This window comes from Bradyrhizobium sp. CCGB12 (assembly GCF_024199845.1).
GTDB lineage: Bacteria > Pseudomonadota > Alphaproteobacteria > Rhizobiales > Xanthobacteraceae > Bradyrhizobium.
The window spans coordinates 2,551,716-2,662,627 of sequence record NZ_JANADO010000001.1 but is presented as its reverse complement, the minus strand read 5'-3'; the positions used below and the strand labels follow the sequence as shown (position 1 = coordinate 2,662,627).

General features: G+C 64.3%; 110 protein-coding genes and 1 tRNA gene (2 of these 111 cut by a window edge). 54 read left to right on the top strand and 57 right to left on the bottom strand.

Going from position 1 to position 110,912, the window contains the following annotated elements; translation table 11 throughout:
• Nucleotides 1-286: the 3' portion of a hypothetical protein gene (locus tag NLM27_RS12800; RefSeq protein WP_254143631.1), read on the top strand. The gene continues 188 nt to the left of window position 1, outside the view; 286 of the gene's 474 nt are visible here — the last part of the coding sequence; its start codon lies off the left edge, out of view; it ends in the stop codon at nt 284-286.
• Between the two features lie 41 nt (nt 287-327).
• Here NLM27_RS12800 and NLM27_RS12795 read toward each other — a convergent pair whose 3' ends face one another.
• Nucleotides 328-825, bottom strand: coding sequence for a DUF1993 family protein (locus NLM27_RS12795; protein WP_254148815.1), 498 nt, complete (start codon nt 823-825; stop codon nt 328-330).
• Between the two features lie 116 nt (nt 826-941).
• Here NLM27_RS12795 and NLM27_RS12790 point away from each other — a divergent pair, with 116 nt between their 5' ends.
• Entirely contained in the window at nt 942-1,724 is a 783-nt protein-coding gene (locus tag NLM27_RS12790) for a transporter substrate-binding domain-containing protein (RefSeq protein ID WP_254143630.1), read from the top strand.
• Nucleotides 1,725-1,739: 15 nt separating this feature from the next.
• Here the strand turns inward: NLM27_RS12790 and NLM27_RS12785 are convergent, their stop codons facing one another.
• On the bottom strand, nt 1,740-2,645 hold the full coding sequence (locus tag NLM27_RS12785; protein WP_254143629.1) for a dienelactone hydrolase: 906 nt from the start codon (nt 2,643-2,645) through the stop codon (nt 1,740-1,742).
• A 367-nt stretch (nt 2,646-3,012) separates the two neighbouring features.
• Here NLM27_RS12785 and NLM27_RS12780 point away from each other — a divergent pair, with 367 nt between their 5' ends.
• Together NLM27_RS12780 and NLM27_RS12775 are read left to right on the top strand one after the other, a co-directional pair.
• Nucleotides 3,013-3,891: a DUF2147 domain-containing protein gene (locus NLM27_RS12780; RefSeq protein ID WP_254143628.1), complete on the top strand. Its 879-nt coding sequence runs from the start codon at nt 3,013-3,015 to the stop codon at nt 3,889-3,891.
• 180 nt (nt 3,892-4,071) lie between these two features.
• On the top strand, nt 4,072-4,428 hold the full coding sequence (locus NLM27_RS12775) for a hypothetical protein (RefSeq protein WP_254143627.1): 357 nt from the start codon (nt 4,072-4,074) through the stop codon (nt 4,426-4,428).
• 67 nt (nt 4,429-4,495) lie between these two features.
• On the opposite strand, the gene NLM27_RS12770 is transcribed toward NLM27_RS12775, so the two are convergent.
• Together NLM27_RS12770 and NLM27_RS12765 are read right to left on the bottom strand one after the other, a co-directional pair.
• Nucleotides 4,496-4,900, bottom strand: coding sequence for a cupin domain-containing protein (locus NLM27_RS12770; RefSeq protein WP_254143626.1), 405 nt, complete (start codon nt 4,898-4,900; stop codon nt 4,496-4,498).
• 18 nt (nt 4,901-4,918) lie between these two features.
• Nucleotides 4,919-5,617 carry a ribonuclease activity regulator RraA gene (locus tag NLM27_RS12765; RefSeq protein WP_254143625.1) on the bottom strand — a complete coding sequence of 233 codons (699 nt, stop codon included), beginning with the start codon at nt 5,615-5,617 and terminating at the stop codon, nt 4,919-4,921.
• Nucleotides 5,618-5,877: 260 nt separating this feature from the next.
• Here NLM27_RS12765 and pxpB point away from each other — a divergent pair, with 260 nt between their 5' ends.
• From pxpB to NLM27_RS12750, 3 genes are read left to right on the top strand one after another with little or no spacing between them, the layout of a single operon-like run.
• The gene (gene pxpB / locus NLM27_RS12760; RefSeq protein WP_254143624.1) at nt 5,878-6,609 is read left to right on the top strand and encodes a 5-oxoprolinase subunit PxpB; all 732 of its coding nucleotides are present in this window, start codon (nt 5,878-5,880) and stop codon (nt 6,607-6,609) included.
• Entirely contained in the window at nt 6,606-7,643 is a 1,038-nt protein-coding gene (locus NLM27_RS12755) for a biotin-dependent carboxyltransferase family protein (protein WP_254143623.1), read from the top strand. Before pxpB ends, NLM27_RS12755 begins: the two co-directional genes overlap by 4 nt.
• Before the next feature lie 32 nt (nt 7,644-7,675).
• Nucleotides 7,676-8,446 (top strand): LamB/YcsF family protein, encoded by a 771-nt coding sequence (locus NLM27_RS12750; RefSeq protein WP_254143622.1) that lies wholly within the window; start codon nt 7,676-7,678, stop codon nt 8,444-8,446.
• A 113-nt stretch (nt 8,447-8,559) separates the two neighbouring features.
• On the opposite strand, the gene NLM27_RS12745 is transcribed toward NLM27_RS12750, so the two are convergent.
• From NLM27_RS12745 to NLM27_RS12720, 6 genes are all read right to left on the bottom strand, one after another.
• Nucleotides 8,560-8,712, bottom strand: a complete 153-nt coding sequence (locus NLM27_RS12745) for a hypothetical protein (protein ID WP_036028094.1) — start codon at nt 8,710-8,712, stop codon at nt 8,560-8,562.
• Nucleotides 8,713-8,944: 232 nt separating this feature from the next.
• Nucleotides 8,945-10,555 (bottom strand): sulfite reductase subunit alpha, encoded by a 1,611-nt coding sequence (locus tag NLM27_RS12740; protein ID WP_254143621.1) that lies wholly within the window; start codon nt 10,553-10,555, stop codon nt 8,945-8,947.
• The gene (locus tag NLM27_RS12735) at nt 10,552-12,333 is read right to left on the bottom strand and encodes a NirA family protein (RefSeq protein ID WP_254143620.1); all 1,782 of its coding nucleotides are present in this window, start codon (nt 12,331-12,333) and stop codon (nt 10,552-10,554) included. Before NLM27_RS12735 ends, NLM27_RS12740 begins: the two co-directional genes overlap by 4 nt.
• Before the next feature lie 335 nt (nt 12,334-12,668).
• Entirely contained in the window at nt 12,669-13,832 is a 1,164-nt protein-coding gene (locus tag NLM27_RS12730) for a CmpA/NrtA family ABC transporter substrate-binding protein (RefSeq protein ID WP_254143619.1), read from the bottom strand.
• The gene (locus NLM27_RS12725; RefSeq protein WP_008564898.1) at nt 13,829-14,419 is read right to left on the bottom strand and encodes an ANTAR domain-containing response regulator; all 591 of its coding nucleotides are present in this window, start codon (nt 14,417-14,419) and stop codon (nt 13,829-13,831) included. Before NLM27_RS12725 ends, NLM27_RS12730 begins: the two co-directional genes overlap by 4 nt.
• A gap of 135 nt (nt 14,420-14,554) precedes the next feature.
• A complete protein-coding gene (locus NLM27_RS12720) occupies nt 14,555-15,544 on the bottom strand; it encodes a LysR family transcriptional regulator (protein ID WP_254143618.1) in 990 nt (329 codons plus the stop codon).
• A 126-nt stretch (nt 15,545-15,670) separates the two neighbouring features.
• Here NLM27_RS12720 and NLM27_RS12715 point away from each other — a divergent pair, with 126 nt between their 5' ends.
• Both NLM27_RS12715 and rimO read left to right on the top strand, forming a co-directional pair.
• Entirely contained in the window at nt 15,671-16,072 is a 402-nt protein-coding gene (locus NLM27_RS12715) for a DUF1330 domain-containing protein (RefSeq protein ID WP_254143617.1), read from the top strand.
• 180 nt (nt 16,073-16,252) lie between these two features.
• Complete coding sequence (gene rimO, locus NLM27_RS12710) at nt 16,253-17,572, top strand: 30S ribosomal protein S12 methylthiotransferase RimO (protein WP_254143616.1); 1,320 nt, start codon at nt 16,253-16,255, stop codon at nt 17,570-17,572.
• A 74-nt stretch (nt 17,573-17,646) separates the two neighbouring features.
• On the opposite strand, the gene NLM27_RS12705 is transcribed toward rimO, so the two are convergent.
• From NLM27_RS12705 to NLM27_RS12695, 3 genes are all read right to left on the bottom strand, one after another.
• The gene (locus tag NLM27_RS12705; protein ID WP_254148814.1) at nt 17,647-18,066 is read right to left on the bottom strand and encodes a carboxymuconolactone decarboxylase family protein; all 420 of its coding nucleotides are present in this window, start codon (nt 18,064-18,066) and stop codon (nt 17,647-17,649) included.
• Nucleotides 17,999-18,430, bottom strand: a complete 432-nt coding sequence (locus tag NLM27_RS12700; protein ID WP_254143615.1) for a MerR family transcriptional regulator — start codon at nt 18,428-18,430, stop codon at nt 17,999-18,001. Before NLM27_RS12700 ends, NLM27_RS12705 begins: the two co-directional genes overlap by 68 nt.
• A gap of 157 nt (nt 18,431-18,587) precedes the next feature.
• Nucleotides 18,588-19,535 carry a hypothetical protein gene (locus NLM27_RS12695; protein WP_254143614.1) on the bottom strand — a complete coding sequence of 316 codons (948 nt, stop codon included), beginning with the start codon at nt 19,533-19,535 and terminating at the stop codon, nt 18,588-18,590.
• A 418-nt stretch (nt 19,536-19,953) separates the two neighbouring features.
• Here NLM27_RS12695 and NLM27_RS12690 point away from each other — a divergent pair, with 418 nt between their 5' ends.
• The gene (locus tag NLM27_RS12690; RefSeq protein ID WP_254143613.1) at nt 19,954-21,150 is read left to right on the top strand and encodes an acetylornithine transaminase; all 1,197 of its coding nucleotides are present in this window, start codon (nt 19,954-19,956) and stop codon (nt 21,148-21,150) included.
• 103 nt (nt 21,151-21,253) lie between these two features.
• Here NLM27_RS12690 and NLM27_RS12685 read toward each other — a convergent pair whose 3' ends face one another.
• The 3 genes from NLM27_RS12685 to pcsA form a co-directional block, all read right to left on the bottom strand.
• Complete coding sequence (locus NLM27_RS12685; protein WP_254143612.1) at nt 21,254-22,228, bottom strand: quinone oxidoreductase; 975 nt, start codon at nt 22,226-22,228, stop codon at nt 21,254-21,256.
• 169 nt (nt 22,229-22,397) lie between these two features.
• The gene (locus NLM27_RS12680) at nt 22,398-23,132 is read right to left on the bottom strand and encodes a TerC family protein (RefSeq protein ID WP_254143611.1); all 735 of its coding nucleotides are present in this window, start codon (nt 23,130-23,132) and stop codon (nt 22,398-22,400) included.
• A complete protein-coding gene (gene pcsA / locus NLM27_RS12675) occupies nt 23,129-23,896 on the bottom strand; it encodes a phosphatidylcholine synthase (RefSeq protein ID WP_254143610.1) in 768 nt (255 codons plus the stop codon). Before pcsA ends, NLM27_RS12680 begins: the two co-directional genes overlap by 4 nt.
• 87 nt (nt 23,897-23,983) lie before the next feature.
• Here pcsA and NLM27_RS12670 point away from each other — a divergent pair, with 87 nt between their 5' ends.
• Nucleotides 23,984-25,168: a UbiH/UbiF family hydroxylase gene (locus NLM27_RS12670; RefSeq protein WP_254143609.1), complete on the top strand. Its 1,185-nt coding sequence runs from the start codon at nt 23,984-23,986 to the stop codon at nt 25,166-25,168.
• Nucleotides 25,169-25,174: 6 nt separating this feature from the next.
• On the opposite strand, the gene NLM27_RS12665 is transcribed toward NLM27_RS12670, so the two are convergent.
• Nucleotides 25,175-26,128 carry an AEC family transporter gene (locus NLM27_RS12665; protein ID WP_254143608.1) on the bottom strand — a complete coding sequence of 318 codons (954 nt, stop codon included), beginning with the start codon at nt 26,126-26,128 and terminating at the stop codon, nt 25,175-25,177.
• Between the two features lie 106 nt (nt 26,129-26,234).
• Here NLM27_RS12665 and hspQ point away from each other — a divergent pair, with 106 nt between their 5' ends.
• Complete coding sequence (gene hspQ / locus NLM27_RS12660) at nt 26,235-26,567, top strand: heat shock protein HspQ (RefSeq protein ID WP_008564941.1); 333 nt, start codon at nt 26,235-26,237, stop codon at nt 26,565-26,567.
• Between the two features lie 81 nt (nt 26,568-26,648).
• Here the strand turns inward: hspQ and NLM27_RS12655 are convergent, their stop codons facing one another.
• Nucleotides 26,649-27,464, bottom strand: a complete 816-nt coding sequence (locus NLM27_RS12655; RefSeq protein ID WP_254143607.1) for an invasion associated locus B family protein — start codon at nt 27,462-27,464, stop codon at nt 26,649-26,651.
• Between the two features lie 259 nt (nt 27,465-27,723).
• On the opposite strand from NLM27_RS12655, the gene NLM27_RS12650 reads away from it, so the two are divergent.
• The 3 genes from NLM27_RS12650 to NLM27_RS12640 all read left to right on the top strand — a co-directional run bounded on the left by NLM27_RS12650 (nt 27,724) and on the right by NLM27_RS12640 (nt 32,419).
• A complete protein-coding gene (locus NLM27_RS12650; protein ID WP_254148813.1) occupies nt 27,724-29,604 on the top strand; it encodes an extracellular solute-binding protein in 1,881 nt (626 codons plus the stop codon).
• A 4-nt stretch (nt 29,605-29,608) separates the two neighbouring features.
• Nucleotides 29,609-31,111, top strand: a complete 1,503-nt coding sequence (locus NLM27_RS12645) for a class I adenylate-forming enzyme family protein (RefSeq protein ID WP_254143606.1) — start codon at nt 29,609-29,611, stop codon at nt 31,109-31,111.
• Between the two features lie 84 nt (nt 31,112-31,195).
• Nucleotides 31,196-32,419: a GGDEF domain-containing protein gene (locus NLM27_RS12640; protein WP_254143605.1), complete on the top strand. Its 1,224-nt coding sequence runs from the start codon at nt 31,196-31,198 to the stop codon at nt 32,417-32,419.
• Nucleotides 32,420-32,468: 49 nt separating this feature from the next.
• Here the strand turns inward: NLM27_RS12640 and mfd are convergent, their stop codons facing one another.
• The gene (gene mfd / locus NLM27_RS12635) at nt 32,469-35,987 is read right to left on the bottom strand and encodes a transcription-repair coupling factor (protein WP_254143604.1); all 3,519 of its coding nucleotides are present in this window, start codon (nt 35,985-35,987) and stop codon (nt 32,469-32,471) included.
• Complete coding sequence (locus NLM27_RS12630) at nt 35,984-36,274, bottom strand: succinate dehydrogenase assembly factor 2 (RefSeq protein WP_254143603.1); 291 nt, start codon at nt 36,272-36,274, stop codon at nt 35,984-35,986. The genes mfd and NLM27_RS12630 overlap by 4 nt, the downstream gene beginning before the upstream one ends.
• A 257-nt stretch (nt 36,275-36,531) precedes the next feature.
• Between NLM27_RS12630 and recG the strand changes: the two genes are divergently transcribed.
• A complete protein-coding gene (gene recG, locus NLM27_RS12625) occupies nt 36,532-38,640 on the top strand; it encodes an ATP-dependent DNA helicase RecG (protein WP_254143602.1) in 2,109 nt (702 codons plus the stop codon).
• Here the strand turns inward: recG and panE are convergent.
• The 3 genes from panE to NLM27_RS12610 form a co-directional block, all read right to left on the bottom strand.
• A complete protein-coding gene (gene panE, locus NLM27_RS12620; protein ID WP_254143601.1) occupies nt 38,637-39,566 on the bottom strand; it encodes a 2-dehydropantoate 2-reductase in 930 nt (309 codons plus the stop codon). The two genes, recG and panE, sit on opposite strands and share 4 nt — an antisense overlap.
• Before the next feature lie 197 nt (nt 39,567-39,763).
• Entirely contained in the window at nt 39,764-40,594 is an 831-nt protein-coding gene (locus NLM27_RS12615) for a helix-turn-helix domain-containing protein (RefSeq protein ID WP_254143600.1), read from the bottom strand.
• A gap of 96 nt (nt 40,595-40,690) precedes the next feature.
• On the bottom strand, nt 40,691-41,080 hold the full coding sequence (locus NLM27_RS12610) for a nuclear transport factor 2 family protein (protein ID WP_254143599.1): 390 nt from the start codon (nt 41,078-41,080) through the stop codon (nt 40,691-40,693).
• Nucleotides 41,081-41,231: 151 nt separating this feature from the next.
• Between NLM27_RS12610 and NLM27_RS12605 the strand changes: the two genes are divergently transcribed.
• Nucleotides 41,232-41,756 carry an AAA family ATPase gene (locus NLM27_RS12605; protein ID WP_254143598.1) on the top strand — a complete coding sequence of 175 codons (525 nt, stop codon included), beginning with the start codon at nt 41,232-41,234 and terminating at the stop codon, nt 41,754-41,756.
• On the opposite strand, the gene NLM27_RS12600 is transcribed toward NLM27_RS12605, so the two are convergent.
• From NLM27_RS12600 to glmS, 3 genes are all read right to left on the bottom strand, one after another.
• Complete coding sequence (locus NLM27_RS12600; protein WP_254143597.1) at nt 41,753-42,622, bottom strand: NAD(P)-dependent oxidoreductase; 870 nt, start codon at nt 42,620-42,622, stop codon at nt 41,753-41,755. The two genes, NLM27_RS12605 and NLM27_RS12600, sit on opposite strands and share 4 nt — an antisense overlap.
• A gap of 104 nt (nt 42,623-42,726) precedes the next feature.
• Complete coding sequence (locus NLM27_RS12595; RefSeq protein WP_254143596.1) at nt 42,727-43,497, bottom strand: DUF502 domain-containing protein; 771 nt, start codon at nt 43,495-43,497, stop codon at nt 42,727-42,729.
• 84 nt (nt 43,498-43,581) lie between these two features.
• Nucleotides 43,582-45,408 carry a glutamine--fructose-6-phosphate transaminase (isomerizing) gene (gene glmS / locus NLM27_RS12590; RefSeq protein ID WP_254143595.1) on the bottom strand — a complete coding sequence of 609 codons (1,827 nt, stop codon included), beginning with the start codon at nt 45,406-45,408 and terminating at the stop codon, nt 43,582-43,584.
• Nucleotides 45,409-45,629: 221 nt separating this feature from the next.
• Here glmS and NLM27_RS12585 point away from each other — a divergent pair, with 221 nt between their 5' ends.
• Nucleotides 45,630-45,848, top strand: coding sequence for a hypothetical protein (locus NLM27_RS12585; protein WP_254143594.1), 219 nt, complete (start codon nt 45,630-45,632; stop codon nt 45,846-45,848).
• 6 nt (nt 45,849-45,854) lie between these two features.
• Here NLM27_RS12585 and glmU read toward each other — a convergent pair whose 3' ends face one another.
• Nucleotides 45,855-47,210 carry a bifunctional UDP-N-acetylglucosamine diphosphorylase/glucosamine-1-phosphate N-acetyltransferase GlmU gene (glmU, locus tag NLM27_RS12580; protein WP_254143593.1) on the bottom strand — a complete coding sequence of 452 codons (1,356 nt, stop codon included), beginning with the start codon at nt 47,208-47,210 and terminating at the stop codon, nt 45,855-45,857.
• A gap of 158 nt (nt 47,211-47,368) precedes the next feature.
• On the opposite strand from glmU, the gene NLM27_RS12575 reads away from it, so the two are divergent.
• The 3 genes from NLM27_RS12575 to NLM27_RS12565 all read left to right on the top strand — a co-directional run bounded on the left by NLM27_RS12575 (nt 47,369) and on the right by NLM27_RS12565 (nt 49,956).
• Nucleotides 47,369-48,784, top strand: a complete 1,416-nt coding sequence (locus NLM27_RS12575) for a hypothetical protein (RefSeq protein ID WP_254143592.1) — start codon at nt 47,369-47,371, stop codon at nt 48,782-48,784.
• Nucleotides 48,785-48,976: 192 nt separating this feature from the next.
• A complete protein-coding gene (locus NLM27_RS12570; protein WP_254143591.1) occupies nt 48,977-49,417 on the top strand; it encodes an MgtC/SapB family protein in 441 nt (146 codons plus the stop codon).
• A gap of 158 nt (nt 49,418-49,575) precedes the next feature.
• Nucleotides 49,576-49,956: a hypothetical protein gene (locus NLM27_RS12565; protein ID WP_254143590.1), complete on the top strand. Its 381-nt coding sequence runs from the start codon at nt 49,576-49,578 to the stop codon at nt 49,954-49,956.
• Here the strand turns inward: NLM27_RS12565 and NLM27_RS12560 are convergent.
• Nucleotides 49,916-51,475: a beta-(1-6) glucans synthase gene (locus tag NLM27_RS12560; RefSeq protein WP_254143589.1), complete on the bottom strand. Its 1,560-nt coding sequence runs from the start codon at nt 51,473-51,475 to the stop codon at nt 49,916-49,918. The two genes, NLM27_RS12565 and NLM27_RS12560, sit on opposite strands and share 41 nt — an antisense overlap.
• Nucleotides 51,476-51,804: 329 nt before the next feature.
• Here NLM27_RS12560 and NLM27_RS12555 point away from each other — a divergent pair, with 329 nt between their 5' ends.
• Entirely contained in the window at nt 51,805-52,398 is a 594-nt protein-coding gene (locus NLM27_RS12555; RefSeq protein ID WP_254148812.1) for a beta-1-3, beta-1-6-glucan biosynthesis protein, read from the top strand.
• 217 nt (nt 52,399-52,615) lie between these two features.
• On the top strand, nt 52,616-55,276 hold the full coding sequence (locus NLM27_RS12550; RefSeq protein ID WP_254143588.1) for a glycosyltransferase: 2,661 nt from the start codon (nt 52,616-52,618) through the stop codon (nt 55,274-55,276).
• 154 nt (nt 55,277-55,430) lie between these two features.
• Here the strand turns inward: NLM27_RS12550 and NLM27_RS43555 are convergent, their stop codons facing one another.
• A complete protein-coding gene (locus NLM27_RS43555) occupies nt 55,431-55,565 on the bottom strand; it encodes a hypothetical protein (RefSeq protein WP_256569958.1) in 135 nt (44 codons plus the stop codon).
• A 2-nt stretch (nt 55,566-55,567) separates the two neighbouring features.
• Here NLM27_RS43555 and NLM27_RS12545 point away from each other — a divergent pair.
• The 3 genes from NLM27_RS12545 (at nt 55,568) to NLM27_RS12535 (ending at nt 56,786) form a co-directional block, all read left to right on the top strand.
• Nucleotides 55,568-55,643, top strand: a tRNA-Lys gene (locus NLM27_RS12545).
• A gap of 534 nt (nt 55,644-56,177) precedes the next feature.
• On the top strand, nt 56,178-56,390 hold the full coding sequence (locus tag NLM27_RS12540; RefSeq protein ID WP_309144743.1) for a hypothetical protein: 213 nt from the start codon (nt 56,178-56,180) through the stop codon (nt 56,388-56,390).
• A gap of 204 nt (nt 56,391-56,594) precedes the next feature.
• Complete coding sequence (locus NLM27_RS12535) at nt 56,595-56,786, top strand: hypothetical protein (protein WP_254143586.1); 192 nt, start codon at nt 56,595-56,597, stop codon at nt 56,784-56,786.
• Nucleotides 56,787-57,079: 293 nt separating this feature from the next.
• On the opposite strand, the gene NLM27_RS12530 is transcribed toward NLM27_RS12535, so the two are convergent.
• The 5 genes from NLM27_RS12530 to NLM27_RS12510 form a co-directional block, all read right to left on the bottom strand.
• On the bottom strand, nt 57,080-57,265 hold the full coding sequence (locus NLM27_RS12530; RefSeq protein ID WP_254143585.1) for a hypothetical protein: 186 nt from the start codon (nt 57,263-57,265) through the stop codon (nt 57,080-57,082).
• 581 nt (nt 57,266-57,846) lie between these two features.
• A complete protein-coding gene (locus NLM27_RS12525) occupies nt 57,847-58,029 on the bottom strand; it encodes a hypothetical protein (RefSeq protein WP_254143584.1) in 183 nt (60 codons plus the stop codon).
• 10 nt (nt 58,030-58,039) lie between these two features.
• A complete protein-coding gene (locus NLM27_RS12520; RefSeq protein ID WP_254143583.1) occupies nt 58,040-58,243 on the bottom strand; it encodes a hypothetical protein in 204 nt (67 codons plus the stop codon).
• A gap of 1,058 nt (nt 58,244-59,301) precedes the next feature.
• Nucleotides 59,302-59,505, bottom strand: a complete 204-nt coding sequence (locus tag NLM27_RS12515; protein WP_254149061.1) for a hypothetical protein — start codon at nt 59,503-59,505, stop codon at nt 59,302-59,304.
• Nucleotides 59,506-59,594: 89 nt separating this feature from the next.
• Entirely contained in the window at nt 59,595-59,738 is a 144-nt protein-coding gene (locus tag NLM27_RS12510; RefSeq protein WP_254143582.1) for a hypothetical protein, read from the bottom strand.
• Between the two features lie 780 nt (nt 59,739-60,518).
• Between NLM27_RS12510 and NLM27_RS12505 the strand changes: the two genes are divergently transcribed.
• Both NLM27_RS12505 and NLM27_RS12500 read left to right on the top strand, forming a co-directional pair.
• The gene (locus tag NLM27_RS12505; RefSeq protein ID WP_254143581.1) at nt 60,519-60,677 is read left to right on the top strand and encodes a hypothetical protein; all 159 of its coding nucleotides are present in this window, start codon (nt 60,519-60,521) and stop codon (nt 60,675-60,677) included.
• A 190-nt stretch (nt 60,678-60,867) separates the two neighbouring features.
• On the top strand, nt 60,868-61,143 hold the full coding sequence (locus NLM27_RS12500) for a DUF3551 domain-containing protein (RefSeq protein WP_254143580.1): 276 nt from the start codon (nt 60,868-60,870) through the stop codon (nt 61,141-61,143).
• A 39-nt stretch (nt 61,144-61,182) separates the two neighbouring features.
• Here the strand turns inward: NLM27_RS12500 and NLM27_RS12495 are convergent, their stop codons facing one another.
• The 5 genes from NLM27_RS12495 to NLM27_RS12475 form a co-directional block, all read right to left on the bottom strand.
• Nucleotides 61,183-61,848: a hypothetical protein gene (locus NLM27_RS12495; protein WP_254143579.1), complete on the bottom strand. Its 666-nt coding sequence runs from the start codon at nt 61,846-61,848 to the stop codon at nt 61,183-61,185.
• A 401-nt stretch (nt 61,849-62,249) separates the two neighbouring features.
• Complete coding sequence (locus NLM27_RS12490; protein WP_254143578.1) at nt 62,250-65,357, bottom strand: DEAD/DEAH box helicase; 3,108 nt, start codon at nt 65,355-65,357, stop codon at nt 62,250-62,252.
• Nucleotides 65,358-66,098: 741 nt separating this feature from the next.
• Nucleotides 66,099-66,353, bottom strand: a complete 255-nt coding sequence (locus NLM27_RS12485) for a DUF3551 domain-containing protein (protein WP_254143577.1) — start codon at nt 66,351-66,353, stop codon at nt 66,099-66,101.
• A 592-nt stretch (nt 66,354-66,945) separates the two neighbouring features.
• The gene (locus NLM27_RS12480; RefSeq protein ID WP_254143576.1) at nt 66,946-67,335 is read right to left on the bottom strand and encodes an NUDIX hydrolase; all 390 of its coding nucleotides are present in this window, start codon (nt 67,333-67,335) and stop codon (nt 66,946-66,948) included.
• Nucleotides 67,336-67,486: 151 nt separating this feature from the next.
• Complete coding sequence (locus NLM27_RS12475) at nt 67,487-68,572, bottom strand: AI-2E family transporter (protein ID WP_254143575.1); 1,086 nt, start codon at nt 68,570-68,572, stop codon at nt 67,487-67,489.
• 131 nt (nt 68,573-68,703) lie between these two features.
• On the opposite strand from NLM27_RS12475, the gene NLM27_RS12470 reads away from it, so the two are divergent.
• The 3 genes from NLM27_RS12470 (at nt 68,704) to NLM27_RS12460 (ending at nt 69,833) form a co-directional block, all read left to right on the top strand.
• On the top strand, nt 68,704-68,955 hold the full coding sequence (locus tag NLM27_RS12470; RefSeq protein ID WP_254143574.1) for a hypothetical protein: 252 nt from the start codon (nt 68,704-68,706) through the stop codon (nt 68,953-68,955).
• Nucleotides 68,956-69,050: 95 nt separating this feature from the next.
• A complete protein-coding gene (locus NLM27_RS12465; protein ID WP_254143573.1) occupies nt 69,051-69,275 on the top strand; it encodes a hypothetical protein in 225 nt (74 codons plus the stop codon).
• A 255-nt stretch (nt 69,276-69,530) separates the two neighbouring features.
• Nucleotides 69,531-69,833 carry a hypothetical protein gene (locus NLM27_RS12460; protein WP_254143572.1) on the top strand — a complete coding sequence of 101 codons (303 nt, stop codon included), beginning with the start codon at nt 69,531-69,533 and terminating at the stop codon, nt 69,831-69,833.
• Between the two features lie 47 nt (nt 69,834-69,880).
• Here NLM27_RS12460 and NLM27_RS12455 read toward each other — a convergent pair whose 3' ends face one another.
• Nucleotides 69,881-70,099 carry a hypothetical protein gene (locus NLM27_RS12455; RefSeq protein ID WP_254143571.1) on the bottom strand — a complete coding sequence of 73 codons (219 nt, stop codon included), beginning with the start codon at nt 70,097-70,099 and terminating at the stop codon, nt 69,881-69,883.
• Between the two features lie 580 nt (nt 70,100-70,679).
• Between NLM27_RS12455 and NLM27_RS12450 the strand changes: the two genes are divergently transcribed.
• The 3 genes from NLM27_RS12450 to NLM27_RS12440 all read left to right on the top strand — a co-directional run bounded on the left by NLM27_RS12450 (nt 70,680) and on the right by NLM27_RS12440 (nt 72,280).
• Nucleotides 70,680-71,267, top strand: coding sequence for a formyltransferase family protein (locus NLM27_RS12450; RefSeq protein ID WP_254143570.1), 588 nt, complete (start codon nt 70,680-70,682; stop codon nt 71,265-71,267).
• Between the two features lie 172 nt (nt 71,268-71,439).
• Entirely contained in the window at nt 71,440-71,790 is a 351-nt protein-coding gene (locus NLM27_RS12445) for a hypothetical protein (RefSeq protein ID WP_254143569.1), read from the top strand.
• Entirely contained in the window at nt 71,735-72,280 is a 546-nt protein-coding gene (locus tag NLM27_RS12440; protein ID WP_254143568.1) for a hypothetical protein, read from the top strand. The genes NLM27_RS12445 and NLM27_RS12440 overlap by 56 nt, the downstream gene beginning before the upstream one ends.
• Before the next feature lie 49 nt (nt 72,281-72,329).
• Here the strand turns inward: NLM27_RS12440 and NLM27_RS12435 are convergent, their stop codons facing one another.
• Nucleotides 72,330-72,728: a RidA family protein gene (locus NLM27_RS12435; RefSeq protein ID WP_254143567.1), complete on the bottom strand. Its 399-nt coding sequence runs from the start codon at nt 72,726-72,728 to the stop codon at nt 72,330-72,332.
• Between the two features lie 148 nt (nt 72,729-72,876).
• Between NLM27_RS12435 and NLM27_RS12430 the strand changes: the two genes are divergently transcribed.
• Both NLM27_RS12430 and NLM27_RS12425 read left to right on the top strand, forming a co-directional pair.
• A complete protein-coding gene (locus tag NLM27_RS12430) occupies nt 72,877-73,752 on the top strand; it encodes a DMT family transporter (protein ID WP_254143566.1) in 876 nt (291 codons plus the stop codon).
• A gap of 203 nt (nt 73,753-73,955) precedes the next feature.
• A complete protein-coding gene (locus tag NLM27_RS12425) occupies nt 73,956-75,383 on the top strand; it encodes a caspase family protein (protein WP_254143565.1) in 1,428 nt (475 codons plus the stop codon).
• A gap of 166 nt (nt 75,384-75,549) precedes the next feature.
• Here the strand turns inward: NLM27_RS12425 and NLM27_RS12420 are convergent, their stop codons facing one another.
• A complete protein-coding gene (locus NLM27_RS12420) occupies nt 75,550-75,789 on the bottom strand; it encodes a BrnA antitoxin family protein (protein ID WP_254143564.1) in 240 nt (79 codons plus the stop codon).
• A gap of 3 nt (nt 75,790-75,792) precedes the next feature.
• On the bottom strand, nt 75,793-76,770 hold the full coding sequence (gene cysK / locus NLM27_RS12415; RefSeq protein WP_254143563.1) for a cysteine synthase A: 978 nt from the start codon (nt 76,768-76,770) through the stop codon (nt 75,793-75,795).
• Nucleotides 76,771-76,992: 222 nt separating this feature from the next.
• Between cysK and NLM27_RS12410 the strand changes: the two genes are divergently transcribed.
• The gene (locus NLM27_RS12410) at nt 76,993-77,211 is read left to right on the top strand and encodes a hypothetical protein (RefSeq protein ID WP_254143562.1); all 219 of its coding nucleotides are present in this window, start codon (nt 76,993-76,995) and stop codon (nt 77,209-77,211) included.
• A 15-nt stretch (nt 77,212-77,226) separates the two neighbouring features.
• Here the strand turns inward: NLM27_RS12410 and tgt are convergent, their stop codons facing one another.
• Nucleotides 77,227-78,372 carry a tRNA guanosine(34) transglycosylase Tgt gene (gene tgt, locus NLM27_RS12405; RefSeq protein ID WP_254143561.1) on the bottom strand — a complete coding sequence of 382 codons (1,146 nt, stop codon included), beginning with the start codon at nt 78,370-78,372 and terminating at the stop codon, nt 77,227-77,229.
• A 243-nt stretch (nt 78,373-78,615) separates the two neighbouring features.
• Here tgt and NLM27_RS12400 point away from each other — a divergent pair, with 243 nt between their 5' ends.
• The 4 genes from NLM27_RS12400 to NLM27_RS12385 all read left to right on the top strand — a co-directional run bounded on the left by NLM27_RS12400 (nt 78,616) and on the right by NLM27_RS12385 (nt 82,788).
• On the top strand, nt 78,616-79,773 hold the full coding sequence (locus NLM27_RS12400) for a patatin-like phospholipase family protein (protein WP_254143560.1): 1,158 nt from the start codon (nt 78,616-78,618) through the stop codon (nt 79,771-79,773).
• Between the two features lie 135 nt (nt 79,774-79,908).
• On the top strand, nt 79,909-80,652 hold the full coding sequence (locus NLM27_RS12395; RefSeq protein ID WP_254148811.1) for a TetR/AcrR family transcriptional regulator: 744 nt from the start codon (nt 79,909-79,911) through the stop codon (nt 80,650-80,652).
• Between the two features lie 248 nt (nt 80,653-80,900).
• Nucleotides 80,901-81,506 (top strand): PepSY domain-containing protein, encoded by a 606-nt coding sequence (locus tag NLM27_RS12390; RefSeq protein WP_254143559.1) that lies wholly within the window; start codon nt 80,901-80,903, stop codon nt 81,504-81,506.
• A gap of 244 nt (nt 81,507-81,750) precedes the next feature.
• The gene (locus NLM27_RS12385) at nt 81,751-82,788 is read left to right on the top strand and encodes an aspartate-semialdehyde dehydrogenase (RefSeq protein WP_254143558.1); all 1,038 of its coding nucleotides are present in this window, start codon (nt 81,751-81,753) and stop codon (nt 82,786-82,788) included.
• A gap of 122 nt (nt 82,789-82,910) precedes the next feature.
• Here the strand turns inward: NLM27_RS12385 and queA are convergent, their stop codons facing one another.
• The 5 genes from queA to coaD all read right to left on the bottom strand — a co-directional run bounded on the left by queA (nt 82,911) and on the right by coaD (nt 86,080).
• Nucleotides 82,911-83,984: a tRNA preQ1(34) S-adenosylmethionine ribosyltransferase-isomerase QueA gene (gene queA, locus NLM27_RS12380; RefSeq protein ID WP_254143557.1), complete on the bottom strand. Its 1,074-nt coding sequence runs from the start codon at nt 83,982-83,984 to the stop codon at nt 82,911-82,913.
• 118 nt (nt 83,985-84,102) lie between these two features.
• A complete protein-coding gene (locus NLM27_RS12375) occupies nt 84,103-84,567 on the bottom strand; it encodes a peptidylprolyl isomerase (protein ID WP_254143556.1) in 465 nt (154 codons plus the stop codon).
• Nucleotides 84,564-84,974 carry a hypothetical protein gene (locus tag NLM27_RS12370; protein ID WP_254143555.1) on the bottom strand — a complete coding sequence of 137 codons (411 nt, stop codon included), beginning with the start codon at nt 84,972-84,974 and terminating at the stop codon, nt 84,564-84,566. Before NLM27_RS12370 ends, NLM27_RS12375 begins: the two co-directional genes overlap by 4 nt.
• A gap of 8 nt (nt 84,975-84,982) precedes the next feature.
• Entirely contained in the window at nt 84,983-85,546 is a 564-nt protein-coding gene (locus NLM27_RS12365) for a peptidylprolyl isomerase (protein WP_254143554.1), read from the bottom strand.
• 36 nt (nt 85,547-85,582) lie between these two features.
• Entirely contained in the window at nt 85,583-86,080 is a 498-nt protein-coding gene (coaD, locus tag NLM27_RS12360; RefSeq protein WP_254143553.1) for a pantetheine-phosphate adenylyltransferase, read from the bottom strand.
• 247 nt (nt 86,081-86,327) lie between these two features.
• Here coaD and NLM27_RS12355 point away from each other — a divergent pair, with 247 nt between their 5' ends.
• From NLM27_RS12355 to NLM27_RS12340, 4 genes are all read left to right on the top strand, one after another.
• Entirely contained in the window at nt 86,328-86,585 is a 258-nt protein-coding gene (locus tag NLM27_RS12355) for a hypothetical protein (RefSeq protein WP_254143552.1), read from the top strand.
• Nucleotides 86,586-86,785: 200 nt separating this feature from the next.
• Nucleotides 86,786-88,639: a potassium transporter Kup gene (locus NLM27_RS12350; protein ID WP_254148810.1), complete on the top strand. Its 1,854-nt coding sequence runs from the start codon at nt 86,786-86,788 to the stop codon at nt 88,637-88,639.
• A gap of 65 nt (nt 88,640-88,704) precedes the next feature.
• Complete coding sequence (locus NLM27_RS12345) at nt 88,705-90,345, top strand: serine hydrolase (protein WP_254143551.1); 1,641 nt, start codon at nt 88,705-88,707, stop codon at nt 90,343-90,345.
• Between the two features lie 19 nt (nt 90,346-90,364).
• The gene (locus NLM27_RS12340) at nt 90,365-91,324 is read left to right on the top strand and encodes a phosphotransferase family protein (RefSeq protein ID WP_254143550.1); all 960 of its coding nucleotides are present in this window, start codon (nt 90,365-90,367) and stop codon (nt 91,322-91,324) included.
• A 9-nt stretch (nt 91,325-91,333) separates the two neighbouring features.
• Here NLM27_RS12340 and gyrA read toward each other — a convergent pair whose 3' ends face one another.
• Both gyrA and NLM27_RS12330 read right to left on the bottom strand, forming a co-directional pair.
• Nucleotides 91,334-94,072, bottom strand: a complete 2,739-nt coding sequence (gene gyrA, locus NLM27_RS12335; RefSeq protein WP_254143549.1) for a DNA gyrase subunit A — start codon at nt 94,070-94,072, stop codon at nt 91,334-91,336.
• Between the two features lie 393 nt (nt 94,073-94,465).
• Nucleotides 94,466-94,960 (bottom strand): single-stranded DNA-binding protein, encoded by a 495-nt coding sequence (locus tag NLM27_RS12330; protein ID WP_254143548.1) that lies wholly within the window; start codon nt 94,958-94,960, stop codon nt 94,466-94,468.
• Nucleotides 94,961-95,423: 463 nt separating this feature from the next.
• On the opposite strand from NLM27_RS12330, the gene NLM27_RS12325 reads away from it, so the two are divergent.
• The 7 genes from NLM27_RS12325 to NLM27_RS12295 all read left to right on the top strand — a co-directional run bounded on the left by NLM27_RS12325 (nt 95,424) and on the right by NLM27_RS12295 (nt 103,638).
• The gene (locus tag NLM27_RS12325) at nt 95,424-96,185 is read left to right on the top strand and encodes an outer membrane protein (RefSeq protein WP_254143547.1); all 762 of its coding nucleotides are present in this window, start codon (nt 95,424-95,426) and stop codon (nt 96,183-96,185) included.
• A 242-nt stretch (nt 96,186-96,427) separates the two neighbouring features.
• The gene (locus NLM27_RS12320) at nt 96,428-97,099 is read left to right on the top strand and encodes an outer membrane protein (protein ID WP_254143546.1); all 672 of its coding nucleotides are present in this window, start codon (nt 96,428-96,430) and stop codon (nt 97,097-97,099) included.
• 271 nt (nt 97,100-97,370) lie between these two features.
• The gene (locus NLM27_RS12315) at nt 97,371-98,117 is read left to right on the top strand and encodes an outer membrane protein (RefSeq protein ID WP_254143545.1); all 747 of its coding nucleotides are present in this window, start codon (nt 97,371-97,373) and stop codon (nt 98,115-98,117) included.
• A 282-nt stretch (nt 98,118-98,399) separates the two neighbouring features.
• Nucleotides 98,400-101,375, top strand: a complete 2,976-nt coding sequence (gene uvrA / locus NLM27_RS12310; protein WP_254143544.1) for an excinuclease ABC subunit UvrA — start codon at nt 98,400-98,402, stop codon at nt 101,373-101,375.
• 49 nt (nt 101,376-101,424) lie between these two features.
• Entirely contained in the window at nt 101,425-102,003 is a 579-nt protein-coding gene (locus tag NLM27_RS12305; protein WP_254148809.1) for a DinB family protein, read from the top strand.
• A gap of 30 nt (nt 102,004-102,033) precedes the next feature.
• Nucleotides 102,034-102,675: an HAD-IA family hydrolase gene (locus NLM27_RS12300; RefSeq protein WP_254143543.1), complete on the top strand. Its 642-nt coding sequence runs from the start codon at nt 102,034-102,036 to the stop codon at nt 102,673-102,675.
• Nucleotides 102,676-102,711: 36 nt separating this feature from the next.
• Entirely contained in the window at nt 102,712-103,638 is a 927-nt protein-coding gene (locus NLM27_RS12295) for a nucleoside hydrolase (RefSeq protein WP_254143542.1), read from the top strand.
• A 201-nt stretch (nt 103,639-103,839) separates the two neighbouring features.
• Here the strand turns inward: NLM27_RS12295 and NLM27_RS12290 are convergent, their stop codons facing one another.
• Nucleotides 103,840-104,808 (bottom strand): IS110 family transposase, encoded by a 969-nt coding sequence (locus NLM27_RS12290; RefSeq protein WP_254143541.1) that lies wholly within the window; start codon nt 104,806-104,808, stop codon nt 103,840-103,842.
• On the opposite strand from NLM27_RS12290, the gene NLM27_RS12285 reads away from it, so the two are divergent.
• Both NLM27_RS12285 and NLM27_RS12280 read left to right on the top strand, forming a co-directional pair.
• Entirely contained in the window at nt 104,801-105,013 is a 213-nt protein-coding gene (locus tag NLM27_RS12285) for a hypothetical protein (protein ID WP_254143540.1), read from the top strand. The genes NLM27_RS12290 and NLM27_RS12285 overlap by 8 nt on opposite strands.
• 184 nt (nt 105,014-105,197) lie before the next feature.
• Nucleotides 105,198-106,808, top strand: coding sequence for an IS1182 family transposase (locus NLM27_RS12280; RefSeq protein ID WP_254142551.1), 1,611 nt, complete (start codon nt 105,198-105,200; stop codon nt 106,806-106,808).
• Between the two features lie 102 nt (nt 106,809-106,910).
• Here the strand turns inward: NLM27_RS12280 and NLM27_RS12275 are convergent, their stop codons facing one another.
• The 5 genes from NLM27_RS12275 to NLM27_RS12260 all read right to left on the bottom strand — a co-directional run.
• Entirely contained in the window at nt 106,911-107,858 is a 948-nt protein-coding gene (locus tag NLM27_RS12275; protein ID WP_254143539.1) for a cytochrome D1 domain-containing protein, read from the bottom strand.
• A gap of 2 nt (nt 107,859-107,860) precedes the next feature.
• Nucleotides 107,861-108,424, bottom strand: coding sequence for an SRPBCC family protein (locus tag NLM27_RS12270; RefSeq protein ID WP_254143538.1), 564 nt, complete (start codon nt 108,422-108,424; stop codon nt 107,861-107,863).
• 916 nt (nt 108,425-109,340) lie between these two features.
• On the bottom strand, nt 109,341-109,475 hold the full coding sequence (locus NLM27_RS43550) for a hypothetical protein (RefSeq protein WP_256569956.1): 135 nt from the start codon (nt 109,473-109,475) through the stop codon (nt 109,341-109,343).
• Between the two features lie 9 nt (nt 109,476-109,484).
• Nucleotides 109,485-110,252, bottom strand: a complete 768-nt coding sequence (locus NLM27_RS12265) for an AAA family ATPase (RefSeq protein WP_254143537.1) — start codon at nt 110,250-110,252, stop codon at nt 109,485-109,487.
• A 90-nt stretch (nt 110,253-110,342) separates the two neighbouring features.
• Nucleotides 110,343-110,912: the 3' portion of a PCC domain-containing protein gene (locus NLM27_RS12260; protein ID WP_254143536.1), read on the bottom strand. 291 nt of this gene lie beyond the right edge of the window; the window shows 570 of its 861 coding nt (coding positions 292-861); its start codon lies off the right edge, out of view — the gene reads right to left on this strand; the stop codon is at nt 110,343-110,345.

Genomic DNA, 110,912 nt, shown 5'->3' with positions numbered 1-110,912 from the left:
GCCGGAGCACACCGATGCCGACGGCTACAGCAAGGTCGGCCCCGGCCCGATGGTCGCGATCCGCCTCAAATGGACGGTCCATCGCGGCGATGACGACCAGTTCTACGTCCACGAGACCATCGGCGAGCAGTCCGCGCCTGTGGTCAGCGGCCCGATGACGAGCGAGGCCGCCGTGCGCTTCGTCGACGAGCACGAGGACGAGGCGCACCGTCGCTTCGAAGAGCTGCGCAGCGAGATCGCCGGCCGCAGCTCGCTCGCCGACTATGAGCGCAAGGGCGAAGCTTAAGTAGCCCGAAGCCCGGGCATGATCCCCAGTCGGCTCATGCCCTACTTCCTTCCGAGATAATCCTTCTTCACGAGCTCAACGCCCGCGTGCCGCAAGAGGTCGTAGGCCGTCGTGACGTGGAAGAAGAACTGAGGGACGCTGAAGGTCAGCAGCAACGTCCGCCCGGTGAAGGGCAGCTCGGTGCCGTTCTTCAGCCTGAAGAAGACATTCCGTTCAGTGGACGCGTCAATCTCGGCGCGCGGCAGGCTCTCGATGAACTCGATTGACGTCGCGATGCGCGCCTGAAGCCCGGCCATGTCGTGCTCGAGCACCGGCAGCGCGACCGGCTCGCGTTCAGCCAGCAAAGCCGGGGCGACCACGGCATGGCGGCAGGCCTCGCCGACCTGTTGCGCAAGATCGTACATGTTCGGCGCCATTCGCATGCCGAGCAGGACCGACGGGTTGAACTTGCGGGCCTCGGCATAAGCCACGCCCTTGTCGAGCAGTCCGGACAGGTTGCGCAAGTAAGGCACGAAGAGGCCGACCGAGGCCTCGTACATCGAGATCGTCACCCCTGAATTCCCTTCACTTCCGCCTCGCCAGCAGCGGGCATCTGGTCTAAATCCACACCTCAAGAGAGCTGCACAATGACAGCTCGGGCATGGGTGGAAAAGAGATGATCGGTCGAATCTTGACGGCTTTGGCCGTGGCGTTGCTGGTGAATGTCTCGGCGCATGCACAGCAGCCGGCGCCCTCGCGCCTCGATGAGATCGTCAAGCGCGGCACCCTGCGCGTCGGCATGACCGGCGACTACAAGCCCTTCACTTTTCTGGACAAGACCACGCAGCAGTTCAACGGCTTCGACGTCGACATGGCGCAAGCTCTCGGCAAGGCGCTCGGCGTCAAGGTCGAGTTCGTGCCGACGGCCTGGCCGAAGCTGATGAAGGATTTCGAAGCCGACCAGTTCGACATCGCCATGGGCGGCGTCTCGGTCACGCTCGACCGGCAGAAGAAGGGCTTCTTCTCCACGCCGATCATGCGCGAGGGCAAGACGCCGATCGCGCGCTGTGCCGACGTCGGCAAGTATCAGAGCATCGCCGACATCGACAAGAAGGGCACCCGCGTCATCGTCAATCCCGGCGGCACCAACGAGCGCTTCGCCCGCGCCAACATCAAGGATGCCGAGATCACGGTCTTCGCCGACAACACCGTGATCTTCGACGAGATTGCCAAGGGCAACGCCGATTTGATGATGACGGACGCGTCCGAGACGCGCTACCAGCAGAAGCAGCACGCTGGCGTGCTCTGCGCGGTGCATCCCGAAAAGCCGTTCGACTTCTCCGAGAAGGCCTACTGGCTCCAGCGCGACATGGCGCTGAAGGCCTTCGTCGACCAATGGCTGCACATTTCGATGGAAGACGGCAGCTACAGGAAGATCTACGCGGCCTGGTTCGATTAGGCGCGCAGCCGGCGATCAGTCGTGTCCGTCCTCGGCCGCTCTCAGGTGCATGCGGAAGAAGGCCACGGCCGCGTCATTGAACTCGCGATGAAACGCCCGCCGATCGAACCCCGGAGGATCGGTGCATAGGACCGGCGCGGTTTCGGCGAGTTTGGGTGGGCACGGAATAACAAAGGAGAAATGCGAGGAATTCGGCACGATGCGGTAGTCGGGGCGAACAGGAAGAAGCTGCGCCAGCGCATCGATGCCTTCGGGCGCCACGCCGTCGCCACCGAGCGCGGACCGCCACAGGAGGATCGGCATCGTGACGCCGGAAAGGCGTTCGCGGGTGAAGAGGCCGTCAAGGAGCGGTGGATCCGCCAATATGGCGGCTCTGATACGAGGATCGTGAACGGGCGCATCGGTGGGGACCCTGCCCGCGCGAACGTCCTGGCATTTCTGCGTCGAGGCTGCCGCTTTCTCGCAGAAGGCAGCCAAGGCGCCGAAATCGGGATTGCCGCCGACCACGACGAGTCCGGTATAGGCGCCGCGCGAGAACCCGAACAGGCCAATCCGTCTGACATCCACGACCGCTGCATTCTCCCAGGGGCCGAGCATGAAATCCGTGAGCCGCTTGATGTCGGCGGGACGCTCAAGCAATACGGAGAACTCGTCGGTCCGGCTGCTATCCTTGGCCGTGTCGCCGGGATGATTGATGGCGGCGACCACGAAGCCGGCATCGGCCAGCGCGGCCGCAGTGTCGCTATGCGCCAGGAACGAACCGCGCCGCCCATGCGAGATGACGATCAAGGGCAATCGATTGCCGTCGATCGGACACCTCACGACGCCCGGCAAGGCGGCGCCCTCGTTCGCCACGCCCCTGGCTGCGCAAGGTGTCCACACCACGCCCGCCAGTGCGGACCCGCCGGCCTCCGCCGGCACGTCGATGAAGCGGATCCCGGCCGCCTGCACCGCAGCCGCGACAAGACAACAGGCCGCAATCACAAGCGTTTGGCAAAGCCCTCGTCCAAGCATGATTCACTCCGAAGTGTCGCAGTCGCCGTTGTGCGTGTCCCGGTAGATTTCTTCAACCACAGCGAACTTACGGGCCACCCCTGCGCTCGTCCAGGCACGGCTTCCCGCGTCATCGCTGCGGCCAGCACCGTCCAACTCTGGACCGAGTTCGGCGTTATTGAACCAAGGTCAGCGCGAGCACGACTCATACCGAGAACAGTGATCTAGATCACTTTTGAAGATCGAGCCGGGGCGTAAGCGTCGGTCCGGGGACCATCTGCCCAGGAGATGCAAAATGAGGAAGCTGTTGGCCACGGCCGCATTCCTTTTGGCGAGCACCGCTGCTCAAGCGCAATACACCTTCGAATATGGCGGGCGCACCATCCGCATCGATCCCGACCGCGGTACGGTGCAGATTCCCGGCGTCTACGACAACACCGGCCAGGGCAAGGCCAAGAAGGCCAAGAAGAACGAGACGAGCCCGAGCCAGCAGGCCCCGCAGCAGGCGACCGTCGAACCGCAAACGCCGGCTGCTCCGGCACCTGCCCCCGCTCCGGTCGCCCCGCCGCCCGCGGCCGCGCAGGCGCCCGCGGCTGCGGCCGTAGCGCCGCCGCCAGCATCGCCGCCTCCGGCTCCTCAGCCGGCCGCGACCGCCAACAACACGCCGGCGGACACGGCGGTGCAGCCGCCGCCCGCGCCGCCTCCGGCCGTTGCCCCCGCCGAGCAGCAGGCCCCGCCCGCCGTGACGCCACCGCCCGCTCCGGCCGTGGCTGCCGCGCCACCGGCGCCGCCTCCGCCACCCGCCCCGGCGCCCGCGCCCGTTCAGGCGGCCGCGGCCACGCCGGCTCCGGCAACCGCCCCCACCCGCGATGTCAATTCACCGCTCGGCGTCTGGCTCACCGAAGAGAAGGAGGGCAAGGTCCGCATCGAGCAATGTGGCAACAATCTCTGCGGCTACTCGGTCGACAGCAAATCGAACCAGAACGGCGAGCAGGTGCTGATCAATATGAAGCCGGGCAAGGACCAGAAATGGTCAGGCCGCATCCTCGACCCCGACTCCGGCTCGACCTACGATTCGACGATCGCGATGAAGGGGACCGATCGGTTGCGTGTGCAGGGCTGCGCCTTTGGCGGCATGTTCTGCGGCGGCCAGACCTGGACCCGGGTGAACTGAATTCGGGCTGATCGTTCTGACGGAGACAAGGGGCTCGCGATGCGGGCCCCTTTCCTTTTGCGGGCCGCGTCGGCGCGAGGTGCGCAAGCTCACACAGCCTCGTGCGCACGTGACAGCCCTCACATCGCCGGTTCCACACGCATGTCACGATCCCCGCATGATCAACCGCAGGGGCGTGCCATGAACGGTTTTCGCAAGGCTCTGTTCGCCATCATTGTCGCCATCGCCTTCCCCCTTACCCAGGCAGGTGCTGCGACGAGCACCTTCGACGGCGCATGGAATGTTCGCATCGCCTCCTCGAGCGAGGCCTGCGGCAACGGCGCGACCGTCGCGATCGGAATCAACAACGGTCAGATTGCATCGAGCAGCGCCGCGGTGACGGCATCGGGCCGCGTCGCCGATGCCGGCAGCATCAACGTTACCTTGAGCACCGGCATCAAGCGTGCCGTTGGCTTCGGCCGGCTCAGCGGCACATCCGGCTCCGGCACCTGGCGCGGCGCCATGTGCACGGGCACCTGGACGGCTGAGCGGATGTGAGATGCCCTGTCCCGGATCGACGATGCATCACCTTGGGGCGATGAGTCTTGTCCGGGACACGAGAGCTTTAGCCGAGCGCGGCCCCATACTCCGCGTCGGTCACCGGCTCGAGCCAGGTCGAGTAGACGCCATCGAGCGCTTCCTGCATGGCGATGTGGCACATGCCGTTGGCCGGCGACGCGCCATGCCAGTGCAACTCGCCCGGCGGAATCCAGACGGTGTCACCGGGACGGATCTCCCTGACAGGACCGCCCTTGGACTGGACGCGACCGACGCCGGAGATGACGTAGAGCGTCTGCCCGAGCGGATGGTGATGCCAGTTGGTGCGGGCACCCGGCTCGAACGCCACGCGCGAGCAGTTCAGCCGTGCCGGCGCGGGCGCCATGATGACGGGGTCCTGCCACACGGTGCCCGTAAAATTTTCCTTGGGCGCGCGGCGGGTCGGCCGTGTGCCTGCGACGGTGATCTCCATTGGGGTCCTCGCTTCCTGTTACTTCTTGCTGGCGGCGTAGCGCGCCTTGGTCTCGGCGTTCATGGGATAGAGGCCCGGCAGCACGGCGCCGTTGTTTACCTCGTTGACGATCCAGGCTTCCATGCGTTCCTGCTCGACACCCTCGTTGAGCACGTGATCGAGCATCGCCTGCGGGATCAGCACGCAGCCGTCCTGGTCGGCAACGACGATGTCGTTCGGGAAGACCGCGACGCCGCCACAGCCGATCGGCTCGCCCCAGCCGACGAAGGTGAGGCCAGCGACCGACGGCGGCGCTGCATAGCCGTCGCACCAGACCGGCAGGTTAGTGCCGAGCACGCCCTCGACGTCACGCACGACGCCGTCAGTGACGAGCGCGGTGACGCCGCGCTTGACCATGCGCGCGCAGAGAATGTCGCCGAAGATGCCGGCATCGGTGATGCCCATGGCGTCGACCACGGCGATGCAACCGTCAGGCATCGCCTCGATCGCGGTGCGGGTCGAGATCGGCGACGACCAGGATTCCGGCGTCGCCAGATCCTCGCGCGCCGGCACGAAGCGCAGCGTGAATGCCGGCCCGACCAGCCGCGGCAGTCCAGGGCGCAGCGGCCGCGCCCCGCGCATCCACACGTTGCGCAGGCCCTTCTTCAGCAGGACCGTGGTGATGGTGGCGGTGGTGATGCCGGCGAGGGTTTTGCGGACTTCGGGGGACAGCGACATGGAAACAGACGAGCTCCGGATGGGCGGGAAAGAACGCGCGCATCTTGCGAGCCGGGCGCCTTGCGTCAAGGGCCAAGAGGCCGCCAATAACGCAGGGCCACCGGGCTGTTATGCGATGCGATAATAAGGCTTTATCGCTTCCCCTTGCATTAATTTATTGGACTTGCGGGCGCATTTACGCGAAGCAGGACGAAGCGGAACTCGAACGCTGGGGGCCGCATTCTTCAGAAGCCCGATTTCGACAGCGCTTTGACAGCTCAATGGCCGCGACGCTTCCCCCGCCCCGCCTTCTGCCCAGTGGCGACAGCGCCGTCACGGTCGAGTTCAGCCGCACCATCGATGACGACGCCAACCAGCGCGTGTTGGCGCTCGACAAGGCACTTGCAGCCAGCCCCATCGACGGCATCACCGAGACCGTGCCGACCTATCGCTCGCTGCTGGTGCATTACGACCCCGACGAGATCGGTTTCGATGCGCTTGGCGAGAAGATACTCCCAATCGCGACCCGACCGTTGCCGCCGACCACCAAGGCGCGCCGCTGGCGCATTCCTGTCGCCTATGGCGGCGAGCATGGCATCGACCTCGAGGATGTCGCCAAGGCATTGAACACGACGCCTGATGACATCGTCGCCCGTCACGTCGGCGGCGACTACAAGGTCGCCATGATCGGCTTTACGCCGGGCTGGTCCTATCTCAGTGGCCTCGACAAATCCCTGCACATGTCGCGGCGACAAAATCCGCGGCTGCTGACGCCCGCCGGCACGATCTCGATCGGCGGCATCCAGGCCGGAATCCAATGCCTGGCCGCCCCGAGCGGCTGGCACCTTCTGGGCCGCACGCCTGTCAGAACCTATCAGCTCCACCGCAATCCGACCTTCCTCACCGAACCCGGTGATCGCGTGACGTTTTTCGCCATCGACCACAACACCTTCGAGGAACTGGATCGCGCTGCCGAGGCCGGCGAGATCATCGCCGAGCAGGTGGACGCATGAGCCGGCTCGTCGTCGCCAGCATCGGCCCTGCAAGCTCCGTCCAGGATGGTGGCCGCCTCGGCGCGCAGCGCTATGGCCTGACGGTGAGCGGGGCGATGGATCGTCTGTCGCTGGCCGCGGCGAACACGCTCGTCGGCAACGCGCCGTTCGTAGCCGCCGTCGAGATCGGCCCGTTCGGCGCCTCCTTTACCGCGCGCGATGGCGCCGTGCGCGTTGCGATTTCAGGCGCTCCGCGCAATGCGGACGTCGCCGGAAGTCCGGTCGTCATGGACACATCGGTGACGCTGAAGGACGGCGAGACGCTGACGCTGGGCTTTGCCCGCGGCGGCGCCTTCACCTATCTCGCCATCGAAGGCGACATCAAGGGCGAGCCGGTATTCGGCAGTCTCGCGGTCAATGCACGCGCGGGGCTCGGCAGCCCCTACCCCCGCCCGCTCCAGGCCGGCGACGAGTTCACCGTCGACGCCGCGAGCGGCGCGCCCGAGCTGCGGATCGAATTGCCGAAGCCCGCGAGCGGCCCGATCCGCGTGGTGCTGGGGCCGCAGGACGACGAGTTCGACGACGCGAACAAGGCCCTGTTCTTGAGTAGCGAGTGGAAGATCTCGGCGACCTCCGACCGCATGGGCTACCGGCTCGAGGGCCCCGCGATCAAGCATCTGCACGGCCACAACATCGTTTCCGACGGTACCGTCAACGGCAGCATCCAGGTGCCCGGGAACGGCTCGCCGATCGCGCTGATGATGGATCGCGGCACCTCCGGCGGCTATCCCAAGATCGCAACCGTGATCACGGCCGATGTCGGTCGCCTTGCCCAGACCTCAGCGGGAACGGCGTTCCGCTTCAAGCAGGTCAGCATGGCCGAGGCGCAGGAGGAGGCGCGCAAGTTCGCGCAAGCCATCCGGAACCTGCCCGATCGCCTGCGCTCGTCCGACACCGTCGCGCTCAACATCGAGGCGCTCAGCGATGCTAACGTTGCGGGCTATGCCGTGAGCGCCGTCGACGCGGGCACGTGGCAGGTCACAGCGGAACCGTAAACGGCAACAAGACCAGAGGCGGAGAGCACCCCATGAAGACGATCGATCTCAATTGCGACCTCGGCGAAGGGTTTGGTGCGTGGGAGATGGGCAACGACGCCGCCATGATCGAGCTGGCGAGCTCGGTCAACGTCGCCTGCGGCTTCCACGCCGGCGACCCCGACATCATGCGCCGGACGGTGGAGCTGGCGAAGGCGCGCGGCGTCTCGGTCGGCGCGCATCCTGGATATCGCGACCTGCACGGCTTTGGTCGCCATCCGATCGCGGGCCTGAAGGCATCCGAGATCGAGAATCTCGTCGCCTACCAGATCGGCGCGTTGCAGGCGATCGCGACCGCGGCCGGCCACAAGGTGACGCATGTGAAGGCGCATGGCGCGCTCTCCAACGTCGCCTGCGAGGACGACATGACCGCCGAGGCGATCGCCGCCGGCATTAGGGCGGTCGATCCCAGCCTGATCTTCGTCGTGCTCGCCAATTCGAAGCTGGTGAAGGCTGGCGAAGCGGCCAACCTGCCGATGGTGCACGAGGTGTTCGCCGACCGCGCCTATGAGGACGACGGCAACCTTGTCTCGCGCAAGAAGCCAGGCGCAGTGCTGCACGATGCCAAGGCGATTGCCGATCGCGTGGTGCGCATGGTGCAGGACGGCGCGGTGGTGTCGGTCACCGGCAAAGTGATCAAGATGCGCACGGATACGGTGTGCATCCATGGCGATACGCACGGCGCCGTCGACATCGCGCGCGGCTTGCGTCAGGCGTTGAAGAATGCGGGGATCGAAGTGGCGCCGTTCAAGCGCGGGAGTTGAGGTACACGCGATGCCGTAGGGTGGATTAGCGAAGCGTAATCCACCATGCTTCAGCGAATGCCGGACGAAATTGGTGGGTTACGCCTTCGGCTAACCCACCCTACGCAGCAACCCTAGAACGGGTGCACCGACAGCGTGCCGAACACGATCGCCGCGATGACGGCGAAGGCGCTGTACATCGCAACGTGGTGCATGCTCGCCCCGGTCCGACGCGAGAGCGAACGCGCGTAGAAATGCAGCCTGGCTTCCGCCGATAGTTCGCGCATGGTCGATCTCCAACGCTCCATTTGCGGGATTATGAAGGATCAACCAGGGCGGGAGGCAAGACGGTAACGAAAATAGCGACAGGGATTCTCTGAAGACCCCGCATTGCGGGCACAAATTCTCCTGAGTCCCAGGTTCCGAGAATCTTATTCGTTAAATTCCCCGGGACCTGGAACCAGAGTGGATGACAATCGGATGACGGCCAATGGGCGAGTCATCCGATGCTCCGTCACCCTAGTAAACGTCAGCCTGGAAGCGGCCGGTCTTCTTGAGCTCGGCGACAAAACTGACCGCCTCATCGGTCGAACGTGCGCCGAACTGGGCGACGATATCGACCAGCGCGCGCTCGACATCCTTGGCCATGCGCTTGGCATCGCCGCAGATGTAGAGATGCGCGCCTTCGGCAAGCCAGGTCCAGACCTCGCGGCCGACCTCCCGCATGCGGTCCTGCACGTAGAACTTCTTCTCACCGTCGCGCGACCAGGCCAGCGACATGCGCGTGAGCAGACCCGAGGTCTTCATCGCGTTGAGCTCCTCCTGGTAGAAGAAGTCGCAATCGCTGCGCTGGTGACCGAAGAACAACCAGTTCTTGCCGGGCGCGCCGGTCGCCTTGCGGTCGAATAGGAAGGCGCGGAACGGCGCAATGCCAGTGCCGGGGCCGATCATGATGACAGGCGTCTTCGGATCCTGCGGCAGGCCGAAGCCGTGTGCCTTCTGCACATAGACCTTGAGCTTCTCGCCTTCGGCGATGCGTTCGCCGAGGAAGGTCGAGGCAACGCCGAGGCGCTTCCGCTTGGCGACGAGGTAGCGCACGGAATCGACCGTGAGCGACAGCTTTCCCGGCGTCGCATTGTGCGAGGACGAGATCGAGTAGAGCCGCGGCTGCAGCGGCTCCAGCGCCTCGACGAAGGCCTCCGGATGCGGCCGCGTGCCGGAAAACTTCTGCAGCGCCGCCATCACGTCGAGCGTGGCGGCATCGCCATCGGGATCCTCGCCCTGCGCCAGCGCCCGCGCCTTCTCGCGTTGCGCGCCCCCGGTGATGAAGGAGATCAGCTCGAACAGCGTGTCGGGCGCCGGCGACAGCGAGACGTCGTCGATCAGCACCTCGCGCAGCGTCTTGCCGTTGACCTTGGTGGTGTGGGAGGCGCCGAGCAGCGCGATGATCTGGTCGACGAGGCCGACGTCGTTGCGCGCGAACACGCCGAAACTGTCGCCGACGACGTAGTCGAGCTTGCTCTCGGAGAGATCGAACTCGATGTGGTAGGTTTCCTTCTCCGACTTGCCCTTGTTGAGGAGACGGCGCGACAGGAAGGTCGCGGCAACGGGGTTGTCGCGCGAGCGGCCCGGCTCCGCGATCGTCACGGTCACGGCCGGCGCCGGAGCGTCGGGCTTGTCAGCCGCTTTGGCCACTGGCGCCTTGTCGAGCTCCTCGTACAGCGACTTCAGCATCCGCGCGGTTTCCTTGCCGCCGGGGACGCAGAGATTGAGCCGCGCTTCGCTGCGGCTGGCGATCGCCTCCGAATAGTCGTGGCAATTGTAACCGCACTGGCCGCAATCCTGCTGCGCCATCGCCGCCATCAACTTGCGGCGCACGGGACGCCCCTCGGCGAGCTTCATTCGATCGGCGATCGGCATGGTCTGGTCGTGCCACGGCGCTTCGCCGTCGTCGCCGTCACCGGCGGCGCCTTGCATGACGGCGGCGCCCTGCTCCGCCGACAGCGGCGCGGCGATGTCAGGCGACAGCAGCCCGGCAAAGAATCCGTTCAGCCAGGAGCGCTGCGCATCGGAGAACGGGGCGCTGGCGGGAATGATGTCAAGCTTCGGCGGAGGGGTGATCTGGTTCATGCGGACACCTGTGCATCGGCAAGCTTGCGCAGCGTTTCGCCGTCGTGGCGGCGCGCAAAGGAGAGGAAGGTTTCGTCGGCAGACGAGCGATGGGCGATATAGGCCTTGAGCAGCGCCTCGACCGTTTTCGGCGCGTCTTCGGCCTTGAGGTCGTGATAGACCTCTTGCCCGACGTCGGCGTCGGGCCCGAACCCGCCGCCGGTGAAGAGGTGATAACCCTCGACCGTGTCCTCCTCGCCAACAGGCACGCGCGCCCCGATCAGGCCGATGTCGCTGATGTAGTGCTGCGCGCAGGAATGGTGGCAGCCGGTGACGTGGATGTTGACCGGCTTGTCCATCGCGACGCGCGGCTCGCACCAGTCGCCGATCTCGGCGGCATGGCGCTTGGTATTCGCAGCGGCAAAGCGGCAGCCGGCATTGCCGGTACAGGCGATCAGGCCGGCGCGGATGTGCGAGGCCTCGACGGCGAGCCCGATCTGCTTGATTGCCGCGATCGCAAGCGCGACATTCTCGTCGCGCACCCCCGAAATGAGCAGGTTCTGCCAGACCGTGAGGCGGATCTCGCCGTCGCCGAGATCGCGGGCGATCTTGGCGAGGCCCCGCATCTGATCGCAGGTGAGCTTGCCGAGCGTCAGCGACACGCCGATCCAGTTCAATCCGTCCTGCTTCTGCCTGTGCACGCCGACATGCGCCATGCGGTCCGCGGCCGGCCGCGGGAGAAACGCCTCCTCGGGCACGCGCGTGAACGGCGTCTGCAGCCGCTCCTCGACAAGCTTGAGGAAGCCGTCATGGCCCATGGCATCGAGCACATATTTGAGCCGCGCCTTGTTGCGGTTGGTGCGGTCGCCATGATCGATGAACACGCGCACGATGGCGTCGGCGACGGCCGTCGCCTGCTCCGGCTTGACGATGATGCCGGAGTATTTTGCAAAATCCTTGTGGCCCGTGATGCCGCCGAGGCCGAGGCGGAACCAGATTCCGGGCTCGACTCCGAACCCGTCCTTCACCTCGTACGCAGTGAACGCGATGTCGTTGGTCTCCTCGAGCACGGCGATCCTGCCGGCGCCGTCGAAGGCAACGTTGAACTTGCGCGGCAAGCCGTAGAGCGAGCGATCGTTGAGGATGTGATAGTGCCACTCGCGCGCATGGGGCCGCGTGTCGATCAGCTCTTGCGGATCGATGCCGGCCGTCGGCGTTCCCGTCACGTTGCGGATGTTGTCGGCACCGGAGCCGCGCGAGCACAGGCCGAGGTCCTGAATGCCCTCGATCAGCTTGATCGCATTCTTCGGCGGGATCTCGCGGAGCTGGAGATTGGCGCGCGTCGTGACGTGGCTGTAGGGGCCGCAAAGCTCGTCGGCGAGATCGGCAAGACCTGACAGCTGCCAGTGCTTCATGATGCCGTTCGGAATCCGCAGCCGGCTCATGTAGGAGTCCTGCGTCGGCGCGACATAGAAGATGCCGTAATAGCGCCAGCGGAAATTGTCCGCAGGGCTCGGCGGCGCGTTGTCGAGCGCCTGCTGGCGCAGGCGCGGATAGGCATCGAAGGGATGCTCGTCGCGCTTGAACTTCTCCTGGTCGGCGAGCTTCTTGCCCGACGCGATGACCTTGTCCTGCGCCTTGATGTGCACGGCGTCGGGGCCGGTGGGCTCGGCGTTCGCCTTGCCAGCGCCGCCGCCGAGACCGCGCCCGACCCGGCTGATCTGCAAACCGGTCGTGAAGCCTTCGAGATAGCGTTTCTGCTCGTCGGTAAAGTCGACTGCGAGCGTATCGATTTTCATGGTCGGTAACGAAGCTCCTGCGGCCACCGGGTGGCATCGACGGAAATTGGCGCGACCCGATAGGAAGCTTGCTGGCACGAGAGCCGGCCTGGCCACCCAACGGTCCGATCAGCTTCGTTGCTGCGGGACTCGGCTCAGCAGGCACCTGTGACAAGCTGGCCGCACTGCAACATTCAAGTTGCGTGCCAGCTTTGACGAAATGAAAGACTGATATATTTTCAGTCGACTAGGAGAGATTCCGGAAAATCCCGGCTCAGGCCCCGACATGAAATTCGGGCAGCCAGCGCAAAATTTAGACGATGGTCACGATTGCCTAAAAAGAGTGCAGGCCTGAGTCAGGCCCGCCAGCGGCCCACATCGAAGGCCTTCAGATGCCCAAGAATGTTGGCGGGATCGAACGCTGGCCCGGTGAATGCCCCGAAGGCCTCGGGAGCTTGGTCGGGCGGCCGACGGCCGAGAGCGGCATCGTAAAGGTCAGGCCTGAACACGGTCATTGCCGTCTTGATGCTGTCCGGCGCCAGCACCGTCTGCCCCCAACGCACCATCTGCGCATAGAGCCAGGCCGCCTGGACCGGGTCCGGCCGCCCTGCCCCTTCACGTCCCACCAGAAGGTACCGGCCGCTTTCGCGCACCTCGCCCTCGGGCGACACCTTCAGGCGCCCCACCAGCGTCCGCTGGATCACCTCGGCATTGACCCCAATCCGCTCGGGTTGCGCCAGGATGCGCGCCGCCTCGGCCAGGTTGGCGGGCTCCTCGATGAATTCAGCGCCCTTCACCGCGGCGCGAACTAGCGCGGCGACCACGTCCGGGTGCTTGTCGGCCCAGACCTGACGCACGGCCAGCACCTTCTCGGCGGCTCGGGCAAGAATGTCGGAGGAGAAATGCAGGATGTGACCGATGCCGAGATCGACGGCGATCGAATTCCAGGGCGCACCGACGCAGAACGCATCGACATGGCCACTCTTGAGACTGTCGACCATGTAAGGCGGCGGCAGCACGACCAGACGCACATCCTCGTCGGGATCGACACCGGCCGCCGCCATCCAGAACCGCAATTGATAATTGTGGGTCGAGAACGGAAAGGTCATGCCGAAGATCAAGGGATCGGCGCCAGCCTTGCGGCGCTTGGCGACGACGCGCGCCAGCGCTTTCGCCGTGGCGAGCGGATCAAAGCGGTCGCCGTCGATCTCCGCCATCAGCGCCGCGTGCAGCGCCGGCGAGACCGTGATCGCGTTGCCGTTGATGCCGAGATTGAAGGGCGCGGCGATCGGCACCTCGACGTGGCCGAGCCCGAGCGAGGACGCGATCGCCACCGGTGCGAGCAGGTGCGCGGCGTCGAACAGGCCGATATTGAGCTTGTCGCGAACGTTGGACCAGGACACCTCGCGCACCAGCTCGACCTCGAGCCCTTCGGCAGCGGTGAATCCCTTGTCGACGGCGACGATCAGAGCCGCGGCATCGACCAGCGGGATGAATCCGATGCGGAGGGGCGCGGTCATTTCAGCATCTCCGACGCGGTGATGATCGACTGCGCGATCTCGCCGATTTTCTTCTTCTCGCGCATCGCCGTGGAGCGCAGCAGCACATAGGCCTCGTCCTCGGTCAGGCCCTTCACCTTCATCAAAATGCCCTTAGCGCGCTCGATGATCTTGCGGTCCTCCAGCTGCGACTTGGTGCGCTCCAGCTCTTCCTGGAGCTTGGCGAAGGCGTTGAAGCGGGACACGCAGAGGTCGAGGATCGGCTTGATGCGCTCCTTCTTCAGCCCGTCGACGATGTAGGCGGATACCCCCGCCTCGACCGAGGCCTGGATCGACGCGGAATCGCTCTGGTCGACGAACATGGCGATCGGCCGCTTCACGGCGCGGCTGACCTGGAACATCGCTTCCAGCACGTCGCGGCTGGGGTTCTCCAGATCGATCAGGATGATGTCGGGATCCACGGCATAAATACGGGCAAGCAGGCTCTGCATTTCGCGGATATGGACGACCTGCGTGAATCCGGCCTCCCGCAATCCCTCCTCCAGGATCGCAGCCCGGATCGGGCTTTCGTCGACGATTACGATTTTGGGCGACTGTTCGGCGCTCATAGCTCACTCACGGCAGGCGATTCATCCATAGCACGCCGGAACGCCCTGCAAAGGGTTGTAATTGTGGGCAATTGGGACTAGCTCAGGCCCGTCAATCAGGCAGTTCAGATATGGATCAGACGGCTGCGCCCAAGGTCAGATTCGACTGGGAGCCTGCAGCGGGACGCGCTTTGCTCGGGACCGAGCACTCCTTTTTGCCGTGGCCGGCTCCGTCGGGCGCGTGATCGGAAATGTCTCGCGCATATGCGCAGCGAGCATTGCACAATAGTCGCTCGCAAAGCGCGGCAAGGAGCGCCGCCTATCCCATGAGATGGTCAGAGGTTCCTGCAAGACGCGGCGTCTATGCGTGAGACCGACGATCCTCAATCGGTAACGCCAGCACTGAAGTTGGGAAGGAACGATCGCTACGCCGTGGCCCGCCTCGGCGAGTGCCAACAAAGTGTGGGGATTACGACTCTCGAACACGATCGCAGGTTTCAGCCCCGCCATACGACTTGCAGCATCGAAAGCGCGGCGAAACCCGAACCCGCTGTCCAGCAGCAGCAATGGAAACCGAGCGAGATCGGTTATCTCGATGGTATGGTTCGGACCGAGGGGCGTCGAGGGATGGCACGCAGCCAGCAACTGCACAGATCCAAGCGGAAGACTGCCGAAGTGCTGTTCGTTCAGCCTGACTGCGTGCAGCAGGTTTTGGCCGAGATGGATTTCGCCACGTTCGAGCATCGTCAATATTTCGCTGCCCGTACCCTCCCTGATCCTTATCTCGACCCTGGGATACCGCTTCGCGTACAGGTGAAGAAATTCCGATAGCACGCTCTCGATGTGCTGGGGCGATCCCGCGACCTTGAGAACCCCCGTGTCGCCTTGACGGAGCAGCTGAGCCTGCTCTTTCAGCGAGCTGACGCTGTTGAGCAGCAGCCGGCAGCCTGCAATCAACTGCTCGCCCTCGCCCGTCAACAGAAGACGGCGCCCGACCCGGTCGAACAGCCGCAAGCCGAGCTCCAGCTCGAGACCGATGATTTGCCTGGACAAGGCCGGCTGGGCGACACGCAACCGAATAGCGGCCTTCGAGACGGTGCCGAGTTCGGCCACGGTCAGAAACGTGAGGGCCTGTCGAAGGTTCATGCCCGCTTATACCACCAGAGCATAAGGCGTGAGAGAATATATGTATTGGACACATTTTGAACTGCCGTGGAGAGTCTTTTTCAGGCTACCGCTCGCGGCAGCGGCAAGGCATGAGAGGAGGCCCACATGAACTCTCGATGCAGGATCGGTCTCGTCATGTTGACGTGTACCGCATTAGGCGCCTTTGGCAGCCAAGCGCTCCATGGCGAAACTACCCCGCCCGCCTATCTGATCGGCCAAATCGACGTGTCCGAGCCCGATGGCTATGCCAGGGAATATCTCCCCAAGGCGAGGGAGATCATCAAGGCCCATGGCGGGAAATTGGTTGCAGCGGCAGGCGCGGCGGCAACCGGTGCACAGGTCGTTGCCGTCGACGGAAGTCCGCCCAAACGCGTGGTGATCTACATGTATCCGAACATGGAGGCGCTTCGGGCTTGGCGAAACGATCCGGCCTACGTGCAAGTTCGAGCGGTCGGTGAGAAATACGCCACGTACCGCACATTTGCTGTCGAGGGCGCCGCCAACTAGCCCGGCCGTCCTGGCACCGAAAACGGCAGCCGCTGATGTCCTGACCAACATCTGAGCGGCTGCTGCAGGCTATGTCTCATTTTACCGTCACAGGAACAGCCGGAGCGGTTGAATTTTTCCGTCGGATCAATTAGTTGGAACGCAATTCCGAACAATTCAGCTGCAGGTTCCAGGCGATACATGGAAAAAGCGCCGCGCATTTCGTTCACGTCACTCGGGTGCCCCAAGGCATTGGTGGATTCCGAGCGCATCATCACGCGCCTGCGCGCGGAGGGCTACGAGCTCGCGCGCAAGCATGACGGGGCCGACATCGTCATCGTTAACACCTGTGGCTTCCTCGACAGCGCCAAGCAGGAGTCGCTCTCGGCGATCGGCGAGGCCATGGCCGAGAACGGCAAGGTGATCGTGACCGGTTGCATGGGCGCGGAACCCGAGCAGATCGAGCAGGCCTATCCGGGCGTTCTCTCGATCACCGGCCCGCAGCAATATGAGAGCGTGCTCGACGCCGTGCACCGCGCGCTGCCGCCCGCCCACAACCCGCATCTCGACCTAGTGCCGCCGCAAGGCATCAAGCTGACGCCGCGCCACTACGCCTATTTGAAGATCTCCGAAGGCTGCAACAACCGCTGCACCTTCTGCATCATCCCGAAGCTGCGCGGCGACCTCGTCTCGCGTCCGGCCAATGATGTGCTGCGCGAAGCCGAGCGGCTGGTCGATGCCGGCGTCAAGGAGCTGCTGGTGATCTCGCAGGACACCTCGGCCTATGGCGTCGATCTCAAATATGCAGAGAGCCCGTGGAGGGATCGCCAGGTCCGCGCCAGATTCCTCGATCTCGCGCGCGAGCTCGGTGAGTTCGGCGCCTGGGTCCGGCTGCAATATGTCTACCCCTACCCGCATGTCGACGAGGTCATCGCGCTGATGAACGAGGGCAAGGTGCTGCCCTATCTCGACATCCCGTTCCAGCATGCGAGCCCCGAGGTGCTGAAGGCGATGAAGCGCCCGGCGGCGCAGGACAAGACGCTGGCGCGGATCAAGCGCTGGCGCGAGGAATGTCCCGATCTCGCGCTGCGCTCGACCTTCATCGTCGGCTTCCCCGGCGAGACCGATGCCGACTTCGCCTATCTGCTCGACTGGCTCGATGAAGCCGAGATCGACCGCCTCGGCTGCTTCAAATACGAGCCGGTTGCCGGCGCCACGTCGAACGCGATCGAGAACCCCGTGCCGGAAGAGGTCAAGCAGGAGCGCTACAACGCGCTGATGGCCCGCCAGCAGAAGATCTCGGCACGCCGGCTGAAGCGTAAGGTCGGCACGCGCCAGCAGATCATCATCGACGAGGTCGGCCCGACGGTGGCCAAGGGCCGCTCCAAGGCCGATGCACCGGAGATCGACGGCGCGGTGTACCTGTCGAGCCGCCGCCCCCTGCGTGTCGGCGAGATCGTCACCGCAAAGATCGAGCGCGCGGACGCGTATGATCTGCACGGCAGCGTCGCAGGATTTTGAGGTTCACGACGCCGCTCGCCATTTCGGCACCCAGCGCTCCGGCCTGAATACGCGGGCGAGATCGGCGCGTTTCGTCATGTCGCTTCTCCCGACGCCTGCCGTCCGTCATGCGCGGAAAACACCTCCTTGGCTGCGAACAGCCCGTTCACCGCCGCCGGGAAGCCCGCATAAACGGCCATCTGCATGATGACCTCCACGATCTCGTCGCGAGACAGCCCGACGTTCAGACCCGCCTCGATATGCACTTTGAGCTGAGGCGCGGCATTTCCGAGCGCCGTCAGCGCGGCGATCGTCGCGATCTCTCGATCGCGCAGGCCGAGGTCCGGGCGGCTGTAAATGTCGCCGAAGGGAAACTCGATCACGTATCGTGCGAAATCCGGAGCAATGTCGGCCAGTGAGGCGACGACCTTTTCGCCGGCTCTGCCGTCAATGCGTGACAGGGCCCGCTGGCCGCGATCGAAGCGGCTTTCGGCTTGTGTTTGGGCGTGCGTCATTTTCCTTCGTCCTCTGTTCGTCGCCGGCATAGCCGGCGATCTTGGTATCAAGGACGAGCAGGCATTCCTGGAGTTCGGCAATCTGCGTGCGAACCTGTTCCCGGTGGATTTCCAGCATCTGCCGCCGGGCTGGCCCGGTGGCTTCGCCTTCATCACGAAGCGCCGCATAACGCAACATGTCCCGGATCGGCATTCCCGTGGTCTTGAGCCGACCGAGGAATGTGATCCATGTGAAGATCGATGCGTCAAAGTCACGCTGGCCGGAACGATCCCGGTCTGCGTATGGCAGCAGCCCGATGCGCTCATAATAACGCAACGTGTGGGTCGACAAGCCGGTTCGTTTTGCGAGGTCGCCGATCTTCATGTGTGCCCGTTCTCGTACTGACGCACGTACAGATACCCCTTCGAGCGCACTCTAAGTCAAGGGGGATCGAAGGTGCCGTTCCCGCGAGGTCAAGATGGCACGACAGCAGAAGATTTCGGCGCGCCGGCTGGGCGGCAGCATCGCGGGAATCCGAGCTTCAGGATGCCGCCAGCCATTTCGGCACCCAGCGCTCCGGCCTTGGTGCGCGGGCGAGATCGGCCTTTGCTTCGGACAGCAGCGCCGGCTCGCCGCCGATGGTTGGGCGCAGATCATATTCGAAATTCGGCATGATCCGGCCGTCGGCATGGAGCCCGAACTGCATCGCGTACCACAGTCCGAGCTCGGGCTGGGCGCGGCGCATCTGCTCACGCAAATCGCGCAGCAGGGACTCGATCGAAGCGGCTTCCTCGAATAGCTGCGGTCCCTGCGAGAGCACGCGCGCCTGATATTGCGCGCCGACAATCGCGATCTCGAAACGCGTCTGGTCCCAGGGCTTCTTGCCCTTTGGCAGATGCGCCGCGAGCCGCCAGCCGAGCTCGGCCATCAGCCGGTGATTGGCCCAGTAGTCCTCGCGATCCCGGCTCCATTTTTCCACGAAACCGCGAAAGTCTGGCAGCTCTGATGATATATCGTCGGGCGCCGCCGCCTCGCCGGCCGGCCGTCTGGCGAGCCACTGCGCAAGCTCGACCGTCTGGCACGCGACCTCGTCACGCGGCTTCAGATCGCTCCAGGCGTTGTCGAATTGCTGCGACGTCAATTTTGCAAGCAGCCCGTCGAGGTCAGGCGCCAGCAACGCGTAGTCGCCCTCGGATCCTAGCCCAACGATCGGTGGATTGTCGCGATCCAGACCCGCGCCATACCAGCCACCGAGGACCGAGCCGTCCGGCAGCCGCATGAACAGCGAAAACCTGTCCCGCAGGGGACTGCCGTCGACGATCGGCGCGGAATCGGAGAACTGGCCTTGCAGCGAGAAGCAGCCGACGCTGCCCCAGGGGCGCCCCTCGAGCCAGCCGGCAAAGTCGACCAGCAGCCGTGGCGCTTCGATGCCCGGCGGAAAAGCGCCGCGAATGCTGTCGAGATCAATCGAATACGACGTATCGGACAAAGCTGAAAACTATCTTGTTGGTCCCGCCCCTCTTGGTCTGAGCCGCCATGCGTCCGGTTCGAACCAATTGGCGTCCTTCGATCACAAACGCGCCAGAGGCACAATGGTTCTCGTCAGCCGATCGATGAATTGCGAGTGACGTCCGCCCGCGACGGCACACGCCGAACGCGTGTTTTGCAAAACGTCTGCTTGACAAGTCCTGCCGTTCGGCTGTAGGGACGCGCCCCATGATCAACTCTCGGACCCACCGCCGCGCAGCTTTCCGTCGTCGCACCCGCGACGATGATGGGTTGCGCCATGTCCGACGACGACGCTGATCTACTAAATTCAGCTCAAGTTTTCGAGAAGGCCGCACCCGCAAAGTGCGGCCTTTTTGCTTTTCGCGCGCCTTTTCCACCCGCCTCCAGAGGAGTTCGACATGACTACCGCCACCCATCCGTATGACGTGCTGATGGACATCACCGCACGGCCCAACGCCGTGTTCGTCCGCGGCGCCGGCTCCTACCTGTGGGACGACAGCCGCAAGCGCTATCTCGACTTCGTGCAGGGCTGGGCCGTCAATTGTCTCGGCCATTCGCCCCCTTCGGTTGCCGACGCGCTTGCCGCGCAGGCCAGGCGGCTGCTGACGCCGAGCCCGGCCTTCTACAACGAGCCGAGCTTCAAGCTCGCGCAGTCGCTCGTCGACAACAGCGCCTTCGACCAGGTGTTCTTCGCCAACTCCGGCGCGGAAGCCAACGAAGGCGCGATCAAGCTCGCGCGGAAATATGGCAGCCTCCACAGAGGCGGTGCGTTCGAGATCATCAGCTTCGAGGGCGGCTTTCACGGAAGGACACTGGCGACGATGTCGGCCTCGGGCAAGAAGGCGTTCGAGCCGCTGTTCGAACCGAAGGTCGCCGGCTTCAAGAAGGCAAAGCTCAACGATATCACCTCGGTCGAGAAGCTGATCAACGACAACACCGTCGCCGTGATGATCGAGCCGATCCAGGGTGAATCGGGCGTGTGGCCGGCGAGCGATCAGTTCCTGCAGGAGTTGCGCGCGCTCGCCGAGGCACACGGCCTCTTGCTGATCTTCGACGAGATCCAGACCGGCATGGGTCGGACCGGCAAGCTCTTCCACTACGAGCACACCGGGATTTCGCCCGACATCATGACGCTCGGCAAGGGCATCGGCGGCGGCGTGCCGCTCGCGGCCCTGCTCGCGACCGAGCGCGCCTCCTGTTTCGAGCACGGCGATCAGGGCGGCACGTTCAACGGCAACCCGATCATGTGCGCGGCGGGGCTTGCGGTGCTCGAGGAGGTCAGCAAGCCCGACTTCCTCAAGATGGTCGCCGAGACCGGCCTGCTGCTCGAAAGCGAACTGCAAAAGGTCTCGGCCCGGCATGGTCTCGGCGGCGTGCGGGGACGTGGGCTCCTGCTCGCGCTCGACCTCAAGCTGCCGATCGCGCCTGGCATCGTTGCGCAGGCGTTCGAGGCCGGGGTGCTCCTCAACGCGCCGCAGGTCGACAGCTTGCGCTTCATGCCCGCGTTGAACGTCACGCGGGCCGAGATCGCCGAGATGATCGATTGCCTCGACGGTATCTTGACCAAGGCCGGCGCGGCAAGACGCGTCGCGTAGGTCTACCCTCGTCATTGCGAGGAGCGCTTGCGACGAAGCAATCCAGACTACATCCGCGGAGACAGTCCTGGATTGCTTCGCTTCGCTCGCAATGACGACAGATCTACGGCTTCAGGATCGACGCGCCCGTGGTCTTGCGGCTTTCGAGATCGATATGCGCCTTCGCGGCATCCTTCAGCGCGTACGCGTGATTGATCGGCACGTGCAGCTTGCCGTTGATGACGGCGGCGAACAGCGTGTCGGCGCCTTCCAGCAATTCCGAGCGCTTGCCGACATAATCGTTGAGCTTCGGCCGTGTCGCAAACAGCGAGCCGTGATTGTTGAGCTCGGCGATCGAGAATGGCGGCACGGGACCGGAGGCATTGCCGAACGAGACGAACATGCCGCGCGGCTTCAGGCACGATAGCGAGCCCGGGAAGGTCGCCTTGCCGACGCCGTCATAGACGACGTCGCAGCCCTCATTGCGACTGATCTGCTTGACCCGCGCAACGAAGTCTTCCTCGTTGTAGAGGATGACATGGTCGCAGCCATTGGCCTCCGCCAGCTCAGCCTTCTCGCGCGAGCCGACCGTGCCGATGACGTGAGCGCCGAGCGCCCTCGCCCATTGGCAGGCGAGGAGGCCGATGCCGCCGGCCGCGGCGTGGATCAGCACGCGGTGATGCGGCTCGACCTTGAAAGTCTTGTGCAGAAGGTACCAGACCGTGAGCCCCTTCAGCATCAGCACGGCGCCCTGCTCGTGGGTGATGTGGTCGGGCAGCTTGACCAGCTTCTCCCACGGGATGTTGCGCTCGCCGGTATAGGCGCCGAGATTGTGGTAGTAAGCGACGCGGTCGCCGGCATGGAAATGCGTCACGCCGGGCCCGACCGCGACCACCTCGCCCGAGGCCTCGTTGCCGGCGATGAAGGGCAGCCCCGGCGCCTTGTAGAGGCCGGTGCGGTAATAGACATCGATGAAGTTCAGGCCGACCGCGTGCTGGCGGATGCGCACCTCGCCGGGCCCGGGCGCCGGCACGTCGACGCTCTCATAGACCAGGGCTTCGGGGCCTCCGACCTTGTGCACACGGACGGCTTTGGTCATCACCTGACCTCCTCTTCTCGCCCCTAGAGCCCCGTCCCAATCGGAACGGGGCTCTAGATTCTAGTTTCTGACGCGTCTTCGTGACGCGAACCGGTATCCACTTCGCTCGAAAACGCTCTGAGCGAAAGGCATCGCGCCCGCCTTGTCAACTCGGCGCGAGCCACGGCCGTCAGGCTGCCGGCTTGCCGGTTTTCCTGCGGTTGCGCTTGGCCAGCACGTTGAAGAATTCGACCGCCGCCGAGAACGCAATCGCGAAGTAGATGTAGCCGCGCGGAATATGGAATTGGAATCCGTCCGCGACCAGCGCGACGCCGATCAGCACCAGGAACGCGAGCGCCAGCATCTTGGTGGTCGGATGCTCTGCGACGAACCGCGACACCGGCCCCGACGAAATGTACATGATGAGGCAGGCGATCACGACCGCTGCGACCATGATCTCGATGTCCTGCGCCATGCCGATCGCGGTGATGATCGAGTCCAGCGAGAACACGATGTCGATGATCACGATCTGGACGATCACCCAGAAGAAGGCGTTGCCGGCGGACTTCTCGTCGCTCTCGCCGTCATCGGCCTCCACCTCGGCGTGAATCTCGTGCGTCGCCTTGGCGATCAGAAACAGGCCGCCGCCGATCAGGATGAGATCGCGCCAGGAGAAGTCGTAGCCCTTGAAGGCAAACACCGGCGCGGTCAGGCCGATCAGCCAGACCAGAAGACTGAGCAGAACGATGCGGAAGATCAGCGCCAGCGCCAGCCCGATCTGGCGCGCGCGATGCGCCTGCTTCTCCGGGATACGCGAGACGATCACGGACAGGAAGATGACGTTGTCGATGCCGAGCACGATCTCGAGCGCGGTCAATGTCAGCAGCGCGGCCCAGGCCTCGGGGCTGGTCAACAGCTGCATCATCCGAACGATCTCGCCAGCCGGATCAATGCGTCGCTGAAGCTGATCCAGAGCGCGATGGCGCAGAGCACCACGGTCACGCCGGTGCCGACGCGGAAATCCATCTCCAGGACGTAGAGTCCGAGCAGCGCCCAGATCGCGATCAACGACATCGTCAGCCAGCGCAGCCGCACGACGCGGACCGGATGCAGCACGTGGAACGGCACGAAGGTCAGCACGACGAGCGCCGAGACCAGCAACGTCGACCACAGCGGCGGCCAGTGCAGCAGGAACAGGTAGAACGCCGCCGCATTCCACAGCGCAGGGAAGCCGCGGAAATGATTGTCGTCGGCCTTCATGCGCAGATCGGCGAAATATAATGCGCTGGTGACGATGATGGCGATGCCGAGCAAGGGAGCGGCCACCGGCAGCAACAAACCGCTGGCCACGATCGCATAGGCCGGCACGAAGACATAGGTGACGAAATCGACCACGAGATCGAGCACGTCGCCCGACCAGTTCGGCTGCACGTTCTTGACGTCGAGCCGCCGCGCGATCGGACCGTCGATCGCATCGATGATCAGGGCCACGCCCAGCCACTGAAACATCGCCGCCCAGTGCTCGCGCACGGCCTCCAGCATCGCCAGCAGCGCAATGGCGGCGCCGAAGGCGGTGAAGATATGCACCGAGAAGGCCGCGGCGCGCATCGCCGGTCTCGGCTTCAGGGAATCCTGCTGGCTATCCATGGCTTCTGCTATCAGAACGAGACCGATTTGCACATAAGCCATTGCGGCGCCCGGTCGCACAATTCGTCATAAAATCAGGGAAATATAGCTGGGCTTGAATTTGCCGCCGGGCGTGTCAATTGTCGTTCCATGACAGGCGCATCGACACTCCATGACGCCGCCGTGATCGGCGGCGGACCGGCCGGACTTGCAGCGGCGATCGCATTGGCGCAGGCCGGTGCGCGGACCGCGCTGGTGGCGCGGCGCGTGCCCTATGCCGACAACCGCACCACCGCGCTGTTGGGCGCCTCCGTCGATCTCCTGGAAACCCTCGACGTCTGGTCGCGCTGCAAGGACAAGGCGGCCGCGCTCGAGGTCATGCGCCTCGTCGACGACACCGGCCGGCTGTTCCGCGCGCCCGAGGTCCGGTTCTCCTGTCACGAGATCGGTCTCGACGCGTTCGGCTACAACATCGACAACCGTTCGCTGATGCTGGCGCTCGAAGAGCGGGCGGCCGAACTTCCTCACCTCGCCCGCTTCGACGACGAGGCCGAAAGCGTCGTGATCGAAGCCGACGACGTCGCCGTCCGCACGACCTCGGCACAATTCCTCTCGGCCCGGCTTGTGGTCGGCGCCGATGGCCGGCATTCGCTGTGTCGCGAGGCTGCCGGCATCGCCGTGACGCGGCGCGAACTGACGCAGACCGCGCTGACCTTCAACGTCGGACACGCGCGGCCGCATCGCAATGTCTCGACCGAGTTCCACACGCCGCACGGTCCCTGCGTGTTCGTGCCCCTGCCCGGCGACCGTTCCAGCATCGTCTGGGTCGCAGCACCCGCGGAAGCCGAACGGTTGCGCGGCCTGAGCGACGAGGAACTGTCGGCCGCGATCGAGAAACAGTCGCATTCGATCCTGGGACGCATGACGGTCGAGCCCGGGCGCAACCTGTTCCCGTTGGCAATCGAACGTCCAAAATCCTTCGGCTGCGACCGCATCGCGCTTGTCGGCGAAGCTGCCCATGTGGTTCCCCCGATCGGCGCCCAGGGCCTCAACCTTGGCCTCCGCGATGCCGCCGACGTCGCCCGGCTCGCAGGCGAGGCCATCGCAGCGGGCCAGGATCCCGGAGCGGGCGATGTGCTCAAGCGCTACGACCGGGCGCGGCGTCCAGACATCTTGAGCCGAACCTTTGCGATCGACATCGCCAACCGCTCCCTGCTCAACGATTTCCTGCCGCTCCAGCCGGTCCGCGCCGTCGGCATGCACCTGCTCGGCGCCATCGGCCCGCTCCGGCGCTTTGCGATGCGTGAGGGCCTGACGCCGACATGGCGCAGGTAAGCCCACTCACGGAAACACCAGCCGGCCGCTCTGGATCGCCCACATCACGCTGGTCAGCGTGACCACGGAGGCGAAGGTGCCGAGCAGCACCGCGACGGAGGCGGATTCGATCCAGGCATCGTTCTGCCGGGCTATCACGAACACATTCAGCGCTGGCGGCAATGAGGCCATCAGCACCGCGGTCGCGGCCCAGGGCTGCGCGAATGGACCGAATGCCAGCATCAGGCCGAACGCCGCGAGCGGATGGATCAGCAGCTTGACAGCAATCACGCCCGGCACCTCCCACGGCACCCGGTCGAACGGGCGCAGTGCCACGGTCACGCCGAGCACGAAGAGTGCAGTCGGAGCAGCTGCGTTCTGAAGAAAGGTGATGGTGCGGTCGAGCGCGACCGGCAGCTCGATATGCAGCGCCGCGACCGCCGCGCCGAAGCAGGCCGACATGATCAGCGGATTGAGCACGATCTGCTTCAGCACGACGCCGAAGGCGTGCACCAGCGAGGGATGGTCGCGGTCGGAGAGCTCGATCAGCAGCGGCACGATCGTGAACAGGAAGATGCTGTCGCAACAGAAGATCAGCGCGGTCGGCGCCGAGGCCTTCGGCCCGAGCACCGCGAGCGCCAGGCCCGGCCCCATGTAGCCGATATTGCCGTAGCCGCCGGACAGGCCCGCGAGCGTCGCCTCGCGCAGCGTCAGCCGGCCCAGCACCTTGCCAACCACCAGCGCCAGCGTGAACGCCGCAACTGTCGACAGCGTTGTCGCGATCAGGAACGGCGGGTTGTTCAATTCCGCAAACGGCGTCTTCGACATGATCGCGAACAGCAGCGCCGGCAGCGAGACGTAGAGCAGGAAGAAGTTCATCCAGGCGAGGCCCGATTCCGGCAAGGACTTGACCTTGCCGCAGGCAAATCCGACGAAGATCAAGCCGAAATAGGGTAGAGCCAGATTGAGGATATCGACCATTGATGAAGTGTTTTCTCAGGACTTGGGGGCTATCCGCCCCTGACGCGAAGGTTAATTCCCGACAAGGCCACTAGCATCGGCCACAATCCTGGTCTATCGACGGGGGATGATTAAAGCGAGGACCGCCAAATTCCAGATCGGACAGGTCGTGCGCCACCGGATCTTCTCGTTCCGGGGCGTGATCTTCGACATCGATCCGGAATTCAACAACACCGAGGAGTGGTGGCTGTCGATCCCCGAGGAGGTGCGGCCCCACAAGGACCAGCCGTTCTACCACCTGCTCGCGGAGAACGCGGAGTCGGAATACGTCGCCTATGTCTCGGAACAGAATCTGCTGCCGGATGATTCCGGCGAGCCGGTCCGGCATTCCCAGGTTGCCGAGATCTTCATCAAGGACAAGGCCGGCGGCTACCGGCCGCGCAACCCATCGCTGAACTAGAACTTCGCCGCTAGCAGGCGACGAACAAAAAAAGGCGCTCATATGAGCGCCTTTTTCGTGACGTCCGGGATTTGGTCCCGCTTATTTCTGGGCAGTCGGCGGTGCGCCGGGGACAGCGCCACCCTGCTCGAGCTTCTTGCGCTGCTCTTCGGCCTTCTTCTGAAGCTCTTCCTGAAGCTTCTTCTGATTTTCCTCGAACACCTTCGGATCGGTCGGCGGACCGTCATAAGCTTTCTGGAATTCGCCGGCGAGCGGCAGCGGCAGCGTCAGCGGCGCTCCGTTGGCATTGATCGCCTGGACAACGAGATTCTGGCCCTTCTTCATGTTGTTGATGAGTTCGGGCGTAGCCTCGTAGTCCGACATGCAGCCGTTCTGGAAGCAGATCACATACGGGCTCTGCAACGGCGCATTGTTGTCCACGATGATGCGGGTGCCGTGCACGAGCTGCATGCCGAGCGGCAGCGTCACGCGCAGGATCTTCTTGGGCTCGCCTTCCGGCTCGATGATCACGGCGGCGATGACCGGCTGCCCCGATTCGATGCGGCCGTCCTTGCCGGTGAAGCAGACCTGCTTGGCATTGGCGTCCTGACCCTTCAGGCAGAACTTGGTCCAGGGGGCGTAGATCAGCTGGATCTGCTGATCGGCCGGCTGGGCCGCGCCCTGCTGCGGGGCGCCCTGCGCGGGAGCCTGCTGGGCCTGCGGAGACGCCGCGGGCGCCGGGGCCTTGGGGGCAGCCTTCGGAGCGGCTTTCGGGGCCGGAGCCGCCTTAGGGGCACCCTGGGCCGGCGCCGGGGTCTGGGCCTCGGCGGCAAACGGAACGGCCAACGCCGTCGCCGTCAACAAGGCGAGAAGTCGCCCGCGCGGCCGGACGGACGCGGCCAAGTAACAGAAATTCATTGCGGAAAACCCTTTCTGAACGGGAAGTGCCCGAACCGCTCCGAAGCGCCGAACCTAGCCGCCTTGGGCGCGGCTCTCTCCCCGTCAATTGAGGCGGATAAGTGACGGGCTCGGCGCTCCTGCGCGATTGACCGCCTTTTAGCGTGGCCGACGAAAAGATCAATGCCGACAGGCGTCTTTGACCACATCCTCAGCTGCGCCCCGGGAAATTCCCTGTGATAGGATTCAGGGCCCCCGGTCTTCGAATCAACGTGTGCCGATGTTCATGTTCCAGCGCCTCTTCGAGGGCCCCGGACTCCGCCTCTGCCGTCTCGCCCGGGCTCTCGTCTTGGCTCTCGTCTTGGCTCTCGTCTTGGCCCTCTCCGTCGGGCTGTCGGCGGGCGTCGCGCGGGCCGAGGAAGCCTATGCCATTGCCATGCACGGCAAGCCGGCGATGCCTGCCGATTTCACCCATATGCCCTACGTCAATCCGGATGCTCCTAAAGGCGGCCGCATGACCTGGGGTGTTCTCGGCACCTTCGACAGTCTCAATCCCTTCATCGTGAGGGGATTGGCCGTTCAGCAGGTGCGGAGCTACGTGGTCGAGAGCCTGCTCGCGCGCGGTCAGGATGAGCCGTTCACGCTTTATGGCCTGCTCGCCAGGACCGTCGAAACCAACGACGACCGCACCTTTGTCACGTTCCGCCTCGATCCACGCGCCCGCTTCTCCGACGGCAAACCCGTGCTGGCCGAGGACGTGCTGTTCTCCTGGCAGCTCTTGCGCGACCACGGCCGTCCCAATCATCGGCAGTATTACGCCAAAGTCGCGAAGGCCGAGGCGCCCGATCCCCTCACCGTCCGCTTCGACCTCACCGACGCCAATGACCGCGAGCTGCCACTGATTCTCGGCCTGATGCCGATCCTGCCGAAGCATGCCGTGGATGTCGCCAGCTTCGAGGAGACGACGCTGACGAGCCCGGTCGGCTCCGGCCCCTATCGCGTCACGGCGGTGAAGCCAGGCGCCAGCGTGACGCTGACCCGCAATCCCGACTATTGGGGCCGCGACCTCCCGATCAATCGCGGGCTCTACAATTTCGACGAGATCAGGCTCGACTATTTTCGCGAGGCCAACGGCCAGTTCGAAGCCTTCAAGCGCGGCCTCTATGATTTCCGTGTCGAGCACGAGCCCCTGCGCTGGCACGACGGCTATGATTTTCCGGCCGCGCGCAGCGGTCAGGTGATCCGCGAGACCATCAAGCCGGGGGTCCCGCAGCCTTCCGAATTCCTGGTGTTCAACACCCGCCGTCCGATCTTCGCCGACATCCGCGTGCGCAAGGCGCTGACGCTGCTGTTCGATTTCGAGCTGGTCAACCGCAACTATTTCTTCGGCCTCTATTCGCGCGTCGCCGGCTATTTCGCCGGCTCGGACCTGTCGGCCTATGGCCGCCCGGCGGATGCGCGCGAGCGTGAGCTGCTGAAACCCTTCGCCGCACAGATCCCGCCCGACATCATGGACGGCAGCTACCACCTACCGGTCACCGACGGCTCGGGGCGCGACCGCACCACGCTGCGCGCCGCGCTGAAACTGTTGTCGGAGGCCGGCTACGATCTCGACGGAACCGTGCTGCGCAACCGCGCGACCAAGGCGCCCTTCAGCTTCGAGATCATGGTCACGACCCGCGACCAGGAGCGTATCGCGCTCGCCTTCCAGCGCGACCTCAAGCGCGCCGGCATCGAGACGACCGTGCGCTCGGTCGATCCCGTGCAGTTCGATCAGCGCCGGCTCGCTTACGAGTTCGACATGATCCAGAACCGCTGGGACCAATCGCTGTCGCCCGGCAACGAGCAGTATTTTTATTGGGGCAGCGCTGCCGCCGACAATCCGGGCACGCGCAACTACATGGGCGCCAGGGATCCGGCCGTCGATGCCATGATCGCCGCCCTGCTGGAGGCCCGTGAACATACGGATTTCGTCTCGGCGGTGCGCGCACTCGACCGCGCCCTGATCTCCGGCTTCTACACAATCCCCCTGTTTAACGTATCCGAGCAATGGATCGCGCGCTGGAATCGGATAGAACGGCCAAAGGCCACTTCGCTGTCCGGCTATTTGCCGGAGACCTGGTGGTCGAAAGGGCAGCCGCAAGCTCATCAAGCAAAGTGACGCCGTGAACCAGCCAGCCGTATCGCCGACGCTCGACACGCTGTTTCAGCGCACGCTGACCCGGCAGCCGCACGCGACCGCTCTGCTCGATCCCCTCAACAAGGCGCGCGTGACCGGGCACCAGCCGCGACGGATGAGCTATGCCGAGGCCGATACGGCCATCGAGGCACTGTCGGCGTATTTCGTCGAATCGGGGCTGCCGGCCAATTCCGTCATCGCGATCCAGCTGCCCAACACGGTCGAGTTCGTGCTGACGGTGCTTGCCGCCCATCGCGCCGGCCTCGTCGTCGCCGTGCTGCCGCTGCTGTGGCGGCATGCGGAACTGACCGCCGCGCTCAACCGCACCGCGGCGCGCGCCATCGTCACCATGAGCACTGTCGACGGCGTCGGCTATGCCGACCTTGCGATGAATGCGGCCGCGGAAGCCTTCTCGATCCGTCACGTCTGCGGCTTCGGCACCGACCTGCCGGAAGGCATGGCGTCGCTCGACGACGTGCTGGCGCGGCCGCCCGGCACCACGCGCACCGTGATCCAGGACGGCCGCAAGGCGGCGATGATCTCCTTCGACGTCACGGCAGAAGGCTTCCGTCCGGTGCCGCGGCCGCATTTCAGCCTGATCGCCGGCGGGCTGGCGATGTCGCTGGAAGCCGACATCAAGCAGGGCGCGACCGTGATGGCGGCGTTCGCGTCGATGTCGTTCGCGGGGCTGGCCTCCTCGCTCGCGGTGTGGCTGCTCTCGGGCGGCACGCTGGCGCTGCATCATCCCTTCGAGAGCGAGGTGCTGGAGCAGCAGATCAACGAGCACGAATGCGAGGTGCTGATCGCGCCGGCCCAGCTCGCGCTGCGCCTCGGCGATTCCGACCTCGCGGCGCGGATGCCGACCTTGCGCAACGTCATCGGCCTCTGGCGCGCGCCCGAGCAGGTCGCCGCAAGCGATGCCTGGATCGCGCCGCATGCGCCGCTGACCGACATCTATCTGTTCGGCGAGGCCGGCTTGTTCGGCGCCCGCCGCGGCGAGAACGGCATGCCCGTGGCTGTGATGCCGGGACCGCACGGCGCCCCGCGCGAGCAGTCCGGCTCCTCGATCGCCGGCGAGATCCTGCTGACGCCGAAGGGCACGCTCGGCCTGCGCGGACCGATGGTGCCGATCGCGGCCTATGCCCCGCCGCAGCCCGTCGGCGAGACCCTGATCGCCCAGCCGCCGCGTGACTATGCCGACACCGGCTATGCCGCCCGGCTCGACCGTCCGAGCGGCGCGATCTGCATCACCGCGCCGCCCTCCGGCATCATGGCGGTCGGCGGCTATCGGTTCCTCTCCAACGATCTCCAGGAATGGGCCCGCCGGCTCGGCCAGGGTGCCCTGCTCACCGCGCTGCCCGACCGTCTCTCCGGGCATCGGCTGGCAGGAAGGGCCCAGGACAATGCCCGCGCCCGCGAGGCACTCAACGAGCTCGGGCTTAACCCCCTGATGGTCGAGGCCTTTCGCGACCGCTCCGGGCCGGCTTGAGCGCAGTTTCGACCGATACGTTGACGCAGCATTAAGGCGGTCACTCTAGATTGCGCGGCACCATTGCGTGATCAGAGTATCTCGATGTCCCAGGCGGGCCCGATCCTGTTTGTGTCCAATACCGGGCGCCCCGCCTTCGTTGCGGCGCTGGACGAGGCCCGGCTCTTTCCCGTGGTCGACACCGACTGGGCCAGCGCGGCACGCGCGATCGAGCAGGTGCAGCCGGCCGCGGTTCTCGCTGCGATGTCCGGTGGGCATGAGCCGCACATAGCGGTCTTCGCGAAGAAGATCGCCAGCCAATCGCCCTACCTTCCCTTCGTGGCCATGGATGCCGCGAGCGCGCTGCCTCCCAACGCCCTGCCCTTTGCCTCACGCGGCGGCAATCCCGACCGCCTGATCGCGCGGCTCCGCGCCGCGCTACGCGTGCGCACCCTTCATGCCACCGTCCTGCGCCGGCTGCCGGAAGCGACGATCAGGCTGCCGGAGGCTGATCCCGCGCGCGATGCCACCGTGCTCCTGATCGGTCGCGGCGCGGCCTATCCCGCGCTCTCGGTGGCGCTCGGCGAGCGCGTCGGCGTCATCGGCGCGCTCTCGATCGAGGCCGCCGCGAAGCACCTCAACACCCGCGACCTCGACGGTGTCGTGCTCGCCGAAGGTTTCACCGCACGCGTCACCGATGCCTTCCTGACCGTGCTCGCCGAGGACACCCGCTTCCGCAACCTGCCCGTCGTCGTCACCGCACATCAGCTCGCGCAGAGCTACGATCTGCCCAATCTCGAGCTGATATCGGGCGAGCCGGCGAAGGTCGCGGCCAATGCCCTGCCGCTGATCCGCCAGCATGCGATGGAAGCGCAGCTGAGCCGCACCCTGCGCTCGATCGACGCCGGCGGCTGGCTCGATCCGCGCAGCGGCCTGCTCACGGTGGAAGCCTTCGCCCGCGATTTCGCCAAGGCGGTGGAGCAGACGCTGGCCCGCGGCGGCGGCCTCTCCGTCGCCCGCTTCGCCTTCGATCCCAATAATCCCCGCGCCCAGCTCGACGCCGCGCGCATCCTCAGCCGCCTGATGCGGCAGATGGATTTCGGCACGGCGCAGAAGGACGGTTCGGTGATCGTCGTGTTTGCAGAAACGGATTTCCGCACCGCGCACATGATCGCCCGCCGCCTCTCGGCGGTGATGCGGCACACCTCCAACGGCAAGCACGAGATGCGCAGCGATCCCGTGGTCAGCGTGGATTCGCTCTCGCCATCGGACACGGCAAGGTCGCTGCTGGCGCGGCTGTCGGCCGATGCGTCAAGGGCGGCGTCGTAGACTTCTCGCGGGCTGTCGCAACAAACACCGTCATTGCGAGATTAGGGCCTCACGCCGCCTTCTTGCTCTCCGCGAGCTGCGCCAGCTGGCGCATGATTTCCGTCGTGCCGGTGAGACGCTCTTCCGGGGTCTCCCAGTCCTGGAGAAATACCACCTTCATGTCGGGCCGCACCTTGGCGGCCTGGCCGTAGCTGCGGATGAAGGTCACGAGGCGATCGGGATAGGCGAAGGAATTGTCGCGGAAGACGATGACGGCGCCCTTCGGGCCCGCGTCGATCTTCTCGACATTGGCCCTGCGGCAGAACGCCTTGATCGCGGCGACCTTGAACAGGTAGCGCACCTCGTCAGGCAAGACGCCGAAGCGGTCGCGCATCTCGGCGCCAAAATTCTCGATCTCCTCCTCGGTGTCGAGATCGGCCAGACGCCGGTACAGCGACAGCCGCACCGAGAGGTCGCTGACGTAATCCTCCGGAATGAGCACGGGCATGCCGATGGTGATCGACGGCGACCAGCGGTCGGCAGCGGGCTCGGAGACGCCGGCCTTGAGGTTGACGATCGCCTCCTCCAGCATCGATTGATACAGCTCGAAGCCGACCTCCTTGATGTGGCCGGACTGCTCCTCGCCGAGCAGATTGCCGGCGCCGCGGATGTCGAGGTCGTGCGAGGCGAGCTGGAAGCCCGCGCCGAGCGTCTCCAGCGATTGCAGCACGGTGAGCCTGCGCTCGGCCTGCGCCGTGATCTTCTGCTGCGCCGGCAGCGTGAACAGCGCATAGGCCCGCAGCTTGGAGCGGCCGACGCGGCCGCGCAGCTGATAGAGCTGCGCCAGGCCAAACATGTCGGCGCGATGGACGATCAGCGTGTTGGCGTTGGGGATGTCGAGCCCGGACTCGACGATCGTGGTCGACAGCAGGATGTCGAACTTGCCGTCGTAGAACGCCGTCATGATGTCCTCGATCACGGCGGGCGGCATCTGGCCATGCGCGACCGCGACCTTCATCTCCGGCACGTTCTTGTCGAGGAAATCCTTGACCTCCGCGAGGTCGTCGATGCGCGGCACCACGTAGAATGCCTGGCCGCCGCGATAGCGTTCGCGCAACAGCGCCTCGCGGATCATCAAGGGATCGTGCGGAGCAACGAAGGTGCGGACCGCGAGGCGATCGACCGGGGGCGAGGCAATAATCGAGAGTTCGCGAACGCCGGTCAGCGCCAATTGCAGCGTGCGCGGGATCGGCGTAGCCGACAGGGTCAGCACGTGCACCTCGGAGCGCAGCGCCTTCAGCCGCTCCTTGTGGGTGACGCCGAAATGCTGCTCCTCGTCGACGATGACGAGGCCAAGATCGCGGAATTTGATGGCCTTGCCGAGCAGCGCGTGGGTGCCGACGACGATATCGACCGAGCCGTCGGCAATGCCCTTCTTGACCAGGTTCAGCTCCTTGGTCGCGACCAGGCGCGAGGCCTGCGCCACGTTCACCGGAAAGCCCTTGAAGCGCTCGGTGAAGGTTTTTGCGTGCTGGCGCGCAAGCAGCGTGGTCGGCACCACCACCGCAACCTGCTTGCCTTCAAGCGCGACGGCAAACGCCGCGCGCAGCGCCACCTCGGTCTTGCCGAAGCCGACGTCACCGCAGATCAGCCGGTCCATCGGACGGCCGAGCTCGAGATCCTTCAGGGTGGATTCGATGGCCCCTAACTGGTCCTCGGTCTCGTCATAGGGGAAGCGCGCGCAGAACTCGTCATAGAGGCCCTGCTGCACCGGGAGCTTGGGCGCCTCGTGCAGATGGCGCGCGGCGGCGATCTTGATCAGCTCGCCCGCGATCTCGCGGATGCGGTTCTTCAGCTTGGCCTTGCGGGTCTGCCACCCGCTTCCGCCGAGGCGATCCAGTTCGACCGTGGTCTGGTCGGAGCCATAGCGCGACAGCAGCTCGATGTTCTCGACCGGCAGAAACAGCTTCGTTTCGGCAGCATAATGCAGCTCGAGGCAGTCATGCGGCGCGCCGGCGACGTCGAGGGTCTGCAGGCCGATGAAGCGGCCGATGCCATGATCGACATGGACGACGATGTCGCCGGCGGTGAGGCTCGTCACCTCCGAGATGAAATTGTCGAGCTTGCGGCTGGCCTTGCGCGGCCGCACCAGGCGGTCGCCCAAAATGTCCTGCTCGCTGATGACAGCGATCTCGTCCGTCTCGAAGCCGCTCTCCAGGCCGAGCACGGCAAGCATGGTCTCGTTGCGCGGGGTCGCCTGTACCGTCCGCCAGCTGTTGACGCTGGTGGTGTGGGCCAGCTTGTGGTCGCGCAGCATCGAGGTCATGCGGTCGCGCGAGCCTTCGGTCCACAGCGCGATCACGACCTTCTTGCGCTGGGCGTGCAACGCCATCACATGCGCAACGACGGATTCGAACACGTTGACGGTGGTGTCATTGCGCTCGGGTGCGAAATCGCGGCCCTTGCGCGCGCCGGCATCGACGACGTCAGTGCCGTCGGTGGGCACGGAGAACGGCGTCAACCGCGCCAGCGGGACATCGCCGAGGCGCTTGCCCCACTCTTCCTCGGTCAAATAAAGCCGGTCAGGCGGCAACGGCTTGTAGATGGCGCCGCCACCGGGATGCTCCATCGCGTCGCGCCGGGCCTCGTAATAATCGAGGATCTGCTTGAAGCGCTCGCGGACGGCGTCCTCGGCCTGCGGCTCGATCGCGACGGCCGCGCCTTGCAGATAGTCGAACAGCGTGTCCATCCGGTCCTGGAACAACGGCAGCCAGTGCTCCATGCCGGGATGGCGGCGGCCCTCGCTGACGGCCTCGTACAGCGCATCGTCGCGCTCCGGCGCGCCGAACTCGGCGACATAGCCCATGCGGAAACGGCGGATGGTGTCGGTGACGAGCTGGAATTCCGAGATCGGCACGAGGTCGAGCGAGCGCATGTCGAGCAGCGTGCGCTGGGTCTCGGCGTCGAAGGAGCGGATCGATTCCAGGCTGTCGCCGAAGAAGTCGAAACGCACGGGCTGGTCGAGACCCGCTGGAAACAGATCGAGGATGCCGCCGCGCACGGCGTATTCGCCGGGCTCGCGCACGGTCGAGGAGCGGTTGTAGCCGTTGTGCTCGAGCCAGGCGACGATGGTGTCCATCGGCACCACATTGCCGGGGGCGACCGACAATGCCTGCGCCGCGACGAGGTCGCGCGAAGGCACGCGCTGCACGACGGCGTTCACCGTCGTCAGCACGATCAGCGGCTTGTCGCTACCAGTCAGGGACGCAAGCCGCGCCAGCGTCGTCAGGCGTTGCGCCAGGATGCCGCCATGCGGCGAGACGCGGTCATAGGGCTGGCAGTCCCAGGCCGGGAAGATCAGCACCGGCAAATCCGGTGCGAAGAAGCGCAAGGCACGTTCGAGCTGCTGCATCCGCGGCCCGTCGCGGCAGACCACCGCAAGGCTGACCGCCGGCTTCTTCGGCCGCGCCGCGATGGCGCGGGCGAGATCGGAGACGACCAGGCCTTCGGCGCCCTCGGCGACATTGGCAAGCGTCAGCGCGCGGCCGGGCGTGAGCAGCTCGGCCGGAGATTTCATTCCCTGTTTCATGCGTCGCGGTCCGCGATCGGGAAGGCCTTGATGCGGGCAAACAGCGCGCCGGTGACCTCAGCCGGCAGCACCTTGTCGCCGATAATGGCGGCATAGAGATCGGGATCGTTGACCTCAAGCAGGCGCTCGAGCTCGCCGAGCTCAGCGTCGGACAGATTGCCGATCTCGGCATCGGCGAAGCGGCCGAGGATCAGATCCATCTCGCGCGTGCCGCGGTGCCAGCAGCGGAACAGAAGCCGCTTGCGGCGGTCGTCCAGTCCGCTGCTCGATCGTGTCGTTCCCGTCATGTCTCAAATCCAGTCAAACGCAGAAAGCCCGGACGTGCCGGGCGGGGGTGATATAGCCACTCGGACCGGCCCTGTCAGCCCTTTGTTGTTGCAATTGTTTATGGTCGTCATTGCCGGGCTTGCCGTCTTCGCAAAGCTTCGCCGGCCTGCTATCGGAAGCCCGGCGAAGCTTTGCGGAGCCGGGACCCGGCAATCCATCCTCTTGAATAGATGGATGCGCGGGTCGAGCCCGCGCATGAATGACGATTGTTGCAAGAATGCGCCCCAGCCTGCTCAATCCGCTGTTTGCTCCCGTGACCAGCCTGCCCGGCGTCGGTCCGAAGCAGGACAAGCTGCTGCAATATCTGCTCAGTCGGAGCGAGACGCCGCGGCTGGTCGACCTGCTGCTGCATCTGCCGAGCCAGGTCATCGACCGCCGGGCGCGGCCGAAGATCCGCGACGCGGTTCAGGGAACCATGGTAACGCTCGAGGTCACCGTCGACCGGCATCGCCCACCCCCGCCGCGCAATGCGCGCGCGCCATACCTCGTCTATGCCAGCGACGATACCGGCGACGTCGTGCTGACCTTCTTCCGCGCCAAGCCTGGCTATGTCGAAAAACTGCTGCCGATGGGCGAAAAGCGCTACGTCTCCGGCACGCTGCAGATGTATGACGGCATCCCGCAGATCGTGCATCCCGATCGCGTGCTCGACGAAGAGGCGATCTCCAAACTCTCAGGGATTGATCCCGTCTATCCTCTGACCGAAGGGCTGGCGCTCGGCTCGCTGCGTCGCGCAATCGCGCAGGCGCTGCAGAAGCTGCCCGCCCTGCCGGAATGGATCAGCCCGGAGGTGCTGCGTCGCTGCAATTTCCCGCCGATCGCGGAAGCGCTCAATCGCGTGCACCAGCCGGTCGAGCTCACGGACATCCTGCCGGACCAGCCGTTCTGGTCACGTCTGGCGTTCGATGAACTCCTGGCCGGCCAGCTCGCGCTGGGGCTGATCCGCGCACAGTTGCGCCGCCCCGCCGGCGTGCGCAACGCCGGCGACGGGCATCTGCGCAACAAGATCATCGACGCCCTGCCTTACGCACTCACGCCCTCCCAACGCAGCGCCGCGGCCGCCATTGCCGACGACCTGAAGCAGCCGGTGCGCATGCTCCGCTTGCTCCAGGGCGACGTCGGCTCCGGCAAGACCGTGGTCGCGCTGTCGGCTGCCGCCGCCGTGGCCGAAGTTGGCAAGCAAGCCGCGCTGATGGCGCCGACGGAAATCCTGGCGCGCCAGCACATCAAGACCATTGCGCCGCTCGCCGAGCGCGCCGGCATGCGGGTCGCGATCCTCACCGGCCGCGAAAAGGGCAAGGAGCGGCGCGAGATCATCGCGCAGCTCGCCGAAGGCGCGATCGACCTCCTCGTCGGCACCCACGCGCTGATCCAGGACGATGTGATCTTCAAGGACCTTGCGCTCGCGATCGTCGATGAGCAGCACCGCTTTGGTGTCCGCGAACGCCTTGCGCTGACGTCCAAAGGCGATGCGGTCGACGTGCTGGTGCTGAGCGCCACGCCGATCCCGCGCACGCTGGTGCTGACCTATTTCGGCGACATGGACATCTCGGAGCTGCGCGAGAAGCCGGCCGGCCGCCAGCCCATCGATACCCGCGCCGTCGCCATGAGCCGGCTCGGTGAGGTCATGGACGGCGTCGGCCGCGCGCTCGAGTCCGGCAAGCTGGTCTACTGGATCTGCCCGCTGGTCGAGGAATCCGAGGCCGAGGGCACCGAGCACCTCACCAACGCGACCAAGCGTTTCGAGAGCCTGCAAAAGCGCTTCGGCGACCGCGTCGGCCTCGTCCACGGCCAGATGAAGGGCACCGAGAAGGACCGCGTGATGGGCCAGTTCGCCGGCCACGAAATCGGTCTTTTGGTCGCGACCACTGTGGTCGAAGTCGGCGTCGACGTGCCGGCCGCGACCATTATGGTGATCGAGAATGCGGAGCGGTTTGGCCTTGCCCAGCTGCACCAGCTCCGCGGCCGCATCGGGCGCGGCTCGGAGGCCTCGACCTGCATTTTGCTCTATAGCGAGCCGCTCGGCGAGATGTCGAAGGCGCGGCTGAAGGTGATCCGCGAGACCACCGACGGCTTCCGCATCGCGGAGGAGGACTTGAAACTGCGCGGCGAAGGCGACGTGCTGGGCGTGCGCCAGAGCGGCTTGCCCGGCTACCGCATCGCGCGTTCGGAGGTGCATGGCCAGCTCATCACCCAGGCTCGCGACGAGGCACTTCGCATCCTGAAGGACGATCCGAAACTCAAGGGCGAGCGCGGCGAGGCGCTGCGGTGCTTACTGTATTTGTACGAACGGGACGAAGCGATTCCGCTGATCGGCGCGGGTTAGCCTCCCGCCCCTCGCCGCCCGATTTCGTACGCCGCCACATGCGCGCGGGCCAGATCCAAGAGCGGCGTATCGATGCCGAGCGTACGGGCCCGATTGGCCATATCGCCGAGGATATGCTCCGCCTCGGTGATCGAGCCGCGCTCGATATCGCGCAGCATCGAGGCCTTGAGCGGCGAACCCTGGGTCGTGAACAGCTTCCGGTCAAACTCGATGAACGGCGCACGCGGCTCGAAACCCGAAGCCGTCGCGACAGTGCAGCATTCCGCAAACAGGCGGAAAATAGACTGCTCGCCGTTGGGCACGGCCAGGATGTCTCCGATACTCGCGCGCATCAGGCAGGTGATGCCGGCGACCGTGCTGAGCTGGACGAATTTCTCCCACATGTCGTGCATGATCGTTTCGCTGGCGCGCGCGTCGATGCCGGGAACCTGGAGCAAAGTCTCCAGCGCGAGCGCACGCTCGCTTAGGGCACCATCGACCTCGCCGAAGGCGATGGTCTGATTGGCCATGAACTGAACGACGCGGCCATCCGCATCAAGCCCGGCGCTGACATTCGCCAATCCGCCGAGAACGCGCGCGGCACCGAACCGCGCGGTCAGGGCGTCGATGTGCTTCAACCCGTTGAGGATCGGCAAAATCATGGTGTTTGCGCCGATTGCCGGGGCAAACTCGGTCATCGCATCATCGAGTGAATAGGATTTTACGCCGACCAGCACAACATCGAACGGGTCCTTGAGATCGTTGGCCTGGACGAACTTCGGCTGCACGGCAAAGTCGCCATGCGGGCTTACGACCTGCAGTCCGTTCTTCTGCAGTTGCTCCGCACGCCGCGCCCGCACCAGGAAGGTCACGTCGCTGCCGGCTCGGACCATACGAGCGCCGTAATAGCCACCAAGCGCTCCCGCGCCGATCACCAGAACTCTCATTCGAACTCCCATGCGTCCACTTCCGCAGAATGGTAACAGATGGGACTCGCGACGTCTCCTCCCCCGGTCATTTGCGAGCGCAGCGAAGCAATCCAGACTGCCTTAAAGGAAAGATTCTGGATTGCTTCGCTGCGCTCGCAATGACGACGTGGGTGGGCTTGGCACACCTTGAGCGGACCAACTTGCGGCACCTGCCCCTACCCCGAATACCGGCGCAAGAACCTGCCGTGCTCGGCTTCGGTCGCATCGTTGGCGGGAAACATGCACTCCAGCCGCAACTCTTCCGCAGTCACCGTTTGCGGCGTTCCGACCGTCGTGATCAGGGAGAAGTAATCGAGCGTCACGCCGTCCTTGACGAAACTGAGCGGGATCGTCGGCATCGCATCGGAAGCCGAGGGTGCGCGCCATTCCGGCTTCACGCCCGGATATCGCGACAGCTCTTCCAGCAGCGTCTTGGTCCTGACGTCGACGACATGGCCGACCGCCTCGCGATGGACGCGCGCCAGCAGGCTGCGGCCGGCCTGCGGCCAGTTCGCAATGAACGGACGCATGCCGGCGGGATCGAACATGAGATGCAGCAGGTTTCGCGGTGTCGGCCGTGCCGACATGTCGATGAAGCAGTTGAACAGGAGCGGCGCGGCCTCATTGGTCATCAGCACGTTCCAGTACCGGTCCATGACGATAGCCGGAAACGGCTCGTGCTGACGCAGCATGCGGCCAAGCGCGCGGCTGATGCTCGTCATGGCGGGTGCGCCGAGCGCGGGATCGGAGTAGGACGGCGCGTAGCCGGCGGCCAGCAGCAGCTCGTTCCTCTCGCGCAGCGGCACGTCGAGGGCCTGGGCGAGATCGAGCAGCATCTGCCGGCTCGGGATGCTGCGGCCGCTTTCGACGAAACTGATGTGCTTCTGCGAGACGCCGGCATCGAACGACAGATCGAGCTGTGTCTTGCCGCGAATGTCCCGCCATTGACGCAGCAGCGCGCCCGCGGACGTCGCGCGTGTCTTGAGGTCGCTGGCTCCAGCTTTCATTGTCGAACGATCCTTCCTGCCGGTGATCTCCTGGGGCCAAACGCGATAGTGCCCCGGATCACCCGAGGCACCATTTGGGTTGTCAATGACACAAGATCAACCGAACGCGACCGGTCCCACGGCGCCGACCCAGCGCTTCACCTTGGTATCGTCGGTCTCGTCCATGTAGAAGAAGTGCGTCATAGTCGGATGCACGGTCTTCATCGCGGGATTGTCCGGCGTCATGTCCACGACGCCGCGAAACACTTTCAGCGAGCCCGCGTCCCAATATTCGCTGACGTGATGCAGCGCGGTGAAACCGCTGTCGATGAAGGCCTTCAGATTGGCGCGGATCGCCTCGCGTCCCTTCCAGTCGGCGACGCCGAGATTGCAGACGGCGTCCTCCGCAAAGCAGTCAAAACCCTGTCCGAAAGTCTTGTCGTCGATCTCCTTCCACATATCGAGCAGCCATTGCGGCGGCTCCGTCTTCGTGAACACGACTTGCATGTCTCTCTCCTCTTGCAGTGACACCCTGGGCTTCCCGGCGGGTGGATGGTCGAGAGACTAGTGGGGCTGCGAATTGGCTCAATTACATGCGAGGTAATAAAGCGGGCCTGGAAGGCTTTCCCCGTCACCGATTTCGTGGAACGTTTCCGCCATGCGCCGGATCATCGTCGTCGGCTCCCAGGGAAGCGGAAAGACCAGCCTGTCCCGGAATCTCGGGCGCAAGCTCGGCTTGCCGGTGGTGCATCTCGACGTGCTGTATTGGTGGCCGGGCTGGAAGCCATCGGACAAGACGAGCTTTCGGACACGGGTCACTGAAGCGATCGCCGGCGATGCTTGGGTCGTCGACGGCAGTTTCTCGGGGCTGGCCTTCGATCTCACGCTCGCGCGCGCCGATCTTCTGATCGTCATCGACCGGCCGCGCTGGCTCTGCCAGTGGCGCATCCTCTGGCGCTCGGCCTTCGATCGCGACGCGACACGGCCTGACTTACCGGAGGGGTGTCCGGAACAGTTCGACTGGAAATTGATGAAGGAGGCGTGGCGCTATGACACCGAGCGCGTGCCCGTCATCGAGGCCGAACGCCTGCAATATGGCCCCGATGTCCCTCTCCTGCGCTTGCGACGCGACCGGGACATCAAGGGCTTTCTGGAGTCCGTCTCAGCAAATGCGGACGACTAGGACTTCTTCTGCGCGCTGCGCGCAGCAAAGGCCTTCATCAGGTCAGCATCCACCGCCCCACCTTTTGCGTCTTGGGCGAGATGCTCGAACCATCGTGCAAAGCCCTCGTAGATCTGGCTGGCGGGATGATCGGGGCCGAGGAAGCCGGAAATCTCCCTCATCTCCGCGACCCAACGATAGGCTTTTGGGATCATGTCCGGCAGCGCGACCTCGAGCCGGGCCAGGATCGCAGGCTGGCTCAGTGCGAGCTCGTCGCGCAGTGCATCGGCCGCGCCGGCCTTCGTTGCTGCAATCACCATGGCCGAGCCGATGCCGGCGAGGCCCTTGACGATGCCGGCGTAGGACATCTTGAGCGCAGAGGCCGCGCCGACCGGTCCCTCGACGATCCGCACGTCAAGACCGAGGTCCTTCAGCATCGCAACGTCCCTGGCGTACTCGCCGGACATGTAGAAGGCCGGGCTCTTGCCACCTGGCTGCGGCGGAAAACCGATGATCCCGGCATCGACGAACGGCGCCTGCGCCGAGCCGATGATCTCCTCGATCCCTCGCACGGTATCGACATTGACGGCGTTGCAATCGACCACGACCGGCTTCTTCTCGCGCCGGACGATCAGCGCGGCGAGCCGTTCAGCCAGCGCAACTGCCTCGCCCGGCGGCACGATCGAGAGGATGATGTCGGCGTCCGCAATTGCGGCGTCCTCAGCGTCGATCATCCCCGAAGCCGCCGCGCGTTTGTGCGTCGCCTCGCTGCGTCCTTTCAACGATGTCAGCACGCGTGCGCCGTTCTCGCTGAGGCGGCGGGCCACGGCGCTGCCCATGGCACCGGGCGCGAGGATCGCAATGGTCTTTGACGTCGTTTTGGACATCATGCACTCCAGATCGAATTCCGAGCGAGGCGCTCAGTTCGACCGGAGATTAGCAGAGGGCACGAAGGCCTGCGTGAACGCGGCCATCCCGCACGGGAATGGCCCTACTCCACTTTCGCAGGCTGCGGCTGGCGCGTCGAGGCGTTGGCGATGCGCGCGGCGTTGGCGACGCCCGCGAGTGCGGCGGCCTTCTTCGGATCGGGCGCGGAGCCCGGCTGCACCACGCCGGCCGACATGATCAGCGTCGCGGCATCCTCGGCGGTGAGATCGACCTCGATGATCTTGCTCTTCGGCACATAGAAGAAGAAGCCGGTGGTCGGGTTCGGCGAGCACGGCAGGAACACCGAGACGTGCTCCTCCTGTCCCGGTAGGTTGCGCGCGATGTCCTCGTTCGGCGATTGCGAGATCAGCACGATCGACCACATGCCGGGCGAGGGAAACTCGACGAGACCCACTTTCCGGAAGCTCGAGCCCTTGCCCGAGAACAACGTCTCGAAGACCTGCTTCAGGCCGCGATAGATCGCGCGCACGGCCGGGATCCGGCCGAGAAAGGTCTCGCCGACATCGACCAGCGTCCGGCCGATCAGATTGGCCGCGAGGAAACCGACCAGCGTCAGCGTGAAGAATGCGACAATCAGTCCCCAGCCGGGAACGCCATAGGGAAGATAGGTTTCGGGCCGGTAGGCCAACGGCACGAACGGTCGCACCACGCCGTCGACCCAGGTGACAAACCACCAGACCAGATAGAGGGTGATCGCGATCGGCCCCGTCACGACGAGGCCGGTGAGGAAATAATTGCGGAAACGGCCCATCAGGCCGGTATGCGGTTCCGGAATGGGATCAAGAGGCGCAGGCGCGTCGTCGCGGGGGTTCATTCGGGTTCCAGGTCGGTCGCTACAAACAAGCTAGGGTCTTCTAGCAGGTTTTGGAAGACTGCGACCGACCGATATCCCTTCTGCCTATTCCACAGTCACCGATTTCGCGAGGTTGCGCGGCTGGTCGACGTCGGTGCCCATCACGACAGCCGTGTGATAGGCGAGCAGCTGCACGGGGACGGCGTAGACCATCGGCGTGAAAGCCGCCGCCATGTCAGGCATGACGATGGTGACAAGGGACTCGACGGTCGCCTCTTCCGCGCCCTTGGCGTCCGTCATCAGGATGATCTTGCCGCCGCGGGCGGCGACCTCCTGCATGTTGGAGACGGTCTTCTCGAACACGCGGTCGTGGGGCGCGATGACGACGACCGGCATGGTCTCATCGATCAGCGCGATCGGGCCGTGCTTGAGCTCGCCGGCGGCATAACCTTCGGCGTGGATATAGGAGATCTCCTTCAGCTTCAGCGCGCCTTCGAGCGCGAGCGGAAAGCTGGTGCCTCGGCCGAGATAGAGAACATCGCGCGATTTCGCGATCTCGCGCGCCAGACGCTCGATCTGGTTCTCCGCGATGAGCGCGTCCGCCATCAAGCGCGGAACCTCGACCAGGCCGTGCACGAGCTTGATCTCGTCCTCTTCGGACAATGCGCCGCGCGCCTTGCCGGCCGCCACCGCGAGCGCGGCGAGCACCATAAGCTGGCAGGTGAAGGCCTTGGTCGAGGCAACGCCGATCTCCGGCCCCGCCAGCGTCTGCAGCACGGTGTCGCTCTCGCGCGCGATGGTCGAGGTCGGCACGTTGACGACGGCCACCGTATGCACACCTTCTGCCTTGGCATAGCGCAGCGCCGCCAGCGTGTCGGCGGTCTCGCCGGATTGCGAGATGAAGATGGCGAGATCGCCCTTGCGCAAGGGCGCCTCGCGATAACGGAATTCGGAGGCGACATCGACCTCGACCGGCAGGCGCGCAAAGCGCTCGAACCAGTACTTTGCGACGAAGCCGGCATAGCTCGCGGTGCCGCAGGCCGTGATGTTGATGCGCTGAATGGTGTTGAAGTCGAACGGCAGCTTCACCGGCAGCGAGACGCGCTCGGTCGCCATGTCGATATAGCGCGCCAGGGTGTGGCCGACCACCTCCGGCTGCTCGTGGATCTCCTTCGCCATGAAGTGGCGATAATTGGCCTTGTCGACCAGCGAGGTCGAGGCGGCGTGCCTGATCTTGTCGCGCTGGACGGCGTGGCCGTCCTTGTCGAAGATATCAGCGCTCTTGCGCGTGAGCACGACCCAGTCGCCGTCCTCGAGATAGCTGATCGTGTCGGTGAACGGGCCGAGCGCAATGGCATCGGAGCCGAGATACATCTCGCCATCGCCGTAGCCGATCGCAAGCGGCGGGCCGTTGCGGGCGCCGATCATGAGGTCGTCGTCGCCGGCGAAGATGAAGCCGAGGGCGAAGGCGCCGCGTAAGCGCGCCAGCGTCAGCTTGACGGCCTCGACCGGCTTGTTGCCGCCTGCGAGCAGATCGTCGACGAGGTGCAGCACGATCTCGGTGTCGGTCTCGGTGTGGAACACCGTGCCCTTCTTCTCGAGCTCCTCGCGCAGCTCGCGGAAATTCTCGATGATCCCGTTGTGGACCACGGCGACGCGTTCGGTCGCGTGCGGATGGGCATTGTTGACGGTCGGCCTGCCGTGGGTGGCCCAGCGGGTGTGGCCGATGCCGGTTGTGCCCTTCAGAGGCTCGGCCTCCAGCCGCTTCTCCAGGTTCTTCAGCTTGCCCTCGGCGCGGCGGCGCTCCAGGTGCTTGCCTTCGAGTGTGGCGACGCCCGCGGAATCATAGCCGCGATATTCGAGCCGTTTGAGCGAATCCACCAATTGCTCTGCAACCGGTCCGCGCCCGAGAATGCCGACAATCCCGCACATGCGGATCACTATCCCCCAAATCGTCGAAAAATTGCCTAAACGACACGCTCGGTTTTTAGCGAAATTCCCATGGAACCAGATACTCAATATTTATTGCTGATTGAGACAGCATGAAGTCGCGACCTGACCTTCGCCTGCGTCGAATTGGCCGGCCTTAAACCGCGCGCGTTAACCTGTTGTCAATAAGTCTGAACAACGATTCCCACCCGGGAGTGAAGGTCATGAAGGGCTCGTCCGACCGCAAAAGCCTGTCATCGATGTCCGTGCGCGCCAGCGAGACCACGGGCACGCACCTTGCGCATTGGCCGCCGCCGCAACGCGGCAAGGAAAGCAAGCCCGTCTTCGTGAAGCACCCCGAGGGCGAGCCCGTGAAGCGTGCCAAGCCGCGCGGCTGGCGCCTGACCCGCGCGATCTTCTCCGAGTTCGCCGACGACGAGTAGCGGCGCTTATTTCTCAGGCTTCTTCCCGCCCGTCTTCAGCTCGCGATAGCGCGTAGCGCCGCCTTCCCGGATGGTCTGCTGATTGCGCTCGAGTGCCATGGCATCGTCGGGCACATCGCGCGTGATCACCGAGCCCGAGCCGATATAGGCGCCGTTGCCGATTTTCACGGGTGCGACCAGCGAGGAGTTGGTGCCGACGAAGGCGCCCTGCCCGATCAGCGTCTTATGCTTCTTGAAGCCGTCGTAGTTGCAGGTGATGGTGCCGGCCCCGATGTTGGAATTGGCGCCGACGGTGGCGTCGCCGATGTAAGAGAGGTGGTTGACCTTGACGCCGGCCTCCAGCGTCGCCGCCTTGGTCTCCACGAAATTGCCGATGCGCGCGCCATCGCCGAGCGACGTGCCGGGACGCAATCGCGCATAGGGGCCGATCGAGACCTTCTTGCCGAGTGTGGTCTCGACGATATGCGAGAAGGAATGGATCACCGTACCGTCGGCGATCGACACGCCGGGGCCGATCACCACGAACGGCTCGATGGTCACATCCTTGCCGAACACGGTGTCGGCAGACAGAAAAACCGTCTCCGGCGCGATCAGCGTGACGCCGGCCTCCATCGCCGCTTTGCGTAAGCGCGCCTGCATCACGCCTTCTGCTTCCGCGAGCTGCGCCTTGGTGTTGATGCCGCGCACCTCGTCTTCACTGGTCTCGATCACCACAGCCTCCCATCCCTTTTCGCGGACGATGCCGACTGCGTCCGTCAGATAGTATTCGCCCTTGGAATTGGCATTGCCGATCTGCCCGAGGATGTCGAGCGCGCGGCGCCCGTCGATCGCCATCACGCCGGCATTGCACAGATCGATCTTGCGCTCCTCCGCACTGGCGTCGGCCTGCTCGCGGATCGCGACCAGGCGGTCGCCCTCGACGATGAAGCGGCCATAGCCGGTGGGATCGGCGGCGCGAAAACCGAGCGCGGCGATCGCAGCGCCCCTGGCGAGCGGTGCGCGCAGCCGCGCGAAGGTTTCGGCCGAAATCAGCGGCGTGTCGCCGAACGCGATCAGCAGGTCATCCACGCCCCGCGCAATCGCCTCGCGCGCCGCCAGCACCGCATGCGCAGTGCCGAGCCGCTCGGCTTGCACGAAAGTGAGCGCGTCGGGGCGGATGCGCTTCGCCTCCTCCGCCACGGCTTGATGGTCGGGGCCGATTACGACGGCCAGCGCGGTGCCGGTTCCCTTCGGTGTGGCAGCGAGGACGTGAGCGAGCAGGCTCTGGTGCGCGACGGGATGCAGCACTTTCGGCAGGCTCGATCGCATGCGCGTGCCTTCGCCGGCGGCGAGCACGATCGTGAGGCTGGAGCGGGCGGTCATCGAAATCCTGTCAGATAAGCCGAATCAATGGTGCGGCGGACGGCAGGCCGCCCTGATGCTAACGTCTTAGCTACCCCCGCAAACGCCCGGAATTCAAGTGCGGTACTCTTTTCCTGTTAATGTTCCCTGATTGATTCGGGGCTGGGCACTTAACGTTCATGGCAAAGGATTCCGACCCACTGGCGGATGCCTTCGACACCAAGGAGACCGGCGGGCTGTTCTCCGGACTTTTGGCTGAGGAAAGCGCATTCGACCGCCGTATGATGTGGCGACTGGGCTCGTGGGGCGTGGCGGCCGTGGGCGCCGTCGTCATCGCCGTGTTGGCCAACCAGGCCCAGCTCGGCTGGCGGCGCGACCAGGTTGCCTCCGCCGATCTCGCGCGCCAGGCCGACCGCCTCCAGGTGCTGACCAAGGAGAGCCAGAACGAAGCCCGCCGGCTCGCCGCCGCCATCGAGACGCTGAACAGCGATCGCGACCGGCTCTATTCACGCGTCACCGTGCTGGAGCAGGGTCTCGATTCCGTCACCGGTGCCATCGCCAAACAGACGACTGCCCCGCCGCAGGACGGAGCGCCAGCACCCGCAGCTCCCAGCGTCGCGCCAGTCGCCTCGACGCCAACTCCGGCGAGCGAGAAGCCGCGCATCGAAGCCGCCAAGGATACCCAAAAGGATACTCAAAAGGATACTTCGAAGGACGCTCAAAAGGATGCGTCGAAGGACGCGCTGAAGGAGGCCTCGAGCCCACCGCCGCAGACCGCGGCTGCCGCCTCGCTCGTGCAGCAGTCGCCGGCCCTGACATCGGCGCTGCCGACCATTCCGCTGGTGCCGTCCAAGTCGATCATGGCGCCGCCGGATCCGGCCGCGTCGAAACTGGTTCAGCCCGAGGCAACGGAAAAGGCAACTGAGAAGGCCGCCGAGAAAAAGGCCGAACCGGCGCCTGCCCCGACCGAGGTCGCTGCGGCAGCAACGAAGCCGCCGGGAGCAGCCGAGAGCGAAGCTCCTGCGATCGCAGTCCAGCAGACGCGGTTTGCCATCGACCTCGGCGGCGCCAACTCGGTCGACGGCCTGCGCGCGCTCTGGCGTGGCGTAACCAAATCCAATCCGGAGGTTGGAGCGCTGCGGCCGATCATCATGATCAAGGAAGGCGGCACGGGCCTCGGCATGCAGCTCCGCTTGGGCGCCGGGCCCCTGATCAACGCCGCTGCCGCCGCGAAGCTTTGCGCGGGCCTTGCCGAGAACGAGCGCCATTGCGAGACCACCGTGTTCGACGGCCAGCGCCTGTCGATGCGTGGCGGCCAGGAAAAAGGACCCGACAAGGCGCAGGAAAAGTCACAGGACAGGGTTCAGGAGAAGAACTCCGAGAAGAACCAGGACGCGTCACCGCAAGCCGAAACCGCGCCCGCAGCAAGCGTAAAGCCCGAGAAGCCGCAGCGTCGCCGAAGCTACTCCTCGAAGCGCTCGAAGCGCGAGGAGCCCCCGCCTGCACCCGCGGCGCCGCAGCCCGCGCCCGCGAAGCCGGAGGCCGCCGCGACGACGTCTGCGGGATCGACGTTATCCTCCTTCTTCAGGCGATAGGCGCCGAGAATTCGCCACCGCCTTATCCGGAGACGGTGCGCCGACCGGCAGCAAGATCGGCGATGCCATCCGACATCGCGGGCGCATGCGACCATCAGCCGCTTGGGCCCGCCCAGCCCTTTCGCGGGACGTGCGCGTTCCATTCTCGATGCTCGACCGAACCTCGCCCTGTCCCGAACCTCACGTGCCCTCATGAACGAACTGGATGATGTGCTGAGACTTCTGGTCGCGGCGGGGACAGGGCTGCTGATCGGCATCGACCGCGACATGAACGACAAGCCGGTGGGAATGCGGACCCTGGCGCTGGTGGCACTCGGCTCCGCCCTGGTCTCGATCTCCGTGATCGAGTTCCAGAATTTGCGCGACCACCCGGATGCGATCTCCAGGGTGATCCAGGGCGTCGTTGCCGGCGTGCTGACCGGCGTCGGCTTCATTGGTGCGGGCGTCATCCTTCACGATAGCAAGGCGAAGACGGTTCACGGCCTCACCACGGCGGCGACCGTCTGGATTGCAGCCGGCCTCGGAATTGCCTGCGCATTGGGAGCCTGGCTACTGGTCTGCGCCGCCATCGCGGTCACATTGCTCGTGCTGTTCGCTCTCGGCTGGGTCGAGCGCCGGCTGGGATTGAAATAGCCCTCGCGCGGACCTGCGTTCGCAATGCGCTCGAACTGCCCGAGCTAACCGACGAGCATGAACGCGGACTGCGGGCCGCAGAGAATTGCAGGTCGCGCCGAACAGAAACTTCCGCCTGCCCTGTTGCCTGCCTGCGCCATCCCGACCATATTGCGCCCATGACTAAAAAGCCCTTCCGCCTCACGCCCTACCAGGTGCAGTTCCTGATCGTCGTCGGCTTCGCCTCCGTCGGCTATGCGCTCTATGTGCGCTATCTCGCGATCGAGTTCTCGCAAGTCGCACTCGCCTGCGATGCCGGGCTTCAGACCCTGCTCTGCAAGGCGCGTTCGGTCTCGACCGTGCTGTTCAAGAATTCGGTGTTCGGCATCGTCGCGCTGGTGGTTGCTGCGCTGAACCTGATGCGGCCGTCGATCGTGCTGCTGACCGTCGGCATCATCGCCGCCGGCCTTGGCATCGTGCTCTACAATGTGGTGCTGTCGGGCCTTGCGATTGGCCTGTTCATCCTTGGATTTGCTCGGCCCGCGCCCGCCACAGCGTGAGCGCGAACAGCAAATAGATCGCGCAGGTCCACAACGACTGCCAGTTGTCCCGGCCCTCGCTGAAGAGCACATAGACCGCCGACAGGGCGAGCACACCCGCGAACACCGCCTCCGCCATCGGACGCTGCCCGATCTGCGGCCGGTTCAGCATCAGCAGCGCAAACGGTACCACCGCCATCGTCAGCGAGGCGTAGGGGAAATCCTTGTAGCGCGGGTCGAACACGAAGCCGAGCGCGGTCTGCGCCGCGATCACCGCCGTCACCGCCAGCGTCAGGCCGAGCACGGCGGTGAGCTTCGACCATTTCCGTCCCTCGCGCGGACCCAGCAGGTCGAGGAAGGTTGGAAGGCTGCGGCCGATCACCATCGCCTGCGCGCAGAAGATCGGCGACAGGATGCCGGCCAGTAGCAGCGCGCCCCAGAGCAGCCAGCCGCCGATGCCATAGCTCTCGTAATACATCTTGTTGGCGCCGATCCCGAGCAGCATGCCCGCCGTCGTCGCCGAGATGCCGACCCCGAGCCAGGCCGAGAGGCGCGGCGTCCAAGGCCGCCGGCGCAGCGTGAGACCGGCAACCGCGAACACCAGCACGCTGAGGCCCATGCCGGCGCCCATGTACCATTTCCAGTACGGGAAATTGCTGATCGGCTCGCCCGGCGGATATTTCAGGCTTCGGCGCACCGAGTCATACAGGCCCCAATAGCCGCCGACCGTGCCTTCCAGCTTGCGCTTCCACGGCTGGTCGTAGGACTCGATCAGGTTGACGCGGAACTTCTGTGCCTTCGCAAGGCTCAGGATTTCAGACACCACGCGCGCCTGGTTGGCGCGCGACGGCAGCGCGCCGTCGCGCATGCGCCCCTCGCTCGGCCAGCCGGTTTCGCCGATCAGGATCTCCTTGCCCGGAAACGCCACCGCCATGCGCTCGCGGATCGTCTCGACATGGGCGCTGGCGAATTTCGCCTTCACCGGAAAATCCTCCCAATAGGGCAGGATGTGGATCGTGACGAAGTCGACGGCGTCATAGACCTCGCGGTTCTTCAGCCAGTATTCCCACACATCGGCATAGGTGACGGGCACGCTGACCTGCGCCTTCACCGAGCGGATGATGGAAACGAGGTCCGCCGTCGTCATCTCGCCACGCAGCAGCACCTCGTTGCCGACGATGAGCGTGGTGATGACTTCGGGGAATTCCTTGGTGAGGCGAACCGCGAGCGCGGCCTGCTCAAAATTCTTGGTGCGGTTGCTCGAGAGCCAGATGCCCTGGAGCACCTTCAGCCCGCCGACCTTGGCGGCGATCGCCGGCACCTGGTCGAGCCCGTTCTCCATCGAATAGGTGCGGACGCAGTCGGTGATCTCCTTGAGCTGGCGCAAATCCTGCTCGATCTGGTCGGCCTCGATATGGGTCCACGCGTCCAGCGGCGACTGCTCGCCGCGGAACGGCGCGTAGGAGACGCATTGGACCTTCTCGGCGGGATCGATCGGGGCGCGTGCGAGCGTGATAGGCGTCGCCAACCACCACCACACGGCAGCAATCGCACCCAGTGAAACGAGCAGAAGCGCCAGTGGCGTACGAAGAGAAATCGGTTCCGTCCTCCGCGAAGGGTCCGTCGATTACCTGCTTGCACGCCGTCTGCCAAGGGGGTGTCCGGCTGCCGATCCGCTGCGGCCCCAGGGGAATTCGGCTGCGGCCGTTCGACCGGGCCCTAGGCGCGTGACTTTGCTGGACAAAATTCCAAATACAGGTCATGGACTCCCGAGGACTTTTCCGCCGCATTGGAGACCCATTTGGACGCCATCACCGGCGCGTCCGCGAGGTAGGGATGCGGACGGTCAGCGGACGTATTGGGGAATTCATGCGGCAACGGGTGTTCGAGTTACGAAATGCGGGCCTGCGGCAGTTCGCCGCCACCTTGGCCGTCTCCTCCCTTCTCGTTCTCGCTGGTCTCGGTGGCGCCTTTGCCCAGAGCGGCAACCCCGCCCCCGACCAGGGCAAGGCGGCCGCCCAGCCCGCCGACGCCGCCAAGGACGCCGCGCAGGCCCAGCGCCGCACCGACGAGTTCGCGGAGGCGGCCCAGGTCATCAGTGGCCCCGCCGGCAACCCCGAATGCGTCTGGCTCGGCCGGCGCGTGGTGCGGCTGATGTGGCGGGATGACCTCGATACCGCATTCCGCCATCTCGACCTCTACGACCGGTTCGGCTGCCCCGGCGGCCATATCCAGGCCGCGTTCCGCTGCCTGACCCGCTTCGGCGGCCAGATCGATCCCAAGGTTGCCGAAACCCTGGACAGCCGTGTGCACGCCTGCTGGATCAATCCGGCCGCCCAGCCGCAGCAGGCGGCGGCGAGCGCCTCGCAGGCCCCGGCACCGACCACGGGCAATTCGCAAGCCCCCCAGCCGGCCGCCAGCCCCTCGCCTGCGGCAAGCCCGACGCCGGCGCCGCAGAAATAGCCGCGATCGTTTCAGCTGCCGTTCAGGAACGATCGGCCATTGAGACGGTTGGCACTGCCACGCGTCTTTCGCAAAAGGCCATGCCCTCATAAGGACATGAGGCCATGACAGTTGTGAAACCGCGCGGCCGAAGTATGCTCCAGTTGCCGCGGACTTGGTCGGATCTCGGGGTCAGATCCGCTGCCCTGCCACCTCAGCCCCTTTTGGTTTAGCCGCGATGCGCGTTGTCGCCGCCGTTCTGTTGCTCGTGTCTGCGCTTCACGCTGGGCTATGGGGAGTCTTGCGCGACCAGGAACCTGCGCCTGATTTCAAGGGCCTGCTGCCGAGCCTCTCGTACACGCCGTTCGAGCCGGGACATGTCGTCGACAACAACGTCGACCCCGACAAGATTCGCGCAGACATGAAGAAGCTCTCGTCCCTTACGCGGGCCATCCGGTCTTATTCCGCGACGGAGGGCAACGAGCTGGTGCCGCCGATTGCCGCCGAATTCGGTCTCAAGGTTACGGTCGGCGCGTGGATCGACAAGGACGAGGATCGCAACGAGCGGGAGATCAAGGCGGCCATTGAGCTTGCCCGCAAGAACAGCAACGTGATCGGCATCGTTGTCGGCAACGAGGTGATCTTCCGCGGCGAGCAGAAGGTCGAGGACCTCATCAACAAGATTAAGAGGGTCAAGAGCGCGGTCCGTGTTCCCGTCACGACGGGCGAGATCTGGAACATCTGGCGCGACAATCCCGATCTCGCCTCCAGCGCCGATTTCATCGCCGCTCACGTGCTGCCTTACTGGGAAAATTTCCGCTCGGACCAGGCGGTCGACCAGGCCGTCGACCGCTACAATTTGCTGCGCAATCTGTTCCCCGGCAAGCGCATCGTGATCGCCGAGTTTGGCTGGCCGAGTGCCGGCTACAATCTGCGCAATGCCGACCCCGGTCCGTTCCAGCAGGCGCTGACCCTGCGCAACTTCGTCAGCCGCGCCGAAGCCATCGGCATGGAATACAACATCGTCGAAGCGATCGATCAGCCCTGGAAATTCTTCGAAGGCGGCGTCGGTCCTTACTGGGGCATCCTCAACGCCAGCCGCGAGCCGAAATTCGCCTGGACCGGTCCGGTGGAAAACCCCGACTATTGGAAGCTGATGGGAGTCGCGCTGCTGGTCGGCATCCTGCTGTCGCTGCCGATTGTGCGACTGTCGCAGCCGACCGCGCCGCAGGCGTTCCTGCTCTCGGCCACCGCCAATGGCGTCGGCGCGTGGGCCGCGACCGTGTTCGCTTATTGGAACGGGCACTACTTCCTGTTCGGCTCGGCCTTCGCGCTGACGCTCGGCATGATCCTGCTCGTTCCCCTGGTCCTCATCGCGATGGCGCGCGTCGACGAGATCGCCGCGGTCGCCTTTGGCCGGCCGCCGCAGCGGCTAATCACGAAGGACAAGCCGGTCGAGAACGTGCCCGAGAACTACTATCCAAAAGTCTCGATCCACATCCCCGCTTATTTCGAGCCGGTCGAGATGCTGAAGCAGACGCTGGATGCGCTGTCGCGGCTGAACTATCCGAACTACGAATGCGTGGTCATCATCAACAACACGCCGGACCCCGCCTTCTGGCAGCCGATCCAGGACCATTGCCGCGCGCTCGGTGAACGCTTCAAGTTCATCAACGCCGAGAAGGTGCAGGGCTTCAAGGCCGGCGCGCTGCGCATCGCGATGGACCGCACCGCCGTCGATGCCGAGATCATCGGCATCCTCGACGCCGACTATGTCGTCGATCCCGACTGGCTCAGGGATCTCGTGCCTGCTTTCGCCGACCCGCGCGTCGGCCTCGTGCAGGCGCCGCAGGAGCACCGCGACGGCGACCTGTCGATCATGCACTACATCATGAACGGCGAATATGCCGGCTTCTTCGACATCGGCATGGTCCAGCGCAACGAGCTCAACGCCGTCATCGTGCACGGCACGATGTGCCTGATCCGCCGCGCCGCGATGGACATGGCCGGCGGCTGGTCGTCGGACACGATCTGCGAGGACTCCGATCTCGGCCTTGCGATCCAGGAGCTCGGCTGGACCACCCACTACACCAACCACCGCTACGGCCAGGGCCTGCTGCCCGACACCTACGAGGCCTTCAAGAAGCAGCGTCACCGCTGGGCCTATGGCGGCCTCCAGATCGTCAAGAAGCACTGGCGGCAGTTCCTGCCCGGCAAGAGCCGGCTGACGCCCGACCAGAAGCGCGAATACGGCCTCGGCTGGCTGAACTGGCTGGGCGCCGAAAGCCTCGGCGTGGTCGTGGCGCTGCTCAACCTCGTCTGGGTACCGATCGTCGCCTTCGCAGACATCGCCATCCCCGACAAGATCCTGACGCTGCCGATCATCGGCGCCTTCATCGTCTCGCTCGTGCACTTCCTGTCGATGTATCGCGCCCGCGTCGCGATCAAGCCCGGCCAGATGCTCGGCGCCATGATCGCGGCGATGAGCGTGCAATGGACGGTGTCGCGCGCGGTGGCGCAGGGCCTCATCACCGAGCACATCGCGTTCGCGCGCACCTCCAAGGGCGGCCTGTCGCGGATGTCGATCGAGTTCCAGGCATTCTGGGAGGCCGTGATCGGCATCCTGCTGCTGATCGGCGCCGGCGTCCTGATCGCCTCCAACAGCTTCCGCCAGATCACCGAGATCTACATCTTCGCCGGCGTCCTGGTGCTGCAGAGCCTGCCGTTCCTGGCGGCCGTGGCGATCGCCATCCTCGAGCTCAGCCGGATCAACTCGTTCCAGTTCTGGCGCGACAGCGCGATCCGCTCCGCCGAGCTGATCGGCCTGCGACCGGTGGCGCTGCCAACCCCCGGCACGCCGCAGCCGGTGCCGAACGAGGTGCGGCGCGAGGCGAACTGACGGCCGGCAGGTCATCCTCGCTCTTCGGCGTGGATGACGGGCCGCCAATCGGGTTGAGAATCCCGGCCTAAGCGGTGGATCGGGCGAGCGAATCCCCGCTCCTGCCATGAACTTTGGCAGCGACCCGCACTATTGACCTCGGCAGCCACTCCCCCTACACAGCGCGGGCCGACAGCATGATCCGGAAACAGCCGGTTTTCCCCGCAACGCAAGTCGAGCGCTGCGGCAAGACATGCTTCTCGAAATGACCGAACACGATGGCGATCTTCTTCAAGCCATCAGCGGCCATGGGAGCGCGTAGCTCAGCCGGTAGAGCACGTGACTTTTAATCACGGGGTCCTGGGTTCGAGCCCCAGCGCGCTCACCACAAACTCAAAGATTTACACCGCATCGAGCGCCCTCCTCTCATCTGCCGGGTAACGCTTGGGGTAACAAACCTCTGTCATCCCGGAGGCTGCCCATGACCGGCCTTGGCGTCGACGGCGGCACACCCGAAACGGAAATAGTCGTCACGCTCGTGGCGATGGCGGTAGGGCTGATCGAGGGCTGGTGGCAGCGCCGACGGAAGCCGCCGGTGTGACACCGGCCAAGCCGAGCGGCCTCAGCCCTGGGAGCCGCCGGCCGGGCGTCGCAACCCATTTTGTGCCGGCGGTCCGTTGGGCGTGGTCTGAACCAAGCAGTCGCTAACATATCGCGTTGCCACTTGTTCCCGATGCTGAAGATTCGAGTCTTCCACACCCACGACCGGCGGTACTCACGAGCGCACCTCGCCGCTAGGAATCGATAATTTGCGCGGTCGTAACGATGCCGCTTTGATGGCGGCATGCCTCACCCAAAACGCCACACGCCTACGCACGCAGACGGCCGGCCGCTAAAGATCACCTTCGGCGAGATGCGCCGCATGGGAGTACGTGGCGTCCTGGTCTATTGCCACTGCGGTCATCATACAGCGCTGGAGGCGGACCGCTGGGGCGACGAGGTGCACCTGTCTGATATCGAGCCGCGCTTCATCTGTGAGGGCTGCGGAAGCCGCGGTGCCGACGTTCGGCCTGACTTCGATCGGGGCAATCCCGAGATTGCAATCGTGGCGCACCGCGCGAAACAGTCCTCGTGAGTTCGGCACTCACGAGCGGCCGATCAGATGCGAACGGACGCGAATAGAAAAGGCCTCGGCACAGCCCTTTATGCCAAGGCCTTAAGGTCCTTGGCGGTAATGGGATCACCAAGTTTGGCGAGGCTAGGAAAATTCGGCAATCAGTTCTGTCCACTTTGGCACATAGCGGTGTAGAGTTCCGCTACCGTAGCGGAGTACCCCGCAATGCAGGACATGCGGATTCAGTTGGAGAAGCTCCAAACCGGCGCTGCTGAATGCGCCCTAATTCGGGATCTAGCAACCGACCCGAAGAAACGAGACCTCTTTGCCCGGCTGGCCGAACATTTGAGCGTGCTCGCCGGCGAAGTTGAGCGGGCGATTGGCGAGCGCGGCGGCGATCTGCCACCTCGGCCCTGAAGGCCGCCAACTGAGGGGGTCTTAATCCTCCCGGCTCTGTATCCGCCGATACACCGGCTCACGCTCCAGAGGCTCCAACTGTTCGGCCATATCAGTCCATTGCCGGGCGGCCTGCGTGTAGAAGTATTGGGTCATTGGGTTGCCCGCAGCCGCGCTGGCCATACACTCTTTGGCCTTGGCTCTCATGTCGTCTGATCGCATTCGGGTAGGATACCGCATCGAGTGGGCTAGACATTCACCTATGCAAACGAAGGCCCGCCAGGGAGAACGCGACGGCTCTCACTGAGGAGGCCTTACTTCTTCTCGAGCAAATCGGCCAAGTCCAACTCGAATATCTGCTGTGTCTGCTCGAACAGTTTTAGAAGGTCGATTGAGGCTAGCATCCTGTGTCGGGCAACAATCGCCCGCTGGCGCTCAACGATTAGCCGGCCACTCTCGACGTGGCGCTGCGCCATAGCGATCCTTTCATCCAGCGTCATTGCCGGTTCCTGCCTGGATCCAGTCTGCGCTCGGAGACCAAAAGAGGCCAGTTACAAGTTCAGTTCTGTCGATCGTGAGACAAGGGAATGGGCTCGTGGGTTTGGCGGCCTAGGAAGGTATCGGGCGGCGGATGGCTTTCGAGCACCCTTATTGATTCAGCGATGGCCCGGCGGGCTTCCTCAATAGCTTTCCTCTCGGACAGGCCATCTGGCCGATAAACGAAAATCTTTATGGGCGTCATGTCCGCTTCCGTGACCCTATTGCTGGTCGGGCTTTAACGCCTGAAACGGAGATGACGATCCCTCCCATATCAACTTAGGGGAGTTGGGTAATCGGGAACACGCGCAGGCATGTTAGGACAGCGGGACGAACGGTATTTGACCGGATTCATTTGGCATTTTGATGCCGCTACGGTCGTTGTCGTCGGGGCTGGCATTTCATTCCGAACAAGATTTTACCCGGCAAGGGGTCGCTGAAAGGCGGCCCCTTTCGGTTCGGCCGCCCGTGTTTGGACACCCGCAACTGCGGTCGGATTGGTGTCACGTCCAAGACAATGAAGAGGCCGCCAGACTGGGCGGCCTTACTCTGCCGCGTCTTGGCCTATGCGGATTTGCCCGGCGCGTTCGGCTAACGCCTCATAAGTCGCTGCAACCTTGTTGAGCGCTCTTCTGGTTTGCTCAAGTTCGCAGTTGTCGGCCTTGGTGCGGAATTCCTCCGCGCGCATCCGCCAATACTTTGGCGTGTGCATGCGTTCGATCCCCATGATCACTCGTTCACTTTGGTGGCTGCAAGCCTGGCGAGCGCAGCCAATCGCTCAGGCGCGCTCCGGTCTCGGCAATCCTGGCTCGCTTGAGCAAGCCCTCGCGTTCCGTCCCAACTGGTAGCTGACGGGCCTGCTCTTTGAGCTTCGCGGCCAGTTCGGCCATTGGCTCCTCTAGGGAGAGGACTTGCTTCACTCTGCGGCGGCGCTCGGTCATAGCGCATCCTTCAGCCGTTAATGACGAACCGCTAACGAAGTCGGTCGGACTTGGTTTCTAAAATGAAACTGAGCCGGAAAGGAAACACTGCCGCTTTTCCCCGGCGCGATTCACATATGCTAATGAATCTACGAAGATGAATGCGCTCCCCTGCTATGGCTGGGCAAACCGGGAGCTGCTTCGTTGACTGACGAGATTCCGCCGCAGAGCCGATTTTTCGTTCGAATGGGAGGCAAGGGTTGGATGATTTACGATCGAGAACGCAAGGGCCCCGCGTTGATCGGGGCTTACATGGCGGCCAATTTGACGAAGGAGCGAGCTGAACAGTTGCTACGTTCACTCACGGCCCCGAAAGCGGGGAAACTGCACAAGATGCAAGAGTTACGGTGACAGTGCACTAACGGCTAGGCGTGGAATATCTGCGACCTTCCCCCTTAAGTGCACTGTCACCGTAATTACGGCGTTGGCATCGCCGAAGGCCCAGCATCCGGCGTCATCGCTCGGCGCTGGGCGGCCGCGCCAAGTGCGTCTTTGGCCGATCGGGTTTTGCCGATGATGATTTGGGCCTGGCACTGGGGCGAATTGCTGCGGCCGGTTTGCACTCGACGCAAGACCCCTCTCGCATGTGCTCGGCCGCGAACACGCGCGAGCGCAAATTTTCTAACTCGGCAAGCCCGGAAACAAGCTCGTCGAAACGACGTTTCAGAGCAGCGGTCCGATCACAAGCGCCCATTAACGCCCCCCACTACACCCCAAGCCCCGACCGGATAACCGGGAAACCTTTGCAAGCAAGAAGTGCGTGGCGAGGCGGCGGTCCTTGTTGAAAGTGCTGCGCCGTAGTCGGGCCCGTGTGCTGCCAAATGGCTCAACGCCCCCATGTCGCGAGCGCTTCGAAAAGGCCCGGCTCCACGGAGGTACGATTGGGAGGTCATGCTATCGATGGTCGCCAATGACGGCCCCGACCGTGGGGGCTTTAGGGGTGTGAAGGCCGGGGCCGCTGGAGGTTGCTTTGGACCTTGGGAAGACCAAAGCCAGCGCAGACTAGGCAAAATTGGCAATCACTTCTGTTCGCTTTCGTACATTGCCTGCACTTTCCATGACGGGAAACGGAGTGATTGCAAATAAAGGACTATCTGTCGCAGATCGAAAAACTCCGAAAAGATACGGCCGAATTTGCCCTGATCCGCGATCTCGCAACCGATCCAGCCAAGCGGGACGTGTTCGACCGGCTTACGAGCCACCTCACGGTCCTGGCTGACCAAGCGATGCTTGCGCGGAAGACTGGGACCGGTCCGCCTGACCGTCGTGAGTGCAATCGGGCCGTGCAGCAGCTCGGCTGGACGTCGAAGCTTTAGCGCCTCACCAGGACGATCCCGACATGGCGCCGCTCCAGCGCGACAGGCTTGATTGATCCTTCCGTCATCGGCACAAGCGCGCCTTCGGGCCCGAGTACGAAGCGCTCGACAATGGTCCCGAGATCAGACGTCGCCTTCACCTGTCCGCCTGAACCCCTTGCAGGATCGGGTCTCCGTCTACCAATCCAACAATTTGCGGAGCATCCCGAAGACCGAGGGCGCGTATCCGGCCGCGGTTATTGGCGTTCCTCGAACTTGTTGCAGCGTCCATCGCCCGGCCCGACCCGGTTGAGTTCCTGAAATGGCGGATCACAACGCAGGAGCGTGTACGTCTTGTAAGAGGGCGGAGGGACACGCCAACAGAGATTCTGGCCCGCGGGGATCTCGTACGTTTGCCCGCTTGCTAATGTATAGCTGCACGAGGCATCCGGATTCTTCACCTTCGCCTCTGCGTGGGCCTGCGTCAGCGAGGCCACCGCGAGGAACGTCGCCAAAAGGGTACGCATTTGCCTACTCCATACATCTGATCGCACATGGTGGAGCTGGGATGCGGACATCGCTGCAACAAGTCACGAATTGCTGAAAAGCACGACCGGGCTGCGACTGCCGCTGCAAGTGCTTCAGGGTCGAGTTGTTCGACGAGGCCGGGCGCTTCAGCTGACGGCTACCATGAGACTACCTCGGCGTTGATACGAACGACGCTTGTTGAATGCACGGTCACCGTCATTCCCCCATTCCAGACAGGGGTAAAAACGCACCCGTCAGTGCTGATAAGCGCTTTCGGCCCATATGATTGAATCATGTGATTGAATGATGCAACTGATGTGGAAATCCGCCTCTAGGTCAGCGCGCCTGCATTTTTCGAATCAGAAACTCGTGCTCGCTCTCCACTCATAGTTTCAAATTGTGGAGCGTACAGCGTGAGCCATTTCGTCTCGATACTTCTGCTTGCCGTCACCCTGACCCTGACCTTGTGCTTCGGGGTGGCGGCTTGGCGTCTGTCGGCGAGCAAAGATCTCGACATCACAGCCACGATCCCACATCAGGAATATGGCTGGAGGCCGAAGCACAATAATTGAACGCAAGTCTCTCCGGTCCCGGTCTTGTTGAATTGATGCCGGGATCAACGCGTCGAACCACGCCAAGCTCAGCCCAGATATCCAGCCGAGGCGCAAGCACGACAAAGTCAGCCGATCACAGTCTTGATTTTCGATCAGGAGGCGATGATTTAGAGGTCCTCACCCCAACCTTACGAGAGGACACACGAATATGCGCACAATACTCGTCATATTCGCCTTGCTGGCCGCCGGGACGGCCGCCGTCGCAGGCCCCGCGCCTCCCGTTTCCTATGACTATCCTTGGTGCGTCTATGGTGGGGAGCTTGGCCCTTCCGGCGACTGCTCGTATTCGACGAGGGAGCAATGCCTGTGGTCCGCGTCCGGGCGGTCGAACGTGACGTGCAAGGAAAACCGCCGCCTTCTCTTCCAGCAGCAGGCCTTACCGCAGCCGAGTGTCCAGCAGCCTCGGATACGCCGCAGTCCGTGAAAATGGATTCTCGGCGTATCCGCTTGGCCTGACGGGTCTTCAGCTTTCCGGGGCTGAAACCGGCGCCGGCGTGCTCAGCGGAGCTCCGCCAACCGAAACCGGCCCGACGGGTTTCGGCTCCCGCACCATCCGTTTGCGCATCGCTGCGGACAGTCCATAGCGGGCATTCGCTCGTCGAATGGAGGACGTGACGTCCGACATCATCACATTTTGCAGCGTATCGACCTTCGCGATGAGCGTGGACAGCTGCGAAGATATCTTCCTCACGTCGACCCGTTCATCCGTGATGCTTTGGCGCAGGGACAGCAGCACCATTGAGTCCTGCTGCAGCAGAGCTGCATTCTGCTGCGAAGCTTGATTGTTCTCCTGCAGCAAAGCCGTGTGTTGCTGCTGGGCCGCCTGAATGTCCTTCAGGGCCGCGACAACCGGATCCGGTTTGGGCGCGGAGGCTTCCCCGCGCGGAAAGAGGTCGGCCAGGCGGCTGACATTCAGCGACGGAAACTCGGACGGCAACGTGTAGATCGCCGCCGAGCCATTGATGGCCAGGGCACACACCGACAGTACCAGGACTGTCCGGCTGGATCGCTTGATCGGTGCTGAAGCTTCCGGGGCTACGGGTTCGAGCGCTGCTGCGGCGGCGGCAAGTGCTGCAGGGTCGAGCTGTTCGACGAGGCATTCCGTTTCGAAAGTCGTGGTCACGTGCATTGACCCCATGAGCTAGCAAAAGGAAGCCGCCCATGGAACGTCCTCGCGACGCACCCGTTACGCAGCACCCATACACAACTGCCTAAAATCGTAGGCTTTTTGGATTAATTCCACGTTAGCGGCCTGGCCAGCGGATGGGGCTTCGCCGCCCCCTTCGAGTACGGGGTCTGCGCGATGGAATGACTGGAATACCCGGCGAGGCGCGGCGACAGTGCTCGCAACGTTGTCGCGCCCGCCGCTTTGGCCTGGGTCCGACAGTTCTTTCAACGGATTTTCCGAAGATGGCAGAATGCCACTGTTTTGCCCGACGCGTCAACCGCTCCTGCGCCGGATGCAGAAGACGTTGTCCCAGCAGGCACTTAGCTACTGTGCATGGGGTTGTTTTCGCGTTTTGAGCGCCCCTACCCCTCATCGAGCAGCTCGAACAACTCCTCCACCCGCTCGAATGGCGCATCCCGCATCGGGCTGTGATAGACGACGCGATCGCCATCGCGTTGCAGTGCCTTTCCCCGCGACTTCCGCAAGCGCCCCGGCAGGAACGTCGCGGCCGCAGCTTCGGGGCCGACGTCGAGGCGGATGATGCCCCTGCGCTTGCATTCGAGCCTGAGCCTTGCGGCTGTGAAGAAGTCGCGCGCGACCTTCGGCAACGGGCCGAAGCGGCGCGAGGTTTCCTCCTCGAGGTCCTCGAGGTCGTCCTCGTCAGTGCATCTTGCGGCCCGGGCATAGAGCTCAAGCCGCACGGGCTCGGACTGCACATAGGTCTCGGGCAGCATGTCGCCGACCGGCAGGTTCAGGTCGGGCACCCACACCGCGGCCCGCCCCTCGTCGACCTTCTCGGAGGCCATTTTCAAAAGGTGGCTGTAGAGCACGGGGCCGAACACCTGAACATGGCCGGATTGTTGCTCCGAGAACAGGTCACCTGCGCCGCGCAGATCGAGGTCGCGCTCGCTGATGGCAAAGCCGGCGCCCGGCCGGCTGAACTCCTCGAGCACGGCGAGCCGCTTCTCGGACTGCCCGGAATAGGTCTCGGTCAAGAGATGGGCGAAAGCGCGAATGCCGCCGCGGCCGACCCGGCCGCGCAGCTGGTGCAGCTGGGCAAGGCCGAATTTTTCGGGCCAGCACACCACGATGGTGTTGGCGCGGGGAATGTCGAGGCCGCTCTCAACGATGTTGGTCGCGAGCAGGACGTCGGCCCTGCCCTCGACGAAGCTCATCATGCGGTCGTCGATCTCGTCGGCCGCCAATCTGCCGTGCAGAGCGACGATGCGAAGGTCGCCCGCCACCGCCTGGACCCGCGCCAGCATCGGGTCGAGGTCCTGGATGCGCGGACAGATCAAAAAACTCTGGCCGTGGCGCCGCTGCTCGCGCAGCAGCGCGGAGGCGATGGCGGCATCCGACAGCGGTGCGATCCTGGTTGCGACCGGAAGCCGGTGCACCGGCGGCGAGGCGATCACGCTGAGATCGCGGAAGCCGGCAAGGCCCGCGGCGAGCGTCCGCGGGATCGGCGTCGCGCTCATCATCAGCACGTGGACATTCTTGGCGAGGCTCGAGAGCTTTGCCTTCTCGGCCGCGCCAAAATGCTGCTCCTCGTCGATGATGACGAGGCCGAGATCACTAAACTTCACGTCCTTGCCGGTGAGCGCCTGCGTGCCGATCACGACCTTGATCCGGCCGCGGCGCAGTCCCTCCTTGGTCTCGCGCAGCTCCGCGCCGGACGTCGCCCGCGACAGGTTTCCGACCTCGATGCCGAAGGGCGCAAAGCGCTTCTGGAAGGTTGCGACGTGCTGCCGCGCCAGCACCGTCGTCGGCACCGCGATCGCCACCTGCTTGCCCGACAGCACCACGGCGGCCGCCGCGCGGAGCGCCACCTCGGTCTTGCCAAAGCCGACGTCGCCGCAGATCACCCGGTCCATCGGGTGACCGGAGGCGAGATCATCCAGCACGTCGCGGATCGCCTTGGCCTGGTCGATCGTCGTGAAATAAGGGAAACGCGCCACGAACTTCTCGTAGGCCGATCCCGGCGGAACTAGCTTTTCAGCCTGCCGCCGACGGCGCTGGCTGATGTGCTTGGCCAGCACCTTGCCCGCGGCCTGGATCTCGCGCTCGGCCGAGGTGCGGCGCGCCCACCATGAGCTGCCATCCGCCTTATCGAGCGCGAGCTTGCCGAGCTCGGTCGCATAAGGCCACATCAAGGCGAGATCGGGCGGCGGCACGAGCACCGCATTGTCGCCGGCGAACTTGAGGCGGATCATCTCCCGCAACGTGCCACCGCCCGTGTTCACGGTCTGCAAGCCGTCGAGCACGCCGAGGCCGCGCTGGAGATGGACGACCACCGTGCCCTGCTCCGGCACATCGGCGTGATCGAAGGCCGCGCTCCAGGCCCGCGCCATCGGCTGCGGATGATGCGCCCGGCTGCCGAGCACGTCGGACGCCGTCACCACGGCAAGAGGCTTTTTCCCCGGCACAACGAAGCCCGCGTCGAGATCGGCCAGAAGCGCCGTCTCGCCATTTCGCCCGCTCGTCGCCTCGTCCCAGTCCTTGCAGCGCTGTGCCTTGACGCCGCCCATCCGCTCCATCACGCGCAGATCGTCTTCCTGCGCGGCGACGAGGATCAGGCGCGAGCCGGCCCGGCGCATCTCATCGACGAAGGCCCGCAGCGCCTTCCTTGCGGATGTCAGCTTGGAAAATTCCGGCGTGGTGCGAAAGGATGCCGTCCGCGGCAACACCTTCGTGCCCTTGGAGAGCCTCTTCCAATCACTCCGCCCGATATATTCGCGCTCCCGCTCCGCGCGGGGCGCGGCTTCCTCGATCGTGCTCAGCCAGGCGTCGGCGTGCAACGGGACCCCCGCATCGGCGATCCATTTGGCGCGCCCGCAATAGTCGAACAGCGTCGCGCGCTTGCCGCGCTTTTCGGCGAAGCCGAGCCGCTCCGACATGGGATCGACGAGAAGCTCGCTCGTCTCGAAGATGATGTCGTGCTCTTTCGGATCGAACGCCACGATCCGCCTGATCGCGCGATCCGAATGCTCGATCCGGAATGGCCCCAGCGCGCCTGCGGGAAATATCTCGAAGGTCTGGCCATGAAACAGCGCCCCGCCCGGATAATCCGGCTCGTCGTCGAGATCGTATCCCAGGGATTGGAGGCGCGTCTCGAGGTCCTGCTCTGAAAACGCGCCGCCCACCTTCAAGCTCACGCTCAGGCGCGACAGGCTCGCAGGCGGCGGCAGGCGCTCCATCACGGCTTCCACCGTCGAAACCAGAAAGAGCGGCTTTCTGGATTTTGCGAGGCGCCGCAGCACCGAGGCTCTGCGCCCCGCGAGCTCGTGGGATGGCTCCAGCTGGTCGAACGGCAAGGTGTTCAGCCGCGGAAACACCAGGACCTCGCACGATGGGTCGAGCGCGTGAATGACGCTGCCCAGCCGCTCTGCCCTGTTCTCGCTCTCGGCAAGAAAAACGAGACCGCTGCGTCCGGACTGCTTCCATTGTGCAAGCAGATGGAGAGCCATCATCCCGAGTGGCGACGAAGACGAGATCGTTGCGCGCTGCGACCCCTTGCTCTTCTTGGGCGACGTTTTGGTCGTCCGCGCTTTTTTGGAAAGCCTCACTTGAATCCGTCTCTGGTCGTAAATTGTCGGCAACCGAACGCCAGCCGCTCTCATCCCGATTCGGCTGCTTGTCGCCATGCATATGGGATTTGCCCCGGGAACGCACGCGCGTGGGCAACGTCCGGGACGCCATCGCGATCCCGACAGTCCGGCTGTCGATTGCCCGCAGATCGGAACTCCCGTTCCGACGCGTGAAATCGCCTACGCGGCCGTCGATGCGAAGACCAATGCGATCGCGGAGCTCGATGCACATGGCAGGCACGAAAAACCCCAGCGCTTGGAGCCACGCTGGGGCGTTTCGTTCAAAATAATTCGGTTAAGCAATGACCTCCTCATAGCAGCGATTCCGCCGAGCGTTTGTGAACTGGTTCACACGTCTTGCGCCAAACGACCTCAGTGCGAAGGCCCTGAGGTCGCCAACCTTGTGGGGAAGGTTTTCTCGCGGCCCGGGGGCTTGGGGCGCTTGGGGATGGGCCGGGAGCCAGGAGTCTACGCCTGCCTCGCCGACTCGTTCCAAAGCAGCACACCGAAGGCGTGCTGGCGTGATCAGAACGGTGGACGGCATAACGTGCCGCAATGGAGTACCGCCCTCTCGCACGCCGCACGCTACGATGAGCCTTTTCGAGAAGGCTCATTTGAAACGGTTCATTGTCGCTGCCGTTGTTGCGACCTCTTCGTCTCGGGCTCGATCTGCTGCTTGAACCTCACGCGTGGATTTATGTCGCAATAGGTATTCCAGCGGCCGGATGCCGACGCCAGGCATTGCTCTCTCGTCACGTAAGAGCAGTCGCCGGAATAGCCAAGCTGCCCGCCAAAGACACACCACGGATAATCGCGTTCTGCGTTCGCCGCGAGAGAAGATCCGAAGAAGATCAACAAGGCTACCAATGTCGTTCGCATCTCGATGCTCCATGGATGGTGCGTGTCAAAGAAGGCTTTGGCGCGCGGGCGGAAGGTAAAGGCAGGTCCGGACCTTGGTTCCTATGGATGGCCAAGCGCTCGGCTCGCCCGGAGAGGCCGCGCCACGACGCAGCTCGATTGAACGTCCCTAGGAACATCCTTTTGCAGGCTCGGTTAGCCAAACACATAAAACAGATAGGAGCCTTCGTATGCGAAAAACAGTCTTGTCATTGTTGACGTGCGCCCTGCTCGCAGGCGGATCCGTGGGGCTCGCTTATGCCCAAGGCGCGGGCGGAGCGGGTGGCGCGGGAGCCGGCGCCGGCGCTGGAGCTGGAGCTGGTACAGGCGCCAGTGCCGGGAATGGAGCTGGCCCCGGAGGAACGGGCGGAGCCGCGGGGGCGGCAGGCACGAGCGCCGGCGGAACTTCAGGTACCGGGACGACCGGGACAGGAGCAGCGTCTGGCAGCGGCAGTAGTTCAGCGGGTGGACCGCAGAAAGGTGCAATTCGACCTGGCAGAAGCGACGACCCCACCGGCCGTTAACGCGTCGAAGGGGCCCGCCGGCGTGTAACCGGCGGGCCGCGGGGATTGGCTCAACGCTGCGGCTTCCTCGGAAACAGGCGATCGCGGATGTAGCGCGAGGTCGCGGTCAGGCGGATGCCGCGCGGCTTCTGCCAGGCGGCGCGGTCGATCTCGTTCTTGTCGCCGATCGCGAGCCTGCCTTTGGCGGTCTTGGTGATGAAGATGGCGTCACTCATCTTGCGGCCGGAGCGCTTGTTTCTGGCCTTCACTTCCTTCCAGAGACTGATCCTGCCGAGCTTCAGCTTGGGCAGTTCCTCCTTGATCTCCCGCCGCAGGCAGTCCTTGTCGGACTCGCGCGCACGCTTGCGGCCGCCCGGGAACATCCACAGGCCGTCCGACCGTCGTCTGACCAACAATACCTTGCCGCGCCTGGCGGCAACCAGCTTGGAAGACTTCGCCATCACTGCCGTAGATCGAAACCAGAATCGTCTCAATCCTAACTTGTCTAGTCGAACAGACAAGTTCGGGAGCGCTTTGATCACAGGCCATAGGCCGCAGGCCGTCGGGCTCTGGTGCGACACCGCGGGCCGATCGCGCCAATGAGGCGCCGGGTCAGCCCTCGCCCGTCTCCGCCCGGTCCTCCGTCCTGATCCAGGCCATCATCAGCTCCCAGGCCACCGACAGGATGATCGGCCCGATGAACAGGCCGACAATGCCGTGGGCGAGCGTGCCGCCGATCACGCCGACGAAGATCACGATGGTCGGCGTGGTCAGGCCACGCCCCATGACGAGCGGCTTCAGCATGGTGTCGATGAAGCCGACCAGGACGAGAAACACGGTGAGCAACAGCGCCGTAGTGACATCCTTGGCGGTCCAGATCCAGATGATCACCGGCAGCAGCACGAGGAAGGCGCCGATCTGCACGATCGAGAGCAGAAGCACGATGAAGGCGAGAAGGCCCGCGCTCGGCACGGCCGCAAGCTTGAAGCCGAAGCCGGCAAGCAGCGCTTGTACCACCGCGACGCCGATCACACCTTGCGCCACCGCGCGGATGGTCGCGCCCGCGAGCTCCAGGAAATGCTCGCTCTGCTCGGGCACGATGCGAAACAGGAAGTTGCGGCCGGCCGCAACCAGCCGCGGTCCATGCGGAAACAGGAAGCCGGCGACGAACACCGAGAGCAGGAATTGCACCGTGCCGAGGCCAGCATCGCCCGCGAGCGACAATAGCGGTCCCGCCAGCGGCTGGAGATATGGCGCCACCTCGCGCAGCACCGCGCGGATATTGGTGTAGGCCTGGTCCCAGAGCTCATAGAGCCACGGGCCGACCAGCGGCCACGACTTGAGCTGCTCTGGCGCCGACTGGAGCGCCAGGTCGCCGGTGCCGAGTTGATGCGCCAGCTCCCGCACCCCGTCCACGGCGCTGAGGCCGAGCCAGGTCGCAGGGCCGATGACGATGCCGAGCGTGATCAGGGTCAGGATCGCTGCCGCGGTCTTCGGACGGCCACCCAGGATCTTGGCGACCCAGCTGAAGGCCGGATAGAACGCGACCGCGAGCACGCCACTCCAGGCCAGGATCGGCACGAACGGGCGGATGATCAGGAAGGTCCAGATGATCAGCAGGGCAAGCAGGCCGAGCCGGATCACGAGCTGGATGATATCCTCTCCCGTCAGGAGCTGACGGAGACTTTTCACGGGCACGACCTTCCTTGCGGCATCGACGCGGGTTCCGGCACTTGCACGGCAAGCGTTATTGCCAGCCGCGCATCCGGCGTCAAGACGACCAGTCCCTCGGATTAGGAACGCTCCGGCTCAAGGAGCATTTCGAAGCGATGGCGCACCGCCCCATAGAGCCTGATCATCACACCGGCGTTCATCGCGGCATACACTACGCGCTCAAGCCAAACGCCGCGCCGGGCTTTTGGCGCTACGCTTATGCCATCGACGACAAGGTCCGCTCCGGGCGGGTGCAAGGCAGATTGCCGCAGCTCGCCATCAGGCGCGTGCAGATGCGCATCGACCGGGACATGCGGAGCGGCCGGACCGACGGAGCGCGCCTGGATCGCGATCCGAGACGGGTTTAGCTAACGGCGATTAACCGGATTTCCCTGGGCCGGTTTACGCCGCTGCAAAAGCCCGCTCCTACCGTGTGTCGAGGTCCCAAAGAACATGCGGTGCAATGGCCAACAGCATCTGGACGATCGAAGAATTCACCTGCACCGGTTGCAGCATGAACTACACCGCGACGCGGGAGGAGCACAGCGAGGCCCACGCCGGGAGCTTCAAATGCAGCATCTGCAGTAGCGTGGTGCACAGCTGGTCCGGGAAGCATCACTTCTTCGGCTGGCAGGCGGTGAAGACGAAGCCGCCCGTGTTCGGACGGCGCTGGGCGGGAGCTGGATGACAGGATAAAGGCATCCGTCGCGCTCGCCCTGCTTGGCTCTGCGAAAACCGACCCCCCTGTCCACCAACCGCAGGGTGAGCCGCGATCAGCCGCCACCCACACCATTCATCTGCGCGTCACAACCGGTCACATCGGCGGGATCACGCAGGCGCACGAGGCGGACCGGAAAATCAGCCCAATTGCGCCGATGGCGTTTGGACTCCGTTCACCGATCGCCGCTAGATCAGGGCGGATCCTCCGCACCGAACATCAGCCATGGCCGAACTCAACACCGTCCTCACCAGGCTCAACGACCGTCTGCTCCGCCTCGAGGGCGAGCTGTTCGTGCTCCGCTCGCTGGCGCGCGCGACGCTGACCGCCGGCGATGACCATGCGGCACGCATGCGCAAGCTGGTCGAGGCCGCGAAGGTCGCGCTCGATGACGAGGCCAAGCGTCCGCTGGACAAGCCGACTCGCAAATATGTCGATGCGGCAACTGCGCTCGTCGAAGAGCTGCTGGTCGAGCCGACCCCGGCGCGGCCGTTGTTCACGGTCATCGACGGCGGCCGGCGCGACTGAGCGGCCCGTTAGCGCGGCGGTCGGTCAGCGCCCGTGCGGAGCCATCGCTAGACCGCCGTGGACGTCCCCGCCTTGAGCCGGCTGAGACCTGCCTCGATGATCGCGATCTCCTCGTCGATCTGGCCGATTGGCAGGCTGAAATCATAGCCCGACCTGCTCTTCAGATCGACCGCGAGCCGCTGCCGGTGCATCATCAGCTGGTCGAGGCCGCGCCGGTTCTTCAGTCGGACATAGATGTCGACGATCTGCTCAATTGCGCTCGGCATGAAATCGGCCCCGGCGAAAAGGCCCGCGCGGCGCACCCACGCCGGCGGACGTTTTCGGTGTCGCGGTACGCAATACAAATCCGCGACAGATTCGTCGATACGCCAAGCTGGTTGAGAACGTATTACCGTCAGATGATTTAGCGACGCATGGCATGAAAAAGCCGCTGGCGATCACGCCAGCGGCCAAAAGCCGGGTTCGAAAACGGATCCGGAATGAAATGTCGCCAGCCCCGGTTCATGCAAGCTATGGCAGACCGAATATCTCGTCTGTCTGGAAAGACACACAGGAACCGGCTTGCCCATATTTGCCATCCGACCGTGGCGCCGCGGCAACTGGTCCGCGATCCAGAAATCGGTGCGCGGCACGGCCCGCCGGCGCGGCCCAACCAATGCAAGAAGCGAAAATCAGGCACTTCGCATGCGCTCGGTCGCGGAGCCGGTGCAATGCGCGCATGGAAGCACCGGGACGCTCCGTACCAGTTGCATTGTTGATAACCCGCGCAAACGCGGCGTGGATGGTGACAGGACGTACCGACATGTTATCGGGGGATGACGCAGCTGCGAGACGGATTGGACACCCATGCGCATTACCCTCGTCGGCTCCCGCCATTTCGGCGTGACCACCCTGAACATGCTCCGGGAGCACAGCGTCTCGATCGTCCGGGTCGTGGTGGCCGACGCCGAGGATCGCCTCGCCGCGACCGCCAAGGCGGCCGGTATCGAGGTGGTGGTCCAGGCCAATCCGAAGCTGGTGGTGGCTTCCGAGATTGCCCCCGATACCGACCTGATCATCACGGCACACAGCCACGCCCGGATCGGCAAGGACGCTCTGGCCGCAGCGACGTTCGGCGGGATCGGCTATCATCCCTCGCTGCTACCGCGCCACCGCGGCAAGGCGGCCGTGGAATGGACCATCAAGGAAGGCGATCCGATCGCCGGCGGCACGATCTACCATCTCGCCGACCGCATGGACGCCGGCGCCATCGCCGCCCAGGACTGGTGCTTCGTGAAGAAAGGCGAGACGGCGCGGGAACTCTGGGAGCGCGCGCTCGCTCCGCTCGGACTCAAATTGCTGGCCGACGTGATCGATTACGTAAAGGTCCACAAGGCACTGCCGTCTAAGATTCAGGACGAGCAGTTCGCGACCTCGGCGCCGAGTCTCGCCTGATGTTTACCCTTAACGTGAACCCGCGTTGATTTTGCTTCGAAAATCGGTGTCAAAAACGCAAATAAACCATTGTTTCCACAGGAACTATTTTCGGTTTGGCGTCGCAACAAATTTCCGTCACATTTCGCCCGAATAAGCGTCAGCATATCGGACAAATTCAAGGACGGAATTCATGCGTTTTGATCGCATTGCGGTGTTCTGTGCCGCTGCAGTTTTCGCCGGCACCCTCGCCGCTCCCGCCTTCGCCCAGAGCCCCTATGACGGCAACTGGCAGGTCACGATCGTGACCAAGAGCGGCTCTTGCGAGCCGACCGCAAGCTCGATGCTGACGGTTGCCGATGGCAGGATCACCGCACCCGGCGCTAACGTTTCCGGCACCATCGGTAGCGGGGGACTTGTGAAAGTTTCGATCAATGGTGCATATGCTAACGGTCAACTCAACGGCAACGCCGGATCGGGGAAGTGGAATGGAGCATCTGCAGGCATACCGTGCAGCGGGCGGTGGGAAGCATCGCGCCAGTAAATCAGCTGAGACTCGCGCTATTGGCCGGCGGCTGCTGATTGCGGCCGCCGTTTTGTTTGCGGCGGGTATCGCCAACTCTGAAAGCAAGGCCCAATCCGGTCCGTTCGCCTCGCTGGCAGGCACCTGGAGCGGTGCCGGCACCGTCACGCTTGATGACGGCTCGACCGAGCGGATCCGTTGCCGGGCCAAATACGCTCCGATCGGCCCGACCATGGAGATGTCGCTGACCTGCGCCAGCGACGCCTACAAGTTCAACCTCGGCGCCAACGTCAGGGCCGAAGGCGGCGCCATCGCCGGCAGCTGGTCCGAGGCCAGCCGCAACATCAGCGGCGCGCTCCAGGGCCGCGGTGGCGGTGGAAACTACGAGCTGGTCGCCTCCACCGCCGGCTTCAACGCCAACATCACGCTGAAAACGTCCGGCAACAAGCAGAACGTCACGATGCGCGCGGACAGCCAGTTCCGCGGGGCCAGCATCACGCTGGCGCGCTAAGGCGGATCGCACGCAAGACAATCGACCCGGCGACTTCGCCGGGTCTTTTTTATGCGTTCGGCACGAACGCCGTGACCTCGATCTCGACCTTGGCCCGCTCGTCCACGAGACCGCCGATGTAAAGCAGCGTTGAGGGCGGGAAATTGCGTCCCAGCGTTTCCTTCCAGGCCGCGCCGATGCCGGGCCCGGCAGCCTCATATTCGCTGCGGCTGGTCAGGTACCACGTCAGACGGACGATATGCTCGGGACCCGCACCGGCCTCGCCCAGCAGCTTGATGATCCGCTTCAGCGCGGTCGCAACTTGCGCGGCCATGTCGGGCGCGTAATTGCCCGTCTCGTCGCCGCCGGTCTGCCCGGCCAGCACCACCCAGCGGCCCGGCCCTTCCATGACCACACCATGAGAAAAGCCTCGCGGTTTCTTCCATTCGGCCGGCTGCAAGATATGCATGAGCGAATATCTCCCTTTTCTTGTTGTTCAATGATGCCTTAGCACGCCGCCTTGCATCGCTGCATCCGCAGATTTGGCCGTTGCAAACCGCGGCGATGTCGCTGATACCGGCCGTCCCCCTCAGGCTCGATCTCCCGCACCCAGACCGATGACCGCGACACCGTCCAAAACCATGGCTGCACTGTGGATGGCCGGCTGGCTGGCGCTGATGCTGGTCATGGCCGTGGCCGGACGCGAGACCACGCGCGAGTTGAATGTCTTCGAAATCATGGAAGTGCGCTCGGTGATCGGGTTCACGCTTCTGCTTCCGCTCATCTATCGGGCCGGCGGTTTCAAGGCGGTCGCGACCAAACGCCTGCCGCAGCACCTCGCACGCAACGGGGTCCATTATTTCGCGCAGCTCGGCTGGTTCTACGCACTGACGCTGATCGGGATCGGCCAGGTGGTGGCGATCGAATTCACCATGCCGATCTGGACCGCGCTGTTGGCCGCAACGTTCCTGGCCGAGCGCATGACGGTCTGGAAGATCGCCGCCGTCGTGCTCGGCATCGTCGGCGTCGTCATGATCGTGCGCCCCGCCACCGGCGAGATCAATCCGGGCCAGCTGATCGCGCTCGGGGCCGCGATCGGCTTCAGCATTTCCATGATCTTGGCGAAATCGCTGACCCGGACCGAGAGCGCATTGTCGATCCTGTTCTGGATGATCGTGGTGCAGATGGTCGTGGGCTTGCTGCCGACGCTCTATGTCTGGACCTGGCCGTCAGCCTACCTCTGGGGCTGGCTCTTCGTCATCGGCGTCTGCGGCACGTTCTCGCACTACTGCCTCGCCAGCGCGCTCCGTTACGCGGATGCGACCATCGTGGTGCCGATGGACTTTCTGCGGGTTCCACTTACGGCCACCGTCGGCTGGCTGTTGTATTCGGAGCGCCTCGACACCTGGACCGTACTGGGCGCGGCGCTGATCCTGTGCGGCAATCTCCTCAATTTAAAGCCGGCATCAGCGGTTCCCGCTCGCGCGCAGTGAACCTCGCACCGCCTCGCGCGACAAAACCAAGTGGCCGTGTGATTTGGATCACGTTGGGGAGTATTCCCATCGTGCACATTCGGCCACACAGCAGCGGTTTGGACGCGACGTACCGCCGTTTCGGTGGCGCGAAGTCGGGCACTTCGTGTAGGTTCGTTGCCAATTTGTTGCTGCCTGCAATTCGATTCTGTTGGGGATTCCAGATGCGCTATCTCACCCTCCTCGCTTCGCTGATGTGCATGGCTCTGTCGATCAGTGCCGCAAAGGCCGACCGCCGCGTCGCCTTCGTCGTCGGCAACGGCAGCTACAAGAATGTCGCCCAATTGCCGAACCCGCCAATCGACGCCAAGGCGATGGCGGCGACGCTGCGCAATGTCGGCTTCGAGGTGATCGAAGGATCCAATCTCAGCCGCGACCAGATGACGGAGAAGCTGCTCGACTTCGGTCGCAAGGCGCAGGGCTCCGATATCGCGTTGTTCTATTATGCGGGCCACGGCATCGCCGTCGGCGGCATCAACTATCTCCTGCCTGTCGACGCCGACATCAAGTCGGAGATGGATGTCAAGCTGGGAGCCGCCATCAACATCGACCTGACGCTCGACCAGACCATGGGCGATGCCAAGGTCAAGCTCGTCTTCCTCGATGCCTGCCGCGACAATCCGTTCGCCGCAAAGATCAAGTCGAGCTCGGCGACCCGCAGCGTCAACGTGCAGAGCGGCCTTGCCGAAATGAAGTCCGGCGAAGGCACGCTGATCGCGTTCGCCACCGGCCCTGGCCAGACCGCGCTCGACGGCCAGGAGGGCAACAACAGCCCGTTCACCCGCGCGCTGATCGACAACATCACCAAGCCTGGCGTCGAGATCCAGCAGGCGATGACGTCGGTGCGCGCCCAGGTCAATGAAGAAACCCGCAAGGGCCAGCTGCCCTGGGGCCACACCAACCTGACCGGCACCGTCTATCTTAATCAGGCCCCGACGACCCAGGTCGCCAACGCAGCCCCGACCGCTTCCGGCATCGTGCCGGCCGCGAGCGGAAGCTCTGATGGTGTCGAGCTCGAATACTGGCGCTCGGTGAAGGAATCCAACAAGCCCGAAGAGCTCAACGCCTATCTCACCGCCTATCCGAACGGTCAGTTCAAGGCGCTGGCGCTGGCTCGCCTCGCGGCGATCAAGAGCGGTCCGTCCACCGCGACCCGCACGCTCAACGCCGGCGTCGATCCCGCGACCTTTACCGATGAGGCCACTCAGCTCACCGAAGACCAGATCGGCCTCGACAAGACCCAGCGCCGCGACGTGCAGCGCCGCCTCAACGCCCTCGGCTTCGACACCAAGCAGACCGGCGTCTTCAGCGACGAGACCCGCGCAGTGCTCAAGCGCTGGCAGGCCGCGCGCGGCTATCCGTCGTCCGGGTACCTCAATAAGAACCAGCACAAGGCCTTGCTCTCGGAGATCGTGGCGGCCCCGGCAACAGCGAGTGATGGCAGCCAGAAACCTGCCCGCCGCGCCGCGAGCGCGCCCGCAGGCAGCGCGCCGGCACCGGCTCCCCATCGCAGCAATCCGGGCGATGCTGCCGGGGCGGCCTTCGTGGGCGGGGTCGTCGGCGGCATGATGGGCGGCATGTTCCGCCGCTGAGGCCAGATCGCAAACACAAAGCCCGGCTCGCGCCGGGCTTTTTCTTTGGTACGACGATGTCGCAGCATGCTCCGTCATTGCGAGGAGCCCTTGCGACGAAGCAATCCAGGCTGTCACGGCGGAAAGACGCTGGATTGCTTCGCTACGCTCGCAATGACGAGATTAACTACTTCCCCGCAGCCTTCCGCAACGCCTCGTTGATGCGGTCCTGCCAGCCCGGCCCGCTCTCCTGGAAAAACTGCAGCACGTCCTGGTCGATGCGCAGCGTGACCTGCTCCTTGATGCCGGGAACTGCGTTTGGTTTCGGCGACGCCGCGGCGACCTTGGCCGTCACCTTCTTGAACGCCGCCTCGGCTTCCGTCCTGGCATCGCCAAGCGTACGCGGCCGCCTCGGTTGATCCGCCATGTCCTAGATTCCTTCAAACAGAGCCGTCGAAAGATACCGCTCGGAGAACGACGGCACGATAGCCAGGATGGTTTTTCCCGCAGCTTCCGGCCGCTTGCCGATCTCAAATGCGGCCGCGATCGCAGCGCCCGAAGAGATGCCGCCCGGAATGCCCTCATGCCGCGCCAGCGCGCGCGCGGTTTCGATCGCTGTCGTCGAGTTGACCTTCACGATTTCGTCGATCACCGAACGATCGAGGATGTCAGGCACGAACCCGGCGCCGATGCCCTGGATCTTGTGCGGGGTGTGCTGGCCGCCCGAAAGCACCGGGCTCTCCTCCGGCTCGACCGCCACGACCCGCAAAGATGGCTTGCGCGGCTTCAGCACCTGGCCGACGCCCGTGATTGTGCCTCCGGTGCCGACACCGGCGATGAAGAAATCGATGTTGCCGGCCGTGTCGTTCCATATCTCCTCCGCCGTGGTGCGGCGGTGCACCTCGGGATTGGCGAGGTTCTTGAACTGCTGCGGCATCACCGAGTTCGGCGTCGTCTTCAACAGTTCTTCTGCGGCGGCGATGGCGCCCTTCATGCCCTGGGCTGCCGGCGTCAGCACCAGTTCGGCGCCGAGAAAGGCCAGCATCTTGCGCCGCTCGATCGACATCGATTCCGGCATCACCAGCTTGAGCCGGTAGCCGCGCGAGGCCGCGACGAAGGCAAGCGCGATTCCGGTATTGCCGGAGGTCGGTTCGATCAGCACGGTGTCGGGCTTGATGATGCCCGCCTTCTCCATGGCGATGATCATGGCCGCACCGATGCGGTCCTTCACGCTTGCGGCCGGATTGAAATATTCAAGTTTTGCCAAAATCGTCGCGTTCACGCCGCGCATGCCGGGCAGCCGTTGCAACCGCACGATCGGCGTGTCGCCAAAAGCTTCGACGATCGAAGAGTAGATCCGGCCGCGGCCGGGTTGGTGCGCTGCACCCGTCTTGGACGACGCGTCCATGATGAACTCCCTGTGACAACATCTGCGCTTCTGTCGCGGCTTTTGCGCAGTTACAGACAGCTTACGGCGACACGCAAGCGACAATGCGGCACATGTTAAATACGCTGCATCGCAAAATCACGTGAGCTACAAATATCAGAAAACCAACGCATTTGTGTTGCGACCTCGTCAACCGGTTCTGCTTATGTTAGACTTACGTCTTAAAGCAGGGAGGTCACCACGATGTCAGCAGTTGCTGAAGTGATGTCGACCGTCGCGCTGAACCGCGATCCGCGTTGCAGCGAGTTGCCCACCTGTCCGGTCTGCGCCGACTCCATGGTCGCCGCCGAAGCATCCGCCTACGTCTCGGACCAGATGATCAGCTATCTCTGGACCTGCGACAATTGCGGCTATGGTTTCGTGACCAAGCATGCCGTGAAGCAGCGGTTCGTGTGCAACTGACCGTGTGCCGTTGCTCTAACGCGCCGCAATGTCGCCCCTCGCCCAATCCTCGCGGGTACGTTGATAGAACTCCTCGAACTTGCCCCGTGCGATAGCGTCCCTGATGCCCTGCATCAGGGATTGGTAGTAAGCGACGTTGATCTCGGATAGCAGCATCGCCCCCAGCGTCTCGCCCGCCTTGACGAGATGATGCAGGTAGGCGCGCGCGCAGCCGCGCGTTGACGGCCATGAGCTCTCGTCATCGAGCGGACGCGGATCGTCGGCATGGCGCGCGTTACGCAGATTGACCTGGCCGAAGCGCGTGAACGCGACGCCATGCCGGCCATTGCGCGTCGGCATCACGCAATCGAACATGTCGACGCCGCGCTTCACCGCCTCGAGGATATCGTCGGGCGTGCCGACGCCCATGAGGTAGCGCGGCCGCTCTCTCGGCAGCAATGGCGCGGTCTCGTCGATCATCGCCAGCATGACCGCCTGCGGCTCGCCGACGGCAAGGCCCCCGATCGCGTAGCCGTGGAAGCCGATCTCGACCAGGCCTTGCGCGCTCGCGTGGCGAAGCTGCGGCACGTCGCCACCCTGCACGATGCCGAACAGCATGTAACCGTCGGGCGCGCTCTCGAAGGCGCGCTTGCTGCGCTCGGCCCAGCGCAGCGACAATTGCATCGCACGCTCGATGTCGGCGCGCTCGGCGGGCAGCCGTACGCACTCGTCCATCTGCATGGCGATATCGGAGCCGAGGAAGCGCTGCACTTCGATCGAACGCTCCGGCGACAGCTCGACCTTGGCGCCGTCGATATGCGAGCGGAAGGTGACGGCGTGCTCGCTGACCTTGCGCAAATCCGCCAGCGACATGACCTGGAAGCCGCCGGAATCCGTCAGCATGGGACCGTTCCAGCCGGTGAACGTCTGCAAGCCGCCGAGCGCCGCGATCCGCTCGGCGCCGGGGCGCAGCATCAGATGATAGGTGTTGCCGAGCACGATGTCGGCGCCGGCGTCCCGCACCTCGCGCCAGTGCATGCCCTTCATGGCGCCCGCGGTGCCGACCGGCATGAAGGCCGGCGTCCGCACCACGCCATGCGGCGTGGTCAGGCGCCCGGTGCGCGCGGCGCCATCCGAGGCGAGCAATTCAAAGTGATTGGGCAGATCATTGTCGGAATTCATGGCGGTGCTTATTGCGTGTCGGAGGAGGCCGATCAACCCGCCCGGACGATGCGGCCGCCGGTTTGTGGCTCGGACTGGGACACAATTGATGCCCATATGGGCGCGCGGCACTCTTGTTAAACAAAACGATACCGTGTAGTTTTATCTTGGGGCTGGACGAGAATGCCGCGGCAAATTTGCCGGCGGCGGTACAAGCGTGATCGCCAGCCACCGACGATGCCTATCCCTTCAAGTTCGACCGAAATGTCCGGCCAGACCCATGGCTGGATCAGGCGGACAGGCGCCCGCCTGAGCGGAATCCTGGTCCTTGCGTGCAGCCTGGCGCTCGGCGCCTGCACGTCCCTGCCCCGCACGCCCTATACCGCCGCGGAAGCCAGCACATCGCGCGTGCTCGATATCGACGGCCTCCGGCGCTACGCCGATGAGCCCATCACGAAATTCAGCTTCGAAAAGGACAACAGCACCGCGACGAAGTCCTATCTGGCGCTGTCAGGCGGCGGCGCCGACGGCGCCTATGGCGTCGGCGTGCTCAACGGCTGGACCGCGGCCAGGACCCGTCCGACCTTCTCGGTCGTCTCGGGCGTGAGCACGGGCGGCCTGATCGCGCCCTTTGCATTCCTCGGCTCGCAATATGACGACACGCTGAGGGAGGTCTACACCAGCGGCATCGCGGAGAGCCTGCTGAACGATCCCAGCATCATGCGCGTGCTGTTCGGATCGGGCCTGTTCGGCAACACAAGGCTGCGCGAACTCGTCGCCCGCTATGTCGGCCCCGAGATCATGGCGCAAGTCGCGCGCGAGAATGCCAAGGGCCGCAAGCTCTTGGTGGTGACGACCGATCTCGACACCCAGCGGACCGCGATCTGGGACATGGGCAAGATCGCAGCGGTCGGAACGCCTGAGGCGCTCAAACTGTTTCGCGACGTGATGGCGGCCTCCGCCAGCATTCCCCTGGTGTTTCCGCCGATCATGATCGACGCCGAGGGCCAGGGCCGCAGGTTTCAGGAGATGCATGTCGACGGCGGCGTGACCGCGCCGGTGCTGACGCTGCCGGAAGCCCTGCTGTTCCAGGGCAGCCGCCTGCCGGGCAACGCCAAGATGGACATCTACATCCTCGTCAACAAGAAGATCGAACGCAATTTCGAGCTCGTCTCCAACAGCACCATCGATGTCGCCTCGCGCAGCCTGTCGGCGATCACCCAGTCTCAGACGCGTTCGATCATCTTCTCGACCTATGATTTCGCCAAGCGCAACCGCCTCGGCTTCCACCTTTCCTACATCGCGCGCGACTATCCGGCGGCGCCCTCGGAAGGGTTCGACACCGCCTATATGCGGGCGCTGTATCAGTACGGATATGAGAAGGCGGCTTCAGGTCAGGCCTGGACCTCGACGCTTCCTTGATCCCTCATGACGGAACGAGGCCATGCGGAAACCGTTGACGATACGGCCAATTCGGCCAGATTCGCGATGACGCCCCCGCTCCCGCGCGATATAGAGCGAATGACTGTTATCACGACCGCGCAGGAATCATTGGGCATGGGATTGACTGCGACCAAGACGAGATCGGCGGCGCCACGGCGCGAGCTGCCGAAATCCCGCGGCGGCCGGCCGACGAAGTCAGCCGCCATCGAGCGCGATCAGCGGTTGATCGAGGTCGCCACCCGCCTGTTCCTGGATCGCGGCTTCGACGCGACCTCGCTTGATGCGGTCGCGGAAGCGGCCCGGGTCAGCAAACCCACCGTCTATTCCCGCTATGGCGACAAGCGCGGCCTGTTTGCCGCGGTGCTGAGACGCGAGATCGCGCGCTGGCTTGCGCCGCTCTCCGCAGCGGCGGAGACGCAGCTCTCCAGCGCCTCGAACATCTCGGTGGAGCAGCGGCTGGTCGAGATCGGGCGCGAGATGCTCACATTCACCTGCGGTCCCGATGCCGTCGCCTTCAGCCGCATGATGACGTCACAGGCCATCAACTTCCCTGACGTCGCCAAGCTCGGCAAGGAGGAAGGCTGGCTCAAGGCCGTCGCCACCACGGCGCGCTTCTTCGACCATCTGGTGGCGCAAGGCGCGCTCGATGTCGAAGACACCACCATTGCCGCCGAGGTGTTTCTCGACGTCGTCGTCGGTCACACCCACCGCATGGCGACGTTCGGAACGGCGCTCGAGATGAAGGCCGCCGAAAAGCGGATGCGGGCGGCGATCAAGCTGTTCCTGGCCGGCGCGCTGGGGCCTGCCAACCGCGTCCAGAGCTCCGCAAAGGGCACACAGCGGCGCCCGTCCCGCTGACAATTCCGTGAGCCCGCGACCTTATCCTCCGGGGGCTGCGGCTCCGCCATTGACCGAAATAAAACGATACGGTATGGTTTTGTTATAGCAGCACTGGCCGCTTTTTCACCAGCCCCAAAGAGGTTCGTGCTGTTTCGAACGCCGCGGCGGGCACAACCTGCTACGACGCTCCGCGGCCGGCCTTTGCCCAAGGTCGGCCGCGAATTCTTTACGATCATCCGGCACATTTGCTGGCGGAAGGTTCGAGCATGAAGGCACCACGACGACATCCCTGGACGTTTCTTGCCGCCACCCTGTCGGCCGTGCTCATCGCAGCGCCGGCGCAGGCGATCGTCTCGGCCGGAAGCACACCCACCGCCCTTCACAGCGAGACCGATGGCAACGCCGAGGCCGATCGCCAAGCGGTGAGCCGTGAGATCGAGCGCTTCCGGAGCTCGTCGATCTCGATCAGCCAGGCCATGGCGATTGCCGAAGGCCGGCACGCCGGCGCCACGACGGCGGATGTGAGTTTCGACGGAGGCTCGGGCGTCCCGGTCTACCGCGTGAAGACCCTGCACAACGACCGGATCTGGCGCCACACCATCAATGCTTCGACCGGAGAACTCGTCGGCGGTGAAGCCGCCCTCCCCCTCGCCGAACTCGACCACGACGATCGCAGCAATCTCGCAGCGCTCGGCGCGATCAGGCACCGCCTTGCCGATGCCGTGCGCGTCGCCGAACGCGCGGCCTCGGGCAAGGCGATCAGCGGCGGACTGGTGCGCGAACGCGGCCGGCTCAATTTCGCGATTGTCGTGATCAGCGGCGACGACCTCAAGGAGGTCATCCTGGAGCCGCCGGGCGCCAGGGCGAAATAGCGACTGCCAAATAGCGGCGGGCTCGGCCCCGGCATCGACCGGGGCGAAAAGCCATTGACGGCTGCAAAACTCTCCCGCATAAGTCGCCGCCATGTTCACGACCACGAAACGCACGACCAAAACCACCACGGCCTCAGGGGCCCGGGGAGGCGTGCGCGCGTAGTCGTCGACGAAAACGCATCAGCTCTACCGAAGCCCCGCCCTCGATGGTCCGGGGCTTTTTTGTTGTCTAATTCTCAAGCCAATGGAGGACAAAGTGAGTAACGATCCCGTCGTCGCGATTGTCGGCGTCACCGGTGCGGTGGGCGCCGAATTCATCGCCACCATGGACAAGCGCGGCTTTCGCGTCGGCAAGCTCAAGGCGCTGGCAAGCGCCCGCTCGGCCGGCAAGACGGTGTCGTTCCGAGGTCAGGACGTCGTCATCGAGGAATTGACCGAGCGCGCCTTCGAGGGCGTCGACATCGCCCTGTTCTCCGCAGGCGGCAGCATCTCGAAGAAGTTCGCGCCTGTAGCGGTCAAGGCCGGCGCGGTCGTAGTCGACAATTCGTCTGCCTTCCGCATGGACCCGAACGTGCCGCTGGTGATCCCCGAGATCAACGCGAGCCGCATCAGGGATCACAAGGGCATCATTGCCAACCCGAACTGCGCCGCGATCACCGCGCTGGTGCCGCTGTGGCCGATCCACCAGAAGAACCGCATCAAGCGCGTGATCATCTCGACCTATCAGGCGGCTTCCGGCGCCGGCGCCGCCGCGATGGAGGAGCTCGTTGAATCCACCCGCGCCAATCTCAACGGGCAGGTCTATACGCCCAAGGTGATGCCGCACCCCTACGCCTTCAACCTCTTCAACCACAACACCGCCATCGACCCCGACACCGGCTACAACGACGAAGAGACCAAGGTCATCAAGGAGACCCGCAAGATCTTCGAGGACGAGAAGATCGCCATCGGTGTCACCTGCGTGCGCGTGCCGGTGCTGCGCGCCCATTGCGAGGCCATCACCTTCGAATGCGAGAAGCCCATCACTGAGGACCATGTCCGCGCCATCATGGCACAGGCGCCGGGCGTGAAGGTGGTCGACGACCGCGCCAAGAACTACTTCCCGATGCCGATTGACGCCTCGGGCCAGGACGACGTCCTGGTCGGCCGCATCCGCAAGGACCTCAGCGACCCCTCAGGGCATTCGATCTCGATGTTCGTGGCGGCGGATCAGCTCTTGAAGGGCGCGGCGCTCAACGCGGTGCAGATCGCCGAGCTGCTGCCGCAGCGCGTGATGGCGTAACAGAAAGTGCGTAAGATGGGTTAGCCGAAGGCGTAACCCACCTCTTTACTGTCCACGCGTATAGAGAAGTGGTGGGTTACGCCAGCGGACTGCGCTTCGCGCATCCGCAGGGCTAACCCACCCTACGACCCTGCCCGAAACAATAAGCACGCATCGCCGTACGAATAGAACCTGTAGCCTTGCGCTATCGCATGCGCATAGGCCTGCTTCATCGTCTCGAGCCCCGAGAAGGCCGAGACCAGCATGAACAGCGTCGACTTCGGCAAATGGAAATTGGTCAGCAGAATATCCACGGCGCGGAAGCGATAGCCGGGGGTGATGAAGATCGACGTCTCGGCCGCGAACGGCTGGACGGTGCCGTCCACGCTGGCGGCACTTTCGAGCAGCCGGAGCGACGTGGTGCCGACGGCGATGATACGGCCGCCGTGCTTCCGCGCGGTGTTGAGCCGCTCCGCCGTTTCGGCCGAGACCGTGCCCCACTCCGCATGCATCTTGTGGCCCGAGGTGTCGTCCACCTTCACCGGCAGGAAGGTCCCTGCCCCGACATGCAGCGTGACGCGGTTGATGCCGACGCCGCGCGCGTGCAGGGCCTGCTCCAGTGCCGGGGTGAAATGCAATCCCGCCGTCGGCGCGGCGACCGCGCCTTCGTTGGCCGCGAACATGGTCTGGTAGTCGGCGAGGTCCTGGTCGTCGGGCGTGCGCTTGGAGGCGATATAGGGCGGCAGTGGCGGGCTGCCGAGATCGGCGATGGCCTGGTCGAGCGTGGGGCCGTGGAACGAGAACGACAGCGTCACCTCGCCTTCATTGCCCTTGGCTTCGACCTCGGCGTCGAGATGGCCGAGCAGGCAGACCTTGCCTTCGTTGCCGAAGCGGATGCGGTCGCCGGCCGTGAGCTTCTTCGCCGGCTTTACCAGTGCCTGCCAGCGCGAGCCGTCGAGGCGCTTGATCAGCGTCGCCTCGATCTTCGGCTCGGTCGCCCGCCCGATGCGGCGGCCCCTAAGTTGCGCCGCGATCACCTTGGTGTCGTTGACGACGAGCTGGTCGCCGTCCTTCAGCCATTGCGGCAGGTCGGAAATGACCTGGTCGCGCAGCGCGCCGTTCTCCACGACCAGCAGCCGCGCAGAGTCGCGCGGGCTCGCCGGGCGCAACGCGATGCGCTCGGGCGGCAGATCGAAGTCGAAGAGATCGGTGCGCATGACTCACTAGCACCGTCATTCCGGACGCCGCGCCTCGAGCGCGGCGACCCGGAATCCCGAGATTGTGACGCGAGATTCCGGGTTAGCGCTAACGCGCGCGCCCCGGAATGACGAGTGACTATTCCTTGTCCGCCGCCATCCGCGCCTTGACGATCTTGTCGGGGTTCTGCACCGGCTCGCCGCGCTTGATCTTGTCGACGTTGTCCATGCCCTCGGTGACCTTGCCCCACACCGTGTACTGGTTGTCGAGGAAGCGGGCGTCGTCGAAGCAGATGAAGAACTGGCTGTCACCGGAATCGGGATTGGCGGCGCGGGCCATCGAAGCGGTGCCGCGCACATGCGGCTCCTTGTTGAACTCGGCCTTCAACTTCTTGCCGGAGCCGCCAGTGCCGGTGCCCTGCGGGCAGCCGGTCTGCGCCATGAAGCCGTCGATCACGCGATGGAACACGATGCCATCGTAAAAGCCCTCGCGGACCAGTTCCTTGATGCGCGCGACGTGGCCGGGCGCCAGATCAGGCCGCATCTCGATGGTGACGGGGCCCTGCGTGGTCTCGAGGATCAGGGTGTTTTCGGTGACGCTCATGCTCGTCTCTCTTGCGTTGGGGGTGAAGTCTTCCGGTTGCGGAACTGGATCGCGAATGGACGCCCCGCAGCGGCGCCGGCCATTGCTTCGGTAAATGGCACCGGCGTGCAGCGTTGCAACGCCTCCATCACCGCGATCCGGTATTGCAGCCGGTCATCGTCGGTGGCCTCCGCGGATTCATAGGTAATCCTCGGATGGCCCAGAATGTTTCCGGCCCGGTTAAAGCTCACGACGACGGTGATGTCGAGTGGCCGCGCCTTGGCCGGTGGTGGCGGTCTCCAGCAGGTACGCAAATGCCGGAAAATGTCCTGGATGGTGTTGACCTGCCGGTCCTCGGCCACCGCGCTGGGGACGCCAAGTAGCAGCATCGCGGCAATCAGCAGAAGCTTGCCACCGCGGCGCGCCATGGCCGCTCCTATTTGATGTCGGATGCGACCTGCACCTTCACCATCTTGTCGGGATCGGTGACGGTGCCGCCGGGGGAGCCGGCGGGTGCCTTCTTCAGCTTGTCGACGACGTCCATGCCCTGCACGACCTCGCCGATCACCGTGTACTGGTTATCGAGGCTGCCACCGTCGGCGAACATGATGAAGAACTGCGAGTTGGCGCTGTCGACGCTGTCGCCGCGCCGCGCCATCCCGACGATGCCGCGGGCAAAGTGCACCTTGGAGAATTCCTGCTTCAGGTTCGGATATTTCGAGCCACCGGTGCCGTTGCCGTTCTGACCATCACCCGTCTGCGCCATGAAGCCGTCCATGACGCGGTGAAACGGCACGTTGTTGTAGAAGCCTTCCCGCGCGAGCTGCTTGATGCGCTCGGCGTGCTGGGGCGCGATGTCGGTCCTGAGCTTGATGACGATGCGGCCCTTGGTGGTGTCGATGACGATAGCGTTGGCCTTATCGAGATTTGCCGGCAATTGCTGCGCCACCGCCGGCACCGCGAACAGAAGCGCGGCAAGAACTGCGAGAATTCGGATCATGACAACTCCGGATCAGATGAGAGAGGACGTGCGCCGTTATCCGGCGAATTTTGCCTTGAGCTGCGCCGCAACGAGCGGCGGGACGAAGGCCGAGACGTCCCCGCCCATGCCGGCGATCTGGCGCACCAATGTGCCGGTAATCGGGCGGACCGCCGGAGAGGCCGGCAGGAAGACGGTTTGCACATCGGGCGCCATAGTCCCGTTCATCCCAGCGAGCTGCATCTCGTAATCGAGGTCGGTGCCATCGCGCAGGCCCCGAATCATGATCGTCGCGCCGTGCTTGCGCGCCGCGGTCACCGCGAGATCGTCGTAGGTCACGGCGTCGAGCACGCAGCCGGCCTGGGCCGCCACCGGCCCGCAGACGTCATCGAGCATCTTCAGCCGTTCTTCGGTCGAGAACAACGGCTTCTTGCCGGGATGGACCCCGATCGCGACAACCAGCCTGTCGCACAACGACACGCTGTGCCGGACCACGTCCAGATGGCCGTTGGTGATGGGGTCGAAGGAACCGGGATAAAAGGCGATGCGCGGCATGGCTTCCTCCTACCGCGCCCGGCCCGGGCCGGCAAGCCGGGCCGGTTCCCTGCCGGTTTTTCCGCAAAACCTTGTCGGAATCCCCCGAATTGTTTCGTCCTGCGGGCGGCCACGAAACAAAGAAACCCTCAACGAAACCATTTCCCGCTCCGGCGAAGACGTCTCGAAACTCGCCATGGTTACTAATCCGGCCAACGAATGACGGGCCGCACACTGGGCGTAGCGGCCGCATCACAGGGGACTGTCAATGATCAAGGCTCTTTCGGCGATCGCCATCTCTGCGTGCGTTGCTGCCGCCCTCACCCTGCTGCCCGGCTTCGCCCCGACCGTCGAAGCCAGCGTTCCGCAGCCGCTGGCCAAGAGCGACCGCCTCGACATCCGCAGCGTCGGCAAGGACTGCTCGCAGCAGGCTTGGCCGAACTTCGAAGCCTCGTGCCTCCGCCGCGCCGGGACCAAGGCCGATGTCCGTGAGGCTCGCCTCGTCACCGCCGACCGGACCCCGTAGTCGGATCTGTCAGTTTCACGTCAGCTAACCCGGTCCGGGCCCACCACAAACCCCATGGATATTTGCGACGTCTCGTCGCAGACTGCGTGACGCTCGCGCCCGTCGGAATGGCCCGTCGGGCGCGTTTCCATCGGGGGTCACAATTGTCCAGTACGCCCGCAGTCGCTTCCGGCCATCATCCCGATCCGCTGCCGCTTGCCATGACCATGGGCGCCCTCGGGGTGGTCTATGGCGATATCGGCACCAGCCCCCTCTATGCCTTGAAGGAAGCCGCCAAGGCGGCCGCCCACGGGGCGACAATTGCGCCCGAGGCGGTCCTCGGCGTTGCCTCGCTGATCCTCTGGGCCCTGCTGCTGATCATCTCGCTGAAATATGCACTGTTGATCCTGCGCGCGGACAACCGCGGCGAAGGCGGCATCGTGGCACTGCTCGCGCTGCTCCACGCCCGCAACGCGCAACCCGGCACCTGGCGGGCGCATCTGCTGGTCGTCGGTCTCATCGGCGCCGCCCTGCTCTATGGCGACGGCGCGATCACGCCGGCGATCTCGGTGCTCAGCGCCATCGAGGGCCTCAAGGTCGACGCTCCCTCGCTTGCACCCGCAGTCGTGCCCGTGACCATCGTCATCCTGATCGGCCTCTTCATGATGCAGAAGCAGGGCACCGGCTTCATCGGCCGCATCTTCGGGCCGGTGATGCTGACTTGGTTCGTCGTGCTCGCCGCCCTCGGCATCCACGGCATCGTCCAGGCGCCGGCGGTGCTGGCCGCGCTCAGCCCGCTCTATGCTTTCAACTTCCTGACCCACCAGGACTTCCACATCTCGTTCGGAATCCTCGGCGCGGCCTTCCTCGCGGTGACCGGCGGCGAAGCCATGTATGCCGACATGGGACATTTCGGACGCCTTCCGATCCGGCTGGCCTGGTTCGTGATCTGCCTGCCCGCCCTGGTGCTGAACTATTTCGGCCAGGCCGCGCTGCTGATCACCGATCCCGCCACGATCGAGAACCCGTTCTTCCAGCTCTGCCCCGATGCCTTGCACTATCCGCTGGTCGCCTTCTCCACAGTCGCGACCGTGATCGCTTCGCAGGCGATCATCTCCGGCGTGTTCTCGCTGACCCAGCAGTCGATCCAGCTCGGCTTCCTGCCGCGCATGCAGATCCGCCATACCACGAGCCATGCGATGGGGCAGATCTACGTGCCCCTGGTGAACTGGCTGCTCGCCGCCGGAACGCTCGGCGCTGTCCTGAGCTTCGGCACGTCGGACGCGCTTGCCGGCGCCTATGGCATCGCGGTGTCGCTGCTGATGGCGATCACCACGCTGCTCGCCGCGCTGGTCGCGATCCAGTGGGGCTATTCGCCTTGGCTCGTGGTGGCCGTGAACGGCTTCTTCTTCGTGATCGACGTGATCTTCTTCTCGGCCAACTCGATCAAGCTGTTCGAGGGCGGCTGGTTTCCGCTGCTGCTTGCGGCCCTCGTCGCCTTCATGATGTTGACCTGGCGCAGCGGCGTGAAGCTGGTCGAAGCCGCGCGCGGCCGCCTGCGCCAGCCCGAGGAGGATCTGATCGAGACTGCGGTGAACAAATGCAGAGCGAGGCTGCCCGGTACAGCCGTGTTCCTGGCGTCAGCACCAAAGGGCGTGCCGCTGGCGCTGACCCAGTTCGTCAAGCACAACCACGTCCTGCACGAGCGCATCGTCCTCGTCACGGTGCTGATCGAGGAATCGCCGCATATCGCTGACGAGGAGCGCGCTGAGGTGATCGACATCATCCCCGGCATCACCCGCGTGACCCTGCATTACGGCTTCATGCAGAACCCCACGATCTATGAGGGACTGAAGCTCGCCTGCCGCCAGGGCAAGCTGCCCGGCATCGACCTCTCCGACATCACCTATTACGTCGGACGCGAGACCATCATCCCGCGCGAGGATGTCCCGGGCATGTGGGTCTGGCGCGAAGGCGTGTTCGCCTTCCTCCAGCGCAACGCCGAACGCTCCGCCGCGTTTTTCGGCGTGCCGACCAAGCAGGTGGTGGAGTTCGGCACGGAGCTGGAGATTTAGCGCATCACCCGGTACGAGCCGTGCTCGACCGGCCCGATTCCGCCGAACGACAGGTTGCGAGACCGATGAAAGCGCTGTTCTGTCTTGTATCCGCCGTCATGCTCTTCACGACGCCCGGCTTCGCCTTCAGCAATGACGATCTGCGCGCAGCGCTCGAGCAGCGTTTCAAGGGCGATCGCACCGGCGCCTGCGTCGCAGCCGGCGTGATCGACGCTGGCGTCATCACGACAGCCTATTACTGCGCCGATCCGAATTCCCAGCGCCCCTACGACGATCACACGGCCTTCGAGATCGGCTCGATCACCAAAGCGATGACGGCAGCATTGCTTGCCGAACTCATTGCGCGCGGGGAAGTCGCACTCGGCGATCCCATCGCCAAGCTGTTACCGCCAGCGGCGCGCGTCCCCTCCTTCAACGGCCACGACATCACCATCGGGCAGATCGTAACACACACGTCGGGCCTGCCAGGATTTCCTGCCCGCTACCGCCCGTCCGACATGAAGAATCCTTATGCGGGCGTCACCGAGCGCGATCTGCTCGACGCCCTGGCCGAGACCACACTGACGCGCGAGCCCGGCTCGAAGTGGGAATATTCGAATTTTACGATGATGGTGTTGTCCTACGCCCTCGCCAGGCGCGCGGGCACGGAGTACGAGACGCTTTTCCGCGAGCGCCTGCTTGTTCCGCTTGGAATGACCGAAACCTACGTGGCCCAACGCCCGCCGCAGGTTCACGCCGCCGAGGGTCACCTCTCCACCACCGCCCCCGCAGGCCCCTGGGATTTTTCGCCCGATATGGCCGGCGTCGGAGGCGTGCGCGCGACGTTGCCGGACATGCTCCGATACCTGGAGGGCCAGTTGGGCACACGCCAGAGTGCGATCACGCCAGCGCTGGCCCAAACCCAGGAGCAGGTCGCAAACGTCGATGGACACAGGACGGGCATGAACTGGGCTCTGCTTACCCGGAAGGGGCACACCATCGTCGCGCACGAAGGCGGCACCGGCGGCTTCTCGTCCTATGCCGGGTTCGATCGCGCGGCCAAAAGGGCCGTTGTCCTGCTCAGCGACACCGCATTGACGTCCGTCGGCGGCCTGGGACAGCTCGGAACGCACCTGCTCGACCCCTCAGCGTCGGCTGGCGCGCCGCGTGCGGCAGCGAGGGCGGACGCGAAATTGATCGACGCACTCGTCGGTAGATATCGCCTGCAGAGCGGTCTCGCCATGGAACTGCGCCACAAGGGCGGCAATTTGACCATCCAGGCCGATGGCCAGCGCGAATTCGAGATGGACTATGACAGCGCCGGCGACTTCTATCCGCTCAAGTTCGATGCCCTGCTGCGGCCCAAACGCAAGGCGGACGGCACCTATACCTTCACCTGGTTTCAACTCGGGGCCGTTATCGAGGCCGAGCCAATCGGCGCACGCCCGGCTGCGGCCAAATGGACTCCCTCCGAAGACCAGCTCAAGGACTACACCGGCAACTATCCCCTCACGCCCAATTTCGCGCTCCGCGTCTTCTCCACCGACGCAAGGCTGCTCGTGCAGGGGACCAATCAACAGCCGCTCGAACTCGCGTCTGTCGAACCTGATGTCTTCGTCGTCGAATCCGTTGCCGCTGAAGTCGATTTCGAGCGCGACGCGAGCGGCAAGGTGGTGTCGCTGACGCTGAAGCAGCGTGGACAGGTCCTGAAGGGCGAACGGCGCTAGAACCTCGGAGCAAATGTCGATGACTGACGATGCCTCGCTCGTTCTGAAGCCTCGGCTGACGATATCGGTCGATCAAGCGCAATCGATCATCCTGCGGGCAATAACGCATGCATCGGTGCTCGGCATCACTGAGCTGCATGGCGGGGAGATCAGCACAGTCCTTGAGGTCGCGTTGGCGGATGCGCCCGCCTGCATCCTCAAGGTCTACCCTGCATCGCTCCAGTGGAAGATGGAGAAGGAAGTCTACGTGCTCGGGCTACTCCGTGACGTCGGCACATCTGTTCCCGCCATTCTCCTCGCCGACGACACGCGATCGGTGATCGACCTCAACTACGTGCTCATGACCAGGCTCGACGGCACGGTGCTCGGCCGGCGCGAGGCGACGCTATCGGAGACAGAGTTGTTTGCGGTCTACGCCGAGATGGGTGCGGCGCTCCGCAGGATCAACGACGTCACACTCGACAGTTTTGGCTATATCGGTCCCAAAGGGGTCTGGACGGCGTATCCGAGCAACCATGCCTACATGTCCGCGCAGTTCGACCGAAAGCTGACGGAGTTTTGCACGCGCGGCGGCGATCCCGCGCTGACCGCGCGCCTTCGCGATAGCGTCACGGCGCGGCAGCATCTCTTCGAGGCAGCAGCCGTCCCTCGCCTCTGCCACTACGACTTCCATGCCGGCAATGTGCTGGTCACGTCGCAAGGCGAGCCACACCTGTCCGGCATCGTCGATTTCGAGAATGCAACGTCGGGCGATCCGCTGATGGATATTGCGAAGGCGCTGTACTATTTCACGCCGAAGGATGCGCCGAAGCGAGAAGGATTACTCGCGGGCTACGGCAAGATCGAGCGCCCCGACTGGCAGGAGACGCTTTGTCTCTACCGCGTCTATTGCACGCTGGAGCTATGGTGCTGGATGGCGCAGATCGGCAAGCACGAGGCGCTTGACGGCCTCACGTCGGAGCTTGCGAGCGCCGCATAGAACGGGGCTTTACGCCCCGTTCCCGTTCTCACCGTTTCCGCTCTCGGCCTCTTCCGTGATGTGCTCGACCGAGACAACGTGCTCGTCCTCGGCGGTGTCGAACACGATCACGCCCTGGGTCGAGCGGCCGGCGATGCGGATGCCTTCGACCGGACAGCGGATCAGTTGCCCCTTATCGGTGACAAGCATGATCTGGTCGGCGTCTTCCACCGGGAACGAGGCCACCAGGTTGCCGTTGCGGTTGTTGACGCTCATGGCGACGATGCCTTTGCCGCCGCGGCCCGTGGTGCGGTACTCGTAGGACGAGGTCCGCTTGCCGTAGCCGTTGACGGAGACGGTCAGCACGACCTGCTCCTGCGCAGACATCTCGACATAGCGCTCCTGCGGGAGCTGGAAGCTGCCCGAGGCCTCCTCGGCCTCGGCATCTGCCGGAGCCTCTTCCGCCGTGGCTTCGCCGGCGACCGCGCGGCGCATCTTCAGGTAGGCCGAGCGTTCGTCCGAGGTGGTCTCGACATGGCGCAGGATCGCCAGCGAAATCACCTTGTCGCCCTCGCCAAGCGCGATGCCGCGCACGCCCATCGAGGTGCGCCCCGTGAACACGCGCACGTCGGTGACGGGGAAGCGGATGCACTGGCCGCCGGCGCCGGTCAGCAGCACGTCGTCGCGTTCGGTGCAGATCTGCACGTCGACGATCGCCTCGTTGTCGTCGAGCTTCATGGCGATGATGCCGGAACGGCGGACGTCGACGAAGTCGGACAGCTTGTTGCGACGGACGTTGCCGCCGGTGGTCGCGAACATCACGTCGAGGTTGCCCCAGGTCGATTCATCCTCGGGCAGCGGCATGATGGTGGTGATGCGCTCGCCCTGCTCCAGCGGCAGGATGTTGATCAGCGCCTTGCCGCGCGCGTTCGGCGCGGCCATCGGCAGGCGCCAGACCTTTTCCTTGTAGACCTGGCCGCGGGACGAGAAGAACAGCACCGGCGTGTGGGTGGAGGCCACGAACAGGCGGCTGACGAAATCCTCGTCGCGCGTCTGCATGCCGGCGCGGCCCTTGCCGCCGCGGCGCTGCGCGCGGTAGGCCGACAGCGGCACGCGCTTGACGTAGCCGGCGTGCGAGACGGTGACGACCATGTCCTCGCGCTGGATCAGGTCCTCGTCCTCGACCTCGCCTTCCTGCTCCATGATCACGGTGCGGCGCGGCGTGGCGAACTCGGCCTTCACCTCGGCGAGCTCGGTCTTGATGATATCGAGGATGCGGGCGCGCGAGTGCAGGATCTCGAGATACTCGCCGATCTCGCCAGCAAGCTTGGAGAGCTCGTCACCGATCTCGTCGCGGCCGAGCGCAGTGAGGCGCGCCAGGCGCAGCTCCAGGATGGCCTTGGCCTGATCCAGCGATAGGCGGATGGTGCCGTCCTCGTTGATGCGATGGCGGGGATCGTCGATCAGCGTGATGATGTCCTCGACGTCCCGTGCGGGCCAGTCGCGCGTCATCAGGGTCTCGCGCGCAACAGCCGGCGTCGGCGAGGTGCGGATGACGCGGATGATCTCGTCGATATTGGCGACCGCAATCGCGAGGCCGACCTGCTCATGGGCGCGCTCACGCGCCTTGCGCAGCTTGTACTTGGTCCGGCGGGTGACGACCTGCTCGCGGAAGCCGACGAAGATCGTCAGCATGTCCTTCAGGTTCATCGTCAGCGGGCGGCCGCTGTCGAGCGCAACGGCGTTGACGCCGAAGCTCGTCTGCAGCGGCGTGAACTTGTAGAGCTGGTTCAGCACCACGTCGGGCACGGCATCGCGCTTGAGTTCGACGACGACGCGGTAGCCGTCGCGATCGGATTCGTCGCGCAGATCCGAGATGCCCTCGATCTTCTTTTCCTTGTAGAGCTCGGCGATGCGCTCGACCATCGTCGCCTTGTTCACCTGATACGGGATCTCGGTGATGACGATCGCCTCGCGCTCCTTGCGGATCGTCTCGAACTCGACCTTGCCGCGCATTACGATGGAACCGCGGCCGAGATGGTAGGCACTGCGGATGCCCTGACGGCCCAGGATGATGCCGCCGGTCGGGAAATCCGGGCCCGGGATGATGTTGTTGAGCTCGTCAATCGTCAGCGACGGATTGTCGACCAGCGCCAGACAAGCGTCGATCACCTCGCCGAGATTGTGCGGCGGGATGTTGGTGGCCATGCCGACAGCGATGCCGCCGGCGCCATTGACCAGCAAATTCGGGAACCGCGCCGGCAGGACCACCGGCTCCTTGGTCGAGCCGTCATAGTTGTCCTGGAAGTCGACCGTCTCGTTGTCGATGTCGTCGAGCAGCTTGAGCGCGATCTTGGTCAGGCGGGATTCGGTGTAGCGCATCGCCGCCGGCGGATCGCCGTCGACCGAGCCGAAATTGCCCTGCCCGTCCACCAGCAGTTCACGCATCGAAAACGGCTGCGCCATGCGCACCAGCGCGTCATAAATCGCCTGGTCGCCATGCGGATGGTATTGGCCCATGACGTCGCCGACGATGCCGGCAGACTTCTTGTGCTTCTTGTCGGGCGTGTAGCCTTCCTCGTTCATCGAGAACAGGATGCGGCGATGCACCGGCTTCAGACCGTCGCGTGCATCGGGCAGCGCGCGCGACACGATCACGCTCATGGCGTAATCGAGGTAGGACTTCTTCATCTCCTCGTAGATCGAAACGGGGCGAATGTCCGAGGGTTGCGCCGGCTGGTCGCCGGGCTTGTTGTCGTCGTCAGCCAAGGGGAAATCCGGTGAGGTTTTATCTGGGAATCATATAGCGCATCGGGTCTCCGATAACCACCCTTGCGAGGGGTTCGGGAAGCGCTTTTTCTGCTTATTTTTCCAACGACTTACGGGCTCGGACGCGACACTCCCGAGAGCCCCGGAAACGGCCTCGCGAAACTCGCTTTTGCCCCCTCGAGAACCGTCCCCGGCGACGTTTCCGTCGACCACTCGCCGTTCGCGGGATCCGCGGAGCGCCAGCGCCCCGACAGCAGGCCGAGCTGAATTCGAGTCACACATGAAACGGGCCCGGAAAATCCGAGCCCGCCCCGTCGATTAATTAGAATGGCTGATACCGCGCGCCAAGCGCTGGCTGATCGCCCGCCGCGGCTTCACGTGCAGTCCGCGTCCTCAGAACGGGATGTCGTCGTCCATGTCGTTGTTGCGGCCACCGCCGCCAGCGGCAACGGGACGGCGCGGCGCGCTGCTGACGGGACCGGAGGAGCCGAAATCGCCGCCCGGCTCCTCGCCGAAGCTGCCGCCTCCGCCGCCGCCGCGGCCGTCGAGCATCGTCAGCGTCGAGTTGAAGCCTTGGAGCACAACCTCGGTGGAGTACTTCTCGACGCCGCTCTGGTCAGTCCATTTGCGGGTCTGGAGCGCGCCCTCGATGTAAACCTTCGCGCCCTTCTTCAGGTACTGCTCGGCGACCTTGCAGAGCCCCTCGTTGAAGATCACGACGCGATGCCACTCGGTCTTTTCCTTGCGCTCGCCGCTGTTCTTGTCGCGCCAGGTCTCCGAGGTGGCGATGCTCAAATTCGCGATCGGCCGCCCGTCCTGCGTGCGACGGATTTCGGGATCCTTGCCGAGATTTCCAACCAGAATGACCTTGTTGACGCTTCCCGCCATCGCCGCTCTCCACTCCAAATGCCGCTGAATTCCAGAAGGCCGGGCCCGCTCCGCGCGACGCCCTGCAACCTGTGTTGAGGCGACCCTATACGCTCGCCACAGACTTGCGGGCGTCGATCAACCCGCTGCTCCTCAGGTTATCCCCACATATAGCACCGACCACCAGTTTGTTCCAGATTTGTTCCGTCGCTGCGACACGGCAAAATTGGAGACTAGAACTGCCTGATGCGACGACGAAGCGCGCACCTCGGATGGAACTTTTTTCCGGTTCCCACGAAAGGGAAAAACCACTTAACATTCATCAAGTTGCGACCGCTTCCGAAGGCTTGCCAGTGTGGTATTTCGGAGACGGACTTCCCCACTTCCCTAAGCTACGGTTGAGTCGGACTTAGTTCATATGGGCGTCGCGCCTGATCAACCGCTTCGGGACACGAAGCGGACGAAACTGGGGAGACTGACTGCAATGAATAAGATTCTGTTTGGTGCAATCGGCATAGTGGCAATGGGCCTGTCGGCCCCCGCAAGCGCGGCGGATATGGCGGCGCGTCCTTACACGAAGGCTCCACCGCCGATGGTCGCCACCATCTACGACTGGAGCGGCTTCTACATCGGCATCAACGGTGGCTGGGGTACGAGCCGCAATTGCTGGGACTTCGTGACGCCGGTCACCGGCACGCTGGTCGACGACGGCTGCCATGACGCATCGGGCGGCACGGTCGGTGGTCAGGTCGGCTACCGCTGGCAGTCCAGCAATTGGGTGTTTGGCGTGGAAGGCCAAGGCAACTGGGCTGACTTCAGCGGAAACAACATCAGCCCGACTGCTCTAGGTCAGCAGAACCGTTCGCGGATCGATGCGTTCGGCCTGATTACCGGCCAGATCGGCTATGCCTGGAATAACGTTTTGTTCTACGTGAAGGGTGGCGCCGCCGTCGTGGACAGCAGTTACGACCTCCTCGTCGCGCCAGGGTTCGTGGGTGCAGGCACTGTCTTCGGTTCGGCCAACGGAACCCGCTGGGGCGGAACGGTCGGCGCGGGTGTCGAATTTGGCTTCGCCCCGAACTGGTCGGTGGGCGTCGAGTACAATCACATCTTCCTCGGCGATCGTAACGTCGACTTCAACTTCGCCGGCGCCTTCGTTCAGACCGAACGCGTCAGCCAGGACGTTGATATGGCTCTCGTCCGCGTGAACTACCGTTGGGGCGGCCCCTCGATCGCCAGGTACTGATCGCAAGCAACGTTTCTTCTGACCGAAGACGAAAGGCCGGCCTCGCGCCGGCCTTTTTGCTGCTGCATGGCCCCGGAAACAATAAGTCAATAACCATTACGTTTTGTCACTGTTGTGGCTTTTTGGAGACACAACTTGCGGCTTTGTTGGTGTAAGCACGACGCCAGTTGGACCACAGCGTCCGCTGCCCTTCCAACGCACGGAAGGCAACAACAGAAACTGGGACTGGGATTAGGTTGAATATGAAGAAGGTTTTGTTGGCTTCGGCCTGTTTGTTCGCACTCGCCGCTCCGGCCTCGGCCGCTGACCTTGCGGCGCGCCCCTACACCAAGGCTCCGGTGGCCGTTGCCTCGGTCTACAACTGGACCGGCTTCTATCTCGGTATCGTCGGTGGCGGCGCCTGGGAAAACGCTTCCGGCGACCCGAAGATGAAGGGCGGCTTTGTCGGCGGCACCGCCGGCTACAATTGGCAGACCGGCAACGTCGTGTTCGGCATCGAGGCCGATGGCGCCTGGGCTGACGTGAGCGCCTCGGCGACCGCGCTCGGCATCACCGTGTCCTCCAAGACCGACGCGCTCGGCACCGTGCGTGGCCGTATCGGCTGGGCCGTCAACAACGTCCTGTTCTACGGCACCGGCGGCTACGCCTGGATCGACAACAAGCTCAGCGTCAGCGCGCTCGGCGTGACCGTCTCCGACAGCAAGTTCCACTCCGGCTGGACTGTCGGTGCAGGCGTCGAGGCGTTCTTCGCGCCGCAGTGGTCGGTCAAGGGCGAGTACCTCTATCGCAGCCTCGGCGGCGAAACCTACTTCTCCGGTCTCGGCGCTCCGGTGAACACCGGCACGCTCAACTTCCACACCGTGCAGGTCGGCGTGAACTATCACTTCGGCGGCCCGATCGTCGCCAAGTACTGATCTGAAGTACTGATCTGAAGTACTGATCGCTACCGACGTCACATCGTCACGAAAGGCCGGCCTCGCGCCGGCCTTTTTATTTGTTGGCGTCTTATTTGTTGGCGTCCCGCCGTAACGCACGAGACCGCCAAATCAGGGCGCGCTTTCCCTTATGTTGTGGCTTCTCGGGCACACAACCTGCGGCTTTATTGGGGTATGAATCGGTCGGATCTGAGAGTCCGAATCCTTCCTCTGCACGGAAGGCAACGCAGAAACTGGGGATTGAGTTGATATGAGAAAAATTCTTTTCGCTTCGACCAGCTTGCTTGCACTGAGCGCGTTCTCTCCCGTTATGGCCGCCGATCTCGCGGCGCGCCCCTACACCAAGGCTCCGGTCGCTCCGGTGGCTTTTTACAACTGGAGCGGTTTCTACATCGGCATCAACGGCGGTGGTGCCTCCAGCCGCAATTGCTGGGACGTCAACAATATCTTCGGCGTTCCGGGGCCGGACACGGCTGAAGGCTGCCACAATGCGACCGGCGGCGTCGTCGGTGGCCAGGTCGGTTATCGCTGGCAGTCGGCCAACTGGGTCTTCGGCCTCGAAGCTCAGGGCGACTGGGCCAATCTGAAGGGCTCGAATGGGAGCTTGGTGCTTGCGCCCCTCGTCAACGAGACCAAGATCGATGCACTTGGCCTGTTCACGGGTCAGGTCGGCTATGCCTGGAACAACGTGCTCTGGTACGTAAAGGGTGGCGCCGCCGTCACGCACGCCAAGTACAACGGTCTGGTGGGCGGCGTGGTCCTCGACAGCGCTAGCGAAACGCGCTGGGGTGGTGCGGTCGGCACTGGCCTCGAGTTCGGTTTCGCGCCGAACTGGTCCGTGGCGATCGAATACGACCATCTGTTCATGGGCCACCGCAATGTCAGCTTTACGGTTCTGGGCGTCAACGACCGCATCGACCGTATCAAGCAGGACGTCGACATGGGCACCGTCCGCCTCAACTACACCTTCGGCGGCCCGGTCGTCGCCAAGTACTGAGCTGAAGTACTGATCGTCGCCACCGAGTTACATTGTCACGAAAGGCCGGCCTCGCGCCGGCCTTTTTGTTTTGGTGGCCCCGCGGTTCCTCGCGTCTCCTGCTGCCAGATGCCGCCAGCCCGCCAACATTCCGTTGACGATTCGCAACTCCCTCTGGAAATCCGTCTCCGTTCTTCCTACGTTCGCTGACATACCCAGCGGCGCCGATCCCGGTTCCGGGCGAAGCGCGCCTCTTACATTGGCGCGATCGCGCGTCTTTGGGATTCCCAAGGGACCACCGGGATGGACGAAGTGATCAAGGCGAAGCGCCAACAACAGAACGCGGGTTCACACCTGCGCGCAATTACGATCCGTGGCGCGCGCGAGCACAACCTCAAGAACATCGACGTCGAAATTCCCCGCGACAAGCTGGTGGTGTTCACGGGGCTGTCAGGCTCCGGCAAATCTTCGCTCGCCTTCGACACCATCTATGCCGAGGGCCAGCGCCGCTACGTCGAATCGCTGTCGGCCTATGCGCGCCAGTTTCTCGAGATGATGCAAAAGCCTGACGTCGACCAGATCGACGGCCTGTCGCCGGCGATCTCGATCGAGCAGAAGACGACGTCGAAGAATCCGCGCTCCACCGTCGGCACCGTCACCGAGATCTATGACTACATGCGCCTGCTCTGGGCGCGCGTCGGCGTGCCCTATTCACCTGCCACGGGCTTGCCGATCGAGAGCCAGACCGTCTCGCAGATGGTCGACCGCGTGCTGGCGCTGCCCGAGGGGACGCGCCTCTATCTGCTCGCCCCGGTCGTGCGCGGCCGCAAGGGCGAGTACCGGAAGGAGCTCGCCGAATGGCTCAAGAAGGGCTTTCAGCGCGTCAAGATCGACGGCACCTTCTATGAGCTGGCGGAAGCGCCTGTTCTCGACAAGAAATTCCCGCACGACATCGACGTCGTCGTCGACCGCATCGTGGTACGCGCCGATATCGGCCAGCGCCTCGCCGAGAGCTTTGAGACCGCGCTGAAGCTCGCCGAGGGCCTCGCCGTCGTCGAGTTCGCCGACGCGCCGGCCACAGCGCCAGCGGAAGAGAAGAAGAAGACCGCGAAGATCCACGACAAGAGCGGCCCCGAGCGCATCCTGTTCTCGGAAAAATTCGCCTGCCCGGTCTCCGGCTTCACCATCCCCGAGATCGAACCGCGACTGTTCTCGTTCAACAACCCCTACGGCGCCTGCCCCGCCTGCGGCGGCCTCGGCGTCGAGCAGCATGTCGACGAGGACCTCGTCATCCCCGACAAGGAGCTCGCCATTGGCAAGGGCGCGATCGCGCCCTGGGCCAAGTCGTCATCGCCTTATTACCTGCAGACGCTCATTGCGCTCGGCAAGCACTACAAGTTCACGCCGACCACCAAGTGGAAGGATCTGCCGAAAAAGACGCAGAACGCGATCCTCTACGGCTCCGGCGAGGATGAGATCAAGTTCTCCTACGAGGACGGGGTGCGCTCCTACGACACCAAGAAGCCGTTCGAGGGCGTCATCACCAACATCAACCGCCGCTACCGCGAGACCGAGAGCGAGTGGGCGCGCGAGGAGCTGGCAAAATATTTCCACGACGTGCCCTGCGAGGGCTGCAAGGGTTTTCGGCTCAAGCCCGAAGCGCTCTGCGTCAAGATCGGCACCAAGCATATCGGCGAGATCTCGGAGCTGTCGGTCAGGAAGGCGGGCGAATGGTTCGAGACCGTGCCCGATGCGCTCAATGCACAGCAGAACGAGATTGCCGGCCGCATCCTGAAAGAGATCCGCGAGCGCCTCACCTTCCTGCTCGACGTCGGCCTCAACTATCTCACTTTGTCCCGCTCCTCCGGCACGCTCTCCGGCGGCGAGAGCCAGCGCATCCGCCTGGCCTCGCAGATCGGCTCGGGTCTGACGGGCGTGCTCTACGTGCTGGACGAGCCCTCGATCGGCCTGCACCAGCGCGACAATGCGCGCCTGCTCGACACATTGAAGCGGCTGCGCGACCTCGGCAACACCGTGGTCGTCGTCGAGCATGACGAGGACGCCATCCGCCTCGCCGATTACGTGCTCGACATCGGCCCCGGCGCCGGCATGCATGGCGGCCACATCGTCGCCGAAGGCACGCCCGACGAGATCATGCGCAACCCGAAATCGCTGACCGGCAAATACCTCACCGGCGAGCTCGAGGTCGAGGTGCCGGAGCGGCGTCCGCCGAACCATCGTCGCACCATCAAGGTGGTCAACGCGCGCGGCAATAACCTCAAGAACGTCACCGCGGAGATCCCGCTCGGCCTGTTCACCTGCGTCACCGGCGTCTCCGGCGGCGGCAAGTCGACGCTGCTGATCGACACGCTCTACCGCGCCATCGCCCGCAAGCTGAACAATGCCAGCGAGGGCGCCGCCCCGCACGACCGCATCGAGGGCCTGGAGCATATCGACAAGATCATCGACATCGACCAGTCGCCGATCGGCCGCACCCCGCGCTCGAATCCGGCAACCTATACCGGCGCCTTCACGCCGATCCGCGAATGGTTCGCCGGCCTGCCCGAGGCCAAGGCGCGCGGCTACGAGCCCGGCCGATTCTCCTTCAACGTCAAGGGCGGCCGCTGCGAGGCGTGCCAGGGCGACGGCGTCATCAAGATCGAGATGCACTTCCTGCCCGACGTCTACGTCACCTGCGACGTCTGCAAGGGCAAGCGCTACAACCGCGAGACGCTGGAGGTCCTGTTCAAGGGCAAGAGCATCGCCGACGTGCTCGACATGACCGTCGAGGAGGCCGCCGAGTTCTTCAAGGCGGTCCCGCGCGTGCGTGAGACCTTCAACACGCTGCACCGCGTCGGCCTCGACTACATCCATGTCGGTCAGCAGGCGACCACGCTGTCCGGCGGCGAAGCCCAGCGCGTCAAGCTGGCAAAAGAGCTGTCCAAGCGCGCCACCGGCCGCACGCTCTACATCCTGGACGAGCCCACAACCGGCCTGCACTTCCACGACGTCAAGAAGCTGCTGGAAGTGCTGCACGAGCTGGTCGCGCAGGGCAACACCGTCGTCGTCATCGAGCACAATCTCGAAGTCATCAAGACCGCCGACTGGGTCATCGACCTCGGCCCCGAAGGCGGCGACGGCGGCGGCGAGATCGTCGCCTGGGGTCCACCGGAGGACATCGCGAAGGCGCCGCGGAGCTACACCGGCAAATTCCTCGAGCCGGTGCTGAAGAAGGCGCGGAAGCCGAAGCGGCGGAGCACGAGCGAGGCGGCGGAGTAATTGACACGGCTGGCATGTGCCGGCGCACTCGTCTGAGGAAGGAATGAGCGTGCCTGCCGGGCTTGTGCAGACCTATCGCGCGTTCGCCCATAACAATGCCTGGGCAAACCATCGGCTGCTCACGGCTTGCGCTGCTCTGCCTCAGGCTGATTTCGAAGCCGAGCGGACCGGGTTCTTTCCAAGCCTGCAGCGCACGCTCAACCACATCCATGTCATTGACCTCTTCTATGTCGATGCGCTGGAGGGTGGATGGTTGGGCCCGGCGGCCTGGAAGAACGAGGTGCCGTACCCTTCCCTTGCTGCGCTCAAGCCCGCGCAAGCCGCGGTCGACAAGCGCTTGATCGCAGTCTGCGATGCATTGACGCCCGAGATTCTCAACAGCGTTGTGCGGATCAACCGCGACACGGCCGTACAGACCGAACGACGCGACCGGCTGCTCATGCACCTGTTCCAACATCAGATTCATCATCGCGGACAGGCGCACGCCATGCTGTCCGGAACGAGCGTCGCACCGCCTCAGCTTGACGAATTCTTTGCGGAGGGAGAAACATCGCTTCGTGCCACCGAATTCGCCGATCTGGGCTGGACCGAGGACACTGTTTGGAATTCTAGCTCAGTAGCTGGATGAACGAAGCGACATCCGGAGTCTTCCCTTCACGTGCCCTACTCCCTCGCCATCTTCGATCTTGACGGCACCCTCGCCGACAGCTTTCCGTGGTTCTTGCGCACCATCAACGATGTCGCGGATCACTTCGGCTTTCGCCGCGTGAGGGATGAGGAGGTCGAGGAGCTGCGGCACGCTTCGAGCCGCGAGATTCTCGCCCGGCTCGAGGTGCCCTTGTGGAAGCTGCCGGCGATCGCGCGGCATGCGCGGCGGCTGAAGGCGGAGGCAGCTAGCGAGATTTCGCTGTTTGCGGGCGTCGAGACGATGCTGCAAACGCTGGCTGGGAACGGCGTGCAGCTCGCGCTGGTGACCTCCGACAGCGAGGCCAATGCGCGCGAGAAACTTGGCGAGGCCGCGGCGCTGTTTTCACATTTCGACTGCGCCGCGTCGCTGTTCGGCAAGCCCGCGAAATTCCGCCGGGTCATTCGCCGCGCCGGCGTCGAGCCCGCCCAGGTGATTTCGGTTGGCGACGAGGTCCGCGACATCGAGGCGGCGCGCTCCGTCGGCATTGCCTGCGGTGCGGTGTGCTGGGGCTATGCGGCGCCGGCGGCGTTGCGGGCGCTTGCGCCGGATCACATGTTCGCGCAGATGGAAGAGATTGCCGAAGTGGTCTGCCGGATTCAGCAGAGAGCCTGATCCGCAATCGTCACACACGGCCCCAGGGAGACGGCAATGACACTCACGGACGCAAGCCGCCTCAAGCTCCTGGCGCCGCCGGAGGGCCGGTTGCGCGTCGTGCTCGACACCGACACCTATAACGAGATCGACGACCAGTTCGCGCTCGTGCAGATGCTGCTGTCACCGGAGCGCTTCGAGGTCGAGGCGATCTATGCCGCGCCGTTCTTCAACGCGCGCGCGGACAGTCCCGGCCACGGCATGGAGCTGAGCTACCAGGAAATCCTCCGCCTGCTGGACCGCCTGAACGTCGCGCCTGATGGCCTGGTTTATCGCGGCGTCACCGACTATGTCGGCCCAGGCAAGGCGGCGCAGGCGGCACCCGCCGTCGACGACCTCATCGCCCGGGCGCGCGCGGGCTCGCCGGACAAGCCCCTCTACGTCATCGCCATCGGCGCCATCAGCAATGTGGCTTCCGCCCTTCTGAAGGCGCCCGATATCATCGACCGCGTCGTGGTGGTCTGGCTTGGCGGTCATGCGCTGGAATGGCCCGACACCGTCGAGTTCAACCTCAAGCAAGATGTCGGCGGCACGCAGGTGCTGCTCGACAGCGGCGTTCCGCTCGTGCTGGTGCCGTGCAGGGGCGTCACCTCGCGCCTTCACTCGACGGTGCCGGAGATCGAGCGCTACGTCGAACCGCATGGCAGCATCGGCGCGTTCCTCGCGATGCGGTTCAAGGAGTATTCGTCCGACCACATGGGCTGGGCCAAGGAGATCTGGGACATGGCGCCGGTCGGCTCGCTGCTGAACCCCACGTGGGCGCCGAGCGTGATCATCCCCGCTCCGGTCCTCACGGACCAGATGACGTGGAGCATCGACCGCAGGCGGCATCCGATCCGCTACGTGACCTACGTGGATCGCAACCCCATCCTGAAGGACTTTTTCGTGAAGCTGAGGGACTTTGCCGCGTCGAAAGCGCCGTAGCAACCATTAAGTGGCGGCGGTTTTTTGTGCCCTTTCGGATCGCCTGCGTCATCGATGATGACGCCGTACTCGCGTCCGTCAAGGCGTGGCCTGGCAGCAGGTCAGGTGAGGTTAGGGCGAGCGACGGCCATCCTTGACGGTCGCTGCGCGCGACGTCATGAGGAGCCGTAGGTCGGGACGAAGAAACACGTCGCGGTCGAACTAAGAAACAGAGAACGATCGCACTGGCGGTTTGTCGCACCACGGCGTGCCGCGAGCCACCACTGTGTTGGCGAAGATGAGCATCTTCCTGGCGCAGGCAACGAGCGCGCGCTTGTGTTCCTTTCCGGCCGCAGTTAGCCGTCGGTAGAGCTGGATGAGCTGCGGGTTCCATCGAAACGATGCAGCGAGTGAAGCCGTATAAAGGGCGCGACGCAGCCGCTTGCGTCCGCCCTCGATATGCCGACCGCCGGTCTGGTCGCCGCTGTCGTCGTCATAGGGCGCAAGGCCGGCGAGAGCGACAGCTTGCTCCCGCGTGATCCGGCCGATCTCAGGCAGGCGCACCAGGATGGCAACGGCGGTCGGCAACCCGATGCCGTCGACGCTGTTGATCAGCGCAAGCCTCTTGGCAAGGTCGGGATGCTTGCGGATCGAGGCGACCAGGGCCTTGAGTGCCGCCGTCTCACGTTGTTCCAGGCGAGCGATATCCTCCTGCCAGAGCTTGTTGATCCCTACATTGCGGCAGCTCTCGATCCTGTTCTTCAGGCGCGCGATATCCTCACCGATCTGATCGATCATGGTCAGCTGCTCGGCAAATGGCAGCAACCGGGGATCGGGCGCGGCATGGATCTTCCGCACTGCTGCGGTGCAAGCTGCGATAAGAGCGGCATCCATCTTGTCGTTCTTGGCTCGCTGCAGGTGGAATTTAGCATAGGCCCGGACCTGAGCCGGCTGAAACACCACAACCACAAACCGCTTGCGCCGCAGTTCGGCGACGACAGGCTGCTCGTAACCGCCGCTCGCCTCGATGCCGATGCGTTTGACGCGATGCTGTCGCAGCCACGCCAACAGGTCCTCGTGACCTTCCGGCGTGTTCTTCACCTGCAGCTGCTCGCGGCGGCCCTCGATCGCCACATCGAGCTTCCGTTTGCCGGTATCGATCCCGGCACAGATCGTGGTATGCTTGGCCATCTTCGTCGATCCCTCCCTTGTGATGCGAACCTCAAGTTCGTTCAACCATTCGGGTCCCGATGAAGTGCCGATCGCGATCTCGCTACGTCAGACAGCCCTCAAGGCTTTGGTGGGCACCGATCCGATCGAACGGCGACCCAGCTCGGGCGGCCACCCGGGCTGGGCCATTCCTCACGGAACGGTTCAATATAAGCCGTCCGGCTAATACAAGGGTGGGCAAAGGCGCGGCGCGCCGTGCCCACCATCCCTCTGCGGCCTCTCCGTATTGGTGGGCACGCTTCGCTTTGCCCACCCTACGGCACTTTGATATTCTTGAAGATAACGTCGTAGCCCGGATTGCGCTTCGAGACTGGGCAAGATTCTAACATCGAGTGAAGGTAGGATTCGGCATGACGAATCGTACCTTCAAAACCGGCGTCAGGCGGGATCAGCCGAGCCTTCTGCCGGCGCGGGTGGAAGATTATGTGGCCGGCGACAATCCGGTTCGGGTGATCGAGGCTTTTGTTGCAGCGCTTGACCTCGGGAAGCTTGGCTTCCGCCATGCCGGATCGAGCGGCGGGGCTGGACAGCCACCTTATGACCCGGCCGACCTGCTGAAGCTTTATCTTTATGGCTACCTGAACCGGATCCGGTCGTCGCGCAACCTGGAGCGCGAAGCCCGGCGCAATCTGGAACTGATCTGGCTGATGAAGCGCCTGGTGCCGGGCTATCGCACCATCGCCAAGTTCCGCCAGGAGAACTGGAAGACGCTCAAGGCGGTGAACCGGGAGTTTGTGCTGATGCTGCGCGAACTCGGTCTGATTGGCGGAGAGGTTGTGGCGATCGACGGTGCGTTTTTTGATGGCAACGCCAGCAAGGCGAGCATCAAAACGCAGCGCAAGCTCGCCAAGCGGCTGGCGGAGATCGAGCAGGATATTGAAGCCTATGGTGCCACGCTCGAGGCCAACGACAGCGCCGAGGTGGAACGTCCACCCGCGGGGCGGGATGGCGGAGGCGATGGCAGTCGCGGCGGAGACCTCGCACAAGAGGTGGCGGCGTTGATGGCCAAGCGCGCCAGCTTGCAGGCCGATCTGGCACGACTGGAGGAGAGCGGGCAGACGCAGCTGTCGCGAACCGATCCGGATGCCCGCCTGTTGTCGAAGAACGGCCAGGTGGTGGCAGGCTATAACGTTCAGATCGGCGTCGACGACAAGCACGCTCTGATCGCGGCGAGCGAGGTCGTCAACGACGGCAACGATAGCGGCCAGCTTTACGACATGGCCAAGGCCGCAAAGGACGAGCTTGGCGTCGAGACGCTGACGGTTCTCGCCGATACCGGCTACTACAACGGCCATACGCTCAAGGACTGCGAGGAGAACGGCATTGCCGCCTACGTTCCGCTGGCCAAGCGAACCACGCGGCTCGAAGCGCAGGATCGCATCAGCCATGAGGCGTTCGCCTACGACGCCGAAGCGGATGTCTATCGCTGTCCCGCCGGCAAGCAGCTGCGTCCCACGGACGGTCGCAAGACCAACGGCAACCGGATCGAGATCAGGTATGTCAGCCGCAAGTCAGATTGCGACGCCTGCCCGCTGCGCGCGCGCTGTGTCACCGTCAAGATCCCGACGCGCACCGTCCAGCGCTGGGAGCATGAAGCGGTGCTGGATCGGCATCGCGCGCGGATGCAGGGCGCCGAGGCCCAGATGCGCCGCCGCGCCGAACTCGCCGAACACCCCTTCGGCACCATCAAATGCCGGGCCGGCTACCGCCACTTCCTCGTCCGCGGCTTCGACAAAGTCTGTGGCGAATGGAGCCTGATGGCGCTTTGCTACAATTTCTCCCGAGTCCTCAGCATTCTCGGCCTCGACGCCTTCATGGCCTATCTGGCAAGCCGGCTTCCGCATTTGGCACTCTTGCTGCTCAACGCCATCACCGACATCACCGACATCATCACCCGGATACGGCCCGCTCCAGCGCCAATCCGAGCCCAAATCCGTCCAATTTTCCGATATGCCGCGTAAGCCGCGCCCAAACAAATACTTGCCCAGCCTCGAAGCGCAATCCGGGAAAGTGTCCCCGCATTCCGCTTCGCTCCATGCAGGCTACCGATTCCCCGCTGCGCCCTACTCCGTCCTGCGCAAGAACGCCCCGAACGCACGCGGGCCGTCGCCGGTCTTGACCTCGCCGATCACCTTCAGCTCGGTCGCGTCAATGATGTCAAGCGTGTTGCTCTCCCAGCAGGCGACGATGACGCGTTTGCCATCGGCGGTCGCATTGATGCCTTCGGGATAGTCGCCGACAGTGATGCGCTTGAGCGGCTTCAGGCTCGCCAGATCGAACACGCTGACGGTGCCGCCATACTGGTCGGTGACGAAACCGCGCCCCTGCGTCAGAGCCACCGCATAGGGACGCATCCCGACCGGCACGCGGCCGATCTCACGGCCGGCGGCGATGTCGATCACGGAGACGTCGTCGGAGCCGACATTGGCGGTGTAGGCGCGCTTGCCGTCGGCATCGATGGTGACGCCGAACGGGCGGGTGCCGACCTTGATCATTGCTTTGCGCTGGCGCGTCGCGGTGTCCACCACAGAGACGCTGTCGTCGTCGCGGTCGGCCGAGAGCAGCAGCTTGCCATCCGGTGTCACCGCAAGGCCCGACGGCGAGGCGCCGACTGCGATGCTGGCGGTGACGCTGCGCGAAGCCGTGTCGATCACCCGCACCGCGGCGGCATACCAATCGGCGACATAGACCGTCTTGCCATCGGGCGCGACGGCAATGCCGAGCGGCCCGCCGCCCACTTCGATGCGGCCGGCGACCTGGCGCGCTGCGGCGTCCACCACCGTCACCGCCTTGGCGTCGGGGCTCGTCACATAGGCAAAGCGCCCGTCCGCGCTGACGGCAACGCCCGCCGGCTTGCCGCCGATCGGGATGGTCGCAACCCCGCGTGCGCCGGCGAGGTCCACGATCATCAGATCGTCGCTGAGCTGGTTGGTGACGAACGCCTCTTCGGCACACGCGCGCGGCAGACCGCAAAGGCTGGCGGCGAAGGCCGCCAGGACCAGCGCCCGCACGATCAGCTACCGCTCTCGATCTTCTTCTTGAGCGCCTCGAGCCCGGTCTTGTACAGCCCGCTCACCGCCTTCACCGCGGCCTCGTCGCTCAGCTCCGGCGGCGGATCGTTGTTGGGATAGCCGCGATAGAACGCGCCGGCCCATTCCAGTTTCGCCTTGCCATCAGGCGCGGGCGACACCGTCAAGGTCGAGGAATAATTGGTCACCGGCAGCACCTTCACGTCGACCTTGGTGATGCGGTACGAATAGCTCTGCATGTCGGGCTCGTATTTGTAGAGCTCCTCCTCGACCGTCGGACCGCCCGTCAGGGTCAGCGTCCGCGTCGCGCCGATCTCGTTGCCCTTCTGCCCTTCCGTCTTGGTGACGGGCGGGAGCCAGCTCATGTCCTGGAAATTGCTGATCGCCGCCCAGACCTTGGCCGGCGGCGCACCGATCTCGATGGATTCCCGCACCTTCTGCCGGGTCGGCCCATGGGCCCAGACCGGCTCGAAAGCTGCCGTCAGAGCCATCCCCGCCACCGCCAGCGCCGCCACCCCGGCGATCGCCGTTCCCATCGTCATCCTCATGTCGTTTCCTCGTTCCTCAATCTGCGCGACTTTGGGCGCGCTGAACTCATCGTAGCGCATTTTTGGACCATGGGGAGACCTGTTCGTGGCGCAGCTGTGGCGAGGGGTATCCACACCATCCCTTGCGTTACCCGACGGGCAAAACACACGCGGTCATGGTCAATGCGTCCAGTCAAAAACAATTCGCTTTACGCGAATTCGGAAATATCGCATGCTTAGACCATCCCAACCCGGGCCGAGGGGCGGATCGCGATCGTCACGAACGCGGGATGGGACGTGGTGGACGCGGGCAGCGTCGCGCGCAGGTGGTTTGCAGGGCGGGTCACTCCGTGAGCAGGCGACGCGCGCATACGAATGGTGCCGCCTGCGTACGGCAAAATCGTGTGGTCCTGGCGCCCGGGGTCTGTGCGCCAAGTGTTGCGGTGATCCGTGCGGCCCAACCGGGCCCGCGCATCAGCCATCCGCAAGGCGACGGGGGCAATAGTGCATCGCTCCCCGGGGAGAGCACGACATAAGCCGTAAAGCCACTGCGCAGGGAAGGCCGGACGTTCAGGCTGCCCTGTATGCCGCTGTGCATTTGTTTCCAGCGCAATTGCGCACAGCGGACCGCGGGTGCCAGCCGGCGCCCGGCCTTCCCTGCGCCCTCGGCATCTTCGAGGGCGTGACCATCGCAAAGCTCGGGCACGATGTGCCGCGAGAAAGCGAAGCTGCGCCTGCGATTAAGATTCGAAGATCAAGATAAACTCCGCTCTCGTGCCCCGGACGCAGGGGAGCGCCCCTTCGGCGGTGCGCTGCAGAGCCGGGGCCCATGCAGCAGCAAATGCGCGGCTTCCGGGTCCCCGGATCTGCGTCGCACCGCTACGCGCTGCGTCGCGTCCGGGACACGAGAGGAGATAATGTTGCTACCCACACCCTGTCATTGCGAGCGCAGCGACTTGTCCGCCGAAGCCTTGGCGAAGGCGGAAGCAATCCAGAATCTTTCCACGGCGGCAGTCTGGATTGCTTCGTCGCAAGAGCTCATCGCAATGACGGCGGAGAGAACGATCGCCAACTGCGCCTATCATTCCGCCAGCGTGGCTTCGACGAACCCGCGCGGATCATCGCAGAATTCGCGCATCACCCGGTAATGGTCGGTCTGCTCCACCGTGACAGGCTCGAGGCCGTATTTGCCCAGCCGCAGCAACCGCGCGTTAGGATAGGCCATCAGCATCGGCGAGTGGGTTGCCATGATGACCTGGCAAATGCGGGAGTCTTCCATGCGCCGCAGCAGCTTCAAGAATTCGATCTGACGCGCCGGCGAAAGTGCCGATTCCGGCTCGTCGAAGATGAAGATGCCCTGGCGCTGGCAGCGTTCCTCGAAAAAACGCAGGAAGCCTTCGCCATGGGAATGCGACAGGAAATCGGGGCCGACCTGGCCAGCGTCACGCGCAGCCTTGTCAAGATATCGCGCGACCGAGAAGAAGCTCTCTGCACGAAAGAACCAGCCATTGGTGATCTTCGGCAGCCAGCTTGCACGCAGCGCCCTGGAGAGTTGGCCGCCCATCTTCTCGCGCGCTTCGGAATGATCGACCGGCATGTAACCCTTGCCGCCACCGGCATCGTCATAGCCGGCGAGCGCTGCGATGCCCTCGAGGATCGTCGACTTCCCGGTGCCGTTCTCTCCAACGATGATCGTGATGGGGCTGTCGAATTCGAGTTCGAAATCATCCGGGAAGATGGGCAGGCAAAACGGATAGGCCTCGCGATCGCGCACTTGCGACGGGTCGAGCCAGACCCGCTTCAGATAGGGCGCAGGCAGATTGATCGTTCGATTGCCTCTTCGTGCCATTGCCCGCCCCTGAGTTATCGTAAGAACATAACAGGAACAATAAGACTGCAAAAGTGGTATCTTGCGCCCCACCTGCCGGGACCTGACAAGCTAATCCAGAGCCTCCAGCACCAGCTCCATCGTCATCAGCACGGGATTGTCGCCCCGGATCAGACGGCCCTCGGCAATGCCGCCGGTGTAGTCGATCAGGGCGACGTCGAGCGCGGCTTCGAGCGCACCGGAAGGACCGGCCGCGATCGCGCCGGACGTTATTGCCAGCTCGGTCGCGAACGGCTCGGTCACGCCGCCATGGGTGAAGCGTGCTCCGATGGTCGAGCCGACGCCGCCGTGGATCTTGGCGCGGGCGATGCCGTGCGTGCGGCAGAAGTCCTCAAGGCAATCTGCAAAGTCCTGGTTCGGACGCAGCCGCAGCGCAAACGCTCGGCTCGTGGCCTGCGCGCCGGTGCTTGCAGCCACCACCGGCCCGAACAGCTTGAAATTGGTCTCGGGATCGGGCTCGGCCGTGAACATCGCACCATCGAGACCGAAGGCTTCGACCTCGAACGGCTCGGCGACGACAGTCTCGTCCGGCAGCATGTGGCCGCCGCTGGCGCGGCCATCGGCCTCGGTCCAGAGCCCGTGGCAATGAAAGAACGGCGCGCCGTCGCGCACGCCCAGTGT

Bases quoted from the DNA above. Each gene is read 5' to 3' on its own strand.
- NLM27_RS12795 (WP_254148815.1), bottom strand. From the start codon at position 825: ATGTACGAGGCCTCGGTCGGCCTCTTCGTGCCTTACTTGCGCAACCTG.
- NLM27_RS12790 (WP_254143630.1), top strand. From the start codon at position 942: ATGATCGGTCGAATCTTGACGGCTTTGGCCGTGGCGTTGCTGGTGAAT.
- NLM27_RS12780 (WP_254143628.1), top strand. From the start codon at position 3,013: ATGAGGAAGCTGTTGGCCACGGCCGCATTCCTTTTGGCGAGCACCGCT.
- NLM27_RS12775 (WP_254143627.1), top strand. From the start codon at position 4,072: ATGAACGGTTTTCGCAAGGCTCTGTTCGCCATCATTGTCGCCATCGCC.
- NLM27_RS12770 (WP_254143626.1), bottom strand. From the start codon at position 4,900: ATGGAGATCACCGTCGCAGGCACACGGCCGACCCGCCGCGCGCCCAAG.
- NLM27_RS12765 (WP_254143625.1), bottom strand. From the start codon at position 5,617: ATGTCGCTGTCCCCCGAAGTCCGCAAAACCCTCGCCGGCATCACCACC.
- pxpB (WP_254143624.1), top strand. From the start codon at position 5,878: ATGGCCGCGACGCTTCCCCCGCCCCGCCTTCTGCCCAGTGGCGACAGC.
- NLM27_RS12755 (WP_254143623.1), top strand. From the start codon at position 6,606: ATGAGCCGGCTCGTCGTCGCCAGCATCGGCCCTGCAAGCTCCGTCCAG.
- NLM27_RS12750 (WP_254143622.1), top strand. From the start codon at position 7,676: ATGAAGACGATCGATCTCAATTGCGACCTCGGCGAAGGGTTTGGTGCG.
- NLM27_RS12745 (WP_036028094.1), bottom strand. From the start codon at position 8,712: ATGCGCGAACTATCGGCGGAAGCCAGGCTGCATTTCTACGCGCGTTCG.
- NLM27_RS12740 (WP_254143621.1), bottom strand. From the start codon at position 10,555: ATGAACCAGATCACCCCTCCGCCGAAGCTTGACATCATTCCCGCCAGC.
- NLM27_RS12735 (WP_254143620.1), bottom strand. From the start codon at position 12,333: ATGAAAATCGATACGCTCGCAGTCGACTTTACCGACGAGCAGAAACGC.
- NLM27_RS12730 (WP_254143619.1), bottom strand. From the start codon at position 13,832: ATGACCGCGCCCCTCCGCATCGGATTCATCCCGCTGGTCGATGCCGCG.
- NLM27_RS12725 (WP_008564898.1), bottom strand. From the start codon at position 14,419: ATGAGCGCCGAACAGTCGCCCAAAATCGTAATCGTCGACGAAAGCCCG.
- NLM27_RS12720 (WP_254143618.1), bottom strand. From the start codon at position 15,544: ATGAACCTTCGACAGGCCCTCACGTTTCTGACCGTGGCCGAACTCGGC.
- NLM27_RS12715 (WP_254143617.1), top strand. From the start codon at position 15,671: ATGAACTCTCGATGCAGGATCGGTCTCGTCATGTTGACGTGTACCGCA.
- rimO (WP_254143616.1), top strand. From the start codon at position 16,253: ATGGAAAAAGCGCCGCGCATTTCGTTCACGTCACTCGGGTGCCCCAAG.
- NLM27_RS12705 (WP_254148814.1), bottom strand. From the start codon at position 18,066: ATGACGCACGCCCAAACACAAGCCGAAAGCCGCTTCGATCGCGGCCAG.
- NLM27_RS12700 (WP_254143615.1), bottom strand. From the start codon at position 18,430: ATGAAGATCGGCGACCTCGCAAAACGAACCGGCTTGTCGACCCACACG.
- NLM27_RS12690 (WP_254143613.1), top strand. From the start codon at position 19,954: ATGACTACCGCCACCCATCCGTATGACGTGCTGATGGACATCACCGCA.
- NLM27_RS12685 (WP_254143612.1), bottom strand. From the start codon at position 22,228: ATGACCAAAGCCGTCCGTGTGCACAAGGTCGGAGGCCCCGAAGCCCTG.
- NLM27_RS12680 (WP_254143611.1), bottom strand. From the start codon at position 23,132: ATGATGCAGCTGTTGACCAGCCCCGAGGCCTGGGCCGCGCTGCTGACA.
- pcsA (WP_254143610.1), bottom strand. From the start codon at position 23,896: ATGGCTTATGTGCAAATCGGTCTCGTTCTGATAGCAGAAGCCATGGAT.
- NLM27_RS12670 (WP_254143609.1), top strand. From the start codon at position 23,984: ATGACAGGCGCATCGACACTCCATGACGCCGCCGTGATCGGCGGCGGA.
- NLM27_RS12665 (WP_254143608.1), bottom strand. From the start codon at position 26,128: ATGGTCGATATCCTCAATCTGGCTCTACCCTATTTCGGCTTGATCTTC.
- hspQ (WP_008564941.1), top strand. From the start codon at position 26,235: ATGATTAAAGCGAGGACCGCCAAATTCCAGATCGGACAGGTCGTGCGC.
- NLM27_RS12655 (WP_254143607.1), bottom strand. From the start codon at position 27,464: ATGAATTTCTGTTACTTGGCCGCGTCCGTCCGGCCGCGCGGGCGACTT.
- NLM27_RS12650 (WP_254148813.1), top strand. From the start codon at position 27,724: ATGTTCATGTTCCAGCGCCTCTTCGAGGGCCCCGGACTCCGCCTCTGC.
- NLM27_RS12640 (WP_254143605.1), top strand. From the start codon at position 31,196: ATGTCCCAGGCGGGCCCGATCCTGTTTGTGTCCAATACCGGGCGCCCC.
- mfd (WP_254143604.1), bottom strand. From the start codon at position 35,987: ATGAAACAGGGAATGAAATCTCCGGCCGAGCTGCTCACGCCCGGCCGC.
- NLM27_RS12630 (WP_254143603.1), bottom strand. From the start codon at position 36,274: ATGACGGGAACGACACGATCGAGCAGCGGACTGGACGACCGCCGCAAG.
- recG (WP_254143602.1), top strand. From the start codon at position 36,532: ATGCGCCCCAGCCTGCTCAATCCGCTGTTTGCTCCCGTGACCAGCCTG.
- panE (WP_254143601.1), bottom strand. From the start codon at position 39,566: ATGAGAGTTCTGGTGATCGGCGCGGGAGCGCTTGGTGGCTATTACGGC.
- NLM27_RS12615 (WP_254143600.1), bottom strand. From the start codon at position 40,594: ATGAAAGCTGGAGCCAGCGACCTCAAGACACGCGCGACGTCCGCGGGC.
- NLM27_RS12610 (WP_254143599.1), bottom strand. From the start codon at position 41,080: ATGCAAGTCGTGTTCACGAAGACGGAGCCGCCGCAATGGCTGCTCGAT.
- NLM27_RS12605 (WP_254143598.1), top strand. From the start codon at position 41,232: ATGCGCCGGATCATCGTCGTCGGCTCCCAGGGAAGCGGAAAGACCAGC.
- NLM27_RS12600 (WP_254143597.1), bottom strand. From the start codon at position 42,622: ATGTCCAAAACGACGTCAAAGACCATTGCGATCCTCGCGCCCGGTGCC.
- NLM27_RS12595 (WP_254143596.1), bottom strand. From the start codon at position 43,497: ATGAACCCCCGCGACGACGCGCCTGCGCCTCTTGATCCCATTCCGGAA.
- glmS (WP_254143595.1), bottom strand. From the start codon at position 45,408: ATGTGCGGGATTGTCGGCATTCTCGGGCGCGGACCGGTTGCAGAGCAA.
- NLM27_RS12585 (WP_254143594.1), top strand. From the start codon at position 45,630: ATGAAGGGCTCGTCCGACCGCAAAAGCCTGTCATCGATGTCCGTGCGC.
- glmU (WP_254143593.1), bottom strand. From the start codon at position 47,210: ATGACCGCCCGCTCCAGCCTCACGATCGTGCTCGCCGCCGGCGAAGGC.
- NLM27_RS12575 (WP_254143592.1), top strand. From the start codon at position 47,369: ATGGCAAAGGATTCCGACCCACTGGCGGATGCCTTCGACACCAAGGAG.
- NLM27_RS12570 (WP_254143591.1), top strand. From the start codon at position 48,977: ATGAACGAACTGGATGATGTGCTGAGACTTCTGGTCGCGGCGGGGACA.
- NLM27_RS12565 (WP_254143590.1), top strand. From the start codon at position 49,576: ATGACTAAAAAGCCCTTCCGCCTCACGCCCTACCAGGTGCAGTTCCTG.
- NLM27_RS12555 (WP_254148812.1), top strand. From the start codon at position 51,805: ATGCGGCAACGGGTGTTCGAGTTACGAAATGCGGGCCTGCGGCAGTTC.
- NLM27_RS12550 (WP_254143588.1), top strand. From the start codon at position 52,616: ATGCGCGTTGTCGCCGCCGTTCTGTTGCTCGTGTCTGCGCTTCACGCT.
- NLM27_RS43555 (WP_256569958.1), bottom strand. From the start codon at position 55,565: ATGGCCGCTGATGGCTTGAAGAAGATCGCCATCGTGTTCGGTCATTTC.
- NLM27_RS12540 (WP_309144743.1), top strand. From the start codon at position 56,178: ATGGGAGTACGTGGCGTCCTGGTCTATTGCCACTGCGGTCATCATACA.
- NLM27_RS12535 (WP_254143586.1), top strand. From the start codon at position 56,595: ATGCAGGACATGCGGATTCAGTTGGAGAAGCTCCAAACCGGCGCTGCT.
- NLM27_RS12530 (WP_254143585.1), bottom strand. From the start codon at position 57,265: ATGACGCTGGATGAAAGGATCGCTATGGCGCAGCGCCACGTCGAGAGT.
- NLM27_RS12525 (WP_254143584.1), bottom strand. From the start codon at position 58,029: ATGGGGATCGAACGCATGCACACGCCAAAGTATTGGCGGATGCGCGCG.
- NLM27_RS12520 (WP_254143583.1), bottom strand. From the start codon at position 58,243: ATGACCGAGCGCCGCCGCAGAGTGAAGCAAGTCCTCTCCCTAGAGGAG.
- NLM27_RS12500 (WP_254143580.1), top strand. From the start codon at position 60,868: ATGCGCACAATACTCGTCATATTCGCCTTGCTGGCCGCCGGGACGGCC.
- NLM27_RS12495 (WP_254143579.1), bottom strand. From the start codon at position 61,848: ATGCACGTGACCACGACTTTCGAAACGGAATGCCTCGTCGAACAGCTC.
- NLM27_RS12490 (WP_254143578.1), bottom strand. From the start codon at position 65,357: ATGATGGCTCTCCATCTGCTTGCACAATGGAAGCAGTCCGGACGCAGC.
- NLM27_RS12485 (WP_254143577.1), bottom strand. From the start codon at position 66,353: ATGCGAACGACATTGGTAGCCTTGTTGATCTTCTTCGGATCTTCTCTC.
- NLM27_RS12480 (WP_254143576.1), bottom strand. From the start codon at position 67,335: ATGGCGAAGTCTTCCAAGCTGGTTGCCGCCAGGCGCGGCAAGGTATTG.
- NLM27_RS12470 (WP_254143574.1), top strand. From the start codon at position 68,704: ATGGCGCACCGCCCCATAGAGCCTGATCATCACACCGGCGTTCATCGC.
- NLM27_RS12465 (WP_254143573.1), top strand. From the start codon at position 69,051: ATGGCCAACAGCATCTGGACGATCGAAGAATTCACCTGCACCGGTTGC.
- NLM27_RS12460 (WP_254143572.1), top strand. From the start codon at position 69,531: ATGGCCGAACTCAACACCGTCCTCACCAGGCTCAACGACCGTCTGCTC.
- NLM27_RS12455 (WP_254143571.1), bottom strand. From the start codon at position 70,099: ATGCCGAGCGCAATTGAGCAGATCGTCGACATCTATGTCCGACTGAAG.
- NLM27_RS12450 (WP_254143570.1), top strand. From the start codon at position 70,680: ATGCGCATTACCCTCGTCGGCTCCCGCCATTTCGGCGTGACCACCCTG.
- NLM27_RS12445 (WP_254143569.1), top strand. From the start codon at position 71,440: ATGCGTTTTGATCGCATTGCGGTGTTCTGTGCCGCTGCAGTTTTCGCC.
- NLM27_RS12440 (WP_254143568.1), top strand. From the start codon at position 71,735: ATGGAGCATCTGCAGGCATACCGTGCAGCGGGCGGTGGGAAGCATCGC.
- NLM27_RS12435 (WP_254143567.1), bottom strand. From the start codon at position 72,728: ATGCATATCTTGCAGCCGGCCGAATGGAAGAAACCGCGAGGCTTTTCT.
- NLM27_RS12430 (WP_254143566.1), top strand. From the start codon at position 72,877: ATGACCGCGACACCGTCCAAAACCATGGCTGCACTGTGGATGGCCGGC.
- NLM27_RS12425 (WP_254143565.1), top strand. From the start codon at position 73,956: ATGCGCTATCTCACCCTCCTCGCTTCGCTGATGTGCATGGCTCTGTCG.
- NLM27_RS12420 (WP_254143564.1), bottom strand. From the start codon at position 75,789: ATGGCGGATCAACCGAGGCGGCCGCGTACGCTTGGCGATGCCAGGACG.
- cysK (WP_254143563.1), bottom strand. From the start codon at position 76,770: ATGGACGCGTCGTCCAAGACGGGTGCAGCGCACCAACCCGGCCGCGGC.
- NLM27_RS12410 (WP_254143562.1), top strand. From the start codon at position 76,993: ATGTCAGCAGTTGCTGAAGTGATGTCGACCGTCGCGCTGAACCGCGAT.
- tgt (WP_254143561.1), bottom strand. From the start codon at position 78,372: ATGAATTCCGACAATGATCTGCCCAATCACTTTGAATTGCTCGCCTCG.
- NLM27_RS12400 (WP_254143560.1), top strand. From the start codon at position 78,616: ATGTCCGGCCAGACCCATGGCTGGATCAGGCGGACAGGCGCCCGCCTG.
- NLM27_RS12395 (WP_254148811.1), top strand. From the start codon at position 79,909: ATGGGATTGACTGCGACCAAGACGAGATCGGCGGCGCCACGGCGCGAG.
- NLM27_RS12390 (WP_254143559.1), top strand. From the start codon at position 80,901: ATGAAGGCACCACGACGACATCCCTGGACGTTTCTTGCCGCCACCCTG.
- NLM27_RS12385 (WP_254143558.1), top strand. From the start codon at position 81,751: ATGGAGGACAAAGTGAGTAACGATCCCGTCGTCGCGATTGTCGGCGTC.
- queA (WP_254143557.1), bottom strand. From the start codon at position 83,984: ATGCGCACCGATCTCTTCGACTTCGATCTGCCGCCCGAGCGCATCGCG.
- NLM27_RS12375 (WP_254143556.1), bottom strand. From the start codon at position 84,567: ATGAGCGTCACCGAAAACACCCTGATCCTCGAGACCACGCAGGGCCCC.
- NLM27_RS12370 (WP_254143555.1), bottom strand. From the start codon at position 84,974: ATGGCGCGCCGCGGTGGCAAGCTTCTGCTGATTGCCGCGATGCTGCTA.
- NLM27_RS12365 (WP_254143554.1), bottom strand. From the start codon at position 85,546: ATGATCCGAATTCTCGCAGTTCTTGCCGCGCTTCTGTTCGCGGTGCCG.
- coaD (WP_254143553.1), bottom strand. From the start codon at position 86,080: ATGCCGCGCATCGCCTTTTATCCCGGTTCCTTCGACCCCATCACCAAC.
- NLM27_RS12355 (WP_254143552.1), top strand. From the start codon at position 86,328: ATGATCAAGGCTCTTTCGGCGATCGCCATCTCTGCGTGCGTTGCTGCC.
- NLM27_RS12350 (WP_254148810.1), top strand. From the start codon at position 86,786: ATGACCATGGGCGCCCTCGGGGTGGTCTATGGCGATATCGGCACCAGC.
- NLM27_RS12345 (WP_254143551.1), top strand. From the start codon at position 88,705: ATGAAAGCGCTGTTCTGTCTTGTATCCGCCGTCATGCTCTTCACGACG.
- NLM27_RS12340 (WP_254143550.1), top strand. From the start codon at position 90,365: ATGACTGACGATGCCTCGCTCGTTCTGAAGCCTCGGCTGACGATATCG.
- NLM27_RS12330 (WP_254143548.1), bottom strand. From the start codon at position 94,960: ATGGCGGGAAGCGTCAACAAGGTCATTCTGGTTGGAAATCTCGGCAAG.
- NLM27_RS12325 (WP_254143547.1), top strand. From the start codon at position 95,424: ATGAATAAGATTCTGTTTGGTGCAATCGGCATAGTGGCAATGGGCCTG.
- NLM27_RS12320 (WP_254143546.1), top strand. From the start codon at position 96,428: ATGAAGAAGGTTTTGTTGGCTTCGGCCTGTTTGTTCGCACTCGCCGCT.
- NLM27_RS12315 (WP_254143545.1), top strand. From the start codon at position 97,371: ATGAGAAAAATTCTTTTCGCTTCGACCAGCTTGCTTGCACTGAGCGCG.
- uvrA (WP_254143544.1), top strand. From the start codon at position 98,400: ATGGACGAAGTGATCAAGGCGAAGCGCCAACAACAGAACGCGGGTTCA.
- NLM27_RS12295 (WP_254143542.1), top strand. From the start codon at position 102,712: ATGACACTCACGGACGCAAGCCGCCTCAAGCTCCTGGCGCCGCCGGAG.
- NLM27_RS12290 (WP_254143541.1), bottom strand. From the start codon at position 104,808: ATGGCCAAGCATACCACGATCTGTGCCGGGATCGATACCGGCAAACGG.
- NLM27_RS12280 (WP_254142551.1), top strand. From the start codon at position 105,198: ATGACGAATCGTACCTTCAAAACCGGCGTCAGGCGGGATCAGCCGAGC.
- NLM27_RS12270 (WP_254143538.1), bottom strand. From the start codon at position 108,424: ATGAGGATGACGATGGGAACGGCGATCGCCGGGGTGGCGGCGCTGGCG.
- NLM27_RS12265 (WP_254143537.1), bottom strand. From the start codon at position 110,252: ATGGCACGAAGAGGCAATCGAACGATCAATCTGCCTGCGCCCTATCTG.